Raw genomic sequence first — 115,343 nt, forward strand, 5'->3', positions numbered from 1 at the left:
AGGCCGGGAACGTGTGAGTCCGGAAAGTTGGGTGCGGTGACCGCCCGGGAGGGCTCAGCTCCTGCTGAGCCGCGCAGGTTCCCGGCCGCGTTCGCCACCGCCGCGGCTCGGCAGGAGCCTCGCCCTCCCGATGACGGGGCGTCGCGATGCGCGTACGTCCGCCGGCCGTGCGGCTGGAGGACTTCCTCTTCTCGGGGTGGCGCGTCGACCGGTAGACTTCCGGCCGCACTTGTCGGGAGGACAAGCCAATGAGGGCCTTGCGGAGTTCGCGCCGTCGTGCGGCGTTCACGCTGGTGGAGTTGCTCGTCGGGCTGGCGATCGTGGGCCTTCTGGCCGCGTTGCTGCTTCCCGCCATCCAGAGCGCCCGCGAAGCAGGACGTCAGACCGAGTGCCGGAACCGGATGCGGCAGATCAGTACGGCGGTCCAGAACCGGACGGAGGCGTCGCAGGTCATCACGGACGACCAGCATCGTGATCTGTTCGATCTCCTTCCCTTTCTCGGGGAGACCGCGTTGTACTCGCATCACGTCGAATCGACTCAGCACACGCCGGGAACGCCGGTCTTCGTCTGCCCGTCGGACCCGCAGTCGTCGGCCCCCCTCGCCACCTTCAACTACGTGCTGAACGGTGGGAACCAGTTGACCCCGCGGGCCAAGAACGGCGTCTGTGCCGACTTGTTCGATCCACCGGTGCGGCCGGCCGACGTCACCGACGGCTTGAGTCAGACCGCCTGCCTGTCCGAGCGGCTGTTTAGCCGCGGAAGAAGCCAGCTCCATCACACGTGGGACGAGGTGGTCGCTGAAGGGGCGCGGTACACGTGGTTCCTCCAGCAGACCAGCCCGAACACGGAACCGGAGTTTGTCGACGCCTGTCGCAACGCCCGTCTGACCCCGTTCTCGACATTCCTGATCGGCAGCGCGCCGATGGGGCGGTTCTTTCCCCCCTACACCCACATCCTTCCGCCGAACTCCCTGGGCTGCTTCAACGCCACGGCCGCGGATCCGCTGCTCGACATGTCGAACTCGATGAACGGCGTCACCGCCACCAGCCATCACGCCGGCGGAGTCCACCTGGCGTACTGCGACGGCCACGTGGTCTTTCTGAACGACGCGATCGACGGCACCGTCTGGAAGGCGATCGGCTCCCGGAACGGGAGCGAACTGAACCACACCCCTTGATCGCGACACCGACGTCCCGGGAGCGAGACCATGACGACGTACGACCGCCCGCGGCTCCTGGCTGCGGCCCTCGGCCTCCTGCTCGTCGCGGGGGCGATGTGGTTCGTCTTCGGCCGGCGTCCGCCGCATGAGACGGTTCCGATCCGGGCGGAGCTCCTCGAGATCGACAAGTGGGTCGTCGATGGCGCCCCGCAGCCCGCATGGCCGACGCGGTTCCGGGCCGCCTCGCGGATTCCGCTGGAGCTCTGGGCCCGACCGACGCACCCCGTTTCGCGTTCGCCTGCCACGACGGGGCCGATGCGGCGCGAAGAGGTCACGCTGTTCCTCGTCGACAAAGCCCATCCGGAGCAGCCGGTCCCCAACGGGGCCGCCCTCGTCGAAAAACAACCGGGCGATCCGCAGCCGGTCGTGACCCACGACGGAGTCATCCGCTTCGTCGAAACCCGGCCCTCTCCTGGCCCGCGGAGTCCGGAGAAGCCACTCGACCAGAGCCGGGTCCGCCGGTACTCCGGCGACCTCGTGCTCCCCGCATCGGCCGGGGAGTACGTCGTGATGGTCGCGGTCAGCGAGCCGTCCGGAACCTACGGCGCCGGCGATCCCCGGAGCCCGGGCGCCCTGACGATCGTCCGCCGCTACGACATCGCGATCGACTGACGGTCCCGGGCGGGAGGAGGCCGGTCGGAACGGTGTCCGACCGGCTCCGGGAGTCGAAGAAAAGCCCCCGGGCTGGCGGCCGGCCTGCTGCATGGAGCTCACTTCTTGAGGTCGAACACCGGGTCGTTCGGGCCGACCTTGACGTCGAGCGTCAGGTCGGACTTCTCGTTGTACTGCTTGGGGATGAACTGCTCGCGGACCTGGACCTTCTCGCCCGGGTTGTCTTCCCGGAACTTCCCGGGGACGTCCCGCATGGCCATGATCTCGACCTTCTTCTTCCCCACGTCGGTCTGGAGCGTGAACGCGCCGTCGACGATCTTCGCGCCGGCGCTCCGTCCCCCCGGATCGAGCGGCGTGACGGTCACGTCCCCCTCCTTCAGCGGCTGGCCGTCGAACGTGACTTTGCCCGTCACGGTCTCGAGCTTCGGGCCCGCGGGCTTTCCGCCGCAGCCGGCGAACGAGAGGGAGATCAGGCAGAGCAGAGCGAACGCGATGCGCATGGGTTCTTCGCTGAGGTTGAGGCGGATGCGATGAGCGCTTCCGCGTGAGACAAAAGAAGGTTGAAGGCCAAGGATGCCTTCAACCTTCGGGGGCCGTCCGTCGACGGCGAAAAGCGATGTCGGCACGGGTTCTGGGACCGTGGCCTAGAAGTCGGCGACCCGTTCCTGGCCGTTGCAGCTTCCAACGTTCTGCCACAGCGTCCGGTCGATGGAGTCGGAGACGAACTTCACGGCGCCGTCACCCATGGCGGCCTGCACGCCGCCGACGTGGGCGCTGCGGGCAAAGTTCCGCTGGGTCGTGTAGACGCTCATGCTCGTGCAGGGAGCGTTCGGCCAGGTGGTCGACTTGCAGGTATAGACCTGATCGGTAACGGTCGAGTTCGGCGTCTCCATCGTCGTGAAGCCGAAGCCTCCCCCTTCGCCGCCGCCCCAGTAGCCGCCGGGCTCGCCCCAGCCGCCGGTCGTCTTTCCGCGGCAGAGGCCTTCGCTGAACATGACGGTGTTGCTCAGGCCGTCCGCGACGTGCTTGACCCGGGTGCTCGAGTTCCAGTGGAACATCCCGCCGTTGTCGACGTTGTGGTTCTGCGTCTTGCCGATGCAGACGACGTAGTTCCCCTGGAAGCCGTAGGCGCCGCTGCGGAGGCCGCCGTTCGCTCCGAATCCGCCCCCCGAGGGATCGGTCGGACAGACGAGGGTCGGGATGATCGCGTCGCGGATGTCGACCGGGGTGTCCATGACCCACTGGCCGACCCAGTTCTGATACTTGTTGTACATCGGCCCCTGGTCGATGTACGGCAGGACCTGCTGCATCCAGGTGTCGCGGGTGTGGTACGTCCCGAAGGTCAGCACCCCGTACGGGAAGACGTTGAGCGTCTCGTGATAGCTGTGCATCGCGATGCCCAGCTGCTTCAGGTTGTTTCCGCACTGCGAGCGGCGGGCCGCTTCGCGGGCCTGCTGGACAGCCGGCAGGAGGATGGCGACAAGCACGGCGATGATCGCAATGACGACCAGCAGTTCGATGAGGGTGAACCCTCGGGAGGCGAGGCGACGCACTTTCATTGACGTGATTCCCGGGAAACAGGGACTACGGAGCGACAGGACAAAGCACGACGAGACCGTCCAGCGGCGGAAGACTCCACCGCAGTAGAAAACATAAACAAGCACGCATATTAGTCAATCCTGCTCAGCCACTAGGCAGAGTTCCGAGAGCGGCCGGGAAGCCTCCTCAGGACAATTCTTTGCCGACGGCGAGCGACGGGAACGGGAGCGAAGGCATGGCAACCGGCGTTCCGAATCAAACGCAGGTGCAAAAATCTTCAGCGTCTCCCGCAAATCCTTCGCGTGCTCATCGGCGTTTCGCCGTGCGCATCATGAGCGCACGTCCTGTTTCCTGCGGATCAATCACCCGGGCTGGCCTTTCTCCGGGACCGTAATCTCCAGCGTGTTCTCACCCTCCTTGACCTGCACCGGTTCCGGGATCAGGTAGAGCGTCGGCGGCTTGGGGGGAGCGGGGGGCGGCGCGTTCGGATCCATCGGGGCGGGGATGATCCCGCCGACCGTTACCTTGACCTTGTGCGGGCCGATCTTGGCCCCCTTCGAGCCGTCCCGGTACGTCAGCTCGAACGCCCCCTGGCCGTCCGAGGTCGCCGTCGAGGGAGCCCCGCTTTCGGGCATGAACTCGACCATCGCGTTCGCGAGCGGAGCCCCCTTCTGGACCAGTTTCCCCTGGACGGGAGCCAGCGGCGGCTTGTCCTTCGGCTCTCCGCCGCCGCATCCCACACTGCACGCGACGACCGCCGCCAACAGGACCTGCAACCCGCGCATCGAACTCACCGCGCCTTTCGAGAACAGAAAGTGAAACACCAAGACACAAAGACCGCACCAAGACCACCAAGGCTCCCTCTCGGCAACTTGGTGCCTCCTTGGTGCCTTGGTGTTTAAAAAAGACGCCCGTCATCTCAGGAGACGGAGGGCTAGTTGATCCCTTCGAGCTTCTTGTTGTCGTCCCGCTGGCAGGCCCGATAGAACATCGTCGCGTCCATGTTGTCCGACAGGAACCGGACCGAGCCGTCGCCGAAGAGCAGGTTCGCTCCGCCGGCGTGGACCGAGGTGATCCGCGTGTGCCGGTAGTACGGGTAGTGGTTCCCGTTGTCCCCCTGCTTGCTGTTGATGGGGGAGCGGACGACGGTCATGTTGAGCCACCAGCCGGTGTCGTTCCCTTCGCCGCCGGACCACGGCCCGCCGTCATGGTTGCAGGCCCGCAGGTCGCGGTTGGCCCCGGTCGTCGGATCGACGTCGTAGGCCGACTGCTCGCCGACGGCGATCGTGTTCGACAGCCCGTCCGGACAATCGGCGATCTTGGGGGGCTTGGCCTGCGTGTAGGTCTGGTTCGAGGCGACGATCAGGCCGTTGTAGTTCGACCGGTAATAGCCGGTCCAACTGCTCGGAACCGGGCAGCAGGCCCCAGTCTGCTGGTCGTCGTACGGACCGGCGATCCCGACGTAGTTCGCCAGCTGATAGGTGATCGTCGCCGGGGCCCCCAGCCCCTGCGTGACGGAGTTCGTCGTCTGGTTCCGCGTCGCGGGCATGGAGCTCGACGGGCAGCTGAAGATCGGAACGCGGAGGTTGTGGGTCACTTCCCAGTTCCGGTTCGGGGCGCTCCCCTGCATCGTCCAGTCGGTGTCGTCGAACGTCATCTTGGCGTAGGCGGCGTTCTGCTCGAGCATCGGGAGCAGCCGGACCATCCACGACGCCCCGCGGCGGCCGGCACCGTCGGTCTTCACGTTCCCGGGGGGGAACATGTTGTTCGTGTCGATGTAGTTGTGGAGCGCGATCCCCATCTGCTTCAGGTTGTTCCGGCACTGGGAAGCCCGGGCCGCCTCGCGGGCCTGCTGGACCGCGGGGAGCAGGATGGCGACGAGCACGGCGATGATCGCGATCACGACCAGGAGCTCGATCAGGGTGAAGCCGACTTTCGACTGTGGACGCGACGTCATGACGGAACCTCGAGGGAGGAACGGAGGGACTTGAGAAACGCGGACGGTGGACGGAGAAGTGCGCGACGTCGGGGGCCCGGGCGGCGTGCGGCTCAGCCCGGGATCTGGATCTGGACTTCGCTGCCGTCGGCCTTGACCTCGACGATCAGGTCCGACGTATCGAGCTGCTGGTATTTGCGGGGGAGGGTGGCCGGGAGCTTCGGCGGTGCCGGGGGCGGTCCCGCCGCTCCTGGTTCAAACGGCATGAGGGTCGGCGAGAACGCGACCTTGTACTGGCCCGGGGGAAGCGGACCGCCGGAGGCGAACCGGCCCTGGTCGTCGACGACGCAGCTCGTCCCGACCCCTTTGACGCCGTCCTGCAGCGTGACGGTCACGCCCGTGAGCGGCTTTCCCTTGAGGGTCACGGCCCCTTTGACCGGGTCCCCTTCGGGCATCTGGACGCTCTCGCCGCAGCCGAAGGCCGCGAGGAGCAACAGGCCGGCCACCAGGGACCGGCAGACATTCGAGGCCAGGAGTGATCGCATGACGCGTGGGCTTTCGATCGCGGAGCCCGAGCGATTCAGGCCGCCGCGCGAGGTTGGAATCGGGAAGTGCGGGCGAGCGGCGTTCCACCCGCGGCTGACTGACGACTGAGAACGGACGACCGACGACTCACCACTAGTCACCAAAGCTCGCGGGCTTGCCGTCTTCCCGCATCGCCAGCCGCTTGAGGGTCGTCAGGTCGATCGCGTCGGCGACGAACCGGACTCCGCCGTCCGCGGACAGGCCGTTGATCCCGCCGGTGTGCTTCGAGGCGAGCGGCAGGGAGTTCGTGTAGACGTAGCCGCATTCAAAGGGAGCCCCGCAGGAGGCGTTGGGCGGGTAGAGCACGGGAGCGAGGCCCGAGGCGATGCCGCCCGCGCTGTAGGTGTTCGTGGCGCTGCCGTCCGTGAAGCCATGCCAGCCGCCGTAGTAGCCGCCGAGTCCCTGCGTCTGGCCGCCGGTCGTCAGCCCCCCGCCGGAGCTGCCGGTGAAGAGGACCGTCGCCGACTGCTCGCCGATCAGGAAGATGTTGCTCGTTCCGTCCGCCAGGTCCTTGATCCGGGTGAGGCGGTTGTACTGGAACGGGCCGTTGTCGCAGGCGAAGCCGTAGGTCTGGTTGCAGTTGCCGAAGCCCGCGTTCACCGCGCCGTTGATCCCGACATAGTGGTGGTACTGGAAGCGGTTCCCGTTCCAGCCCGGGTTGGCATTCGGATCGATCGTGCTGGAGGGGCAGATGAAGGTCGGGATGGAGAGCCCGGTGAGGGTCGCCTTGTTCGTCACCGACGAGGATCCCGACTTGAAGTCCTCCGCGGCTCCGGTGAAGTCGAGCTTGTTGAACAGCGGGCCCTGTTCGAGCATCGGCAGGACCGAGACCCGCCAGTTGATCTTACCCATCACCCCTTCGGGGAAAGCGTTGTGGACTTCGTGGTAGCCGTGGATCGCGATTCCGATCTGCTTCAGGTTGTTGCGGCACATCGAGGCGCGGGCCGCCTCGCGGGCCTGCTGGACCGCGGGGAGCAGGATGGCGACCAGGACCGCGATGATGGCGATCACGACCAGGAGTTCGATCAGCGTGAAGCCACGCCGGCGGCATCGGGAAGTCATGGGAGGGAAACCTCGTTCGAAACGTCAGCCAACGCGCAGACCGATAGCGCCGGTCGCCGCGAGCGATTGAGTGAGGGGGTCAGAAAAGCCGCCCGCGGCTACGACGACTCGCGGACGACAAGCTGCGTCGCGACCCGTTCGATCCGCGGAGATTCGCCGGGGACGAGTTCGTCCCGCAGCCGCGCCACGACGCGCCGGAGGAGCGTCGGCAGTTCCAGGGAGACGGTGGTCAGCGGAGGATCGAACATCGCCGCCATCTGCAGGTCGCCCCACCCGATGACGGAGACCGCCTCCGCGATCCGCAGTCCCAGCCGGCGGAACGCCCGGCACAGGGCGACCGCCGTGAAGTCCGTATCGCACAACACCGCGTCCGCCCCCAGATCGTCCACGATCCGCCGGGCCAGACGGTCAAACCGCTCGTAGTACTCGGGACTCGAGACCAGCCATCCGCGGGTCTCGATCACGATCCGCCGGTCGTCGAAGTCGAGGCCGAGTTCCTCCGCCGCGGCGCGGTACGCCTCGCGGCGGTGCCGGAACGCCAGGGACTCGTCCTCTTCGGCGATGAACACCGGCCGCGACCGTCCCTGGTCTTTCAGGTGGGCCATCGAAGCCCGCGCACCGGGGACCACGTCGCTGATCACGCTGTTGACGCGGGGATCTCCCACGTCGCCGATCGCCACGACCGCCTGCGGGAACCCTCCGAAGAGTTCCGCGACGACCGGCCACTGCTGTTCGTTCTCGAACGCCAGGTAGACGATCCCGTCGACCCACCCGGCGCGGACATCCTGAATCAGTTGTTCGAGGGTCACCGGCCCCTCGGGGGCGAACTGCGCCATGACGCGCAGGCCATCCTGCTGGGCCGCCTCGTGCAGCCAGGCCAGGGCCCGCTGCGTGAGGAAGTTGCGGCAGTCGTTCGCGACCACCGCCACGATCCCGCTGCCGCGGCCGGCGAGCTGCTGGGCCGCCCGGTTGGGGCGGTACCCGAGGTCGTCGGCGATCTTCCGGATCCGCTCCGCCGTCTCGGTCGAGACCCGGACCCGTCCATTCCCCGTCCCCATCAGGACCGCCGAGACCGCCATCCGGGACACCCCCGCTTTCTGGGCGATGTCGACCATCCTGAGCGGCTCGGCCGGACGGGTCGGGGAAGGGCTCACTCGCGTCCTTCAGTTCAGGAGTCTGTGGGTTCAATATCGCGAGATATCACAGGTGATATAACGGGATATCTTAACAAAAACCTTTGGCAAACCGTGTGCCACTTCTCACGCTCCGGCCCTCCCGGGCTGTCGGCGGAGACGTTTTGCCTCACGCGCGGGCCGGGGTTGCCCTCAAAGATGAGGCGTATTCGACCGTCTTTCCGTCGGATTTGCCACCATAATCCAGTATAGTGGAAATTTTTCCCGGAAATTCAACTTGCTGGAATCCGGGCTTCACGGACGCTTCAGAACGGCGCGGCAATTCGGCAGGCCTGCTGACGAACAGCGCATCGGGCCCCCAGGCGAGCGGTGGGCGTCAGCCCCCTGATGAACGGCCCTGCGGCCTTAAACCGCGTCCTCGCCGGCACGACTCCGTTTGCTCAAACCCAACGTGCCACGGCAGCCGGGGTCAAGGGGGCAACCCTTGCCGCCGGAGGCGCTTCCATGAGGAACCGTGGTACGCAACGGACGTCCGCTTTGTGGAAGCGACGGTGAGAACCCACCGCTCGCTCTGCAATCCCCACGGGTTGGTGGGAGGGGCATACAGCACTGTGTCCGCGCTTGGGCACTCACCCCTTCAGACATCCCTCGACGGCCAGGCCTCCGGCGGGCAAAGGGGCGTTGCCCCTCTGCACTCCCCACCAGGGTGCCCCTGGACCCGGTTCTGGGCTGCGTTTTCAGCTCTCCGCCTTCTTCTCTTCCGCCTTCGCCCCAGCCCCCTCCCGCATCCTCCCCAGATACTCCCGCAACCGCTGACGCCCCTCCTGAAAATTCTGCTCGTAAATCTGCCGGAACTCCTCCTTGTCCGGCAGCGATCCCCGCGACTTCAAACTGAAATAAGCACACATCGTCAGCCCCAGCGCATACGTGCTCGCCGCCGCATACAGGGCCGACACCGCCGACCCATACCCGGGAATCACCTTCAGCAGTTCCCGCCCGCCAAGCCGCCCCAGGAACCCCAGCCCCAGACTGCTCAGGATCTCCCCGATCTGCTGCCGATCGAAATCCTCGTCGTAGATCGAAGCGATCGTGTGAAACATCTTCCCCTGGACCCCCAGCACCAGCGGCATATCCACCAGCGGCATCGGCACGCTCGCCGCCGCCCCCGCCGCCACGGCATACGACAGGACATGCGGATGCGCCGCCCGGAACCGCGCATCGCGCAGCTCCTTCCTCGCCCGCTCATGCTGGTTGAACATCGCCCGCAGTCCCAGCGGCAACAGCTCCTCGATCGCGTCCCAGAGCTGCTCCAGCCCGTAGTTGACGACGTTGAACCCGTCCTCCGGCAGCGTGAAATCGACCGGCACGAACCGGGCCTCGATCCCCGCCTCCTGAAACATCAGCCGCTGCGTCAGGAGCGACCGGGCCAGGTCCTGCGGCACATGCGGCGGCAGCGGCGTCTCGGCATACGGATAAGGGACGATGTGCTGCTCATCCCGCGAGCGATAGCCGTCGTGCAGGGTCGTCTGCACCACCAGGACCGGCCAGTGGGGACGCGCCCGATGGATTGACTTCAGCGCATCCATGACCGACTGCTGCGCATGATCCATCGCCTTAATGACGACGATCAGCAGGTGCGCCTGGTCCTGAAACAGCCGGATGTCCTCGGCCGGGTCATAGCTCACTTCCCCCAGGCCCCGGGTATCGAGGAACCGCAGGATGCAGTCCTGCTCGCTCGGAAACGGATACTCGGCCGCCGTCCGGGTGCAGGGCCGCAGCCCGTTCCCGATCTCGGCCCGCGAGTTCTCGGTCATCGCCCGGATGAGCGACGTCTTCCCCGACTGCGTCTTCCCCAGCAGCCAGAAGACGGGGGTGGGGAGCTGCGACCGGACCTGCTCGACGCACCGTTCGAGTTCCTCACGGTCGACCTCGGGGGCGACGAGCTGCTTCCAGGCCCGGGTGAAAAGATTGCGAGGCGTTCCCATGAGCCGTCACCGGAAGGCGAATCGGACCGCGGCGCAGCGCCGCGGCCTCCGCACGATTATACCGGAGCCGGTGCCCCGCTCCCTCTTCTGCTCAGAAGGAAGCGAGGGAAAGCCGACAGCGATCCTGGAAAGCGGTCGCGAAGGAGCGTAACGACAGAGTCCCCCGCCGACGGCGGGCGGCCCTGGCCGCCGAAGGCACATGCATCCGGAACCGTCGCAGATGGCCGGGCGCGACGCCGGAGCGATCTCCGGCGAGCGGAAGCCCGGGACCGGCACTATTCCAGCGGCAGATCGATCTTGTTGTCCCCGTCCTTGACCACGGTGGCGGTCAGGCCGGACTCGTCCGCCTTGCTGTACTTCTCGGGAACCTCCGACTTCGGCCGGGGGGGATCGGTCGACTGGTTGCCGGTCGGCGGAACGTAGTTCGGCGAGTCGACCGGGGCGGGGGTGGGGGTCGGCGGGACCGGCGGGATCTTCGTGACCGTCACCTTGTGGCTCCCCTCCAGCGCCCCGTCTCGCGGCGCGTAGGTGGTCAGCTCGTACTGCCCTTCGCTGTTCGTGCGGCCGAAGGCGCTGCGGTTGTGTTCCGCGTTGAAGAAGGTGATGTCCGCATCGGGAAGCGGTTTGCCCTTGTAGGTAACCACTCCCGTCACTTTGTAGACGGGGAGCCGCCCCTTCGGCGTTCCCGGGCCGCACCCGGCAGCGCAGAGAGCGATGAGACACAGGGACAAGACAGTGCTGTGGCGCATAACACGATCTTTGACAGGGATGGGGTCGATCAGAGGCGTATCGCTCAACGTGGCGGCCACGGACGGAACGCTCCCGTCAGGACGCCGACGAACAAAGACGCCCCTTCTCGTCGAAGGGGCGTTCGTGCAGTCAACAGTGGAGTGAAAGACTCGCGGGGCTCAGAACTCCGGCACCTTTTCGCCGCCGGCCTTCGATCCCAGGGCGCCCCACACGCCATGCGGGCTGGGACCGCCGAGCGTCGACGCCGTCGAGAGGTTCCCCGTGTCGATCGTGTTGCCGACAAACTTGACGGCGCCGTCCGCCATCAGGCAGTTCACGCCTCCCGTGTGGAAGCTGCTGGCGGTCATCAGGTTGATCGCCCCGTCGGCATTTCCGTTCGTGTCATTGATGCACGAAGGGCCATTGGGGGCCAGGATCGAGTTGAACGCCACGATTTCGGGCTGTCCGTCCGCCCACTCGGAGCTGAACTTCCCCTTCACGTTCGTCGTGTCGGTGTAGCGATTGTTGGACAGGATCGCGCTCGCCGCCCCGAGGCACGCGCCCGGGTTGGTATTGATGGCCCCCACGTTCATCAGGATCCCTTCGCGAACGTCGGCATTCGCCTTGCCGTTGGCCCCGAATCGTGCGGCGACGCGCTCGCTGAACGCCAGGGTGTTGCTCGCTCCGTCGGTGATGTCCCGGATCCCGTAGGTCGTGTTCGTGGCGAACAGCCCGTTCACCGCCGTCGAGTCGCGATTCGCGGCGCCGACATAGTCACCCATGCTGAACGCGTAGTTGCAGATCCCCTTGGAGTAGTTGAAGCCCGGATCGGTCGGACAACGCAGCCCGCCGATGTTCTGGTTGTACCCGGTCCAGCCGCTCCAGGGGGCTCCACCGCCGGGGCCCGCCCCGCCGACGCCGTCCTCGATCTTCTGGTACATCGCGGCCTGATCCATGAAGGGGAGCAGGGAGACCATGCCTGAGCGGCGGTTGTAGTTCCCGGAGAACCGGGTCGTGTCCGATCCCAGTCCGCTGCTCCCCCCCTTGCGGTAGACGAACGATCCGTAGGTTTCGTGGTAGTTGTGCAGAGCGATGCCGATCTGCTTCAGGTTGTTCTTGCACTGCGACGCCCGGGCCGCTTCGCGGGCCTGTTGGACGGCCGGAAGCAGGATGGCGACGAGGACGGCGATGATGGCAATGACCACCAGCAGCTCAATGAGGGTGAATCCACGACGGCGCAATTGGGACACAGGGAACCTCCGCTGGACGGAAATGATGCAAAAGAATGCGGACGAAGGGCGACGACATGCCGACGATGCGGCGAGAAGGGACTTTCAGATTAGCCTTTGATGAATATCGGAACAACAAAATCAAGTCCGCCGCTGCGAGAAAAATGCCAAAAAATGACCGCGCGGGGCAATTTCCTGACGAACTGTTCAGAATGGATCTTTTCCTGCCGATGCGAACTTCCCCCCGCACCTTGACTTCTCATGAACGTAGAATTCAAGTGGTCCCGGTTTGCGGGTGTCCCCAGGAAGAACGTCTGCCGCGAATGACCGACCGCTGATCCCTGCCAGGGAGCGCGAAAGGTTGCGATTCGCTTTCGGCTCGTCTTCCCGTGCACGATGTGCTGTGCCGTCCTCCGGCGCGGCGCGTCCCCGCCATCGTCGTCGCTCGGCCCCGACTCGGGGTGACCACTTTTCCCGTGAAGCGTTGTCGTTTTTAGGTGAGTCGCACGTAATGAGTCTCAAGAGTCGTCGAGGGTTCACCCTCATCGAACTGCTGGTGGTCATTGCCATCATCGCCGTTCTCGTCGCCATTCTGCTTCCGGCGGTTCAGCAGGCCCGCGAGGCCGCCCGCCGCAGCCAGTGCCAGAACAATCTCAAGCAGATCGGCCTGGCCCTGCACAACTACCAGGAAGCCCTGGGCGTCTTCCCGCCCGGAGAAATCACCCGCGGCTGCCACGGTCCCAACGCCTGGACCCAGATCCTGCCCTACATGGACCAGGGGTCGTTCTACAACAGCATCGACTTCAACCAGTCCTGCAGCTTCTGGTTCGGAACGGCGGGGGGCGGTCCCAACGCCCTCCGGATCCACGGCAAGGCGGTCCCGACCATGACCTGCCCGTCGTCGCCGCTGAATCAGTTCATCGGGGAGACGAACGGCATCACGGCTCCGGTCCCGAACCCGCTCAATGTCTTTCAGGGGACGTACGTCCTGATCGCCGGCGCGGTCGGCTATTCCGAGCGGTCCAACGACGGCAACGGCATCAAGTCGCAGTCGGGCTCGTTCCTCATCAACAAGTCGCTGAACTTCCGTGATTTCAGCGACGGCAGCAGCAACGTGATCATGATCGGCGAGCAGTCCGCCTGGGGAAAGAGCGCGACCGGCACCAACGTCGACATCCGTTCCGACCATGACGACGGGTTCTGGATGACCCACTCCGGGGACACCCGCTGCTTCAACACCACGACGATCCGCTACAGCATCGGCGAGCGGAACGCCACGCTGGCAGGGGTCGACGGCCAGCGGTGCAACTGTCCGATCCAGTCCGCGCACGTGGGCGGTGCCAACGTCCTCGTCGGCGACGGCTCGGTCCGCTTCGCGGGGGATGCGCTGAACCTCGACCTGCTGCGGCAACTGGTGACGCGCGATGACGGCGCGGCGACCGGCGAGTGGTAGGCCAACGGCCCGGAGAGCTTCCGCCGTTTCCTTTTGCCGGCGGGATGAACCCGGCTTGGCGGGATGAACGCGCTTCGGCGGGGCAGAGGCCCCGTCAGCGGGGATAGAATCTGGAACTCACGATCCGCCGGGCCGTCAGGCGCGGCGGATCGCTTGCTTGGAGACTTGGAAGATGTTTCGTTCGAGTGGTGTGTGCGCGCTGGGCCTGACCCTGGTTCTGTGCCTGGGGTGCGGCGGCGGAGACAAGACCCCCCGGGGGACGGTCAGCGGCAAGGTGACCTTCAACGGCATGCCCGTCACGGAAGGGGTCGTGACGTTCACCCGCAAGGGGGGCGGGGGGAGCGGAGCCGGGACGATCGGTTCGGACGGGTCCTACTCCGCGAGCGGGGTTGAAGGCGGAATCCCCGCAGGCGACTATACGGTTGTGGTGATGCCGCCGGAGGTGGCGAAGGATCTCGGTCCCAACACCTCGCCCACGATGGTCCTCAAGGAGATGAAGGACATCCCGGCAAAGTATCGCAGCGAAGCGACGAGCGACCTGAAAACCTCGATCCAGCAAGGGTCGAACGAGTATAATGTGGACATGAAGCCCTGAGTGCGGGGTCAGCAGATGGCCGATGACCGCCGAGGGCAGCCGCAGTTGAGACCGGCGGATCCTCCTCTCAGCCGGTTTCCAGACAGAACGAGTCGTCGACCTCACGGCCGGTGGTTCGTTCTGTCTGTTTTTGGAGCCGCTCTCCTGGCGTTCGCCTGCTGGTGGGTGGTCGCCTCTTCGTCCGGGCCCGTGAGCCGCGGCGCGGTCCGCCGGCAGCTCGAACAGGCCCGGACTCTCCTTCAGCAGCAGCCGGCCGAGGCGGAACGGATCGCCCGCGACGCCCTGCGGCAGCTCCCCGATTCCCCCGAAGGTCTCCTCGTCGCCGGACAGGCGGCGATCCTCCAGGGGCGGCTCGATGAGGCTCTCAAGGACTTCGAGCGGTTGCCGGACAGCGGCGACCTCGCGCCGTCGGGCTGGGCGATCGCGGCCTCGCAGCTTCAGAAGGCGGGGCGGCTCGCCGACGCCGAAGCGTGGTGGCTGAAGGTCCTGCGGGTCGATCCGAGCGCCAATCCCCGGATCGAGTACGCCAAGCTCCTCTGCTGGACCGGGCGGTTTGCGGAGGGGCGGCAGCAGCTTGAACAGACGCTCGACGCCCCGGGCCTGCCGGTGCTGCATCTCGTCTGGGCCGCGCGACCGGATGTGCTGCTCGATCCGCGGATGGCGGAGCAGCTCGGCCACTGGCGGGAGGCCCATCCCGCCGACCCTCTGCTTCCGCTCGGTCTCGGGGCCTATGCCGAAATCCAGGGCCGCTGGTCCGAGGCCGAGACCCGCTACGCCGAAAGCCTCGCGCTCTCGCCGGTCGTCATCGAAGCCCAGCTCCGCCAGGGCCGTCGACTGCTCGAATCGTCAGCCGACCAATGGTCGCGCTGGCTTGAAAGACTCGCTCCCGAGACCCTCGCCCTCTGTCAGCAGCGGTCGGAGTACTGGGTTCAGGTCGGGCTGCGGGCGCAGGCGGCCCGCGCGGACCTCCTGGCGCTGCAGGCGTTCGTCGCGGCGCTCGAGATTGATCCCCTCGACCGGACCGCGGCCTATCAGGCAGGGATCCTGGCCGAACGGGTGGGGGGAAGCCGCAATGCGGACGAGATCCTGGCCCCCTTCGCCGCGCGGATGCTGGCCCGGTCGAGGCGGCTGGACCGGCTCAAGTTCGAGATCGACAAGGTGACCGATCGGACCGCCACGCCGGAGACGCTCCGGGACATCGCGGCCCTCTATGCTCAGCTCGGACACAAGCACGAAGGGCTCGCCTGGTACCGTCAGGCGGTCCTGGCGGACGGCCGCCTGCTGGAATCGAGCCGCACGCTCTACGCCGAGCTCTCCCGGCCCGACGAGCCCCTCCCGACGCTGCTCGCCGGCGAGCGGGAGGAGGTCACGACCCGCCTGGCCGCCGACACCTCGCCGCGGACGCCCGAGCAGGCGTTCCTCGCCGCGCTCCTCCGCCGGGAGCGGCCGAACGTTCCATTCGCCGCCGAGGCCCCGACGGGAACCGCGTCGCAGGCCCACGGCTCGATCCACTTCCGGGAGGAAGCCAGGACACTCGGGATCGACTTCCGCTACCACAACGCCCACGACCCGGCCCGCGTCGCGATGCGGATGCAGGAGTTCACCGGCGGCGGAGCGGGCTGGCTGGACTACGACCGCGACGGCCGTCTCGACCTGTTCGCCGTCCAGGGGACGCCGTGGCCCGCCGGTCAGGCCGCTCCGCCGGCGCCCGCACCCGACGCCCCGGCGCCGACCCTGCGGGATCAGCTCTACCGACAGGCAAACGACCGGTTCCAGGCGGTTACGGTCTTGGCCCTGCCGGTTGAAGGGAACTATGGGCAGGGGGTGGCGGCGGGGGACATCAACGAGGACGGCTTCCCCGACCTGTTCGTCGGCAACGTCGGTCCCGATCGCCTGTTGCGGAACCTGGGGGACGGCACCTTCGAGGACATTTCCGCCGAGGCGGGGATCACGGCGGGGGACTGGACCACGAGCGTCTGCATCGCGGACCTGACCGGCGACGGTCTCTCGGATCTCTACGCCGCGACTTACGCCGAGGGTCTCAACGTCTACACCGAGATCTGCCGCGACCAGGACGGCACCGAGCGCTCCTGCAAGCCGACGATCTTCGATGCGGCCCCCGACCGCTTCTACGTCAACACGGGCGACGGGCAGTTCCGCGAGGAAGCGGCCGCGCGAGGACTCGTCGGGGACGACGGCCGGGGCCTCGGGCTCGTCGCCTTCGATGCCGATCACTCGGGCCGGCTCAGTCTGTTCGTCGCCAACGACGGGACCGCCAACTTCTTCTTTGCTCCGGCCGAGGCGGGAGGCGAGCCGTCGGTGGAGTCAGCCTCCCCGTCTCCCGTCGGCCGGACCTTTGAAGAGCAGGGGCTCGCGGCGGGGCTGGCGTTCGACGAGTTCGGCAAGCCGAGCGCCAGCATGGGGGTCGCGGCGGGGGACGTCGACCGGAACGGGTTCCTCGACTTCCTGGTGACGAACTATTACCTGGAGTCGAACACGTTCTATTCCGGGCAAGGGCCCGGGCAGTTTCTCGATCTGACCCGCGACACCGGTCTCCGCGAGCCGAGCCTGCACCAGCTCGGGTTCGGGACGCAGTTCGGCGACTTCGACCTCGACGGCTGGGACGATGCCCTCGTCTCGAACGGGCACGAAGGGGATTACCGCGACCTCAACATCCCGTTTGCGATGCCGCCGCAGGTCTTTCGCAACCGCGGCTCGGAGGGGCGGGGGGGGATGTTTGAAGAGCTCTCCTCGTCGAACGTCGGCCGCTACTTCGAGGGGGAGTATCTCGGCCGCGGGCTCGCCAAGGGGGACTGGAACCGCGACGGGCTGACGGACATCGTCATCACGCACCTCGATGCGCCGCTGGCCCTGCTGACCAATACGTCGCGTCCGGCGGGAGCGGCGGTCGGCATCACGCTTGTCGGGACGACCGCGCCGCGGATCCCGATCGGGACCCGCGTCACGGTCAACGGGATCACGCAGCAGCTCACCGGTGGGGACGGCTACCTCGCTTCGAACGAGCGGCGTCTGATCTTCGCTGTCGGCGATGCGAAGACGATTGACTTGGAGGTCCACTGGCCGGGCGGTGCGACTGAGAAGTGGGCCGGTCTCCCGCCCGCCGCTGACCTGATGCTCGTCGAAGGAGCCGCTGCTCCGCTCTCACTTCCCCGTTGAGATCTCAAACCCCGTCCTCGCCGGACGGACGCCCATAGCTCAAACCCAATGTGCGACGGCAGCCGGGGTCAAGGGGGCCACGCCCCCTTGCCGCCGGAGGCATTTTTCGTCGCGGAACCGTGGGACATGACGGAAGTCCCCTTTGTGCTACCGGCGCCGAGGATCGCCGCTTGTCCTGAAGACGCCGCGGGTCGGTGAGGAGACATACGACACGGTGTCCGCGTTTGGACACGCTCTCCTTCAGACATCTCTCGACGGCCAAGCCTCCGGCGGGCAAAGGGGGCCAGAAAAACAACACAGGCCCCTCTGCATCCCCCACCAGGGGTGACCCCCTGGACCCCGGATTGACCTGTTCAAACCGACTACCAGGCGTAGTACGGCGAACCCATCCACCACGACGTGTAAGTCGTGTACCACGCCGGCACCCACGCCCCGACACCCACAACGTAAGGGCTGACCGGCCACGGAGACCCGAAGTAGTAAGCAGGATAACCGTACGAAAGACCATACACCGACCCTCCACAACACGGTCCGATGATCGGATCGGTCATGTACACGGGCGAGTCCGTCCGCTGCCCATAGAACGTCGAGTCGATCGGATAGACCGGCGCGCCGTCAATCACCTTCAGAACCACAACCGGATCACGCGGGGCCGCGGGAGCGACGGGAACGGCAGCCGGCGGAACCACTTCCGGCGGTGCAGCGATCGGCTCAACCACCGGGATTGGAGCGAAGACCGACCCGACAATCACATCCGCCGGAAGCCGGTTCGTCCGCGCGTAGTAATCGACAACGTCCTGGATATACCGCCGGAATCCCCCCTGGGTCCGCTCGATCACCCGGCCGACCAGACCCGACCCGCTCACCCCCGCCGCCATCAGCGACGCGGCCTGATGAATCGACTCCTGCGACTCGCCATGCTTTCCGAGCGCCCGCTCCGTCAGTCCCTTCACCATCCAGGCCCGCGGATCGCCCACCACACTCACCGCATCTTCCAGACACTCTTCCGCCAGAACATACCGCCCGGCATGGAAGGCATTGACCCCCTGAGCATACGCCGCGTCAAAGTTGATCGGTTCCCCGCGGGAAATCGCAGGGGAGAAGGCCAGGGCAATCCCCAGGCAGGCCAGCAGCGCTTTCATGAGCATCCTCCAGAGTTGTGGTGTGGCACCGTTGTCCAACGGACGTGGCCGAAGCAGTTCTCGTTCCCGCGCCTCCCTGCACGGCCCAGTTTGCCCATTTGTACACAAGGTCATTCAGAAATTGCGAAGCCGAAGGGACCCGGACGCCGCCCCACGGGAGGGCGAGGCTCCGGCCGAGCCGCGTCGCTGGATGCGGCGGCCGATGTCTCCTCCGCTCCTGCCTCTCGGCTCACAACCTCGCGGAGAGTCGAAGCTGTATGTTGAAGGCAGGATAGAACCTCCGCGGCTCAGCAGGAGCTTCGCCCTCCCGGTCCGCGGGAACACGCTTCGAAAGCGTCGCATCCGGCGGCATCCCCTTCACCTTGCCACCGCCGCTCGACGGGCTCACACTGAGCAATTCTCCGCCTCCTCCCTCCGCGTTGCCCCCGCATCGTCCGCGATGATCCTCCTCAAAGACCTCACCTCCGACGAACTGGCGACCGCCCTGGCCGACCTCGCTCCGCCGCAGCGGCTCGTGCGTCAGCTCCACTCGTCGGCGGTCCGGCGCAACGCGACCGAGCTCCCCGCGGAAGTTCCCACCGTCTCCTGGCGGCTCCTCGACCAGATCCGCGAGCGGGTCGCCATCCCCCGGCTCAAGCTCGTCAACAAGGTCGTCTCCCCGCAGGACGGCTTCGCAAAGTACCTCTTCGAAGGGGACGGCCCCGGCCGCTTTGAAGCCGTCCGGATCCCGCTGCTGCACCGCCCTGGCGACGAAAAGTACGTCGTCTGTGTCAGCTCCCAGATCGGCTGCGCGATGGGCTGCACGTTCTGCGCGACCGGCCGGATGGGGTTCCAGCGGAACCTCGCGACATGGGAAATCGTCGATCAGGTGACGCAGGTCCAGGCCGACTCCCCGCACCCCGTCCGCGGCGTCGTCTTCATGGGGATGGGGGAGCCGATGCTGAACTACGACCGCGTGATCCGCGCCGCCCGCATCTTCTCCGAGCCGTGTGGAATGCAGATCAGCGGCAAGGCGATCACGATCTCGACGGTCGGGATCGTCCCCGGCATCCGCCGTTTCACCGAGGAGGGGCATCCCTACCGGCTGATCGTCTCGCTCACGTCCGCGCGCTCGGAGGAGCGGGCCAAGGTCCTGCCGGTGGAGAAGACCTATCCGCTGCCGGAGCTGATGGCGGCGGTCCGGGAGCATCACGCGGCGACGAACAAGCGGGTGACGCTCGCGTGGACGGTCCTGGGCGGGATCAACACGAGCCGCGAGGAAGCCAAGGCGCTGGCGGAGCTGACGCGCGATCTGCCGATCCTGCTCGACCTGATCGACGTGAACGATCCGACGGGTGAGTACCGGCGTCCCTCGGGCGAGGAAGCGAACGCCTTCCGCGATGCTCTGCGGGAGGAGCTGGCGGCTCCGGTGCAGCGGCGGTACAGCGGTGGCCAGGACATCCACGGTGCCTGCGGAATGCTGGCCGCGACCTAAACCGCGTCCTTGCCGGAAGGACTTCCATAGCTCAAACCCAACGTGCCACGGCAGCCGGGGTCAAGGGGCCAAAAAACAACACAGACCCCCTTGCCGCCGGAGGCACTTCCATGAGGAACCGTGGTACGCAACGGGCGACCGCTTTGTGGAACCGGCGTTGAGGACTCACCGCTCGCCCTGCGATCCCCGCGGGTTGGTGAGGGGGCATCCGGCACGTTGTCCGCGCTTGGACACGCTCTCCTTCAGATATCTCCCGACGGCCAGGCCTCCGGCGGGCAAAGGGGCGTTGCCCCTCTGCACTCCCCACCAGGGGTTACCCCCTGGACCCCGGTGATGGGGGGATCTGAAGAACGGCTGAGTTTTTTCCTTCGCCGCTTCTTGAACCTTCTTTCTCACCCTCGCAGAACCGTTTCTCAACATCCGCCATCCGGCCAACCCGCTCACGAAAACCGGTTTCGATTCGACGTTCACCCTCCCCCAGGGTTACAATTCCACTCCCGCCGGAGGCTCGCCCGCGGACCGCGTTCCACTCGCGTCCGTACGCGCGCCCCAACCCGCCGCACGCCGTTTCCTACGCCCCAGCCCGCCCGGACGCGATGCCCCGACTGACCCTCCTCCTGACGACGCTCCTCCTCGGCGGCCTTCCCGCTTCGATCGCCTCCGCCGCGACTCCGGAACAGGAAGCGTTCTTCGAACAGAAAGTCCGGCCGCTCCTCATCGAGCGCTGCACCCAATGCCACGGCGAGAAGAAGCAGGAAGGGGACGTCCGTCTCGACTCCGGCGTCGCCATCGCCCGCCGCACCTCCGCCGGCGTTCCCGTCGTCCCGGGCAACGTCAACGAATCCCGCCTCCTGCAGGTCATCGCCTACAAGGACGATGACACCCAGATGCCCCCGGACGCCAAACTGCCGGAGGCCGAGATCGCCATCCTCCGCACCTGGATCGAACAGGGGGCCTACTGGCCCGCCAACGACCCCAACAACGCCAAGGCCCAGGGGGGGCTCCCCCGCAAAGCCGACGGCACCATCGACTTCCCCAAAGCCGCCGAACAGCACTGGGCCTACCGCCCTGTCCAGAGCCATCCTCTCCCCAAGGTCAAGCAGACCGCCAGGGTCCGCGGCGAAATCGACCGCTGGATCGAAGCCAAGCTCGAAGCCGAAGGGATGACGCTTTCCCCCGAAGCGGACCGTCCCACCCTCATCCGCCGCCTCTCCTTCGACCTCCGCGGCCTCCCACCGACGTTCGAAGAAGTCAAAGACTTCACGACGGACCGCTCCGCGGACGCCTACAGCAAGCTGGTCGACCGCTTCCTCGCGTCGCCGGAGTACGGCGAACGCTGGGGCCGCCACTGGCTCGACATTGCCCGCTACGCCGACACCAAGGGCTACGTCTTCACCCAGGAGCGCCGTTACCCCTACGCCTACACCTACCGCGACTACGTCATCCGCTCGCTGAACGAGGACAAGCCGTACGACCGCTTCCTCCTCGAACAGATCGCCGCCGATCAGCTCGGTCTTCCGGAGAACGACCCCGCCCTGGCCGGACTCGGGTTCCTGACCGTCGGCCGTCGCTATCTCAACAACGAGATGGACATCATCGACGACCGGATCGACGTCGTGACCCGCGGCCTGATGGGAGTCACGGTCGCCTGCGCCCGCTGCCACGACCACAAGTACGATCCCGTCCCCGCGGCGGACTACTACAGCCTCTACGGCGTCTTCGCCAGCTCCCAGGAGCCGGGAGACCTGCCGCTCGTCGGCGAGCCGGTCGAGACGACGGACTACAAGGCCTACAAGCAGGACCGGGCCAAGCGGGAGCAGGAGCTCGACAAGTACATCGCGGAGCAGCACAAGGAGCTGACGACCCGCGCCCGCGACCAGATCGCCGACTACTTCGTCGCGGTCGTGGTCAAGCAGGGGAAGGCCCCGGCCGGCTTCGAGCCCAAGTACCAGCACGGCAACCCCCGCGAAAAGATCGTTGAGCGGTGGAAGGAGTACCTGGACCGGCGGATCGGCGGCGGAGACAAGGACCCCGTCTTCAAGCCCTGGAAGGCCCTGGCCGACCTTAAGCCCGAAGAGTTCGCCGAGAAGGCCCCGGCGGTCCTCGAGAAGCTCAACGGGGAGAACCCGAAGCCGGACGAGCGGGTCGTCCGGATCCTGATCGAATCGAAGCCCAAGTCGATGGTCGACGTCGCCGCGACGTACGCCAAGCTCGTCGATGAAGCCCGGACCGAGTGGCAGAAGCTCGTCGCCGGAAAGGCCGACGCCCCGAACCTTCCGGACGCCTCCCAGGAGCGTCTGCGGCAGGTCGTCTACGGACCGGGGTGTCCTCCAATGCTCTCCCGCGAGGAAGCGGAGCGGCGGCTGTTTGAACGGGACCAGCGGGACCGGATGACGCAGCTCAAGAAGGAGATCGACGAACTGAACGTCGAGTCCCGCGGCGCCCCGGCGAGGGCGATGGTGATGACCGACAAGAAGGACCTGGTCCAGCCGGTGATCTTCGAACGCGGGAATCCCGGACGCCGGGGGGCCCAGGTTCCGCGGCGGTTCCTCCAGGTCCTCTCGTCCGCGGACGACACGTTCAAGAACGGGAGCGGACGGCTGGAGCTGGCGCAGCACATCGCCTCGGCGAGTAATCCGCTGACGGCCCGCGTGATCGCCAACCGGCTGTGGATCCACCACTTCGGCAAGGGGCTCGTCGTCACTCCGGGGGACTGGGGTGTCCGCAGCGATCCGCCTTCGCACCCTGAGCTGCTGGACATGATGGCGGCGCGGCTCGTCCAGTCGGGCTGGTCGCTGAAGTCGCTGCATCGCGACATCCTGATGTCGGCAGCTTACCGGCAGGAGAGCAAGAGCACGGCCGCGGGTCGGACGAAGGATCCGGAGAACCGCTGGCTGTGGCGGCAGAACCGTCGCCGGCTGGAGTTCGAGGCGATGCGGGACTCGATGCTGGAGGTGGCCGGCCGGATGCAGCCGCAGATGGACGGCCGCCCGGTCAACATCGAGTCGGAGCCGTACACCGGCCGCCGCTCGGTCTATGCCTTTATTGACCGCAACAACTTCTCGGCGCTGCTCCGGACGTTTGATTATCCGACTCCGGACACCAGCAGTACGCAGCGGCCGGAGACGAGTGTTCCGCAGCAGACGCTGTATGGGCTGAACTCGAAGTTCGTGGCTCAGATGGCGGAGTCGCTGGCGAAGCGGGTGATGGCCACGCCGGAGGCGTCGCTTCCGAAGTTCCGGGCGATTGCTCTGTACCGTTATGCCCTCTCGCGGGCGCCGACGGACCAGGAGATCGAGCTGTTGAAGGACTATCTGGACGGCTCGCCGGAGCGGTTGATGGAAGTCGCCCAGGTGCTGCTGTTGTCGAACGAGTTCCTGTTCGTCGACTGAGCTCAAACGACATCCTTGCCGGCACGACTCGATAGCTCAAACCCATTGTGCGACGGCACCCGGGGTCAAGGGGGCCACGCCCCCTTGACCCCGGAGGCACTTCCTGTGAGGAACCGCGGTACACAACGGATGTCCCCTTTGTCTCACCGGCGTTGAGGACTTACAGCTCGCTCTGGAATCCCGGCGGGTTGGTGCGGGGGCATCCGGCACCCTGTCCGCGTTTGGACACTCACTCCTTCAGACATCTCTCGACGGCCAGGCCTCCGGCGGGCAAAGGGCCAGAAAAACAACACAGGCCCCTCTGCACTCCCTACCAGGGTGCCCCTGGACCCGGTTCTTACGCCTTCTTTCGCTCGAACGAGTACACATCTGCATACGGATGCCGCTCACTCCGTAACGCCGCTCGCAGCATCTCCGCCGCCAGCACGCTGTAAGTGATCCCGTTCCCCCCATAGCACAACGCAAAGAACGCCCGCGGCTGTTCGGACGGAAAACCGATGTACGGAAGCCCGTCCCCGGTCTCGGCGAACGTCCCGGTCCAGGGGAACGCCAGCTCCAGCGGGATCCGCGGAAAGAGAGCCCGCCACCGCCGCTCCAAACGCTCCACCTTGGCCGGAAGAAGCGCATCGCGGGCCAGGGCGTTCTGGAACGGCACGTCTTCACCGCCCAGAAGTCCGCGGCCATCGGAAGTCGTGCGGGCGTAACAGTAGGGCCGGGCCGATTCCCAGAGCAGGCACCGGTCCGGCCAGCCGGCGAAGTCGCGGATCGGCTCGCTGGCCAGCGCGAACGAACTCGTCAGCCGCACCGGAACGGATCGCCGCAGGTACTTGAGGCTCTCAAACCCGCACGCCACGACCACGTGCCCGCAGCAGATCTCCGGTCCGCGGTCGGTCTTCACCAGCAGCCCGTCCTCCCGCTCGTGACACTCGGTCGCCTCGGTCCGGGCGAAGAGCCTGGCCCCGCGCCGCTCCCCGTCGGCCAGGAGCGCGTGCGTCAGCTGAAAGGCGTCGATCTCGGCCGCCACGCGGGACCGGATCGCTCCCGGTGCCGGGAAGTCGAACTGCCGCGAGAAGTCCTCTGAGGAAATCCACTCCACCGGCAGCCCGAACTCGCGGCGCGTCTCGAACTCGTCCCGCAGGATCTCTCCATCGGCCGCCGTCGAAGCGAAGTAGACAGTGTCGCGCCGGCGGAACTCACCCGCGCCCAACGTCCGGCACAGCCCCTCGACCTTCTCGATCGCCTCCAGCCCCGATCGATACGCCGCGACCGCCAGCCCCTGTCCGGTCTCCCGGATCAGGTCCCGAAGGTGCGTATCGATCTCGTACATCAGGAGCGCCGTCGATCCGCAGGTGCTCCCCCAGCCGAAGTTCCGCCGGTCGAGCACGACGACATCGCGGCCGTCCTCGACGAGGCTGCGGGCAATGCACGCGCCGGTGATCCCACCCCCCAGGACGAGCACCTCGCACGCGAGCGAGCGATCGAGAGGCTCGTAGGTCTTGAGAAACCCGTTCTTGGCGGGCCAGAAGGGATAGCCGCTCGTGAGATCCATGGTCGCTTCGTGAAACCGAAAGCGGAGGGCAGCAACACGCTCCGTCGTTGCCTTCCCGGCAGGACGCGTCGCCGCCCTCCGCGCAATAAAAAAGGGGCAGGTCCCCCAACCTGCCCCCGTGCGACCAGCTCGCGGATCACCTTGACGGTGCTCCGCGGGCCGTGCATCCACCGTGCGGAACGGTCACTCCGACTGCATCAGGTACGACTGCAGCAGATACCGGTGCTGATCGAGCATCCGCAGACAGTCCACCAGCATGTCGGAGGTCCCGGGATCTTCTTCCTCATCCGCGAGGCGAATTCCTTCCTTCGTCGCCTCGCCGACCGTGAGGTACAGGTCAACGAGATGATTCACCACTTCGGGGATCGCCTGCGTCTCCGCAGCGAGCTGCTTCAGCGACGAGTTCTTGGCGACATGCCGAGCGGTGCCGTGGGTGATGAACCCGAGCGACCGCTGCCGTTCGGCAGTCGTGTCGATCGTGGCGTCGAGCTCCTCGGCCAGCTTGTCGAGGAGCTTGTGGACGCCAAAGAAGCTCGATCCCGCAATGTTCCAGTGCGCCTGCTTCACCTGCATCCGCAGGTCCAGAAGGTCGGTCACCCCCTGGGTCAGGGTCTTGCTCACCGCCTCGCTGCCGTGGATTTCGTTGGCGGAGTGGTGCGATTCCTTGTCGTTTCGAACAGCCAGTTTCGTTGCCATCGTGAACTCCTTTGTCGTGAATGTTTCAGTAAGGTTTCATGTTTCCAAAACCCGGCCCGCGTCGAACCGGGCCGGCGGAGCCGACGCGGGCTCAGGACTGCGTCGCGATCTCGATATCCCACAGCTCGCGCCAGCAGACGCGCGTCTCCTCGACGGAGCGGTGGAGTTTCATAAGGAGCGCCCGGACGCGGCCGTGGCTCTCCTGAAGCACCCGCGTGAGCAGCGCCTCGTAGGCGCTCTCGGCGAAGGCGATATCGCGGCAGAAGGTCGGAGACGAAAGGCTCCCGCCGCGGCGAAGGTGGTGGACGGCCCGGTTCCAGGCGTCGCGAACCTCTTCCATTTCGAGGTCGATCGAAACGCTCGGGGTGCGGCCCCCTAGCACGTCCCGGGCCAGGATCCGGCAGTGGCTGGAACGGACGCTCACGACTCCTTGGGCAAAGAGGCGGACGTCGTTATCGCTGGTAACCTCGGAAAGGCGGTTGTAGCCGTGGTAGCTGGCCAGGGCCGCCTGCAGGAGCCGCTGCTGTACAACCTCCATGTTGTCCACATCGGTGAAGCAGACCGTATCACGGCCCCCGCGGCAGGCGGAATCGAATCCGCCCGAAGGCGGGAGGCGGTCAAAAGCGGACACGTCGGTGATCATGATGTCGTGGTGTCGGCGAAGCACAAACTGGTGAACCAAATCGACCCGAAACAGGCCCATTGCAATCGCGATACCAAACGCATCGGGCATTGCGAAGCTGCAACATTCGCGTCCTAAGGACTAGGTTTTTCGGCACTTGCGGCTACAGTTGTTCCCGCCTCCTGCCGCCGGCGGCCTGGGTTTCGGCGTTCCGCCGATGACCTGCGGCCGATCATCGGCTGGGAGGCAGTCGTCCACGACGGAAGACCTGCCGGGGACTTCGGGAGTGGGACAACGCGTCCGCCGGAACTTGGACGGGATTGGTACTCCGCACGGTCCTTCCGGAACGCGGAAGTGCCGTCTTTTGGCACCCCGCGTGCTGAAGGGGCCTTCCCCCGGACGTCGCCGGAGCGTGTCGTGTTGCAACCGTGATGGGCGTTCCCTTGTTTTCGAAATCCTCGGCGAAAACGAGCCTGGCGATCGGGTTCCTGCTGCTGGTCCTGGTGCTGGTGGCGAACGCGCTGATCTCCTACCGCAACGTCCGCCAGCTCAACGAGGACGGACAGCTGGTCAGCCGCGCGCTGGAAGTCCAGTCCGCTCTAGGAAATGTCGAGACCGGCATCAGCCGCTGCACCGCCAACCAGCGGGGGTATCTGCTCACCTCCGACCCCTTCTTCAAGCAGCGCTATCGGGAGAACGTCCAGCTCCTCGACGTGTCGATTCGCCGGCTCCGCGAGCTGGCGCAGTCCCTGGAGCAGTTCCCCGCCGACGAAGCGGACCTCGATCAGGTCGAGCAGGCCATCGAGGATCACGTCGCCAGCCTGGATCGCCTCTTCGACCAGCCGGTCCAGACCCGCGAGCCCGCCGTCGTCGACGAAATCGCCGGCGGCGAGGCGGTCGTCCGGCGGGAGGCGATCCGCAACGGCCTCGCCCGCCTGCGGTCGCACCAGGACTCGATGCTGACCCACCTGCAGCTCGTCCACGCCCGGACCTACTCCTCCGCGGTCCTCAGCCTGACCCTGACCGGGATCGTGGGACTGCTGCTCCTGGCGTTCTACCTGTGGCTTGTTCAGCGGTACGTCTCCAGCCGGGCCGAGGCGGAGTCCGCCACGCGGGCCCACCGCGCCGTCCTCCAGGCGACGCTCAACGGCATCCGCGACGGCGTCGTGGCGACCGACGCGCGCGGCAGCATCACCTTCCTTAATCCGACCGCCGAGCAGCTCGTCGGCTGGACGACGGCGGACGCGATCGGGAAGCCGATCGAAGCGGTCTGCGGGATCGTCGACGAACGGACCCGGCAGCGGCTTCCCGGCCCCCTGGCTCCCCCGCCGAAGAAGGAAGACAGCCGCAGCGGGATCCACCACGGCACGCTCCTGATCGACCGCGCCGGGGAGTCGCGGCCGGTCGAGGAGGCGGGCGCGCCGATCGTCGACGACCACGGCCGGACAATCGGCGCCGTCCTGGTGATCCGGGACGTTACCGAGCGCCGCGCCCAGGAGCGGGAGCTGATCGAGCGGGAGACGCAGATCCGCTCGCTGCTCGACTCCACCGACGAAGCGATCTGCGGACTCAACCTGGACGGGGTCTGCACGTTCTGCAACGCCGCCTCGCTCCGCATGCTCGGCTACGGGCGGCAGGAAGACCTTGTCGGCCGCCCCCTCGGGCCGCTCGTCCATCATGACGCCCCCGACGCGTCCCCCGGGCCGGAGGCGGACTGGGCGATCGGCAAGGCGACGCGGAACGGCGACGCCCTTCACGGCGACGATCAGTGGATGCGGCGGCAAGACGGCAGCGCGTTCCCGGTCGAATACCGCTGCACCCCCGTCCACCGCGAGGGGGCGCTGGTCGGGTCGGTCGTGACGTTCCTCGACATCACCGAGCGCCGCCGCGGCGAGGCGGCCGCCGCGGAACGGGAGCGGCTCGTCGCCCTCCGGGCCGCCAAGGCGGCGGCGATGTCGCGGGATGCGCCGCTGCCGGACGTCCTGCGGGAACTCACTTCGGTCATCGCCACCCAGCTCGGCGCGGCGGCGGTGCGGATCTGGACCCTCGAAGAGGACCAGACGATGCTCCGCCTGCGGGCCTCGGGAGGGGAAGGGGCGGACGCGGTCACCAACAGTGCCTATGAGCGGGTCCGCGTCGGAGAGCGGCGCGTGGGACGGGTCGCGCTCACGGGAGAGCCGCTGGTCGACGAGGGACCGGCGTTCGACCCGCGGGCCACGAATCCGCGGTGGACCTCCCGGGAGAAGGTCGTCGCCTTCGCCGGATTTCCCCTGCGGGTCGAGGGGCGGACCGTCGGCGTCCTGGCGGTGCTGTCGCGGCTCCCGCTCACTCCGTCGGTCCTGGCGGAGCTCCCGCCGATGGCGGACGGCCTGGGGCAGTACATCGAGCGGCGGGAGGCGGAGCGGCGGCTGCGGGAGAGCGAACAGCGGCTGCGGCTGACCGTCGAGGCGGCCGACATCGGGACGTGGGACTACAACCTCCGGACCGGGGTCCTGGAGTGGTCCGAGCGGTGCAAGACGATGTTCGGCCTGGCGCCGGACGATGCGGTCAGCTACGAGCGGTTCCTCGAGATCCTGCACCCGGACGACCGCGATCGCGTCGAGGCGGTCGTCGCGCGGGCGAGCGATCCGGAGGGGAACGGCGAGTACGACACCGAGTTCCGCGCGGTCTGGCCCGACCGCTCGCTTCACTGGATCGTCGCCAAGGGGCAGGGGTTCTTCGAGCCGGAAGGGGAGCGGCCGCGCTCAGGTTCGCCGCCGCGGACCGACACGGAGGGAGAGGGGGACCGCCGGGTTGCGGTGCGGCTCCTCGGGACCGCGATGGACGTGACGCACAGCCGCCAGGCGGCCGCGGAGCTCGCGGCGAGCGAGGCCCGGTTCCGGCAGCTCGCGGACGCCATGCCGCAGATCGTGTGGGTCGCCGACGCCGAGGGGCGGCGGGAGTACTACAACCGCCGCTGGTACGACTACAGCGGCTGCGCCCCGGACGCCTGCGTCGGCCAGAAGCTCGACCCGCTCCTGCACGCGGACGACCGGGAGCGGGCCGCGGCGGTGTGGGACCGGTCGCTCGCGTCCGGCGAGCCGTACCAGATCGAGTACCGGCTGGAGTCGAGCGGAGGGGACTCCCGCTGGTTCCTCGTCCGGGCCCTTCCGGTCCGGGATGAGGCAGGGACGATCGTCAAGTGGTACGGCACCAGCACCGACATCGAGGACAAGAAGCGGTTCGAGGAGACCCTGCGGCGGAGCGAGGAGTTCGCCCGCAGCGTCCTCGAGAGCAGCCCCGACTGCGTCAAGATCGTCGATCTCGAGGGGCGGCTCCTGTGGATGAACCAGAACGGCCAGCAGCTGTTCCAGGTGGAGGACTTCGAGGGGGTGCGGGGGCGGAGCTGGGCCGATTTCTGGAGCGAAGGGGGGCACGCCGCCTCCTGCCGCGCGGCGATCGAAGCGGCCGCCGCGGGAGGGATCGGCCGGTTCCAGGGGATGTGCCGGACCCTCGCCGGAGTTCCGCGGTGGTGGGACGTGGCGGTCACGCCGGTCCGCGGCCCGCAGGAAGAGGTCGAGCGGCTGCTGTGCGTCTCGCGGGACGTGACGGCGGACCGGGAAGGGCAGGAGCGGCTCCGCATCAGTGAAGAGAACCTGCGGCACGTCCTCGACTCGATGCTGCCGTTCGTGGCCGTCATCGACCCGGCCGGAGAGCTGATCGAGGTCAACCAGTCGGCCCTGACGGTGACGGGGCTGCGGCGGGAGGAGGTCATCGGAAAGCCGTTCTGGGAGTGCGACTGGTGGAGCTACGACACCGCCGCCTCCGGGCGGATCCGCGAGGCGTTCCGGCGGGCGGCGTCCGGGGAGTTCGTCCGCTATGACGAAGCCTGCCGCGTCCTCGACGACGGACGGATGACGGTCGACTTCCAGCTCCAGCCGGTCTATCACGGCGACGGCCTCAAGTTCGTCGTTGCCTCGGCGGTCGACATCACCGACCGCAAGCGGGCCGAGGACCAGCTTGCGAACTCGCAGCAGTTCCTCCGTTCCTCGCTCGACGCCCTGTCGAGCCACATCGCGGTCCTCGACGAGCGGGGGACGATCCTGACGGTCAACGAGTCGTGGAAGCGGTTCGGCGGACAGCACCGGTTCCACGCGCCGTTCTGTACCGTCGGGACGAACTACCTCGCCGCCTGCGAGGAGCTTCCAGGGGCCGATGTCGACGGAGAGATCCGGTCCGCGGCGGACGCCATCCGCGGCGTCATCGCGGGAGAGCGACCCCGGTACTCCGTCCAGTACTCCTGGTCCGCCGGAGAGGGGAACGGCGTCCCGGGGAGCGAGCGGCGGTGGTTCCAGATGACGGTCACGCGGTTCCTGGGGACCGGCGAAGCCCGCGTCGTCGTGGCTCATGAGGACATCACCCGCCAGATCGAGAGCCAGGAACTCATGCGCAGCCGGTCGGAGCAGCTTCGGCGGCTGGCGGACGTCGCCACGGAGCTGACCGCGGCGAACGACCTGCAGTCGATCCTGCGGATCGTCACCGAAGGGGCGAAGAGCCTCCTCGGCGGCGACCAGGCGATGACGAGCCACGTCTTCGACGCCCAGTGGTCCGAGGGGGAGCACTTCATCTGCCGGGATCCCGCGACTCCCGCCGCGGTCCCGGCGATCCCGTTCCCCGACGGCCTGGGGCTCGCGGACCGGGTCTGCGGCCGCAACCAGATCGTCCGGCTGACGCGGGCCGACGACGTGCAACACGGGAAGGCATCCCAGGCCGCGGCGCGGAGCTGGATCGCCGCGCCGCTGGTCCATCTGGACGGGACCAACCTGGGGATGATCCAGCTCGCCGGCAAGCGGGGCGGGGGCGACATTGGTGGCGGCGGCGCGGACTTCACTCACGACGACGAGTCGGTCCTTGTCCAGCTGTCGCAGATGGCGTCGGTCGCGATCGAGAACGCCCGGCTGTACTCGCAGCTTCAGGAGTCGATCCGCCGCAAGGACGAGTTCCTGGCGATGCTGGGACACGAGCTCCGCAATCCGCTGGCGGGGATCGTGAGCGGGGTCGATGCGCTCGGGATGCTGCCGCTCCCCGGCGAGGCGACCGAGATGCAGGCGGTGATCGGCCGGCAGGCGGCCCACATGTCGCGGATCGTCGACGACCTGCTCGACGTCTCGCGGATTGTCCGGGGGAAACTGACGCTCCGGCCGGAGCCGGTCCGGCTGAACGACCTCGTGCGGAACGTCGTCCGAGACTACGCCTCCGCGCAGGGGGATGACGAGTGCGAGATCCGGACGGAGGTCTGCGGGGAGGAGATCTGGATCGAGGGGGACATGACGCGGCTCAACCAGGTCCTCTCGAACCTGCTCCACAACAGCTGCAAGTTCGGCGACGGCTCCAACGTCGTGACTCTCGGCCTGCGGCGGGGGGCGAGCGGCCGGGACGCCGTGGTCTCCGTGAAGGACCAGGGGATCGGGATGACGGCCGAGACCCTGAGCCGGATCTTCGAGCCCTTCAACCAGGCGGACGTGAGCCTCGACCGGAGCCGCGGCGGCCTGGGCCTGGGGCTGGCGCTCGTGAAGGGGCTGGTTCGCCTGCACGGCGGGAGCGTGACGGCTTCGAGCGCGGGGCTGCACCAGGGGGCGGAGTTCACGATCGTCCTGCCGACGATTGCCGCTCCGTCGTCCAAGGCGCCGGAGTCGGAGTCGACCGCGATCCAGCCGTGCCGGGTCCTGCTGATCGACGACCGCCGCGACGCGATCCTGCCGATCCGGAGCATGCTCTCGAAGGACGGGCACACGGTGCAGACGGCGTCCGACGGTCCGGAGGGAATCCAGTGCGCGGAGACGTTCCAGCCGGACGTGATCCTGTGTGACATTGGCCTCACGCCGCCGATGAGCGGTTACGACGTGGCCCGCGAGCTCCGCAGCCGCGAGGAGTTCCGCGAGACCTACATGGTCGCGGTGACGGGCTACACGCAGGACGAGTATCGCCAGCGGGCGTTCGAGGCGGGCTTTGACTATCACGTGAAGAAGCCGGTCGATCTCCACATGTTGCGGAAGATCCTTGCCTCACGGGCCCGCTTCTGAGGGGTGGGACAAATCGCGTCCTGGCCGGCACGGCTCCCATAGCTCAACCCAACGTGCGACGGCAGCCGGGGTCAAGGGGGCAACCCCTTGCCGCCGGAGGCACTTCCATGAGGAACCGTAGTAAGCAACGGATGTCCGCTTTGTGGAACCGGCGTTGAGGACTCACCGCTCGCCCTGGAATCCCAGCGTGTTGGTGAGGGGGCATCCGATACGTTGTCCGCGCTTGGACACGCACTCCTTCAGGCATCTCTCGACGGCCAGGCCTCCGGCGGGCAAAGGGGGCCAAAAAACAACACAGGCCCCTCTGCACTCCCCACCAGGGTGCCCCTGGACCCGGTAGGGCGGTTGCGCTGTGCCTGGCTTGGGCCGACCTACTTCCGGGCCATGACGTCGACCGGCACCGCATTCTTCTGCGGACGCCCCGGCGTGCTGCGTCCCCGCTCGACGATCCGGTCCAGTTGCTCCCGTAACTCCTCCACCCGCTTCGGCTCGGCGTCCGCGACATTGCGGGACTCCGCCAGGTCCGTCTCCAGGTTGTAAAGCTGCACCCCCATCAGCCCCTGCGCCTTCTTCGCCCCCGGCCGCGGCTCGCTCCACCCGCCGGAGTCGGGACACAGAAGCAGCTTCCACGGCCCCCGCCGGATCGCGAACGATCCATTGATCGAGTGCGACACGAGATGATCCCGCGTCGTCCGTCCTCCCGGCTGCAACGCCGCCAGAAAGCTGAAACTGTCCTCCGCCGCCTCGTCCGCCAGCTTCTCGCCGCAGAGCTCGGCCGCGGTCGCAAAGATGTCGGTCAGACAGATCGTCTCGGGCGACGTCTCCCCCGCGGCGCATCGCCCCGGCCAGCGGACCACGAACGGCACGCGGTGCCCCCCTTCAAAGAGGTCCGCCTTGTTCCCCCGCAGCGGTCCGCTCGGGTTATGGTCGTGGACCTTCAGCTCGTCGAACTTGGCCTGCGGCGAGCAGCCGTTGTCGCTCGTCAGGATGACCAGCGTCTCCTGCTCGACGCCCGCGTCCTTGAGCGCCGACATCATCGCCCCGACGGCGGCATCGGTCTGCATCACGAAGTCCGCATAAGGGTTCATCCCGCTCTTGCCCGCCCATTCGGGCGTCGGAAGGATCGGCGTGTGCGGCCCGGTCAGCGGGACGTAAAGGAAGAACGGCTCGCGACCGCCCTCCGATCCCTTCGACTTCGGCGCCTGCCGCGCGATGATCGCGCAGGACTCCCGGACGATCTCGGGCAGCACTCCCTCGGCCTCAAACCCCGGAGCGGTCGGTCCCTGACGGGTCTTGGCCCCCTTGTCGCGGCCGGCCATCATGAGGAACTCGCGGTCCTCGGTCGGCGGGGCGGTGACCCGGTCGTTGCGGAGGAAGACGTACGGAACCATGTCGAGCGAGGCGCTGATCCCGAAATACTCATCGAAGCCGACGCTGAGCGGCCCGTTCCGGAACGGCTGCGCATAGTCGACGTTGAACACCTGCTCGCGGGGCTCGATGTTGAGCTCGGTCACCTGCTTGCCCGGCAGCACGCTCCAGTCGAGACCGAGGTGCCACTTGCCAACGGCGGCGGTGTGATAGCCCTGCTGCTTGAGGAACGAGGTGATTGTCTGCCGCTCCGCCTCGATCAGCCGCGGACTGAGCCCGCCGAGGACGCCCCGTTGGAGTTTGGAGCGCCAGTTGTACCGGCCGGTCAGGAGGCCATAGCGCGTCGGCGAGCAGACGGCGGAGCTGGTGTGGGCGTCGAGAAACCGCATCCCCTGGCTGGCGAGGCGGTCGATGTGCGGCGTCGGGATCTTGCCGCCGTAGCAGGCGGGATCGCCGTAGCCGAGGTCGTCGGCCAGGATGACGACGATGTTGGGGCGGTCGGCGGCGTCGACCGTGGCCAGACCGCTCGACACAACGACCAGAACCGCGAGCGCTCGCAGGGATCGCATCGGAGTGACTCCTCGGGAGGGATGCGTCCCGACTGATAGCCCGTCGCGACTCGGGATTCAACCGCGTCCTCGCCGGCACGGCTCTGTTACCTCAAGCCCAACGTGCCACGGCAGCCGGGGTCAAGGGGGCCTCGCCCCCTTGCCGCCGGAGGCACTCCTGTGAGGAACCGTGGTAAGCAACGGATGTCCCCTTTGTGGGACCGGCGTTGAGGACTCCACACTCGCTCTGCGCTCGCAGCGGGTTGGTGAGGGGGCATACGGCACGGTGTCCGCGCTTGGACCCTCGCTCCTTCAGAGAGAGCGAGACAAGACGGCCTCCGGCGGGCAAAGGGGCGTTGCCCCTCTGCACTCCCCACCAGGGGTTACCCCCTGGACCCCGGTTTTGGCTATTCCGGATTCGTGACCACCAGCCGGACATCAATGTTGTTACGCGTCGCATTCGAGTACGGACACACGTAGTGCGCTTTCTGCACAATCGCTTCCGCATCCGCCTTCGACATCCCCGGAACCGTGATCCGCAGCTCCGCCTCAATCCCAAACCCACCCGGCAACGGACCAATCCCGACCGTCCCCTCAATCTTCGTCTCCGGCGACAGCGACACCTTCTCCTGCATGGCGACAAACTTCATCGCCCCCAGAAAACACGCCGAATACCCCGCCGCAAACAACTGCTCCGGATTCGTCCCGGTCGCGCCGTTCCCCCCCAGCTCCTTCGGCGTCGTCAGCTTGACGTCCAGAACGCCATCGGAAGACACAGCACGACCTTCGCGACCGCCCGTGGCAGTCGCATGACCACGGTACAGGACCTTTTCGATAGCCATGATGAAACCTTTTCCAGTGAGTGAATCGAGAAACAATCGATCGGGCCGCTGAAAATCGCAGCCGGAGCTCTCCGCCCCGGCGCCAGTTCTACCGGAAACCGCCCGAGATCGTGATCGTCTCGCCCGTCATCCACGACGAGTCGTCCGAAGCCAGGAACACCGCCGCCGTCGCAATGTCCTGCGGCTGCCCGATCCGGCCCAGCGGCGTCTGACTCTCAATCTGCTTCCGGAAGTCACTCTCAATAATCCCCGCCGTATGCGCCCCCTCGGTCTCCACCATCCCCGGATTGATCGAATTGACCCGGATCTTCTGCGGCCCCAGCTCCTTCGCCAGCACATTCGTCACGGCATCGACCGCCGCCTTCGTCGCAGAGTAGACCGCGGTTCCCGGCGGCGTCGCATGCGCGACCACCGAGCTGATATTGATGACGTTCCCGCCCCCCTCGAACTGCTTGGCCGCCTCCTGCGTCGCGAGGATCAGCCCCAGCACGTTCAGGTTGAACTGCCGGTGAAAGTGCTCAGGGGTGATTTCGCCGAGCGCCCCGAACTCATAGATCCCGGCATTGTTCACCAGGATGTCGACCTTGCCGAATGCCTTGCGGGCCTCCGCGAACAGCCCCGGAATCTCCTTCGGCTCGGCAATGCTCGCCTTCACCGCCACCGCCCGGCCCCCCTTGGCCACGATGTCCCCGACGACCTTCTCGGCCCCCTCGCGGCTCGACGAGTAGTTCACCACCACCGCCGCCCCCTCGGCTGCCAGGTGCCGGGCAATGCTCGCCCCGATCCCCTTCGAAGCACCCGTGACGACAGCGACTTTTCCGGCCAACTTCTGAGACATGATCGAATCTCCGTGCAGGTCCTGGAATTCAGTACCGATGGGTACACATTACGTGGAGGTTCTCGACCTCGCAAGCTGAATAGTGTATCATTCGGTAAGAATTTCGAGTTTTCTTGAGGCGAGTTTCCCGAGGAGGTGTCCCATGCCCGCTGGACGACCCCGCGAGTTTGATCCCGACAAAGCCCTGGACCAGGCAATGGCGGTCTTCTGGAAGAAGGGCTACGAGGGGGCCTCGCTTCCCGATCTCACTCGCGCCATGGGAATCAACCGCCCCAGCCTCTACGCCGCGTTCGGCAATAAGGAGTCGCTCTTCCGCAAGGCGATGGACCGCTACATGGGCGGCCCCGCGGCCCATGTGGCGGAGGCCCTCGCCGCGCCCACTGCCCGCGAAGTCGCGGCCCGCCTGCTTTACGGCGGCATCGACATCGTCGCCGACGGCAAAGGCCCCGGCGGCTGCTTCATGGTCCAGTCCGCCCTCGCCTGCGGCGACAGCGCCGAAGCACTCCGGAAGGAAGTCGCCGACCGCCGCGCCGCCGGAGAAGCGGCCGTGCGGGCCCGTCTCGAGCGGGCCCACAAAGAAGGGGATCTCCCCAAAGAGGTCGACGCCGCCACGCTCGCCCGCTACCTGATGGCGGTCACCTACGGCATGGCGGTCCTCGCCGCCGGCGGGGCCACGCGGGCCGACCTGACCGTGGTGGCCGACATGGCCCTCCGGGCAATCCCCGCGGCGTAGCACCCGGCGATTGGCTTCACCTTGCCGCCCCGATAGGCTCTCAGGGCCCTCCCCCCACACACGCCCCGAGTCGATCCCTCCATGCCGCGTCGGCCTCTCGTTCTCATCCTCGCCGTCGGGCTGACCCGCAAGCTGTTGCCGCATGCTCCGCGGCTGAGTCTGGTCGCCCAGAAGGGCTGGGTCCGGGACCTCCGCGAGATCCTTCCCGCCGTCACCTGCTCGGCCCAGGCCACGATCCTGACCGGCGAGCTCCCGGCGAAGCACGGCGTCGTCGGGAACGGCTGGCTCTATCGCGACACTCGTGAAGTCCGGCTGTGGCAGCAGTCGAACAGTCTCATCGAGTCCGAGCCGCTCTACGTCACGGCCCGTCGCGAGGCGGAGGCCCGGGGTGAGAAGTTCCGCGCGGCGAAGCTGTTCTGGCAGTTCAATCAGGGGGCGGATGTCGCGATCAGCGTCACTCCCAAGCCGTACTACGGAGCGGACGGGAGCAAGGCCTTCGGCATCACGGGGACGCCGCACGGACTGACGGAGCAACTGGAGCGGAAGCTTGGGGCTTTTCCCTTTCCGTCCTACTGGGGCCCGACTGCGGGGCTGCCGAGCAGTGCCTGGATCGCCCGGTGTGCGGCCGAGGTTGTCACGACGGAGGTTCCGGACCTGACGCTCGTCTATCTGCCGCATCTCGATTACGACCCGCAGCGGTTCGGTCCCTCGAAGGCCGATATGCCTCGGCTCGTGCGTGAACTCGACGATGCGTGTCAGCCGCTGCTTGATGCGGCGGCGAAGGCGGGGGCGGGGGTGTGGGTGGTCAGCGAGTATGGTCTGGTCGATGTTCAGCGGCCGGTGTTTGTGAACCGCGTGCTTCGCGAGGCGGGGTTGCTGTCGGTCCGGCCGGGGCCGTTTGGGGACATCCTGGATACGTTCGGCAGCCAGGCGTTTGCCGTTTGTGATCATCAGGTGGCGCACGTTTACTGTTCGGGGAAGATCGGGCGAGTTCGGGATGTGTTGGCGGCTGTGCCGGGGGTGGGGCGGGTTGTGGCGGGGGAGGAGCGGGCGGAGCTGGGGTTGGATCATCCGCGGTCGGGTGAGCTGGTGTTGTTGGCGGAGCGGGATGCCTGGTTTGCGTATCCGTTCTGGGTGGAGGGACGGAGTGAGCCGGACTTTGCGCGGACGATCGATATTCACCGGAAGCCGGGTTATGACCCGTGCGAGTTGTTTTGGGATCCGCAGCTGGTGTGGCCGAAGGGGCGGGCGATTCGGCGGTTGATTCAGAAGAAGCTGGGGTTGCGGACGTTGTTTGATGTGGTTCCGGTGGATGCGATGTTGGTGCGGGGGAGCCATGGGTTGGCGACCGAGTCGGATCGTCCGTTGTTGATTGGTGATGGGGCGGCGCCGGGGGAGGGCTTGTCGCTGGCGGATGTTCGCGATCTTGTCCTGCGCGCGCTGTTGTAAACACGCAGCTCCGCTCATCTCACCGGGGTCCAGGGGCACCCTGGTGGGGAGTGCAGAGGGGCAACGCCCCTTTGCCCGCCGGAGGCCCTCTCGTCGAGAGATGTCTGAAGGAGCGCGTGTCCAAGCGCGGACACCGTGCCGTATGCCCCCTCACCAACCCACGGGGATTGCAAAGCGAGCTGTGTGGATTGAGGGAGTCCTCATAGCCGGTACCACAAAGCGGACGTCCGTTGTGTACCACGGTTCCTCACAGGAAATGCCTCCGGCGGCAAGGGGGCGTGGCCCCCTTGACCCCAGGCTGCCGTCGCACGTTGGGTTTGAGGTGGCATAGTCGTGCCGGCGAGGACGGGGGTTGACGAGAGAAAGGGCTGGCCGATTTCCGGAACGGCATCGCGGCACTTCATCCCGCTTCCTTCCCCGAATACACTCCCCGATTCGGCCTCGCCAGCCATTCTGCGCGAGTTTCCCCCCCGCCCCTCGAGTCCCACGATGAGTTACCCACGCATCGGCTCCCTCAAGTCCGTCAACGACTTCCGGGACACCCTCCGCGCGGTCGGCTCCTCGCTCCCCGTCGACGATCGGTCGCTCACCGCCGCCGAAGGGTCTCCGCTCGCCGCCCCGCTCACCTGCGGCCGACTCTCCATCGGCAACCGCTGGTGCATCCACCCCATGGAAGGCTGGGACGGCACACCCGGCGGAATGCCGACCGAACACACGATCCGCCGCTGGCGGAACTTCGGCCTCTCGGGAGCCAAACTCCTGTGGGGGGGCGAAGCCTTCGCCGTCCGCCCCGAAGGACGCGCCAACCCGAACCAGCTCTGCTACCGCCCCGAGAATGAAAAGGGAGCGGCCCAGCTGCTGGAAACCGCCCGCGCCGCGCACGCGGAAGCCTTCGGTCCCGCCGCCTGCGACGACCTCGTGGTCGGCCTCCAGCTCACCCACTCGGGCCGCTTCTGCAAGCCGGTCGCCAAAGACCGGTTCGTCCCCCGGATCGCCTACCGCCACCCGGTCCTCGACCGCCGCGTCGGCCTCGGCCCGGACGACAATGCCGCCGTCCTGACCGACGGCGAGATCCGCTCGATCATCGACGACTACGTCACCGCCGCCCGGATTGCCCAGCGGCTGGGGTTCCAGTTCGTCGACCTCAAGGCCTGCCACGGCTACCTGGGGCACGAGTTCCTCTCAGCCCACACCCGGCCCGGTCCCTACGGCGGGGATTTCGAGGGCCGGACCCGCTACCTGCGGGAGATCGTCGGGGCGGTCCGGAGCGAATGCCCGGATCTCGAAATCGGAATCCGCCTCTCGCTGTTCGACGCCCCTCCGTTCCGGCCCGACCCGGCCCGGAGCCAGGGAGGAAAGCTCGGACCCGGAATCCCCGATCTCGCACCCGATTCGCCGCGGCCCTTCGGCGCCAGTGCCGACGATCCGCTCCGGATCGACCTCGCCGAGCCGATCGAACTCCTCCGGCGGCTGCGGGACGAACACGGAGTGCGGCTCCTCAACCTCAGCTGCGGCTCCCCCTACTACAACCCCCACATCCAGCGGCCGGCGTTCTACCCCCCGTCGGACGGCTACCAGCCGCCGGAAGACCCGCTGCTGGGATGCGTCCGGCAGATCGAGGCGGTCCGGGACGTGAAGCGGGCCCTCCCGGATCTCGTCCTCGTCGGGACCGCCTACACGTACTTCCAGGAGTACCTGCCGCACGTCGCCCAGGCGGTGCTGCGGGAGGGGTGGGTCGATTCGATCGGGATCGGCCGGCTGGTCCTGAGCGACTGGCAACTCCCCGCGAAGGTCCTGGCCGGGCAGGATTACGTCGCGGACAAGAAGATCTGCCGCACGTTCAGCGACTGCACGACCGCCCCCCGCAACGGAATCATCTCCGGCTGCTACCCCCTGGACGACTACTACAAGCGCCGCACCGAAGCGGCCGAGCTCAAGGACCAGAAGGACAACCTCCGCAAGCGGCTCCTGGCCGCCGGCAGCGGCGACGGGAAGTAAACCCTCCCGGACCCGGGTCCTCCATTTGCACTTTTCCTTTTTCCCCTCTCATTCTGCATTCCTGAGTCCCGGTTGCCGCCGGCCAGTGCACAATGGGAACGCCCCCGCGATCGCCCTCCTGTCCTCCGCCAGAATCTGATGGAACCTGCTCCCCAATCCGCCGGCCCCTCCTCCAGTCCGGCCGTTGTTCCGCGCGTCCGGCCCTCCGGCCCGTCGCTGACCGCCGTCTATGAACTGATCGCCACGACCGCCTTCGGCCTCGAGGCGATCGTCGACCGCGAGCTGAAGGCGCTCGGCTACACCGACACCCGTATCGAAGACGGCCGGGTCCGCTTCTGGGGGGACTTCCAGGCGGTCTGCCGCTGCAACCTGTGGCTCCGCTCCGCCGACCGCGTGCAGATCGTCCTCGGCGAGTTCGAGGCGATGGAGTTCGACCCGCTCTACTTCCAGACGCGCGAGCTCCCCTGGGAAGAGTGGCTCCCGATGGACGCCCAGTTCCCGGTGAACGGCCGCAGCTTCCAGTCGCGACTGCACGGGATCCCGGTCTGCCAGAAGATGATCAAGAAGGCGATCGTCGAACGGCTCAAGACCAAGTACCAGCGGGCCTGGTTCCAGGAGACGGGGCCGGTCTATGAGATCGACTTCATCATCCTCCGCGACCGCGTCACGCTGACCCTCGACGCCACCGGCGACGGCCTGCACAAGCGCGGCTACCGCCCGGTCTCGGGCGTCGCCCCGCTGCGGGAAACGCTGGCGGCGGCGCTGATTCAGCTCAGCTACTGGAACCGGGACCGGCTCCTCGTCGACCCCTGCTGCGGAACGGGGACGATCCCGATCGAAGCGGCGATGATCGCCCGCAACATTGCTCCTGGTCTCAACCGCGAGTTCTCGTCCGAAGGCTGGCCGCAGATCCCCCGGAAGGTGTGGGCCGATGCCCGCAAGGAAGCCCGCGACCTCCGCGGCAAGCCGCTCGGGATGCGGATCTGGGGCTCGGACATCGACGGCCGGGCCCTGGAGCTGGCGAGGAAAAACGCCTACGCCGCCGGCGTGACCGAGGACATTACGTTCTCGCAGAAGCCCGCCGGCCAGCTCGCGCTGACGCAGGAATACGCCTGTCTCGTGACGAATCCCCCTTATGGCGAGCGGATGGGAGACCGGGCGGCGGTCGACGCCCTGAACCGGGACTTCGGCGCGATTGCCCGTTCGCATCCGACCTGGTCGGTCTACGTCCTGACGCCGCATCCGCTGTTTGAGCGGCAGTTCGGCCGCCCGGCAGACCGCCGCCGCAAGCTGTTCAACGGCCGGATCGAGTGCACCTACTACCAGTTCTACGGTCCCCGCCCGCCGCTCGAGGGGCAGGGGGAGCCCGAACCGGACCCGCGGGACATCGCCGAAGCTCCGCCGGTCAACCGGGACACCGCCCGAGCTGAATATCGTCGGCCAGAGCCGCCTACCGCGTCGTCGTTCGAGGAACGCCCCGCTCGTGCGGAAGCGCCCCGCGATCTCGCGGCCCCCGTCAGTCGCGAGCCCGTCGATCAGCCCGATGTCGCCCCGGAACCCCGTTCGTCGGAGCCTGTGAGCAGGTCTGACGCGGCGGTGGCGACTCCGCAGCCATCCGAGCCTCTTCCGCCCGAGCCGGCTCCGTTGCCCGAAGGTCCGCGGAGCATCTGGGAGATGTCCGAGGACCTCCCTTCAACCGGAGCGAAGCCCGCGAAGCCGTCTCCCGAGCCGGAAGCGGCTGCACCAGCCAGCGAAGCGCTCGCATCGGAGCAGGCCGCGGCGCCGGCCGAACCCCCTTCGCAGGATTCGACCGCGCCCGTCCCAACCCCGGCCCCCGTCCCCACCGCGGCGGTTCCCGCTCCGGAACCGGCTCCGGCCGCTGATCCGTCTCCGGCGGAGCCGGACGAGCGGAAGACCGAAACGCCGTCGAACGACTGGATGCTGTGAGGACGCCGGCGCTCGGGGAGCGTCGGGACTAGAGCTTGGCCGCCATCGCCTCGGCGAGCTTCTTCACTTCGGCCGGGTTGGTCGTCGATTCGAGCTTCTTGAGGTCGGCCGCCAGGGTATCGGCGAGCTTGGCGTCCTGAGCGCGGACCGCCTCGATCCCGGCGGCCATGCCGGCCGTGGCGCTGCCGGCGGTCCCGGTCTGCGCGATTTCGGCGAGTCGCTTCTTGAGTTCGTCGCGTCCTGAGACCTTGTTCTGCTCCTCGACCGGGACAGACGGCTTCGCCGTTTCCGATCCGCAGCCGGAAAAGGCCAGAGCGAGAGAGAAGACCGTTGCCGCACGAAAGCTGGACATGGGAGACGCATTCCTGGAAAGGTCTGGGCAGGCGGGTCGTAAGGGACCTCTGCCGCAGATGTTGGACTGATAAAAAGAGATGCCGCCGGAAGCCAACGGCCGCCGACGGCATCTTGATCGCAATGAGGACGATTTTACAGGTCGCCGATGGGGGCGCCATCGAAGGCACCGCCCGCCCGCTGCCAGTTCGTGAAGTCGACGCTGTCTCCGATGAACTTGACGGCGCCGTCGGCCATCAGGACCTGGACACCGCCGGTATGCCGGCTCCGGGCCGTCCAGACCCCCTGGCTGTCGTACCAGCCGCAGCCGGCGCAGTCATGGCAGTCCGGATTCGGCGAGTTCGGAGTGTTGAGGGTGTTGAAGATCGTCTGGCCGCCAATGCCGTTCATCCACTGCTGGTGGAGGGTGGCGTGGATATTCGTCGTGCCGCCCAGGCACTGTTGTCCGTAGGCGTTCAGGACAGCCTGGGGCGTAAAGGACCGGGTGAATCCCGTGGGATAGGCCTGGGCGCGGATGAGCGACCGGCGAAGTTCGTACTTGGCCGTATCGTTGTTTCCGACCGTGACCTCTCCCATCGCGACCACGTTGGACGTTCCGTCCATGATGTCGCCGATCCGCACGCTCTTGACGAACTGCACGAACCCGACGCGATCCGCGACGCCGACGTTCCAGAAGGTGGACGGTCCGGCGCTGACGGCGTAGTTGACTCCGGCGTCGTTCACGCCGCCGGGATAGGTGAAGTCACTGGGGCACAGGAAGTTGGCGATCCGCTTGCGGACGTCGTTGTTGGCGTTCGGCGCTTCGTCGTAGCGACGGTTGAAGTCCAGCTTCCCGTAGATGCCGGCCTGATCCATGTAGGGAAGCAGCATCGTGTGGACGCTGAATCCGCGCCAGGCGGTGGTCGTTGAGCTGTCGTAGACCGAGGGGCAGATGGCGGGCGGAAACATTCCGAACGCCTCATGGTAGTTGTGCAGCGCGACGCCGAACTGCTTCAGATTGTTGCCGCACTGCGACCGCCGGGCCGCTTCTCGGGCCTGCTGGACCGCGGGGAGCAGAATGGCGACGAGAACGGCGATGATCGCAATGACGACCAGCAGTTCAATCAGCGTGAAACCCTTACGCGACGACCTGAGCATGATGAACACTCGGGACTTAAGGATGGAAAATGACAGAAAGAAATATCGAAGCGAGATCGAGACGCAGCGCCCACTGCATCATCGGCACATGTTGTGTGGGGCAAACCACCGCAACATCAAGATAGGGTGATGAATACATCACCTCCAAATATTCTTGAGGCAAGATGAAGAAAATGTCAACAATCGCCGTTTGGGGCAAGACGGTTCGTCCTGGCAGGAGTTGCTGAATCTTCTTGCTGCGGAAGAACTTGCGGATTGAGAGGCCGCCGTATCGTGGCGGCAGGCTTGCCGGACTGAGAAAATTGGCCCCAGAGGCCGTCGTGGCGGCCGGCGGAAAAATGGTCAGGCGAGGCGTCGGGGTTCGGAATCGGGCTCGATGTGCACGATCGCGTCCGCGATCCGGTGCGAGGATTCGCGGAGTGCCCGGCGGACCTTGCCTCCGATGACATGTCCCTCGTGGACGGTGAGGTGTCCGTCCACCTGGACGTGGATTTCGACGAAGAAGTTGGTCCCGCTCTTTCGGACGCGGCACTTCTCCACGCCGCGGACTCCGTCCACCTGGCTGGCCAGGGCGCGGATGTCATCGACGATCAGCGGCGAGGGGGAGACGTCGAGGAGGTCCCGCAGGGCTCTTCGCAGGAGGGCGATGCCGTTCCAGGCGATGACGAGGCAGGCGACGAGGGCGGCCCAGTCGTCGGCCGGTTCGTAGCCGGGGCCGCCGATGAGGCTGATGGAGATGCCGACGAACGCCGCGAGGCTGGTGAGGGCGTCGGCCCGGTGGTGCCAGGCGTCCCCTTCGAGGGCTGTGCTTTCGGTCCCTTCGCCGGCCGCCATGACCCAGCGGGCGAGGGCTTCCTTGATCGCCACGACCATCGCGAGGACCAGCAGTGTGGACCAGTGGGGGAGGTGGTGGGGGGTGAGGATCTCGTGGACGCTCTGGAAGGCGATGACTCCGGCGGCGGCGAGGATGCCGAAGGCCGCGACCGCTCCGGCGAGGGTTTCGGCCTTGCCGAAGCCGTAGGGGTGTCGTTGGGTGGGGGGGCGGGTGGCGATCCGGAGGCCGCCCCAGACGACGAGGGAGCTGACGATGTCGGCCGAGGACTCGATGCCGTCCGCGATGAGGGCGTAGGAGTTTCCGAAGACGCCGGAGATGATTTTGACGGTGGCCAGCGAGGCATTCACGGCCACGCCGACGAGGGGGACGTTGGCGAGATCGTGATCGGAGAGTGGCTGGGACATGACGTCTGTGCGGGAGGTCAGGGCCGGGTGTTCAACCTTAGCTGGCCGCGTGGTCCCGGGGAATGCTCGGACGCGTCCTTGCCGAACGGACGCCGATAGCTCAAACCCAACGTTCCACGGCAGCCGGGGTCAAGGGGGTCACCCCTTGCCGCCGGAGGCACTTCCATGAGGAACCTTTGTAAGCGACGGACGTCCGCTTTGTGGAACCGGCGTGAAGGACTGACCGCTCGCTCCGGAATCCCCGCGGGTTGGTGAGGGGGCATCCGGCACGTCGTCCGCGCTTGGACACGATCTCCTTCAGACATCTCTCGACGGCCAGGCCTCCGGCGGGCAAAGGGGCGTTGCCCCTCTGCACTCCCCAACAGGGTGCCCCTGGACCCGGTTCTGGGGCCAGCTTCCTGCACAGTGTTCGAGCGAGAGACAGACGGATAGCCTGCCGGGAAGTGCCCAATGCCTCCTCACCTGGCTGTCATGTCTGACGATCGCGAGTCCCGACTGGCCGTCGCCCTCGAAGAACTCCTGGGCGCCCCCGCCCACACACCCGTCGACTGGAACTCCGTCCGCCACCGCCATCCCGACCTCGTCGACGAACTCCGCGAACTCTGGGGAACAGCCCACCTCGCATCCCATCTCGCCGACGCCACCGACGTCTTCGTCCCCCCCTCGGGATCCGCCCGCCCGACATCAGCCGCCAACGAACCACCAACCCCCATGCCCGGGATCCTGGGGGACTACGAACTGCAACGAGAAATCGGCCGCGGCGGCATGGGCATCGTCTTCCAGGCCCGACAGCGAAGCCTCAACCGGCCCGTCGCCCTCAAGATGGTCCTCAACCCCGAGTTCGCCGGGGGAGAAGCCACAGCCCGGCTCCGGGCCGAAGCGGCCTCCGTCGCCCAGCTCGACCACCCGAACATCGTCTCGGTCTACGAGATCGGCGAGGACGACCGGCATCGGACCTACTTCTCGATGCAGTTCATCGAAGGAACCACCCTCGCCGCCAAGCTGCAGAGCGGCCCGCTCCCGTCCCGCGCCGCCGCACAGCTCCTCGTCCCCGTCTGCCGCGCCGTCGCCCATGCCCATCGCAAAGGGGTGGTCCACCGCGATCTCAAGCCCTCCAACATCCTGATCGACGGAAGCGGCAAGCCGTTCGTCACCGACTTCGGACTCGCCAAGCAGGTCCCGCTCGCCGCCGGCGCTCCTTCGTTGCCGCCCCACCCGCCGATCCGCCGGACATCGCTCACCGGCTCCGGGGCGATCCTCGGAACCCCCGGCTACATGGCCCCCGAACAGGCGTCGCAGCCGGGGATGACCCCAACCCCCGCCGCCGATGTCTACTCGCTGGGAGCGGTCCTCTACGCCATGGTGACCGCCCGCCCCCCGGTGCAGGCCGCGTCGCCCGTCGATGCCATCCTCCAGCTTCTCGAGCAGGAGCCCGCGCCGCCGAGGCTCCTGAACCCGGGGATCGACGCCGATCTCGAAATGATCATCCTCAAGTCGTTACAGAAGCCGACCGACCTGCGGTATGAGTCGGCGGACGAGCTGGGAGACGACCTCGAGGCCTACCTCAGGAACGACCCCATCCAGGCCCGCTCGTCCCGATTCACGGATGTTCTGAGCCGCATGTTCCGCCCCACCCACCACGCCGTCGTGCTGCAGAACTGGGGACGGTTGTGGATGTGGCACGCCCTCGTGCTTTGGATCCTCTGCCTGGCGACAAACGCCATGCAGCTCGAAGGCGTCGACAGCCGGCTGCCGTACCTGGCCCTGTGGATACTGGGCCTCGGGACATGGGCGGCGGCGTTCTGGGGACTGCGGCACCGGGCAGGGCCGGTGACGTTCGTGGAGCGGCAGATCGCCCACATCTGGGCGGCCAGCATGGCGAGCTCGATCCTGCTGTTCGTGATCGAAGCCCTGCTGGGGCTGCCGGTCCTCAAGCTCTCGCCGGTGCTGGGGGTCATCAGCGCGGCGGTGTTCATGGCGAAGGCGGGGATTCTGTCGGGGGAGTTCTACCTGCAGTCAGTCGCTCTGTTCGCCACGTCGCTCGTGATGGCCGCCGTCCCGCGGTGGGGCGTGGCGATCTTCGGAACCGTCAGCGCGCTCTGTTTCCTGATTCCAGGGTGGCGGCTGCAGTCCCGGGTCTCACCGGACGGTTCGGCGACAGAGAAGTCGTCGTAAAGCTCGTTCTTGCCGGCACGACTCGGTGGCTCAAACCGCCTTCCCACTGGCCCGTGGAACACGCAAGCGAACGACTTTGCGGCGTGGCGTCGAGAGCCCGACGCTCGCCCTGGAATCCCCGCGGGTTGGTGAGGGGGCATCCCGCACGGTGTCCGCGTTTGGACACGATCTCCTTCAGACATCTCTCGACGGCCAAGCCTCCGGCGGGCAAGAGGGCGTTGCCCCCTTGCATCCCCCACCAGGGTGCCCCTGGACCCGGTTTTTAGGCGACCGCCTGCTCAACCGGCTGCTGCAGCGGCGAGGGGTAGCCAAACCGGTCAAAAGCAAACTTCAACCGCTCGTAAATCTGACGCTGCTTCTCCCGGTCCTCACCGTACTTGTTCTTCTTGTACTCCTTCACACCCTTCATCTGCGGCTCCAGCGTCCGCCGCAACTGGTCAAAACCAGGAAGGCTCAACGAGTCATACATCCGCTCCAGCTCGCCCAGCGGATTCGCGTCCAGCGTCTCGTACCGCATCTCGTACAGGTTCTCAGGCGGAATCAACGCCTTGTCCCGCTCGTACGTCCGGAAGCAGTCCTCGTAAACATCCAGCGTCTCGTTCTCCAGGTTCACCTGGTCCCGATGACCCAGCCCGTTCTCGTCATTCATCGTCCGCCGCAGATGGCACGACGAGTTGTAGACCGCGTACGGGTTGCGATAGATGTAGACGTACTTCGCCTGCGGAAAGAGTTCGTGCAGCAGCGGAATCCGGAACGTGTGCCCGGGCGACTTCAGACACAGCGCCCGCGGATCGCGGACCGCCAGCTTCTTGAAGAACGTCCGCATCGCCTCTAGGAAATCGGACCGCTCCCGCGTCGTCATGTTGGCGGGGTTGAAGAACCGCCCGTAGGTCTCAAAACGGTCCGGCCGGAGCGCCATGACGTACGGCGACGCCATGGTCATCAGGCACAGGGCCATCTCGTCTTCCTGGGCACAGTCCCAGCCCGCCTCGATGTTGTCCATCGGCCGGGATTTGGGGAGGAGCCAGCCGGTCAGCGGCTTCACGACCCGCTCGGTCGTCAGGAAGTGGAACGGGTAGACGCAGGAGTAGGTGTTCGGAAACGAGTAGTGCTGGTCGTTGACGAGGAGGTTGTGGAGGAGGGTCGTTCCGCTCCGCCAGTGGCCGAGGACGATCAGCGGGGCGGGGTTGAGCTCGGTCCGGGCGATCCGGCCCCCGTAGAGCACGCTTTCGACCGCCGAGAGGGCGGTGTTGTAGGCAAAGGATCCTGGCAGTAAAGCGGTGCGGTACCAGCGGTTCCACGAAAGCGCAGGGCGCATCCGGAGCATTTTCATGGCTCCGGAGAAGGTCAGGCCGCACCAGAGCGTAAACGGACCCTGCGACGAATGTTTGACGTAAGTGCCAGATCCATTCTTGGCCGTCGACGATGACATGCGGGACACCTGCAGGGATGCGCCAGGCTGAACTAAGAACCTGGGTTGGTCATCGTCTTCATTCCTGGCGGACTGCACGCAAACAGGTGAAGGGTTCGATTCCGCAGGCTCGGAACGCTCCGCCCGTGCGCAGGGCACTTCCGTTCCGGTGAACGTTCCACAAAGATTAGCGCAAGCCTCCCCGGGTTTGGCAACAGACCTTTTCCCCATTCTGCCAAAAGTTTCCGGACTGCCATTGTATGAAGACTGTTCAGTGTGTCGGGGTTGCGGTTGTCATCCACGACAATTGCGTGCTTGTGGGAACCCGTGATGCTGGCGGTCCTCTTGCGGGGTACGCGGAGTTTCCGGGTGGGAAGTGTCATGCGGGGGAGGGGGTGGAGGCGTGTGCGGTGCGGGAGTGTCGGGAGGAGACGGGGTTGGCGGTGGGTGGGCTGGAGCGGATTGATGAGACGGAGTTTGAGTACCCTCATGGGACGGTGCGGGTGACGTTTTTGCGATGTCGTCCGGAGCCGGAGTCGGTCGGGCAGTTGCCGGCGGGAAGTTTCCGGTGGGTGCCGATTGCGGAGGCGGTGACGCGGAAGTTTCCGGAGGCGAATGCGAAGGTCGTCGCCTGGTTACAGACGCAGTAACCCCTGAACTGAACCGGGTCCAGGGGGACCCTGGTCAGGGGGTACAGGGGGCAGAATGCCCCTTGCCCGCCGGAGGCTGTCTCGTCGGATGTCGTCTGAAGGAGCGCGTGTCCAAGCGGACGCCGTGCCGTATGCCCCCTCACCAAACCGCGGGGCTTCCAGAGCGAGGGGTCAATCCTCAACGCCGGTTCCACAAAGGGGACGTCCGTTGCTTACCACGGTTCCTCACCAGACGGCCTCCGGCGGCAAGGGGTTGCCCCCTTGACCCCGGCTGCCGTCGCACGATGGGTTTGAGCTAACGACATCGTGCCGGCATGGACGCGGTTCTATGCCAGCCAGGGCGTCATCACCTTGCCCGCCACATCCGTCAGCCGGAAATCCCGCCCCTGATGCCGGTATGTCAGCTTGAGGTGATCCAGACCAAACAGGTTCAGCAGCGTCGCGTGGAAGTCATTGATGTGCACCGGATCGCGGACCACGCCCCACCCGATGTCGTCCGACTCCCCGTACACCTGTCCTCCCTTGATCCCGCCCCCCGCCATCCACATCGTGAACGCGAACGGATGATGGTCGCGGCCCGTGTTCGCCGCCCGGCCGTTCCGATTCTCCCCCAGCGGCGTCCGGCCGAACTCCGCCCCCCAGACCACCAGCGTGCTCTCCAACAGCCCCCGCTGCTTCAGGTCCTTGAGCAGCGCCGCGATCGGCTGGTCGACGACCCACGAGTTGTACCGCAGGTCCGCCTCCAGGCTGCTGTGCTGGTCCCACGCCTCATAGATGATGTTCACGAACCGCACCCCGCGCTCCACCATCCGCCGCGCCAGCAGACAGTTCCGTGAGAACGAAAGGTGAGCGTTGGCGACATTCCCCCGCCCCGTCGCCTGCGGATGCTGCGCCCGGTCGATCCCATACGCCTCCCGCGTTGAGGCACTCTCGCCCCCCAGATCGATCAGCTCGGGGGCCGCGGACTGCATCCGGAAGGCCAGTTCATAACTGGCGATCCGGCTCGCGATCTCGGGATCGTGGACCGCGCTGAGCCGGCTCTCGTTGAGCGACTTGAGCGTGTCGAGCCCCCGCCGCTGCAGCTCCGGCGGCAGCCCCTCCGGGTTCGTCAGGTTCAGGACGGCTTCGCCCTCGTTGCGGAACAGCACCCCGGCATGGTGTGAAGGCAGAAACCCGCTCGACCACAGTGACGCCCCGCCGCTCGACCCGCGTCCGCTCGTCAGGACGACATACCCGGGAAGGTTCTGCGACTCCGTTCCCAGTCCATAGGTCAGCCAGCTTCCGATCGTCGGAAGGCCGAAGGTCGCGCGGCCGCAGCTCAGGAGGAGCTGTCCCGGGTGATGGTTGAACTGCTCGGAATGGAGCGAACGGACCATCAGGATGTCATCGGCGCACGTCGCGATCTGCGGGACAAAGTCCGAGAAATCCATCCCGCATTCGCCGTGCTTGGACCACGTTCGCGGCGAGCCGAGCAGGACCGCGCTCTCCTTCTTGATGAAGGCGAACCGGACCTTCTCGAGCATGTCGGCCGGGAGCGGCTTGCCGTCGAGCTCGTTGAGCTTGGGCTTCGGATCGAAGAGGTCGAGCTGCGATGGCGCCCCCGCCTGAAAGAAGAAGATGCAGTTCTTCGCCTTCGGAGCGAGCTGCGTCAGCGCCGCAGGAACCCCGGCCGGTCCCCCCGCAACGGCGCGGCCGTCCTGCCTCAGCAGGCTCGCGAGCGCCGCCGCACCGAGTCCGCTGGCGCTGCTCGTCAGAAAGTCCCGCCGCGTCCGCGTGTGGTGATGTTGAAGTGATGTCATGATCTGTCGTTCCCACGCGAGGCCCGAAAACCGGACCACTCTCAATGGTCTTTGTCGGTCCCTAGTCTCTCGTCCCTAGACCCTAGTCCCCCTCACTCCCGCGTGATGAACTCATCGAGGTTCAGGAGAATCCGGGCCGTCGCGATCCAGGCGGCGTTCGTCTCCGGGGCGACGCCCGGGATGGCGTCGGTGCCGATCAGGGGTTTGGCCTGATCGGGATGGGCGCGATACCACTCAACGGCGTCCGCGAGGAGCCGGTTGAGCTCGGTCTGCTCCGCCGCCGTCGGCGTCCTGGCGACGCACAGCCGGAAGCCCCGCGCCAGGCGGGCCGCGTCGTCGGTCGCGGCGGTTTCGGTGTAGAGGAGCCGTTTCGCGAGACCCCGGGCCGCTTCGGCGAAGGTCTCGTTGTTGAGGGTCACGAGCGCCTGGAGCGGTGTGTTGGAAGCCTGCCGCTCAATACAGGTCAGGTTCGCGTCCGGGCAGTCGAAGGTGGTCAGGTTGGGATGTGGAGAAGTCCGCTTGAAGAAGGTGTACATCCCGCGGCGTAACCGGTCCTCCCCCGGCGAGACCGTCCACTTGAAGTTGCCGGCGTAGCTCAACTCGGCGATGCCGGGGGGCAGCGGCGGGAAGACGCTCGGCCCGCCGACCTTGCCCGAGAGCAGGCCGGCGACGTCGAGGCTGATGTCCCGGACGATCTCCCCTTCCACCCGCAGCCGGTTCTGTCGGGCCAGCCAGACGTTCTGCGGATCGCGCTCGTGGAGGTCCGGCCGATGCCGCGACGACTGCCGGTAGGTGGCCGAGAGAACAATCTGCCGGATCAGGGCCTTGCGGGACCAGGGCTTTCGTGAAGCGGCGTCGGCCGCCGGATTGCGGCCGATGAAGTCCGCCGCCAGCCAGTCGAGCAGCTCCGGATGCGAAGGACGTTCGCCGCGGATGCCGAAGTCGGCTACCGAGCGGACGAGCCCTTCGCCGAAGAGGTACCGCCACACATGATTGACCGTGACGCGGGGAGGGAGCGGGTTGTCCGGCGAGACGAGCCAGCGGGCGAGATCCAGCCGGTCCGCCGGTTGTCCTTCTTGACGCGAAACAAGCCCGGGGAGCGTCGCCAGTCCGCCGGGGGCGACGGGAGACTCCTTGACTGGTTCCAGGAACTCGCCGCGACGGAGAATGAAGGTCTCTCGCGGCTCTTTCATCCGCTGCAGCAGGATGCGGGCCTTGACCTCCGGCTTGGGAGGTTTGTTCTTGTAGTGGGCGTCGAGCTTCGCGATCAGCGGCTTCGTGGCCGCTTCCTGTCGGCTGATGTGATCGGCCAGTTCCTGACGCTGGGCGTCCGTTCGCTTCTCGGCCGGCGTTTCGAGAACGACCTTGATGGCGTCCGGGATCTTGACGTCCGGTTCAAACCCGGCCCGCAGCGCCACTCGGAACCGCCCGATCGTGTGCTGCTGGCCATACTCCTGCTGGAGGCGGACGCGGATGTGCGTCACGGTGTCGGCCGAGGGGCTGGTGAGCGGCTCGGTCAGGTAGAGCATGACGTCGTGCGACTCGCCGAACTTCGGGCCGATCGCCCATCCGGTGTCGGTCTTGCCATCGTAGACGTCCTTCGCCAGCCAGGGCTTGTCCGCCTGCTCGAAGTCCGCTGTCGCGGAAGAGAACGTCAGCCGGCGGGCATCGGAGAAGTCCGCCGCGGAGGCGACTTCGACGACGACCTCGCTGAGAACGAAGTTTCCATGCCCGACCCGTCCGGGCCCCTTGTTGGGAAGACGAGAGTCGTTCAGGCAATGGATCCGGATCGACTTGATGGGGGCGGTCGCGGCGGAGCGAGGGAGCTGGCCGGTCACGGTGTAGGTGGCGCGGTCCGGGTTCTCGCCCTCGACCAGAACCGATCCGTCGTCCTGCGGCGTGAACGTCACCGTTTCGTCGCAGGTGTACTGAATCTCGTCGATGCCGGAGATCTGGACCGGCTCCGCGATCATCCGGGCCAGGATCGCCTGGGCCTTCTCCTCCCAGGCGACGAACGCCGGAGCGTGTTTCTCCTGCTCTATCCGCAGGTCGGCCAGAAGCGAGGCGGTGGTCCGGTCATAGGCGGCCCTGGCGACCTCGTACTCGGCGATCTCCCGCTCCGACTTGGGGACGACCGTCGTGTTCTCGTCGCCGTTGTTGAAGAAGCTGAAGAGCTGGTAGTACTCGCGCTGGGTGATGGCGTCGTACTTGTGCGTGTGGCAGCGGGCGCAGCCGACGGTCAGCCCCAGCCAGACCGCGCCGGTCGTCTCGGTCCGGTCAAAGCAGGCCTCGACGCGGAACTGCTCCTGGTCGGTCCCCCCTTCGGTGTTGGTCAGTGTCTGGCGATGGAAAGCGGTCGCCAGCTTCTGCATCGGCGTCGCCTCGGGGAGCAGGTCCCCGGCGAGCTGCTCGACGGTGAACTGGTCGAAGGGCATGTCGGCGTTGATAGCGTCGATGACCCAGTCCCGCCAGCGGTAGGCGTCGGGGCGGGCGTTGTCCTTCTCGTAGCCGTCGGAGTCGGCGTAGCGGGCCATGTCGAGCCAGTGCCGGCCCCAGCGTTCGCCGAAGTGCGGCGAGTCGAGGAGGTGGTCGACGAGGGCGGCGTAGGCTTCCGGCCGCAGGTCGTTCACGAAGGCGTCGACTTCCTCGACGCTCGGGGGGAGGCCGGTCAGGTCGAGCGAGAGGCGGCGGATGAGCGTGGGGCGGTCCGCTTCGGGCGAGGGGGCGACGCCGCGGCGCTCGAGCTCCGCCAGGACGAAGTGGTCGATGGCGTTGGCGGCCCAGTCACGGCGGCGGACCTCCGGCAGCGGGGCGACGTGGAGCGGCTGGTAGGACCAGTGGGTGTTCTTCGCGTCGGCCGCGACGGTCGAGGCCGGCCAGGTGCAACCCCCATCGATCCAGGCCCGCAGGAGGCCGACCTCTTCTTTCGAGAGGGGGGTGCCTTCGGGGGGCATGATGTTGTCGGGGTCGGTCCCGGCGACGTAGTGGATGAGGCGGCTGTCGGCGCTTTTGCCGCTGACGACGGCCGGTCCCTGGTCGCCCCCGAGCAGGAGGGCTTCGCGGCGGTCGAGGCGGAGGCCGGACTCCTGTTTCTCCGAACCGTGGCAGGACCAGCAGCGTTTCTGCAGGAGGGGCTGGATGTCCTGGGTGAAGTCGACGGGCCGTGTTGCGGCGGGCGGCAGTTCATCGCCCCAGGCGGGGCAGGTGAGCATGGCCCCGAGGAGGAGAGCCTGGCAACCGCGGAGGAGAGGGAACATCGACAAGCCTTCGCGATGGACCGGGGACGGTTCCCAGGTTTGCGCGGACCGGGGACCTGTTGAGTTTACCGTGGGTGGGGATGGAGGTCACCCATCGGTGGATGTTGATTTGGTGTAACCGGGGTCCAGGGGGCAACCCCTGGTAGGGAGTGCAGAGGGGCAACGCCCCTTTGCCCGCCGGAGGCCTGGCCCGCGAGAGATGTCTGAAGGAGATCGTGTCCAAACGCGGACATCGTGTCGCATGCCCCCTCACCAAGCCGCGGGGATTCCGATGCGAGCGGGAAGTCTCAACGCCGGTTCCACAAAAGGGACATCCGTTGTGTCCCACGGTTCCTCATGGAAGTGCCTCCGGCGGCAAGGGGGCGAGGCCCCCTTGACCCCGGCTGCCGTCGCACATTGGGTTTGAGTGAGCACAGCCGAGCCGGCGAGGACACCCTTTGGCGAACGGTCGGTTCCGCGCCAGAATGGGGCGAACCCGGCGGCGTTCCTCGCCCTCTGGAGAGATGGAGACTCCGGCGTGCCCGGATCTCTCCTGGTGGCGGGGAACGGAAGGGCAGGGCGGCGCGCCAGCAGAGGATCGACGTGACGGAGTTCCACGGTTCGTTCGAACTGCACATCACGATCGCCGTGCCGTCGGCGGACGAGTGGGCTCGGCTCTCGTCCTGGGGCGTCGACCACAAAGCCAAGTGCGTCTGGATCGAACTGGCCCGCGGGCTCCAGCCCTCCCAACCGATGGTCACGGTCCACCGCTCAGGGACGCTCGCCGGAATCCTCGAGGAGTGCCGGTCGCTGGAAGGGGAACTCCGGGGCCTCGGCCTGACGCCGCTCCGGAAGAAGGTCGAATGCGCGATCGACAACGACAGCGTCCCCCGCGAGGATCGCGATTGGGGGCCAGTCCACGTGGGCCGGTACTTCGAAAGCCACGTCAAACTGCTCCTTGAGGAGTCCGAAGACCTGACCGGGATCCGCCAACTGGCGGAACGGCACGAAGGCCACCTGTCGCGGAACGCCTTTCGGACGCGGGAGGACGGGCGGCAGGAGCGGTTCGTGACGCAGCGGGGGCGCGGCTGCGGCCGTCGAACCTTTCAGGAGCGGATCGACGCCCTCGTCCGAACGTTCGAAGCGGCCGGCGTGTCGATCGCGGAGATCGAGCGGGAGTTCGTGGTCTTCGACAGCCGGGAACAACTGGATTCCGGATGGTTGACCGATTCGTAGTGAGGCCCTCGGATGACATTCGGTAACAAGGACTGGTGGACGTTTCTCGGCGGCTGGAGCTGGAATCCGTTCGGCTTTGCGAAGCCGGTACTGCCGGCTTCGCAAAGCGACGAAACGCCGTCCGTGAGACCGTTCACAGAGCTCCACTTGGAGATGACGCGCCGCGGCTCGAAGCCGGAATACCCCTACACCTTCGTGGCGTTGCCGGAGTCCCAGCAGGCGGGCCGTCCCGTGCTCTTCGATCCGGCACTCCAGCATATCGCCAATGGATTCCGTCACGGCGATCCCGTCCTGCCGGATCCGGCGACCCGCGTCGAGTGGCAGAAAGGACGGCGATCGGTCACGGCGGGCGTGCTCCGCAGCCTCGTCGAATCCCCGGAGTTGTCGGACCACCTGGCGCTTCGCGGAAGCCTCCCCCTGAAGTGCTGGTGCCCGGACGTCGCCCGAGAGCCAGGGGATCTCGACTTCGTCGTCGTCCCTTCGACGATCGTGATGCAGAGCGACGCGGCGAATGCTCTTCTGGAACGGCTCGTGAAGGCGATCTCGAATGCCGACGTCGGCGGAAGGGCCCGCCTCATGCCCGAGAGGATGCGCTCGGACCTCATCTGGACTTATAGCCGCGTCCCCGGCCGGCGGTTCGTCGTCCCGTGGCAGGTCGACGAACTCCCGGTCGGGACGCTGCAGATCGACCTTGTCTTCGAGGAAGCGGTTCCGGAGAACGCGTTCCGCCGCGACCGCCCCGTTCTACCGGACGGCTCCGAGGTGTCGTGTCTGGTGGCAACGCCGGAGATGTCGCTGATCTGGAAGCTCCAGTGGCTCCTGACCGACGCGCACGCCCAGGGGAAGGACCTGTACGATGCCGTCGTCCTCTCGCGGATCGCCTCCCTCTCCGTCGAGGAACTCGACCGGCAACTCCGAAGCGTCGAACCCCAGTGGGACCGTAACCCGCTCTCGCTGGGCCGCATTCGGGAACTGCGGACCGAGTGGAAGCATTTCGAAGCCGAGTACCCCTGGATCGGCGGCACGGAACGGGAGTGGCTCGATCGGCTGATCGAAGGAGTCCGGCCCGCGTTCGAACGTCCCGCCGCCTCGTGATCGAGTACCCTGGCACACGTTTCGGGATCAGACCAGCCGGGAGGAAACGATCGACACGATGGAACCGACTCCGCTCGTGATGCTCCCGGGACTCGATGGCTCCGGACGGCTCTTTCGTCCCTTTCTCCTGCAGCTGCCGGACTGGATCGAACCGGTCGTCATTCCCTATCCGGCCGATCGGGCCATGTCGTACGGGGATCTCGTCGAGCACATCCGGCCGAGGCTGCCCCGCGATCGGCCGTTCGCGCTTCTCGGGGAGTCGTTCGGCGGGCCGCTGGCCATCCGGCTGGCCGCGGAGAAGCCCCCGCAATTGTGCGGGCTGATCCTGTGCGGAACGTTCGCGCGGAATCCGCATCTGTGGATCCCGCAGGTCTCGCGGCATCTGGTCCATCCGGTCCTGTTCCGGCTGTGGCCGATGATCTGGCTGGCGCGGCGGGTCTTGGGGCTGGGGATCTCAAGCGAGATCCAGCACGAGATGCGCGAGGCGCAGCGCGCCGTCTCCGGGGCCGCCCTGGCGATGCGGCTCAAGGAGGTGATCCGCGTCGACGTCCGGGAGGAGCTGCGGCGGGTCGATGTGCCGGTTCTGTCGTTGACGGGGCTTCGGGACTGGATCGTGCCGGGTTGGAACGGGCGGGCGATTTCGAAACTCTGCGCCTCCCGCCAGGGGGCTTGCGGGTTTGAGGAGACGGGTTTCGAGGCCGGACACCTCATTCTGCAGGGGCACGCGGCTCAGGCGTCTTCGGTGGTCACGGACTTTGTGCGGCGCGTGGCTGCCGTAGGACCGCCGGAGCAGGTGGACGTACTGGACGAAGTGGAAGGAGAGCGAATCTGACCCGAGCGCTCCGTGCTCATCCGGCCCCCGATCTCGCAAAGAGCCTCCCGGTCGAGAGGGCCAGGAATTCCCTGGGGGGCCGGTCGGGCGTTGAACTTCCAACATGGATTCGCGGGAAGCGAAGACGCCCTCACGGGACGCTCGAAAAGAATTCCGACGACGTTCATTCCCCGTGAAACCGTTGGGCTTCCTGCGGAGAGAAAGGTGGGTCCGCGACCTCCACGGGCGACATGGCACGGCGGTTGCAGACGGATCCTGACGGGAACGGAAGAAGCTGCCAGACACGGGGTCGGCGGTTGCAGGAGTCCCCCTTCGGAAGTCACGTCCATGGAAACGCTCAACCTTGATCTGCGACTGATGAGAATCCAGGCCCAGTGGACGGAAGCGGACCGCGCCGCCCGTCAGGTGGAGGGGCAGCGCCGGATGCGGGATTTCCTGAACAAGTTCCTCCGCACCGAGAGCAGCGACTCCTGCGACGTGGTCGTCCGCGGCCAGCGGTTCGACATGCATCCCCGCTAGATCTGCAGCCAGCCCGGAAAACTGACGTCGATCTGACGTCGAGTGTCTCAGGTGGGTTTGGTTTCAGAAGTGTGGGGATGGTTGGGGAGGGCGGTGTTGGATCCAGGCCGATGGCCTGTTTCCGTGATTCGCACCGAACACCAGCCGACACGATCGCTTGGTCTGCCTGGCTCTCGGGCGATGCCGCGTGCGGCGAAAGCGAGCGTCTTCTTTTCGCTCGTTCGCTCCGTTGTGCATCAGTCTGCGTGACCCGCTGGCTCTTCAGTCTGGCTCCGTGAGGGCGTCCTGCCTCGCGTTGAGTTTCTGCTTACGCTTCGGTCCGTCGGCCGACGCTTCTCCGTGATGACAGCCACGCCGAAGTTCGCGCGTCGACGCTGCCACGTTGACGGTCGGTGAACTCCGGTTGGCCCGCCTGGCTGCTTTTTGCGCGGCTGTCGCTTCGGCACCTGGAGATCGTTCTTCCCCGCGGGACATCCCAGGGACCACCATGGGAGGGCGAGGCTCCCGCCGAGCCGCGTCGGTAGAGGACGCGTCCGAAACCGAAGCGGCAAGGAACCTGCGCGGCTCAGCAGGAGCTTCGCCCTCCCGGTCCCCTTCCAGCTTTCAAGCGGGACCTGCGATCAACGCGGGTTGGAATAGGGAGTCCTCAACGCCGGTTCCACAAAGGGGACATCCTTTGTGTCCCACGGTTCCTCATGGAAGTGCCTCCGGCGGCAAGGGGGTGAAACCCCCTTGACCCCGGCTGCCGCGGCACATTGGGTTTGAGCTATGGGAGTCCGTCCGGCAAGGACGCGACTCAAGACCCACTGCCTCAGGTCACGGTCGCAAAGAACATCCCCGCCACCCGGTACGTCACAAACGCCCCCGCGTAAGCCAGCGCGGTCATGTACACGAACGTGAAAATCGGCCACCGCCAACTGTTCGTCTCGCGGCGAATCACCATCAGCGTCGCGGCGCACTGAGCACAGAGGGCAAAGAAAACCATCAGCGACAAAGCGACCGGCAGATTGAAAACTTTACGCTCCGTCCCCTGCCAGGTCGCCTCCTGGAGGGCCGTCCGAAGCCCCTCATCCTCCTCGTCGACCTCGCCCCCCAGGCTGTAGATCGTCCCCAGCGTCCCGATGATGACTTCCCGCGCGGGGAACGAGGAGATGACCCCCATCCCGATCTTCCAGTCCCAACCCACCGGCCGGACCAGCGGCTCGATGGCATGCCCCATCCGGCCCAGATAGCTCGCCTCAATCAGCCGCCCGCTCTCGGCATTCAGCTCCCCCTGGACCTCTTCAATCTTCGCCGTGTCCTGCTGCTCCTCCGGAACCTCTTCCAGCACCGCCAGCTGCGACTGCAGCGCGAGCTGCGCGGTGTGGTTCTCCGGGAAATACCCCAAAGCCCACACGATGACGGACGTACAGAAGATCAGCGTCCCCGCCTCACCCAGGAACGCCTTCACCCGGTCCCACACGCGGGCCAGGACCAGCCAGGGCGAAGGCCACTTGTACTCCGGCAGCTCCATCACGAACGGCGGCGTCTCACCGGGGAAGAAGGTCTTCTTGAGGATCCACGCCACCGGAACCGCGACCACGATCCCCACGAGATACATCGCAAACAGCGTGAACCCCTGCGCCGGCAACCAGCCCCCCAGCCGGACCGGCGGCACGAAGGCGGCGATGAGCAGGATGTAAACGGGCAGCCGGGCGGAGCAGCTCATCAGCGGAGCGATGAGCATCGTCACCATCCGGTCGCGACGGTTCTCGATCACCCGCGTCGCCATCACGCCGGGGATCGCGCACGCAAAGCTCGACATCAGCGGCAGGAATGACTTCCCGCTGAGGCCGATCTTGGTCATCAGCTTGTCCATCAGGAAGGCGGCCCGAGCCATGTAGCCGCAGTCCTCCATCAGCGCGATAAAGAGGAACAGGAGCGCGATCTGCGGGACGAACACGACCACCGACCCGACGCCGGCAATCAGTCCGTCGACGATCAGGCTCCGCAGCGTCCCCGGCGACATGACCGATTCCACGAGTCCGCCGAGCCACCCCTGCAGCCCTTCGATGGCCCCCATCAGCGGCTCGGCCAGGATGAAGAGAGTCACGAAGACTGTCAGCATCAGGCCGGCGAAGATCGTCAGTCCCGTCACCTTACCGGTCAGGACCCGGTCGATGCGGTCCGTCGCGGTCTCCCGCTGGCTGTCGTCGGGACGTTCGTACACTCCTTCGAGCTGCTGGCGGATCCATCCATACCGAATCCGCGTCTCAACAGCCGGCACGCGGCAACCGGCCTGAGCCAGCCGCTCCCGGGCCCCGGCGAGGTACGCCGGCAGCTCCAGCGGAGCCTGCTCGATGAACCGGTGCTCGCTCTCGCCGCCGATATCGAGGAGCGTCCGCTCCACCAGGTATTCCGGGACGGTCAGCTTGTGCTTGGCGAACCACTCTCCCAGGAGCTGGACTTCGCGGGTGAAGGGCTCGGGAAAGATCGATCCCCGCCGCACCGGCGACTCCGCCGCGCGGAGGATCGCCTGCTCCAGCTCCTGAACGCCGGCCCGCTTGTGGGCGGAAGTCGTGACGACCGGAACCCCCAGCCGCTGCGACAGGGCCGCGGGGTCGAACTTGACCCCCCGCCGCTCGGCGACATCGGCCATGTTGAGGCACAGGACGACCGGGAGGCCGAGGTCGAGGAGCTGGCTGAAGAGGTACAGGTTCCGTTCGAGGTTCGAAGCGTCGACGATGCAGATCACGACGTCCGGCCGCGGCAGGTCGGCAACGCGGCCCAGCAGAACCTCCACCGAGACCATCTCGTCCGCCGAGCGGGGCGAGAGGCTGTAGGTCCCCGGCAGGTCGACGAGCGTCGCCGCTTTGCCCCCGAGCTGAAACCGGCCGGTCTTCTTCTCAACCGTGCAGCCCGGGAAGTTGCCGACGCGGGCGTTCATCCCCGACAGGGCGTTGAAGAGCGTGCTCTTCCCCGTGTTGGGGTTCCCGACGAGGGCGATCGTCAGTTCCCGCGGAGGAGGGGCGGCCGGGGCGGAGGCAACGGACATGGCGGGCGTTCCCAGGGAAGGGGACGGTGCGGGGACTGGGGACGAGAGACGAGGGTCTGGGGGCGGGCCGAGCTGCGTAACGGCGATCCGTCATTCGCTGATAGCCCGAACCCGGTCAGCCTCTCCCCTCGCCGCGGCGTGGCTTCGTCCTGCGCTGGGGGCGCCGTTTGGCTTCGCCTTTGGGGGTGCGTTTGGTGAATCGTTTCTCGCCGAAGGCTGGCCGCTTTTCGCCCCCTTCGGAGAAACGGGCTGGCCGGCCTTTGGCCGGGGCGCCCTTCGGGCGGGGAGCCCGGTGGCCCGGTGTTCGCGCTTCCGCCGGCGGAGCGTCTCCGACGGACTCGGCTCGCGGACGTCCTTTGCGGGGTGGGCGTGTCTCGCGGTCTCCGGCGCCGGCCCGATCGGAGCGCGGCCGGGCGGAACCGGATCTGGCCGCGCCGGGTCTGGCACCACCGGGTCGGCCCGAACGAGGGCCACCCGGAGGCGGGCTGTCTGACGGGGAGTCGGCGGGGCGGCCGCCGTACGGGAGAGCCGGGTGCCGGTTCAGCGGGAGATCGAAGTCCGGTTCTCCCTCGTCCATCTGCGCGGCGGGAGCCCGGCGGGGGCGAAGCGGGCGGGGAGCATCCTTGATCGGGGCGTTCGCGCGGGCTGGACGACCGGGCCGGGCCGGTTTGCGGGCCTTGCTCGAAGGACGGGACTGCGCCTCGGCCTTCATGAGGACGGAGTGGAGTCGTTCGAGCTCTTCGTGGCGGAGTTCGCGGAACTCGCCGGCCTTGAGCTTGCCGAGGCTCAGGGGGCCGAAGGCGATCCGCTCCAGCCGCATGACCTTGTGGCCCATCTTGGCGAAGAGGCGGCGGATCTCGCGGTTGTGGCCTTCGCTGAGGATGACCTCGAGCCACATGCTCTGGCCTTGGCGTTTGACGGTCTGGACGTCGTGGACCTTGAACTTCCCTTCGAGGAAGAAGACCCCTTTCTTGAGCTGGTCGAAGATCTCGCGGGTGGGGAAGCCGGCGACCTGGACGAGGTAGGTCCGGTAGATGCGGTAGCGGGGGTGGGCCATCCGCTGTGCGAGGTCGCCGTCGTTGGTAACGAGGATCAGGCCTTCGCTGTCTTCGTCGAGGCGGCCGACGGTGAACAGTCGGGGTCCGGCGTCGGGGAAGAAGTCGACGACGCGGGGTCGGCGTTTGGGGTCGTTATTGGTGCAGAGGACGCCGGTCGGTTTGTTGAAGAGGTAGTACTTTTTCCGCTCCATGCGGAGGCGTTCGCCGTCCAGCATGATTTTCTGGACGGAGGGGTTCACCGTGACGCCGAGTTCGGTGACTTCGACGCCGTCGACGGTGACTCGGCCCTGGGTGATGTATTCTTCGCAGGCACGGCGGGACCCGAGTCCGCAGGCGGCGAGGAACCTCTGGAGGCGGATTTTGGGGATTTCCGGAGAGGCGGGTGGTGGGCCGGTTTCCGGGGCTTCGTAATCGGAGGGATCTTGCATGGAGCTCAAGGATACGGGGAGGGGAGCGTTCCGCCCAGCGTGGGGGAGTGAGGAGGGGTGAGGCGGAAGGTAGAGAGTGGTTGGGCAGGGTGTGGTCGAAAGTCTAACCGGGTCCAGGGGCACCCTGGTCAGGGGGTGCAGGGGGCAGAATGCCCCTTGCCCGCCGGAGGCCTGGCCGTCGAGAGATGTCTGAAGAAGCGCGTGTCCAAACGCGGACACCGTGTCGGATGCCCCCTCAACTAACCCACGGGGATTGCAATGCTCGCGGTGTGTTTTGAGGGAGTCCTCAATGCCGGTCCCACAAAGGGGCGTCCGTTGTGTACCACGGTTCCTCATGAAAGCGCCTCCGGCGGCAAGGGGTGACCCCCTTGACCCCGGTTGCCGTAGCACGTTGGGTTTGAGCTATGGGCGTCCGTTCGGCGAGGACGGGGTTCGAGCCAGCGATTGCGAGGGAAATCGTTCTCTTCCGGCCCGGCTGCGCTAGAATCCATGGCTCGTCCTGCCCCCGTTCGACCTCGGAATCGCCTTCCTTGATGGACTTCGCCCGCTCCAGCCGCCAGCGCTACCTCGAATACCGGGAGGAAGTCCGTCGACGCCGCGGGGAGCGGGAGACGCCTCCGGTCTCGCCACATGGGACGGGACCGATGCGTCCCGCCGGCCCACGCCAGCGTTCCACAACGGCCCTGCTCAAAGCCTTCTGGCAATTCCTCGCCGGACAACGCGGGCCGGTCCTCTGGTCGCTCTTCACTCTGACGCTGGCCACCCTCCTGGGGCTGATTCCTCCGGCATCGACCAAGTTCGTCGTCGACAACGTCCTCGGAAATCAACCGCTGCCGGACGTCCCCTGGATCCGCGCCCTCGTCCCGACCGATAAGTGGCGGCTCCTGATCGCCCTCACGGCCGCCGTGACGCTCCTGTCGGGAGTCCGCGTCCTCCTCAAAATCTCCGGCCGCTGGGCCGCGACCCGGGCCACCAAGCGGGTCCAGATGTCGATCCGCAAGCGGGTCATGGAACACGCCGTCCGGCTCCCCCTCCCCCGCGTCCACGAACTCAAGTCTGGCGGAATGGCGAGCCTGCTGCGGGAAGACGCCGGCGGGATCGGCGACCTGATCTTCGGCCTCCTCTACAACCCCTGGCGGGCGGTCGTCCAGCTCCTCGGGAGCCTGCTGATTCTGGCCTGGGTCGACTGGCGGCTCCTGCTCGGGGCGCTGTTGGTGATTCCGGCGGTCTACCTCTCGCACCGGACCTGGATCCTCGAGATCCGCCCGCGGTTCCGCGACGTCCGGGCCCGGCGGCAGCAGATCGACAGTCAGACGACCGAGACCTTCGCCGGGATGCGGGTCGTGCGGGCCTTTGGCCGGCAGCGGACCGAGACCGCCCGCGTGATGACGAACGCCCATCTCATGGGCCGGCAGGAGCTGTTCGTCTGGTGGTGGATGCGGGTCATCGAGATCGTGTGGGAGCTGCTGATTCCGCTCGGCTCGGGGGCGCTGCTGCTGTACGGCGGCTGGCGGGTACTGAACGACCAGCTCACCGTCGGGGAGCTGATGATGTTCCTCGTGTACCTCGTGATGTTGCTGGAGCCGATGGCGATCCTGGCGGAGAGCGCGGCGACGCTGCAGAACAGCCTGTCGGGGCTCGATCGGGTGCTTGATCTGCTCGGCGAGCCGCGGGAGATGGAGGCGACCGACGCCTCGCTGCGGATCTCGCACGAAGACGTGCTGGGACGGGTGACGTTCAGTGACGTGTCATTCCGTTATGCCGCGGAGTCGCCGTGGGCGTTGCAGGATGTCGATCTCGACGTCAATGCGGGAGAGACGATCGCGCTCGTGGGGCCGAGCGGGGCGGGGAAGACGACGCTGTGCAATCTTGTGGCGCGGTTCTATGACCCGACGGCGGGGGCGATCCGGCTTGACGGGAGGGACCTGCGGGAGATTGACGTCGAGAGTTATCGCGGGCTTTTGGGCGTGGTTGAGCAGGACGTGTTCCTGTTCGACGGGACGATTGCGGAGAACATTGCGTATGGGCTGCGGGATGCGACGCAGGGGGCGATTGAGGAGGCGGCGCGGGTGGCGAATGCGGACGAGTTCATCCGGCGGTTGCCGCAGGGGTATGGGACGGTGATTGGGGAGCGGGGGGTGAAGTTGAGTGGTGGTCAGCGGCAGCGGCTGGCGATTGCGCGGGCGCTGGTGGCGGATCCGCGGATCCTGATTCTGGATGAGGCGACGAGCAATCTGGATACGGAGAGTGAGCGGTTGATTCAGCAGAGTTTGCGGTCGCTGATGCGGGGTCGGACGTCATTTATCATTGCGCATCGGTTGAGCACGATTCGGCATGCGAGTCGGATTCTGGTGTTGGAGGGTGGTCGGATTATTGAGTCGGGGACGCATGACGAGCTGATTGCGCAGGGCGGCCGTTATCGTCGGATGGTCGAACTCCAGGCCTCGCTTGATACGGAGCAGGTGGCAGCAGAGACGCAGACCTGAACCGGGTCCAGGGGCTACCCTGGTCAGGGGGTGCAGGGGGCAGAATGCCCCTTGCCCGCCGGAGGCTTGTCTCGTCGAGAGTTTCTCTGAAGGTGGGAGTGTCCAAACGCGGACACCGTGCCGTATGCCCCCTCACCCACCCGCGGCGATTGCAAAGCGAGCGGTGAGTCCTCAACGCAGGCGACACAAAGCGGACGCCCGTTGTGTGCCACGGTTCCTCATGGAAGTGCCTCCGGCGGCAAGGGGGCCTGTGTTGTTTTCTGGCCCCTTGACCCCAGTGGCCGTGGCACGTTGGGTTTGAGCTGGCGGGAGCTGTGCCGGCAAGGACGCGGTTCGAGCCAAGAAGCTCACTGCTTGTCCAACAGCCCCCGGCGCACCAACTCCTCCGTCCACGACACCCGCAACGCATCCCTCTGCTGTGGAAAATGCCGCAGCATCATCCGCCGCCGCGGCGGCATCCACGTGTGATGGACATCCACGTCCAGCGTCAGACCCAGATACCGGCAGTGATACCGATCAATGCGATCGTCCTTCCCCACCAGCTCCGTCGTCACCTCCGCCTCCGGAATCAACGACCCCAGGATGAAGTGCCCCGCAACGATCCGGTCCTCATCGTCCAGCATCGCCAGCGCCGCCCGGGCCTGCTCGGCATTCAGCTTCGTCGGAACCCGCATCGCAAAGTCCGGGATCCACTGCGCATGCAGCCCCCCCTCGCCATCCAGGTCCCACACGACATGCGCATTGAAGATGTCGGTAAACGGCCCGCTCGTCAGCTCGGACGTGTCGATGCTGGCTGCAATGGACGGCGAGAAATGCCCCGCCGCTGCCGTCGCCGTACGGGGTTCCCGGGAGGCCGCCTCACTGTCGGAAGCGGCGGCCGACGGATCGCCCGGGGCCGCCGCCTGCTTCGCATTGGGCCGGACCACGAACGCCAGAGCCACGGAAAAACACAGAATCACCGCCATCGTCCGGACGTTTCGCCACACGGCCCGTACTCCCACCGCATGCCAGATCCGCGACCAACTCCCGTGCGAGTGTAACCGCGGGCGGCGCTCGGCGGCACACTGTTTTTTCCGCCGAATCGGGAATGCCGTTGACAGCATCCGTCCGCCTCGACGGTTCCGATCCTGCCGATCCGGTCCCCCTTGACGCCCCGATCGGACCGGCGCGAGACTGACATTCCGCTGCCCGCCGCCGTCCCGACCGCCGTGAACGCGGACCTGGTCTGCGGATCTCCCGTGCGAGAAACCGATGAAGCCGGCCACCGTCGACGACTACATCGCCCAGTCTCCGGAGGAGGTCCGGCCGATCCTCGAGAAGATCCGGGCCACGATCCGCCGCGCGGCGCCGAAGGCGACGGAGCGGATCAGCTACCGGATGCCGGCCTTCTTCCAGGACGGCGTGCTGGTCTACATCGGGGCCTTCAAGAACCACATCGGCCTCTATCCGCCGGTGTGCGGGGACGAAGCGCTTGAGGCCGAAGTCGCCCCCTATGAAGGGGAAAAGGGGAACCTCCGCTTTCCGCTCGACCGCCCGATCCCGTACGGGCTGATCGGCCGGATCGTCAAGTCCCACGTCCGGGAGAACGCGGCCCGCGCCGCTGCGAAGGCCTCCACGGCAAGGAGCCGCCGTTCCGGCACTCGATCTCGCGGTTGACCTGCCGCGGCCGGCTGGCCGCGTCCGTAAGCCCAGGTGACGGACCGTCCGATACGCGACGGGCCCCCGTCTTTCTGCCGGCCGCGCTTTCCACCCCCAACCTCCGCAGGATACCCTGCTTCGTTCCCGGATGGACCCTCCCGCTGAGTCTTCGTATGTCGACCGCCCCCACGCCCGCCAACGCCGCCGCGACCTCCACCGGCACCGCCGCCCCCGGAGCGGGCCCGGCCACGTCGACGACCCCCGCCAAGACCAAGAAGGACTCCCCGCCGGAAAGCGCGCGGGACACGATCGAATCGATCATCTTCGCCCTCCTGATGGCGTTCCTGTTCCGCACCTTCGAGGCGGAGGCGTTCGTCATCCCCACCGGCTCGATGGCCCCCACGCTGTACGGGCGGCACAAGGAGGTCCACTGCCACGAATGCGGGTATCCGATCGTCGTCGGCGCGAGCGATGAAGTCGACAACAAGGACGGCACCCTCATCAACCGCCTCAACCAGGTCGTCTGCCAGAACTGCGGCGGCGTCACCGACGCCTACGAAGACGTCCCCTTCAACGGCGACCGGATCCTCGTCAACAAGTACCCCTACGAGTTCGGCGAGCCCGACCGCTGGGACGTCTTTGTGTTCAAGAATCCGGAACAGCCGGAGATGAACTACATCAAGCGCCTCGTCGGCCTCCCCGGCGAGACGATCCGCATCCGCAACGGCGACCTGTACCGCGTCGTCGACGGCAAGGCCTCGATTCTCCGCAAGCCGCCCGAAAAGCAGCGGTTCCTCCAGATCCCCGTCTACGACGACCGCTACCCCGCGGAAAAACTCCTCGCGGCGGGCTGGCCGGAACGCTGGGCCGCCGTCGAGAAGACGGGGCAGCCGAACGGGAACGGGGCCATCGACGGCTGGGAACCGACCGACCTCGGCTGGAAGCACGACCCCAAGACCCGCGAGTTCCGCCTGGAGAAGGCGGACGCCGCCCCCCGCACGATCCGCTACCGCCACTACCTCGCGACCCCCGAGGTCTGGCAATCCCTCGCCAGCGGCATCGACGTCCGCCCCGCGGCCTCCCTGGTGGCGGACGACTGCGGCTACAACAACTTCACCGTCCGGGCCCCCTTCAACGACGGCATCTCACCGGCGAACCTCGAACTCGGCGCCTACTGGGTCAACGACCTCACGGTGAACTTCGGGCTCGAGCTGACGGCGATCGATCCGGGGGCCGCCGTCGTCCTGGAACTTCTCGAAGGGGTCTACCAGTACCAGTGCAAGATCGACCCCAGCTCCGGCATGGCGACCCTGACCGAGACGTCGATGACCGGCAACGTCACGGTCGAGCTCGCCTCGCAGCAGACCTCGCTCCGCGGTCCGGGGACTTACGCCATCACCTTCACCTGCGTGGACGACCGCCTCTGCCTGTGGGTCGACGGCAGCCTCGTCGACTTCGGCCCCAAGGCGAGCCTCGAGCATTTCGCCACCGCCGACTCCCTGCCGCACCCGCGGGACCGGTCGCCGGTCGGGATCACGGTCGCGGGGGCCCAGGCCACGGTCCGGGACCTGCTGCTCCAGCGGGATGTGTATTACCGGACGGCGGAGTCGCATTGCCTGCATGGCCTCGAAGACCAGCTCGCCCGGCTTCTCGGCAACGTGGAGCAGTGGAGCGAGCTGTACTCGAACACGGAGAAGTGCCAGACCCGCGACCTCCAGGTCGATCGGAACGGGTTCCTGGCCTTCGGCGACAACAGTCCCCGCAGCAGCGACAGCCGCTTCTGGCGCGACACGCAGAGCGTCCCGCGGGACTTCCTGGTCGGCAAGGCGTTCTGGATCTACTGGCCGCACGGGATCCCGTTCCTCAATGGGGGGAAGGGCTTCACCGTGATGAGGCACGCCGTTGACCGGGACGTGATCAAGGACAAGAGCTGGCTCAACTACCCCAAGATGACGTTCCCGTTCTACCCGCAGTTCTGGCGGATGAAGCGGATCCGCTGAGGGGCTGAGATCGGGGTAGCCACTGAGGAACACAGATCAACACGGATAGGAGAGGCCGGAGAAAAACGGGTGCCGCCGGCCCAAAGGGCCAGTTATTCCCCCAGCCCGGGCCAACGGACCTGGAATCGCCAGGATGAGCGGGAAACAGGCCTGAAAGGCCGGCCATTCGGTCCCGGCAAAGCGTCCTCTCCGACAACGTTGCTCGGAAACGAACGGCTGGCCCGTTGGGCTGTCGATCCTCTCATCGCCACGCCCAGGGCCGATGGCCCTGGCTGGAAGAACGGATGACCCTTCGGGCCGACCATCCTGCTTTGCGGGCCGAACATTCGGATTTGAACCGCGGGCGGATTCCGCCCGCGGTCCTATCTGTGTTCATCCGTGTTTATCTGTGGCCCATTCCTCTGTTGCTGATTGTCGCTGCTACCCGACTCTTCAGTCCTTGAGCCGCTCCGGCGAGAGCGGCGTGATGCCGAACTCGCGCGATTCGGGGATCGAGATGAGCTGGTACTCGATCGAGTCCGCCGCCTCGAACTTCTCCTGGTTCTCCTTCAGGTTGCCGGTCCCGGTCTTGATCGCTTCCAGGAACACTGCCTGGGAGGACTCCAGCTCCTCCTTGAGGGCCGCCTGCAGCTTCTGCATCGATTCGTTGAGCTCCCCCTTCTGGCGGGCCGCTTCGAGCTCCGCGGCCTGGGTCAGGAACGTCGCCAGCGGACGGAGCTTGCTGTTCCCGAGCATCGTCGTTTCCAGTCCCACGGGGACCTGATCCTCAGCCGGTTCCGCGGAGGCGTCGTACGCCAGGTAGCAGTGGCCGGGGACCATCACGAGGTGCGCGTTCAGGCCGATCTTCGTCAGGATCGAGGCCATCAGGACCGAGCCGTCCACGCAGTTGGCCTGCGTCGCCTTGATCGAGTCGTCCAGGAACCGCACGTGCTGGCTGTAGACCTGCCGCGCCCTGGGGGAGGTCGAAATGTCGCTGTACTTGATCCCCCGCCGCTGCAGGACGTGCCAGATGGCGAAGACCTGCTGGTGCACCACTTCTTCCTTGCCGCTCTGGTAGCCGGTGAAGGAGTCGATCATCTCCGACTGGAGGGCTTCTTTCAGGATCTCGTCGATCAGCGGATGGTTCTCGTTGACGTAGGCGGCGAACATCCACGAGCAGTCATAGGGAGGCTCGTCCTCTCCCTGCACGACCGCCCAGGGGCAGTCGTTGACCGAGCGGAGCGTGAGCGACTTGGTCTGTTCCCCCAGCAGCTCGCCGTCGACCGTCACCTTCATGACCAGGTTCACGGGCCGCTGCTGCCGGCACTTGTGCAGCGCGTCGAAGTCATACACCCCCTTGGGGATGATGATCACTTCCTCGTAGTCTTCCTCGGCGGTCGTGGTGAAGACCGACTTCTTGAGGAACCCCTGTCCGGAGACCTCCACGCGGATCTCGGCCCCCTCCTCGATGTCGGTCAGGCAGACGCCGAAGTAGCCGTTCCGGTCCCCCAGGCAGGGGGTCTCTTCTTCGTCCGCCTCTTCCTCATCGGCGTCTTCGTTCCAGTCGATCGTGGCGGTCGAGATCAGGAGGCTCGGGAAGACGTCCCGTTCCATGTAGACCCACGGCTCGAACGCGTCGTCGGCCCGCAGCGGGGCGACGAGGGCGAGCGCAAGACAGACCGTCAGCAGGCACCGCGACATGATGTTTTCCGAACCATGAAGAACAGCGACCGGCGCCGCGAGCACGGGCGCCTCATCCCGAGAGGGATTCTGACACAGCCGGCGGCGGCTGGCGACAAAACTTTCCGGGATGTCATCCGCCGCCCGGCGCGGGAAACAGGCGTGCGGAAGGCGAAGAGTTTGCGGTCTCGGCGGCCGGGACCAGCCGGGAGGGCGAAGCTCCTGCTGAGCCGCAAAGGTTCACGAACGCTTTCCCTCCTCTTCTCAAGATCCCGCCTCGTTTCTGGAGGCACGGTCCTAGCGACGGTGGCTCCCCTGGGGAGTGGAACGAACAGGCGATCGGGCACATTTTCCGCTGCCGCGGCTCGGCCGGAGCCTCGCCCTCCCGATCTCGGCATCGCCAGCAACGTCGCGGCCTCAATCCCTCCGGAACCGGAATTGCTCACGGTTCCTTCGCACAGAAATGTAGGATGACGTCGCCAGATTCGATCCCATCCCATCGAACAGAGGTCGCAATGCGGAGTCGCACCAAGTCTCACACGTGGCTGGCGGTCCTGACCGCCGCCTGCCTGGCCTCCAGCTCACTCGTTTGCGCGCAGGAAACCTTTGACGAGGTGGTGAAACGGACGCAGAAGGAGAAGGGCTCCTTTGCCGCCCGGCACCAGAAGCTTCTCGACGAGCGGTATGACCTCAAGGACCGCCCGGCCGACGGCGCGAAAATGGCCCGCGGCAAGGCAGTCCAGGAAGGGGTCCGGGTCCGTCTCCCGGACGGCATGACCTGGGACAAGCTGGCGGGTATGACGCCGGAGGAGATCAAGGAGGGGGATCACTGGCCGGCCGGTTTCTATCCGCTGCCGCATCCGCACCATGAGGCGGGGGGGATGCTGTTCCCCAAGCTGCAGATCGAGGAGGTCAAGAAGCAGAACGCCCGCGACCTGACCCGTTTCGACCTCGACTTCGATCTCCCGGACCATCTGCTTCCGGAGTTCCCCGCTCCGATCTACCTCACGACCCGGCCCGACCTGGGAGACGTCTCGAAGGGGAAGCTGGTGACGCTGGACAACTATTATGAGCTGTTCCAGGAGGCCCTGAACCCGAAGCAGCTCGAAGGTCTGCGTCTGCTCCTGACGCCGTTCCCGCAGCAGCAGTTCAACGCCACGGACGACCGCCGCAGTCTCCGTCCGAGCCTGGGGGTTGCCTGTTTCGACTGTCACTCGAACGGCCACACGAACGCCGCCACGCATACCGTCGGGGACATCCGCCCGAATGAGCACCGTCATCGGATTGACACCCCGACGCTGCGGGGCGTCAACATCCAGCGGCTGTTCGGCTCGCAGCGGGCGCTGAAGACGATCGAGGATTTCACCGAGTTCGAGCAGCGGGCCGCTTACTTCGATGGCGATCCGGCGACGGCTGCCAAGAAGGGGATCAATCCGCTGGAGCGCGGAAGCCAGGTCCACTTCATGGCGGAATTCCAGGAACTGCTCGACTTCCCTCCGGCTCCGAAGCTCGACCTTTTCGGCAAGCTCGATCCGAAGAAGGCGAGCGAGAGCGAGCTTCGCGGGCAGGAGCTGTTCTTCGGGAAGGCGCAGTGTTCGATCTGTCATCCGGGTCCGTACTACACGGACAACCTGATGCACAATCTGCGGACGGAGCGGTTCTTTAAGGAGAAGATGATCAATGGCCGGAAGGCGTCGGCGGATGGTCCGATCAAGACGTTCCCGCTGCGGGGGATCAAGGATTCGCCGCCGTACCTGCATGATGACCGGCTGCTGACGCTGGAGGACACGGTGGAGTTTTTCAACGTGGTTCTCGGGACGGAGCTGAACAAGCAGGAGAAGGCGGATCTGGTCGCATTCCTCCGTTGCTTGTGACGTCGACGCGTCCTTGCCGGCGCAGCGCCCATAGCTCAAACCCAACGTGCCACGGCCGCCGGGGTCAAGGGGGTCTCACCCCCTTGCCGCCGGAGGCCTCTTCCATGAGGAACCGTGGTCAACAACGTGCGTCCGCTTTGTGGGACCGGCGTTGAGAGGTCCTCGCACGCCTTGCAATCGCCGCGGGTTGGTCAGGGGGCATCCGGCACGTGGTCCGCGTTTGGATACGCCATCCTTCAGATATCTCTCGACGGCCAGGCCTCCGGCGGGCAAAGGGGCGTTGCCCCTCTGCACTCCCCACCAGGGTGCCCCTGGACCCGGGTCATTCGCGGTTTGTCTGGACTCGCGGTATCGTGACAGCGGGCGCGGCTCGCGGAATGGCGTCGATCGCCATCGTTCCGTTTCCTCGCCGCCCGTGGAGTCCGCCTGTCCATGCCTTCCCATCCCCCCCGTCCCGCCTCTCCCGCCGCCACCGTGCGCAAGGGAATCCTGACGGGGCTGGTCCTGGCCAGCTTCGCCGGCACCGCCGCGGCCCAGGCCCCCGCACCTGCCCCCGGCACCGTTCCGGCCGCCCCTGCGGTCGACCCCGGAGCTGTGAAACCGGTCTCGATCCTCGACTGGGGCATCGTGGCCATCATGGTCGGCGCCGCCCTCTTCGTCGTCTGCCGCTCGAGCCACCGCAATTGAACACGTCCGTGATCCGCGGAGGCGTAGCGAAAGTCCTGTGTCCGATGTCTTCGTCCGGAGAAGGAGCCACCGGGGTCGGCGGATCGATTGAGCGGGTTGCGACCACGTGAGCAGCGAATCCGACCCGATTGTCGTCAGCGGCCTGGGCCTCTGGACCCCGCTCGCCGCCACCCGCGAAGCGAGCTGGGACGCCCTCCTGACCGGCCGCTCCGCCATCCGCTGGCTCGACTCCTCCCGCGACTTCCCCGAATGGGGCCCCGCCGCGCGAGGCCAGTGGGCCGGCGCTCCCGCGGCCGAACGCCCGCACCGCGCCGTCGCGGCCACGATGGCCGTGGCCGTCGTTGAGGAGGCGCTACACCACGCCCGGTACCAACCCTCCGACCTCGCCGAACCCGAGCGGCGGCGGATCGGCTGCGTCTTCGGCGCCTCCAAGGGGAGTTTTGACTCACTCGCTCCCGGCTTCGCGTCCTCGGAAAGCGGAGCCCCCTCGCGCGACGACTCCCTCTGGAGTCTCGCCCCCTCAGCCCCGCTCGACGCCATCCTCCAGCGGCTGCGGCTCGGCGGCCCCGCGACCTGCCCGGTCGCGGCCTGCGCCACCGGGAGTCTGGCGATCCTCATGGGGGCGCAGTGGATCGAACAGGGGCGGTGCGACGCAGTCATCGTCGGAAGTGCGGACGCCGCGCTCCATCCCGGCCTCCTCGCGTCTTATCGCCGCATGGGCGTGACGGCCCGGATCGCTGAGGACCCCGCGACGGCGGTCCGGCCGTTCGACCGCGACCGGAGCGGCTTCCTCGTCGGCGAGGGAGCGGCCGCCCTGGTTCTCGAACGCCGCTCCGCCGCACAGTCCCGCGGCGGGGCGCCCCTGGCCGCCTGGGACGGCGGGATCCTCGTCAGCGACACCGCCGGCATGCTCTCGCTCGAGGCGACGGGCCATACCGTCCGCGACGCCATCGCGCGACTGAACCTCCGCCGGCCCGCCGCGGCCGAAGCCGGGACGACCGCGATGCCCGTCGATCTCATCAGCCTCCACGGCACCGCCACCCGCGAGAACGACAGCAGCGAGGGCCGCGGGCTGCGGGCGGCCCTCGGCGACTCGGCTGCGTCCGCCGCCGGCTTCAGTCTCAAGGGGGCGATCGGCCATCTGCTCGGAGGGGCCGGGAGCGTCGAAACCGCGGCCGCGATCCTGGCCCTGCGGGATCAGATCGTGCCACCCACGGCCAACCTGAACGTCCTGGATGAGGAGTGCGGTTTCACGAACCTGTCGCCGCAGCCGCTCCGCCGGCCGCTCCGGTCCGCTCTCAAGCTGTCGCTCGGTTTCGGCGGCCACGTCTGCGCGATCCGCTTCCGGCGTCCCTGACCGTCTTCCGGGCCGACAGGCTGGCCTGCCGCGGCGCAGCAAAGCTCGCCGTCCCCCCACAAGAACTCTCCAAAGACCTCATTTCGGGCCTGTTTCTGCACCGGCATGTCGGTTGCGTTTGTGCACTTCCCAAGAGTTCACAGTTCACGATGCCTGCGCGGCCCCCGTGAGGCGGTGCCGGTGTTTTCCTGCCAGGAGACAAAGTCATGAAACGGTCCACTTACTATTTTGCGCAGGCGACAATGCTGGCCGGCTGCTGGAGCGTCGCCTTCGGCCAGGCCGGCACGCCGAATCCCGGCTCCGCCTCCGCACCGGTCGCCAACCCGGCCTCGCGTCTTTCCAACAACATCCAGAGAACGGCGAACTTCCGGGGTGAGGCGGGCAGCGCCTGGTTCAACGACGATGGCGTGCGGAAGGAGCTCGGACTGAGCCCCGAGCAGTTCGAACGTCTCAACCGCAGCTATACGGACACGTGGACGCGTTACAACGAGTCGATGGCCGGCCTGAAGGAGGGAGACGCCGACTCCCCGACCCGTCAGGAGCAGCTCCAGCGTCTGAACAACACGTTCAACAACAACCTGACGACGACGACCAAGGACATCTTCAACACTCCGACGCAGCGTGATCGGTACGACCAGCTCTCGCTGCAGTACCAGGGGCCGGGCGCTTTCGGCCAGCAGTCGCTTCGGGAACAGCTCCGGCTGAACGACGAACAGATGCTGCGGATCGATCAGTACGGACGGAACTGGGGACAGAAGGGCAACCGCCTGCTCCAGACGTACCAGTCGAATCCCGAGGTGGCCGCACGGCAGTTCAGCGCCGCTCGGGCGGAGACGATGCAGAACATCAATTCCGTGCTGACGCCCGAGCAGCGGGCGACGTACTCGCAGATGACCGGGACGCCGTATGACTTCGGGATCGGCACCTACGCCAACACCCAGTTCGGACCGACGTTCGGAACGGGGGTCGACGGCGTCGGCCTCGGCATCGGCCTGAACGGGATCAATACCGGCATCAACACCGGGACCACGGTCGGCAGCGACGGCACCGTCCCGATGGATCCGGGCACCAACTCGACGCAGCCCGGCGCGAACCCCACGACCGGGGGCGTTCGGCCGGGCGCGAATCCCGACACCGGCGGTGTCCGTCCCGGTGCGAATCCTGACACCGGCGGTGTTCGACCTGGTGCGAATCCTGACACCGGCGGTGTCCGTCCTGGTGCAAATCCGAACACCGGCGCTTTTCCTGGGGCGAACCCGTCACGCCCGTCCAACGATATTCCGAGGATTCCCGGAGCCCGGCCGGGAACGCGGCCAGGAACTCAGCCCGGGACGAATCCCGGCGGTAACCTGCCGCAGCCCGGCACGAACCCGGGCGGTAACCTGCCGCAGCCGGGTACGAATCCTGGTGGCAACCTGCCTCAACCCGGAACGAACCCCGGCGGTAACCTGCCGCAGCCCGGCACAAATCCCGGAGGGGTCACTCCGGCACCGGGCGTGAATCCGGCGGTGCCCGGCACACCGGCCGTTCCGAGTGCCCCGACCGTCCCCGGCGGACCCGCCGCTCCGGGCGGAGCGGCAGCGCCTGGCGGAGCCGTCGCTCCCGGCGGAGCCGCGGCACCGGGTGGACGCTAGGCCTACGGCAGACAGCGATCGCTGACGCGACGCCCTTCGCTCCACCACGAGCGAGGGGCGTCGCTTTTTTTGATTCGTGCCGCTTAACCTCCGCGATCTTGCGAACGACGTCGCCAATGACCCCTCCTCGACTTCACCCCTGCCCGCCTCGCCTGCCACAATGAACGCCTCCGTTCCTGTGGATCTCCCGATGCCCTCCGTTTCCCCCGCCTTCACCGACTCCGCAGAGGCGACCGCCGAGACCCTCCTGAAACTGGCCCTCGCCGAGGATCTTTCGACGGCGGGTGATCTCACGTCCCGTTCGCTCATCGATCCGCGCTGGCAGGGGACAATCCAGGTCGTGGCCCGCTCACCGGGAATGCTTTCCGGCGGCCCCATCGCCGAACGCGTCTTCCTGACCGTCGATCCGACCAGCCGCGTCACCCGCTTCGTGGCCGACGGACAACGCCTCGACCGCGGGACGGTCGTCCTCGAAACGACCGGCCCGATCGCCTCGCTCCTGACCGCCGAGCGGACCGCCCTCAACTTCCTGACGCACCTGAGCGGGATCGCGACCCTCACGCGGCGGTTCGTCGACGCCTGTGCCGGCACGCGGGCCCAGGTGCTCGACACGCGGAAGACTCTCCCCGGCTGGCGGCATCTCGCCAAGTACGCGGTCGCCTGCGGCGGAGGAACGAACCACCGCATGGGGCTCTACGACGGCGTCCTCATCAAGGACAACCACCTCGGCGCCTGGTCCGCCGGCCCCGAGCGGCCGACGATCGCCGCCGCCGTCGAGCATGTCCGGAAGGTCAATCCGCCGGGCCTCCCGATCGAGACGGAGGTCGATTCCCTGGACCAGCTCGCCGATGTCCTCCCGGCACGGCCCGACATCGTGCTCCTCGACAACATGCCGCCGGACCAGCTCCGCGAAGCGGTCCGGCTGCGGGACCGCTCCGCTCCGGACGTCCGGCTCGAGGCCTCGGGGGGAGTTAACCTCTCGACGATCGGCGCGATTGCCGCCACGGGGGTCGACCGCATCAGTGTCGGCGGCCTCACGCATTCCGCCCCGGCCCTCGACCTCGGCTTCGACTGGATCCGCCGCGACGGGTGAGCGGTGGTCAGTCGCTCCGGCCCAACGGGCCAGCGATTCCCCTGGCCAGGGCCATCAGGCCTGGCTGGAAGAACGGATGGCCCTTCAGGCCGGACTCGCAGAACTTCGCTTTCGATCCTCCCAACCGCCATAACCGGTCTTCTCCGGCGGCCGGACATTCTTCAGGCATGTTGCAAAATGTGAACTAGGGTTGAGACGGACAATGGCGCCCCCTTCCGCACCGATCCGTCATGAGTCGATTGACCCATCCCGCTCCGGCCCCTGCTGCTTCTTCCGCCCCGGGGGAAGTTCCGCCCGGCGACGGCACCCTCACGCAGGTTCAGGAGGAACTCCTCCTGCTTCTGAACGGAGAGGAAACGGCCCCTCCGCCCCGCGCGGCGGTGGTCGAGGCGCCCCCGCCCCCGGCGCCTCCCGTTCCCGCTCCCGGCGACGCTCCTCCGGAGAAGGCCGCCCGGTCCGGAGCCGCGGGAGCTCAGGATCCCGAGGCCAAGACGGAGGGCTGTCCCTCTTGCGGCTTCACCGGCTCGTGGGGGATGGGATCCTGGTGTCCCGAGTGCGGCTACTTCCCGCGCGTCGGACGTCAGGGAGACGCGATTGAGGCGGCCGACCCGGAAGACGCGCTCCCCCCGACGCTGTGGTCGCTCATCCCCGGATGGATCTGGGCTCTGCTCGGCGGGATGGCCGGGATCATGATCGTCAGCGCTTCCATGCCGCTCGTCCTGAAGGACCCGCTGCACCGCGGAGCCGCCGCGGCGGTCCAGCTCGGCATCGGCCTGCTGCTGGGGATCTCTTCGCAGGTCCGCGCCTTCATCTATGCGATGAAGACGCACGAGCAATACAAGTTCTATGCGATCGTCACCTCGCCGCTCGCCATCTGGAGGGGGCCGATCAAGCTGTTGCCGCAGACGCGGCCGGTCTTCTTCTGCGCGGCCTGGGGCTGGACGGCGGCGCTCGGCGCCGGTCTGTTCATGGGGCTCCACTGGCCGGTCCTCTTGAAGGCGTTCCAGGACTACATGGCCGAGGTCCGCAAGGCCGAGGCGCTCAACGTGCTTCCCAAGGAGAGCAAGGACAAAGCGAAGGGGGGGGAGAAGAAGCCCGGCGAGATGTCGTTCGGCGAGTTCATCGGCGAGATCGGCAAGACGCTGGCTCCCGAGGAAGAGAAGCCGAAGATGAAGTTCAAGGTCAAGAAGGAGAAGAGCGAGAAGGACATCGACGAACTGATGGAGGATCTCGTCTCCGAAGTCCCGGTCGATATGAAGGACAGCGGCGCGGAAGAGGGTAAGACCGAAGACGCGCTCAAGAAGGCCGGGGACGCGGCCAAGAACGCCGAAGAGGCGGCCAAGGGAGCAGGGGATGCCGCTGAAGGAAAGGATGGAGAGTCCGGGGATGAGCAGAACCCCGCGGACGATGAACCGACGGGGCAGCGGTGCCTGATCATCGGCTACACCGCGAACGCCTCGGGCGAAGTCCGCTCGCTCCTTGTCGCGGTCCCGCTCAAGGACGGAAAGCTGCGGTTCGCCGCCAAGCTGCCGCTCGACTCGCTGACCAATCGCGATCTCGCCGAGCTCCGCAAGGTGCTGGCCAAGATCCGCACCAAGAGCCCGGCCACCCCCTGTCCTTACGGCGGGGTCTGGGTTCGGCCGGTCCTGCAGTGCCACGTGGAGCATGACGGCTGGACATCGGACGGCCGCCTCCGGTCTCCCAATGTGGAAGAGCTCGTGATCGAGCGGACCGAGATTCGCGAACGCTCGGCCTCCCGGACGCCGACGCTCCGCTGACCTTTTCACCCATCCGACTTCAGACGGCCGGGGTCTCCCGGTCCGTTCCTGCCTGCGGAACCGCTTCGATGTTGTGGGAATCGCTCTACTGGGGGAGTCTGGCGGGAGTCGTTTACCTCTTTGCGGGGTATCCGGCGCTGCTGCTGGTTCTCGGCCGGCTTCGTCCTTTCCGGGCCGCCAAGGCTCCGTGGTCGGAGTCCGTTACGGTGATTGCGGTCGGACACAACGAGGCTCATCGCTGGCCGGCCAAGATCGACAGCATCCTGGCGACGCGGGGCTCGGATCAGATCGCGCAGATCCTGATCGGCTCCGACGGCTCGACCGATGACACGGTGGCGCGGCTCAGCGCTCATCCCGATCCGCGGGTGCGGGTCGTCCACTTCGATCAGCGGCGGGGAAAGCCCGCCACGCTCAACGACGTCATTCCCCTGGCCGCGTCGGAGGTCGTGATCCTGACCGATGCCCGGCAGCGCCTCGATTCGGAAGCGATCGCGAAGCTGACCGAGAACTTCGCGGATCCGCGGGTCGGCGTCGTCTCGGGGGAGCTCGTGTTCGAGACCTCGAGCACGGACAGCACGGCGGCGCGGGGAATTGGCCTGTACTGGGTCTACGAAAAGCTGATCCGCAAGGCGGAGAGCCGGTTCCGTTCGGTGCCGGGGGCGACCGGGGCGCTGTACGCGTTGCGGAAGTCGTTGTTCCGGCCGATTCCTCCGAACACGCTTCTCGATGACGTCGTGATTCCGATGCAGGCGGTGGAGCAGGGGACTCGCTGTCTGTTTGAGCCGGGGGCGATTGCGTGGGACCGTCCGAGTCAGGAGGCGGGGCAGGAGGCGGTACGGAAGCGGCGGACGATCGCGGGGGCGGCGCAGCTTGTGTTGAATCAGCCGCGGTGGTTGTTGCCGTGGAAGAATCCGATCTGGTGGGAGTTCTGTTCGCACAAGATCGGGCGGTTGTTGTCGCCGGTGCTGCTCGTTCTGGTGCTGGTGGCCAATGCGATGTTGCTGGACCGGTGGATGTATCGCGGGTTGTTTGCGGCTCAGCTGGCGTTCTATGGGCTGGCGGGGGTTGGTTATCTGTTGCAGCGGGCGGGGATGCGGTCGCGGTTGTGCGGGGCGTGTCTGATGTTTGTGTCGCTCAACACGACGACGGTCGCGGCCTTGTGGGATGCGGTGCGAGGACGTTTCCAGGCAACCTGGCAGAAGACAACTTAATAGCCGGGTCCAGGGGCACCCTGGTCAGGGGGTGCAGGGGGGCCCGTGTTGTTTTCTTGGCCCTCTTGCCCGCCGGAGGCCTGGCCGTCGAGAGATATCTGAAGGAGTGAGTGTCCAGGCGCGGACAACGTGCCGGATGCTCCTCACCGACCCGCTGGGATTCCAGGGCGAGCGGTCCGATTTGAGAGAGCCCTCAACGCCGGTTCCCCAGCGACACCGCTCGCGCCGTGAACACCCGTCGCCCACCCGTGTTCCTCTCGCGCGCCCTAATCGATGGGGCATACTTCCGAGTCAAACGGAACTCCCGCGAAATCCCCAATTCCGTTTGACACCGTCCCCCCTCGACCTACGTTCGAATGTCCGATTCTGTTGCGTTTGAGAAACACCCATGGACCGCCTCGAGCGATACCTCGGCTCCCGCCCGACCCGTCCGTCGCAAGCGAAGCCGCCTGCCCCGCCTGTTTCGCCCGCCGCGCCGGTCGCGACTGTCGACCCGACGGAGCGTCCGAGCCGGCTCGGCCTGCGCCGCCAGGCCATGGACCTGTGCATCGTCGGCTTCGCCCTGTTCGCCGCGATCATCGTCCTGAACGACTCCGCCAACCGCCGCTGGTCCGTTGCCATGGGGCCGACCTATCGCCAGGGGCAGCGCTATGTTGCCATGGCGGCCGACTGGACGAACCGCAAGCTCCAGTCCGCCAAGGACGCGACGGTCCCGGTCCTGCGGGAGAAGATCGGCCAGCCGGAACCGGCGATCGCCCTGGCCCTCGAAGACATCGGGGACAGCCTGTCGCTCGAGGAGGAGCCGATCAACCTCGCCGAGAACACTCCGAACGTCCCGACGGTCGGCACGCTCCGACTGCAGACGGTTGGCCAGACCAAGCTTCACTCGCGCCCGATCGACGCGCTTCCGAGCGGTTTCGACGGGGACGTGGAACGGAAGAACAGCGAAGTCGAAGAGTTCGAGATCCAGCTCCGGCTGGAGTAACGTCCGACCGCTTGAATCGCTCCCCGCTTCTGGAGCGAACGACCGACGTCTCCCGTGTGTGACCCGGTCCGGAGAACGTGACCGCTTTCCTCGCGAACCACGCGCTCGTTCCGACGGCGGCGTTCCCATCCCGACCAGGCCAGTCGGCGGGAGAGAGTCCCGCCCGAGACCAGCGCCGCGGGGTCGCGGTCTCTGCCGATCGAGCTTCCTCCAGCGGTGAGACCGTCCTGGGGATGAGGCTCTCTGGCGGTTCAGGGCTTTATCGCAAAACAGATCGCTCGCCACCGGCGGATCGCGGCCGTCCGGCATTCTCTCCAGGCGGTTCGCCATCGGTCATTGATCGCCATGAGGGGCAGGGCACGTAACGCCCGGTGGTCCTTGCGGGCCTGCTTTTTTCCAGGCGAAAGTCGCCGTGATGCTTCGGCACACCACGTGCATGACTCCGGATTCAATCCAACGACGACGCGTCGCAGAGAGTCCTGAACACCTTGGAACAACCCGGAGCCCTCGTCATGAAAGCGCCCCAGCGACAGACCGAAGAACAGCCGCTCGACCTCAGCCGCAGCGGGAAGATCAAGTACGCCCTCGTCGGTTGGCTCCTCGGCCTGCCGCTGCCGATCATTCTGTTGCTCCTCGTCTTCCGAGGATGCGACTTCTGATCGAGCGCCACGTCGTTCAATCGTGGTCATACAACCGCGGTGCCGTCACCTGATGTTGGAGTCCTTCGGGAAGCAATCAGGAACGGCACCGCGTTTTTGCGCGCACTCAACAAGTGCTCCCCTCGGCGGACTCTCTTGAGCGGCTGACAGCTCCCCGCGGCGGCGATACTCTCCGGGCTCCCGCTTCCTCTCTCTGCCGCTTCGAGCCGACGAACGAATGAACGACATCGTCCTGGTCACGGAGGATCGCTTCGAAGATCCCCGGGCCGATCCCCAGGGAAAGCAGGTCTTTGTCGAAGAGGGGCTTCTCAGCGCGGCGTTCGAGCGCCGCGGCGCGCGGGTCCGGCGGGTTGCCTGGTCGAACCGGGCCTTTGACTGGTCGCAGGCCAGCGTGGCCCTTGTTCAGTCGACATGGGACTACATTCACCGGCTGCCGGAGTTCCGAAGCTGGCTCCAGCGGACCGCCGCCGTGACCCGGCTCCTGAACCCGGCCGAGCTGATCCTCTGGAACTCCGACAAGCGGTACCTGCTCGAACTGGAACGCGCCGGGATCCGGATCCCGCGGACCCGTGTCGTGCCGGCGGGGAGCGACCTGTCCCTGGCCACCCTCTTCGAGGAGCTGCGGCAGGAGGAGCTGGTCTTCAAGCCGGCGGTCTCGCTCGGAGCGCGGGACACGCACCGCGTCCATCGCGACGCTCTTCCGGAGGCGGGGCGGACCTTCGCCGAACTGATGCGGCGCGAGGCGGTCGTCGTTCAGGAGTTCCTTCCCGACGTTCTCGCCGCCGGAGAGGTCTCGGTGGTGCTGCTCGGCGGACGCGCCTCACACGCGGTGAGGAAGATCGGCCGCGCGGGAGACTTTCGCGTCCAGGACCACTTCGGCGGGCGGGTCGAGCCGCATTCGCCGACCGAGGCCGAGAGGGCCTTTGCCGAGCGGGTCGTGGCCGCCTGCCCTGTCGCTCCCGTCTACGCGCGGATCGACCTCGTGCGGCATCCGGACGGAGGGCTGTGCCTGATGGAAGCGGAGTTGATCGAGCCGGAGCTGTTCTTCCGGCTCCATCCCGCCGGAGCGGACCGTCTGGCGGAGGCGGTGGAACGATGGGACGGAGTTCCCTCCCGGTGAGGGAACATCGCCGGATCCTCTGATGGGATGCGCGAGACACGTCCCGCACCGCGATGGCTTCGCCCCCGCACGGTCCGGTCCCCGCGGATCTGTGTCAAACTGCGGCTTCCTTCTCGGGGCCGGCACTGAAGATGTGTGCGAAACGCAACAGTCTCCGTTGCGGAGATCACTCATGTGATCCTCGCCAAATCCTCATGTCGTTTGACGCTAGCAGTCTCGTTGGCGAGCGATATAGTCAGAGTCGAAGCCCCTCTCGCCCGTGTCTTGTTCTCGACACCGAGGTTCTGATGCCGCGCCTCTCTTTCTGCGGACTGGTCGTCGCCAGTCTGATCTTCGCCGCCTGTTCACTCGCGGTTGCCGCTGAGCCGGACTCGACCGCCCTGCAGTCGGCGGTGGTCGCCTCGGCCGAGGCTTATGAGAAGGCCTTCGCGGCCCGCGATGCCAAGGCGCTCGTGGCCCTCTTTACGCCCGAGGCGGAGTACGTCGGATCGGGTGGGACGGTGTTCCACGGCCGCGAGGCGATCCAGGCCGAGATGGAGTCCTCCTTTGCCGTCGAGCCGCCGGGAACGGTGAGCATCGAGATCCTTTCGATCCGTCCCGTGGCCGATGGGGTCCTTGTCGAAGACGGGGTGTCGGAGTTCACCCCCAAGGAGCCCGGCCCGTCCTCCATGACGCGGTACTCCGCCACGCACGTGCGCCAGAAGGACGGGACGTGGCGGATCGCGAGCGTGCGGGAACTGGAGCCCGCGATCCTGACGCCGCATGCCCGGCTGATGGACCTGGCGTGGCTTGTCGGCGAGTGGCGGGAAGAGATCGACGGACATGTCGTCGAGACGACGTGGAAGTGGTCCGAGGACGGGAACTTCCTCATCAGCGAGTTTGCCGCGCGGCATGCGTCCAACGTTCTCATGAAGGGGACGCACCGGGTCGGCTGGGACGCGGGACGGCGGCAGTTCCGGTCCTGGGTCTTTGAATCGAACGGCGGCGCGGCCGAGGGCTGGTGGGAACAGAACGAACAGGGGACCTGGGCCGTGCGGGTCAACGGGACGGACGACGACGGGAACGCGGTCGCCGCGACCCTCACTTATCAGCGCGACGGCAACGACGCCCTGCTCGTGACGCAGGAGCATCGCTCCCGCGGCGGTGTGGCCCTCCCGGCCGACGCGCATCGGGTGGTCCGCAAGCCTCCGGCGGCAGGGACCCCCGCCAAGCGACCGGCGGCGCAGGCGGCTGCGACGAAGTAACAACGACAGACGCCCGGCGTGAGTCGGGCGCCTTGGGGGACCGCGTAACAGGACGGACGCGACAGCGCGAACAGAGCGGCTCGGACGCCAACTCAACAGACATCCGGTCCGGGGACGACGCGTCCCGGATCCGCAATCCAACACAGGCGGGCGAGGAGCAGATTCCCATGAAGCGATCCCTCTGGCGTTCGGGGCTGGCCGGCGTGCTGGCGATGATGATGGCAACGGGACCGGCCTTCGGTCGCGGCTTCGGCGGCGGCGGATTTGGCGGCGGTGGGGGTGGCTTCCGCGGAGGCGGAGGGGGCTTTGGCGGCGGTGGATTCGGCGGGGGCGGGATGGGAGGCGGCGGCTTCCGCGGCGGGATGCCGTCCGGCGGCTTTGGTGGCGGCGGCTTCGGCGGGGGCGGGGGTGGGAACTTTGGCGGAGGGGGCTACCGCGGCGGCGGAGGGAACTTTGGTGGTGGTAACTTTGGCGGCGGGAACTTCGGCGGGGGAGGTCTGTCGGGGAGCGGGTTCCGTCCCGCGCCGCAGGTCCGTCCGGGGATGCCGTCGGGGATAGGGCTTCCGGGTGGTGGAGGCGGCGGCATTGGAGGCGGGGGATTCAATCGGCCCGGGGGTGAGTTCGGCGGCGGTGGTGGGATGAACCGGCCGAACGTCGTGCATCCTCCGGGAGGGGGCGGCATCGGTCTCGGCGGCGACGGCGGACGGTTCGGCATTGGCGATCGCCCGCAGATCCAGCCGGGAGGCGGAATCAATCGCGGGGACCTGAGCCCGGGGAACCGTCCCGGCCTCGGCGGTGGGGGCGAAGGACTCCGTCCGGGAGCGGGCGGAGGGGGGACTGCCAACCTGCCCGGACTCGGCGGCGGTGGCGTCCGGCCCGGCCAGGGAGGAGCGGGCGAGCGGCTGCCTGGAATTGGCGGCGGCGGTGTCCGGCCTGGTCAGGGGGGTGCGGGCGAGCGGCTGCCGGGGATCGGAGGGGGCGGGACCCGTCCCGGTCAGGGTGGGGCCGGGGAGCGGTGGAACGCCCAGAATCCAGGCTCGATCTCCGACCGGCACCAGGATCTGGCCAACCGCTTTGACAACATGGACCAGCACTGGGGGGACAGCGGCTGGCATCATCAGAACTGGGAAGGCCCCAACGGCGGCGATGTCAATCACATCGGCTTCTGGGGACCGAACGGCTACTGGGGACACACCGGCGTCTCGGGCCCCAACGGCGGGCACTGGGGGCACTCGACCGGGATCGGTCCCAACGGAGCTTACGGCCGGACGACCGGCATCGGACCGAACGGCGCGGTGTGGGGACATGGCGGCGCGATCGGACCGAACGGCGCCTTCGGGTACGCAGGCTACGCCGGACCGGCCGGCCATTGGTCCCGCAACTGGGGGGGCTGGTACAACGGCTACGCTCCCGCGTGGGGGAACGGCCGCTGGAACTACCTGTGGGATCAGTACCCGGTCGCCATGGGCTTCGGCTGCACGATGTGGGGACTCAATTCCGTTGCCTGGGCCTTTGGGGTCGGAACTTACTGGAACCCGTATTGCGATGGGCCGGTGTACGTCAACAACCAGCCGGTTGTGACCTACACGGAGCCGGTCGTCGGCGATCCGTCGTACGATCAGCAGGCCGCTGACAACGCCGCCGCCGACGCCGCGGCGGGTCCCGGACAGCAGGGGGAAGATCCGCTGACCGAGGCATTCAACCTGGCCCGGGTCTCGTTCTACAACGGGGACTATCAGGACGCCCTCAAGAGGACGAACGACGCCCTGGTCAAGGCGCCGCGGGATGCGGCGATCAACGAGTTCCGCAGCCTGTGCCTGTTCGCGCTCGGCCAGTACCGCGACTCAGCGGCGACGATTCATTCCGTCCTGGCCGCCGGGCCGGGGTGGGACTGGACGACGATGATCAGCCTGTACCAGAACCAGGACACGTACACGGCCCAGCTCCGGGCTCTGGAGGATGCGGCGAAGGCCAGTCCTGATGCGGCGGATCTGCGGTTCCTGCTGGCGTATCACTACATCACGTGCGACCACAAGGACGCCGCGGTGGTGATGCTGAAGGAAGTGGTCCGGCTGCAGCCGAAGGATGAGCTGGCGGCGGAGCTGGTGAAGATGTACAGCCCGGCTCCGGATCAGCCGGCCGCCACGGCGGAGGCGAAGGCTCCGGATCTGGAGAAGCCCGCTTTCCCGATGGAGAAGCTGGAAGGGGACTGGACGGCGAAGGATGATTCCGGGGGTGCGTTCAAGCTTCACCTGGGTGACAAGGACGTGTTCACGTGGACGTTCACGCGGGATGGTCAGCCGCAGGCGGTTTCGGGGGCCTATATTGTGCGGGGGACGAACCTGGTGATGCAGCCGGACAGTGGCGGCACGATGATCAGCACGATTGCGTTGAAGAACGACAGCACGTTGAGCTTCACGCCGGTGGGCAATGCGAAGGCGCTGACGTTCACGAAGTAAGCCCCAACCGGGTCCAGGGGCACCCTGGTGGGGAGTGCAGAGGGGCAACGCCCCTTTGCCCGCCGGAGGCCTGGCCGTCGAGAGATGTCTGAAGGAGTGCGTGTCCAAGCGCGGACAACGTGTCGGATGTCCCTATATCAACCCGCAGGGATTCCAGGACGAGTGGTGAGTCCTCAACGCCGGTGCCACAAAGGGGACATCCGTTGTGTCCCACGGTTCCTCATGGAAGAGGCCTCCGGCGGCAAGGGGGTGAGACCCCCTTGACCCCGGCTGCCGTGGCACGTTGGGTTTGAGCGATCGGAGTCCGTCCGGCAAGGACGCGACTCAGTATGTAATCTGCGTCCGCAAGCCGAGCACCAGCGCAGTATCCACCGCCTGACGCGTCGGATTGACCACCTGCAGATCAGGTGTGATGTGGAACCACGGCGTCACAGCAATGTTGTAATACAGCTCCACCCCCTGCTCGTTCGTCAGGGGCACGAAGGGAGCCAGGGTCCGCTGCAGGTCGCTGCTCGTCTCCATGAAGTAGTACCCGATCCCAAACGTATCGGCCGGCCGGGACTTGAGCGGGCTCGACCCCCCCACACCCACCGTCGCCGTATAACGGATCGGATTCGGATTGCCGTCCGACAGGGCGAACTGGCCGAAGACACCCCAGCCCCGCTGCGGATTCTCCGGATCGACGAACAGGTACTGGTCGAACGCATACATCAGCGACCACGAACTGCTCTTCTGCGGGAACAGAACCGCCGGCCCGTCCGGCGTAATGACGTACGCCGCGTCGTCGAGGGCGTTCACGGTCCGGCTCGACCAGCTGAAGTACATCTGCTGATGCCCCGGGAGATCCCGGAGCTTCACCGGGATGTTCAGGTTCCCGAACAGCGAGGCGCCGTTCGAGAAGGCGTCATCGACCCCGCTCGTCGTCGGGTGATTGACCGGATCGATCACGATCATGCTGAAGATCGGCTCCTTCCCGTCGAGGATCGCGAAGCCCGCGCCAAGCGACGAGTAGGGGACGGTCCGGCCGAAGATCGGCGGCAGCGTGAACGACGTGTTCATGAACTGCGTCTGCCCCTTGCCCGCGGCGAAGGGGTGCATGTAGCCGTCCACGATGTTCAGCTTGCCGGCGAAGACCATCAGGTTCTCGTTCACGATCTGCGTGAATTTGAGCCCCGTGATCGAGGTCACATGCTCGCCCGGCTTGGGAAACAGGGCCGCGGTATTGACCGGGCTGATCGCTCCCGTTGAGCCGTTGACATCATCCCCGTAGAGAGTCTCGCCATGCAGATCGACGATCAGGCCTTCCCACAGCCCCAGCTTGCTGGCGTCCGCCGTGAGGTAGTAGTCGTTCCGGCCGCCAAAGACGAACTCCTGGTTCCGACCGCCGCTCGCGACCCCCTGGTAGATCAGGGTCGAGGTGGCGTCGAACTTCATGCCGTGCTCGGCCAGGGCGGGGCGGAGGCCCCCCATCTCGCCGAGGAGATTCGTCCGCTTCGGACTGAAGAGGTCCGACATCGGACACAGCTCATGCGCGAAGCTCTCGTCCCCTTCGGTGAAGACGCACGAGAGGTCGTCGTCCGCCTGCGCCCGCGCGGCCAGGCCGGCGCCGATGGCGAGCGCGAGGATCACGAAGCCGGCGCGACGGAGGGCCGGGGTCGAGACGAGCGGATGATCGAACGGCGGAGCGAAGCGAGCGCGCTGCATGGGGCATCCCTGCCACGGCGGAACTTACGGCGCAGAAATGAGCCTGCGAATGGTTTCGGCCCGCACCTTTCACCCGCGTCTCCCTCACGACGCGGACCATCGAACTTTTCCCCTCGGGCCGTGACCGGAATGCGTCAGGCAAGTTGTGCGGGGGGCCCCGCGGTGGCACATCGGCGAAGACTGCCGCAGGGGGCCGACCTTCGTTCGATCGGCGGAGGCGTTCTCGCCCTGCTTCTGCTCGTCCTGGGGGCCGCGTGGGAGACGCCGCTTGCGGCCCAGGAGCCCAAGGTGGACGACCCGTTGTCGTCGTGGAACGACACCGCGACGAAAGCGGCGATCGTGTCGTTCGTGGACCGCGCGACGCGGCAGGGGAGCCCGGACTTCGTCCCGCCCGCCGAGCGGATTGCCGTCTTCGACAACGACGGGACCCTGTGGTGCGAGCAGCCAATCTACGTGCAGGCGGTCTTCATCGAGGCCCGCGTCCGGGCTCTCGCTGACCGGCACCCTGAATGGAAAGAGCAGGAGCCGTTCGCGTCGGTCCTCCGGGGAGACCCGAAGGGAGTCGCCGCCGCCGGCCAGAAGGGAGCGCTTGAGCTCCTGGCCGCGACCCATACCGGGATGACGACCGAGGAGTTTTCGAAGCTGGTCGTCGACTGGCTGGCAACCGCCCGGCATCCGAAGACCGGCCGCCGCTACACCGAGATGGTCTACCGGCCGATGCTGGAGCTCCTGGCCTATCTGCGGGCGCGGGGCTTCAAGACCTACGTCGTCTCCGGCGGCGGGATCGAGTTCATGCGCCCCTGGACACTCGCCACCTACGGCATCCCGCCGGAGCAGGTGATCGGTTCCTACGGCAAGCTCAAGTACGAAGTCCGGGACGGGACGCCGGTCCTGGTCAAACTGCCGGAGATCGGCCTGATCGACGACCACGCCGGCAAGCCGGTCGGGATCGAGACCTTCATCGGCCGCCGTCCGGTCGCCGCCTTCGGCAACTCCGACGGCGACCGCGAGATGCTGGAATGGGTCACGGCGGGCCGCGGCCTCCGCTTCGGCCTGATCGTCCATCACGACGACGCCGAGCGGGAATGGGCCTACGACCGCGAGTCGCACGTCGGCCGGCTCGATAAGGCCCTCGACGAGGCGAACGTGAAGCACTGGACCGTCGTGAGCATGAAAGCCGACTGGCGAACGATCTATCCCCCTGCGGTCGAGCGGACTCCCTGATGCGGAGGAGCCTGAGCGGAGTCCTTTCGACCTTCCTGTCTTCATTGTCGGCCCGAGCCGTTCCCGCGATTCGGCCCCCCCACTGCACTTCCGGAGACCATTGATGCGTCTTGCCCTTCCAATGCCCGCGTTCCTCGTTGCCGCATGGCTGAGCGCCGTGTCCCTCCCGCCCGCCGCTTCGGCGGACGATCCCGCCCCCGTGCGGGTCACGGTCGACAACTTCGCCCGCGCCGAGAGCGACATGTACTTCGCCCGCTTCGTGGGGGAGGGGTCGCTCGGCAAGTTCCATCACACCCGCGAGCTGGCGCCGATCGAGATGCAGACGGTGATCCGGCTCAATCGCGACACCCTCTACTCGATGGGGGTCTTCGATCTCGACGCGGGGCCCGTGACGATCACGCTCCCCGACGCGGGAAAGCGGTTCATCGCCATGCAGGTTATCAATGAGGACCACTACACCCCGGAAGTGGTCTACCGGCCCGGCCCCCACACCCTGACGCGGGACGGAGTCGGGACGCGGTACGTGACCGCCGCGATGCGGATCTTCGTGAACCCCTCCGATCCCGAGGACCTCAAGGCGGTCCACGCTCTGCAGGACGCGATCCGGGCCGAGCAGAAGTCAGCCGGGACCTTCCAGATCCCCCGCTGGGACATGGAGTCGCAGAAGAAGATCCGCGAGGCGCTCCTGGCGCTCACCGCCGCCAACGGCGGCCTCGACTCCAAGCGGATGTTCGGCCGCAAGGACCAGGTCGATCCGGTGCAGCATCTCCTGGGAACCGCCGCCGGCTGGGGAGGCAACCCGCTGGCCGACGCGCTGTACGTCGGGGTGGTACCGAAAGCGAACGACGGCAAGACGGTCTACCGCCTGACCGTGAAGGACGTCCCCGTCGACGGGTTCTGGTCGATCAGCGTCTACGACAAGGAGGGCTTCTACGACAAGAACCCCGAGAACGCCTACACGCTCAACAACGTCACCGCCAGGCCGAACGCGGACGGCTCGGTGACCGTGCAGTTCGGCGGTTGCGGCGGCACCCCCAACTGCCTTCCGATCATGCCGGGCTGGAACTACCTCGTGCGGCTCTACCGCCCGCGGAAGGAGATCCTGGACGGTTCGTGGACGTTCCCCGAAGCCGAGCCCGTGAAGTGACCTGTTCCTGATGGGGGCGCGGAGAGGGGGCGTGTCGCCGGCCGTGATTGCGAAGCGGACGACCGCCCCGCCTGCGGCCACGGGGCATTCAATCAGGGAGCAATTGAAATGCTGCGCGGGTTCATCATTGCCGGCCTCGTGACGTTGGGGATCCTGTTCGCTCTGTGCGCGGGGGTTGTCGCCTGGGTGAAGCTCAGCGGGTTCGACGGGGCGGACATCGCCAAGATGATGATCCCGACGCCGAACCGGGAGGAGCTCTATCCCGACGCTCCGCCGATGCCCGCGAAGGTCGCCGCGACCGCGGAAGAGCTGCTGGGCGAGTACGAGGCCTTCCTGACCGCCGAAGCCCCGGCCGCCCTCGCCGCGCTCCAGCCGGGCCTCGACGACGCGGCGATCGAGCGGCTGGAGACCGAGCACGCCTTCCAGCTGCCCGACGACCTGCGGGCCCTCTACCGGTGGCGGAACGGGGCGAAGGAGGGGGCCGGGCCGCACGCCTTTGCCGACGGGCGTTTCCTTCCGCTCGAGGCGGCGATCGAGCAGCGAAGAGTCTTCAAGGCACAGATGGAGGAGGTGGTGAAGGAGAATCCGAAGCTGACGGATACGTTCGAGGGCTGGTTGTCGCACCGCTATCCGTGGATCGCCGTCATCGCCGACGAGGCAGGGGACGGGATGTTCTTCGACCCGACGCGAAAGGCCGACGAGGGGGCGGTCTTCCACTGCTTTGCCGAGGACGGCTACGTCTTCTATCCGTCGTGGACCAACTACCTCGCTCAGCAGGTGGAGCTGGCCAAGGGGAAACTCCTTCAGAACGGTCAGCTCGGAGTCGAGTTCACCGAGAAGGGATACGCGGAGGCGGATGCGGTGCAGCGCCGCTTTGGAGCTCCGGCGCAGTGACGCGCAGGCCGGCCTACATGGCGATCTGGAGGTAGTTGAGCCAGGTGTACCAGCGGACGATCACCCGGCGGACGATCCGGAACGGAGTGCCGTACTTCGTATAGATCGCCGCCGCCCCGGCCGCCCCCGCGGGGAGCCGGTACCGCTTCTGCTCGTCCTCGTCGATTCGGACCTTGATGGCGAACCGGCCCGCCGGAGAGCTCTCGGTCGCCGTCGGGAGCTGGCCGCTGGGGGTGAGCTGTCCCTGGCCGGTCGCCCAGATCACGTTCTCGACCTTCCCGCGGATCATCCGGCCGGGGTACATGTCGAGCGCCACCTCGACCTCGTCCTCCGGCTCGATCGTTCCCAGGTACTCCTGCGGCAGCGTGACGACCACGACTCCGTCGGGATTCGAGACGAACGTCAGGACCGGCACTCCGGGCTGGACAACGAAGCCCGGCTGGAGCTCGAGGTTGGTGACGAAGCCGTCGATCGGTGCCCGGACGGTCGTCTCGTTGAGGTCGTACCGTGCCTGGGCGAGCTGAGCCTTGAGCTGGGCGACGTCGACGTTCTCGCCGTCGGCGGTCTTGGCCTCCATCGCGAGTTTCGCCTTGGCGGACTGGGCTTCCGCTTCGCGGAGGGAGGCCTCGGCGCTCCGCAGGTTGCGGGAAGTTTCCTCGAACTGCTCCTGCGTGGCGGCGTTCTCCTTGGCCAGCCGCTCGAACCGCGCGAACTCCTGCCTGGCGAACGCGGATTCTTCCTTCAGCCGGTCGATGGTGGCGACCGAGGCGTCGTAGGTCGCCTTGAGCTGCGGGACGTTCTGCTCCGCTTCGGCGAGGGCCGCTTCCAGGCGGTCGACCTCGATCTGGAACGGCTCGGGATCGATCCGGAAGAGGACATCCCCTTTCTTCACCGGGACGTTCGGATGGACGACGACCTCCGCGACCCGGCCCGACTGCGGCAGCCGCGTGGCGACCGGGACGACCTGCTGAAAGATCCGCGCGTCGAGCGACTGCGGGTGGAGGAAGTTCACGGCAATCAGGATCCCGAAGCAGAACAGGACGCCGATCACGGCGGTGGCGATTTTGGCTTTGAGGTCGAACTTGAGGAGCTTGAAGCGGAAGAAGACGAGCCAGACGAGGAGGGCGTAGATATCGATCAGGAGCGCGATCATGGGACGACTCCGGGAGCGGTAGAGCGAGGCGCGAAGCGGCGGTCGGGCGTCAGGCTTTGGCGGGCGGCCGGGGTTCGTCGACGCGGACGTGCGCGGGGTTCGTGTAGGCCCAGACGAGGGCGATGGGCCAGGTGGCGAAGAGAGTCAGGAGGCTGAGCCAGCCGCAGCAGGTGATCGCTTCGGCCTGGGGGTGGTGGCGGTCGCGGGCGATGGCTCCCGGCAGGGCGGCGAGCCAGAGGAGGAAGAAGACGTTGACGGCGACCACGATGAGGATGATCGCGATCGTGATCACGTCGAGCATGGGGAGGCTCCGGGAGTGGGGCGACGTTCGCGCGAACGTTGGGAGAGCGGACAGGCGAGAGGGCTGGTGGGCAGTCAATCACATCCGAGCGATCGCGACAATGATTCGTCCTCCAGACCGGGTCCAGGGGCACCCTGGTGGGGGATGCAAGGGGGCCTGTGTTGTTTTACTGGCCCTTTGCCCGCCGGAGGCCTGGCCGTCGAGAGATCTCTGAAGGAGAGCGGTCCAGGCGCGGACGCCGTGCCGGCTGCCCCTCCCCGCCTTCACCGCCGGCCCTTCCCCGCCTTCCGCGGCAGGATTGAACATTGCCGATTTGCGATCATTATTCCGTGAGGCGTCCGCGCCGAGGCATGCGCTCCCGTTGGAGCGGTGCCGGTCGTTTCCGGTGTCCGTCCGGTCCGTGATGTCCCAGGCCGCCCGCTATCTGTCGTCGATCCTGGCCGTGCTGATCGCGACGCTCGTGCGGCTGTGGCTCGATCCCCTCTTCGGCGAGCGCTCACCGTACATCACGTACATCATCGCCACGATCGCGATGGCGTGGTACGCGGGGCCGGGGCCGGCGACCACCACGATGGTGCTCGGCTTCCTCTCGGCCTTCTACTTCTTCGCCTCCCCCCGCGGCTCGTTTCAGGTCAGCGGGGCCGACGCCCAGGTCGCCACGCTGTGGTACGTGGCGACCGGGGTCCTGGCGATTACGGTGACGGAGCTCACCCGCTCCGCCGAGCGGAGGGCGAACGCCGTGGCGCTGCAGCTGCAGGAGAAGCAGGCGCTGCTCGAACGCGAGGTCCGGGAGCGGTGGGAGGCGCAGGCGGAGTGCACGAGCCTCCTGCGGCGGATCGTCAGCATTCAGGAGGACGAGCGGCGGCGGATTTCCCGCGACCTCCACGACCAGTGCGGCCAGGACCTGACCGCCATGCGCCTGGAGCTGAAACTTCTCACGGAGTCGCTGCAGGCCGGAGGAGACGTGCAGGGCCGCCTGGAGACCCTGCGGCGGCTGATCGGGCAGGTGATGGACGAGATTCACCATCTGGCGGTCCGCCTGCGGCCGTCGGTGCTCGACGACCTGGGGCTGACCACCGCCGTCGAAAACTACCTGGGGTCGTGGCGGGAGATGACGGGCCTGCCGGTCGACTTCGAGTGCCGGGGGTGGGACGGGCGCCGCGTTCCCGAGGAAATCGAGACCGCCCTATACCGCGTCCTCCAGGAGGCGCTGACGAACGTGGCCCGCCACGCCGCGACGGACGCCGTCAACGTGCTGCTGACGCGGGACGCCGACCACATCGACCTCATCGTCGAAGATCGGGGCCGCGGCTTCTCCGCGCAGGCCGCGCCATCCGTCGCGCCGGCGCGGCTGGGGCTGCGGGGGATGAAGGAGCGGATGGAAGCGGTGGGCGGACGCCTCGAGATCGAGTCGACGGAAGGACAGGGGACGACCGTCTTCGCCCGGATTTCCCTCAAGGTGTGACATGCCCGCGCAGAACATCCGCATCTTCCTCGCGGAAGACCATGAGCTCGTCCGGGCGGGGCTGAAGCTCCTGATCGAGGCGCAACCCGATCTGTCGGTTGTCGGCGAGGCGTCCGACGGCGTCGCCGCCCTGGAGCGGATCGCCGAGCTCCGGCCGGACCTGGCGATCATCGACCTGAGCATGCCCCGCATGAACGGGATCGAGCTGACGTCGCACGTCCGCGGGCTTCCGTCTCCTCCTGTGGTCCTGACCCTCACGGCCAACGAGGATGCGGCTTATCTCCGGCAGCTCTTCCTGCTGGGGGTGTCGGGCTACCTCCTGAAGAAGTCGGCCGCCGACGACCTGATCCGGGCGATCCGCACCGTGGTGAGCGGCGAGCGGTACGTGGCGCCGCACCTGATCGGCCACATGGTGGACCAGCTCACCGCCCGGGTCGCGGAGCAGGGGGCGGTCGAGACGTTGAGCGACCGCGAGCAATCGGTGCTGCGGATGATCGCCGAGGGACTGACCAACCGGGAGATCGGCGAGCGGCTCGAGATCAGCATCAAAACCGTGGAGACCTACAAGGGCCGGGCGATGCAGAAGGCGCACCTCCGCGGCCGGGCGGAGATCGTGCGGTTCGCCGTCGCCCAGGGGTGGCTCCGGGACTGATGTGCCGGCCGAGCGGGTGGGCTGCAGCGTGGCGCCATGGCGGGGCGGAGGGATTTTGGATTCTCGGTCGATTTCGGGGTCAGGGGGACTTCACCCTGCATAGGATTCTGCCGGTCCCGAGAACGTCGGACCCCTGGCTTCTCCCCTCCCGTTCACTCTCGAACCTGAAGGTGATCCGCGCGCGAATGAAACGCTTCCTCCTGATTGCGGCTGCCGCTCTCTACATCCTCTCGCCCATCGACCTGATCCCGGACATCGTCCCGGTGGCCGGCTGGGCGGACGACCTCGTGGTGCTGCTGCTGGCCCTCAACCAGGGACGGCAACTGCTTCGCGGCGAGCGGCGGTCGACGGTGATCCCGACGACCCGCGCGCAACCGCGGTAAGCGGCCGATCGGAACAGAGGAGCGTGCGAGCGGAGCGACGTCGTCCCGCGGTGCGGAACCACGAACCACAGCTCACGGGGAAGTCGTCGCCCCGTTCGTACGCAGCAGACGGAAGGCGTCGAGAGCGACGCCGCAAGAAGCACTGACAAGAGAGCCGAGCGCAATCAATCCTGGCCACGCGCATAAAAAAAGCGTGGCAAGGTCCCCTCGAGCTCCCAGCTCACCTTGCCACGCTTCCGGATGTCAGATTGTTGTCCGCGGGTCACGGCCGTTTCGGTTGGCCGCAGCGGCGTTGTCCGAGACGGCGTCGGCCGTCGCGAACGAGATAAACCTAGGTCCGCTTTCGAAGGCGGCAAGTTCTTTTTTTCGCGTCCCCACCGAATGCCGGTGGTGACGGGGACCGAGCCACGAAGCCGGAGATTTCACTCGGACGCCGGTTGATTCCCGCCGAGCCGTCCGATGGAAGCGCGTCTGCGGCGGCCGAGACAAATCAAGAGACCGCCACTCACGAAACACCCGATTTGCAGCGGAACGGGTGAGAAGTTTCCGTCTGGAGCGACTTTTGCACTCCAGTCGGCCGTCAAGGGATTTCTTGGGTAGGGACCACTGTTTCAACATGCGTCCACTACAAGATGTAGCGTTTCACAGCTATTATCGCTCGCAAGCTGGGACGGATGCGCATTTCCAGGCTGGGCGGTTTTTCTGCCGGGGATTCGGCGGGACGAGCCGCTGAACATACGTACGGAATGGTGTTGAATGGCGAGTGTGTTGGTCATTGACGACGATCGCAGTGTCCTGCAACTCGTGCAAAGATCGCTGGCGCCTTTGCAAGTCGAGGTCCTGACGGCGGCCTCGGCCGATGACGGCCTCCGCCTGATTCGCGAGAAGAGCCCGGACGCGGTCCTGTTGGACATTGTCCTGCCGCATACCTCGGGGCTCGACGTCTTCCGCCAGATCCAGACGATCGACCGGCGGCTCCCCGTGATTTTCATCACGGCGGGGGCCGGGAGCGACACCGCCATCGAGGCGATGCAGCTGGGGGCGTACGACTACGTCGCCAAGCCGCTTGAGGTGGCGAAGCTCGCGGATCTGATCTCGCGGGCCCTCGAAACGCGCCGGCTGATGAATGTCCCGGTGGCGGTGCCGATCGGCGAGACCACGGGAGAGAACGGGGATGTCTGCATCGGCCGCAGCCCGCAGATGCTGGAGGTCTTCAAGTCGATCGGGCGGGTCGCCAAGCAGAATGTGACCGTCCTCATCCGGGGCGAAAGCGGGACCGGCAAGGAGCTCGTGGCCCGGGCGCTCTACCAGCACAGCAATCGCCGCAACCAGCCGTTCATGGCGGTCAACTGCGCCGCCCTTCCCGACACGCTGCTCGAGAGCGAGCTGTTCGGGCATGAGAAGGGGGCGTTCACGTCGGCGGACCGGCGGCGGATCGGGAAATTCGAACAGTGCAGCGGCGGGACGCTGTTCCTCGACGAAGTCGGGGACATGTCGCCTCTCGTCCAAAGCAAGGTCCTGCGGCTCCTTCAGGAGCAGCGGTTCGAGCGCGTGGGGGGGAACGAGACGATTTCGACCGACGTCCGGGTGGTGACGGCGACGAACCGTGACCTCGACAAGATGGTCGAAGAGGGTGAGTTCCGGGCGGACCTGCTGTACCGGCTGAACGGCGTCACGATTTTCCTTCCTGCTCTCCGCGAGCGTCCCGACGACGTCCCGCTGCTGCTGCAGCACTTTCTGACGCGGGCTCGGCGGGACCTGGACAAGCCGGACCTTGAGGGGATCTCACCCGAGGCCCTGAGCGTCCTGATCGCGTATTCGTGGCCGGGAAACGTCCGGGAATTGCAGAGCGTCGTCCGCCAGTCCGTCCTGAACACGACGGGGCCGGTGATTGCTCCCGAGTTCCTGCCGACCGAGCTCACGAATCCGCGGCGTGCGTCGTCCGCTGCGGCGTCGGATCGGTCGCCGGACGGGTTGCCTCCTTCGGACCTGCATACGTTCATTGATGGTCGGTTGCAGGGTGGGACGACGGACCTGTATGCCGAGACGCTGGAGATGATGGAGCGGTATCTGTTCACCCGGGTCTTGCAGGAGACGAAGGGGGTTCAGACGAAGGCCGCGGACATTCTGGGGATTACGCGGGGCAAGATTCGGGACCGGATTGCGGCGTTCAACATTCAGTTGGACAAGAATGTGACGATTGAGGACGCCGATCACGGGGACTGAGTGACGGGCACAGCCATACCGGGTCCAGGGGCTACCCTGGTCAGGGAGTGCAGAGGGGAGAATCCCCTTTGCCCGCCGGAGGCCTGGCCTGTCTCGCTCTCTCTGAAGGAGCGAGTGTCCAAACGAGGACAGCGTGCCGTATGCCCCCCACCAACCCGCCGCGATTTCAGAGCGAGCGCCGAAAGATGATCGCGTCCCGTTAGAGTCCAGCCTTCAGGCTGTCCGCTGCGTGGTCTTCGAACAGACGGTGTCCAGCGGGGCACGCTGAAGCGTGTACTCCAACGGCGCCGTCTTCCTCAGCCCCGACCGGCAGGAAGTCCCGCCAGGGACGGCCAAAAATAGCCCACCCTTTCAAGGGTGGGGCTGACGCCCCGTTCGACCGCGCAGTCCCGTCAGGGACGAAAGAAATCCTCTCTGTGCGAGCCAGAACGGTGGCTCTGTCACTTCTCAACGCTCGCCTTGCTGTCCCTGCGGATTGATGTGGGGGGCATCCGGCACGCTGTCCTCGCTTGGATACGTGCTCCTTCAGATAACTCTCGACGAGACGGCCTCCGGCGGGCAGGAGGGCCAGAAAAGCAACACAGGCCCCCTTGCATCCCCCACCAGGGTGCCCCTGGACCCGGTAGGGGGCTGTTCCGTCAGCGCGCAAAAAAAGGGACGGGCTCTGCACCCGTCCCCTCCGTCTTTCCCGCCCCCACGTCGCTATTCCGCAACGCGCGACTTTGCCGGATCTGCCGACGGCGACCGGTCGAACCGGATATGCGGCCCACGCACCCGCTCCGCCTGATCCACCCGGACCCCCTGAGCCAAGGCCGCTCCCCGGGCCACAAAGTTCATAATGATCCGCGTCTTGTCCCGGGCCACCTCCAACGCATCCACGTTGTAACCCGCCTGCCGGTACAACTCCCGGACATCCTCCTCCGTCCGCTCGTAGAAGTGCCAGTCCACATGCCACTGATACTCGGCACCGTGGTAGTTTAAGGCGTCCTTAAAGGCCACGTAAACAATTCCGTCTGTACCGACGGTATCGCGCCAACCGGCCAGGATCTTCACCAGATAACGGTCCGGAATGTAATCGCACAAACCAACGCTATAGATAATATCCGGCGTACCGAACTGGTCCCGGTTCCGCTCGGAAGAGGTTGTCTTAAGCGCGTTGTAGACAACGCACGTCAGATCCAGCTCTCCGGGTTTACCCGTAGCCGCCTCCGCCCGCAGGTGCTCCAGAGCCGATTCGTCCGTGTCGATGCACGTCAGATGCACGCTGTCGTCAATCAGCCGGAACGATGCGTCATACTCCCGCCCCGGACCGGAAGCGACGTTCAGAATCGAGACCCGCTCCGTCCGGTTCAACACTTCTTTGACGATGAACTTCTGCACTGCCTTGAGACGCGTGCGGACCGCCTCCGCCAGGTCGCTCCGCAGGAAGTACAGGTCCAGATAACCGCCCAATCCCGTGGATTTCGTCTTGCCGTCGTAGATCCCGGTCAGCGTTTCGTAGTCCCCCGGATAGCCCCGCGGCTTCGTCCGGGCCCGATGCATGAACCAGCTCTGATCGAAGTAAGGAGAGATCCGGGCCCGGAACTGCTCCTGCGCCTCCTTGAGAAGCTGCGGGTTGTTTCCGATCGCCTTCTCCGCCACCCGGCAATCGACCCGGGAGCGATGGATCGCCGCCGTCAGCTCCTGCAGGAACGCATCGTCCTGCGGCTCCGCGTCCTTGGGAATCCGCTGCTCCAGAGAGCTCAGAACGTCAGTGAATGCCTTGACGTCAACGGAATAGAAGTTGTCGAGATCGAAACCGGGGACCGCGGAAGAATTCATTTACAAAATATCCAAATGCGGCGATGCCGCGGAAATCTTTAACTCCGTTGAAATTTGGCCCTCGTGAACCCAGCGTGCTATCGATTATGTGGAATGTCAAGGCTGCATCGAATCGCATCGTCGTCGCGATTGAGCGCGTTATGTGATCTTGTTGCAAAGTGGCAACATTGTGACAGCCGTTGTCATCAGGAATCTCCCGGAACAGACGGACGATTGCCGCCGGAAGGGAAATTTCGTGCTACCTGTTGTTGAGGCGAGGCATGGATTTGCGATGCGCGCCGTCACAACCCCACCCGCCGCGCTCACGGCACTACGCAAGACGCTTCCAGACATTTCAAGTGTCTCCGAATCGCCACTTTTTTTAGAACTTTTCGATGAAGGTCGTCCCCACGGGAGTCCGTTCAGGACATTCCGCGCCGGAGGGTTCCCTCCTGGCGGGACGCTTTCGCGTTGCGCAAACGGTCCGCCACTCCCCGTCCAGCACCGCGTACCTCGCGGAGGACATCACCACCGGGCGGGACATCTTCCTGCGGCTGATCCCCACCGACGGAGCCAGCCCCGGTGCCATGGCCCGGATGGAACAGGAGGCGGCCGTCCTGGAAGGGATCGGGTCTCCCCGGATCTCCTCCCTCCTGGCTCATGGGCAGGAGAAGCGCCACTTCTGGTTTGCCTTCAGCCGGCCGGCGGGACGCTCGCTCGCCAGCCACCTCCGCTCCGCCCGCCTCGACTGCCGGCCCGCCCTTGAGCTGTTCCGCTCGCTCCTCTCCGGGCTGCGGGAACTCCACGGCCGGGGACTGCTGCACCGCTCCCTCCGGCCCGACAGCCTGTTCCTCGAAGACCTCAAGCAGCCCGCCGGCGTCGAGATCGCCGGGTACTTCTCGCCGGACGCCGTCACGATCCTGCAGCGCGAAGGGAGCCACACCCCCCGCCTGATCGACGTCGTCCGCTACCTCCCCCCCGAACAGACCGGGGTCGTCGACGAGCCTCTTTCCGAGGCCTCGAACCTCTACTCGGCCGGCTGCATCCTGTTCGAATGCCTGAGCGGCCGCACCCCGTTCGAAGGGACGTCGCTCAACGAACTCCTCCACCGCCAGGCGACCCGCCCCGCTCCCCAGATCCGCGAGATCGGCGTCCCCGTCCCCCGCGTCGTTGACGAGATCCTCCAGCGGTGCCTCGCGCGGGACAGCCGCGTCCGGTACCAGTCGGTCGAGGCGGTCGAGGCGGACGTCGAGGCCCTCCTCGAACGGCTGAACCAGGGAGAGACCGACCCGGACCTCGGCGTCGGCGCGCAGGACCGGCGGGGCGTCCTCGTCGAATCGGCGTTCGTCGCCCGGGCCGAGGAACTGCGGCAGCTCAACGAGGCGTTCGCCGCGACCCTGGCGGGGGACGCGGACCTCACGTTCGTCGAAGGGGAATCGGGCTTCGGCAAGACGCGGCTTCTCTCGGAGTTCAGCGTCCGCATCTCGCAGACCGGGGCCATCGTCCTGCGGGGCCGGGCCACCACGGAGAGCAGCCACCAGCCGCTTGAAGTCATCGACGGAGTCGCCGCGGGCGTCATGACCCTCGCCCACGCGCGGCCCGAACTCGAACAGCGGCTGCGGAGCCGGCTCTCGACCGACCTTCCCCTCCTGGCCGAATCGCTTCCGACCCTCGGCCCGCTGGCGAGCGACGCCTCCGGGATCGTCGGCGACGCGGGGCCCGGCGGCGAGTCCCGCACGCTCGGAGCGATCGCCCGCCTGTTCGACGCCCTCGGCACCCCGCAGGAGCCGGTCGTCATCCTTCTCGACGACTGTCAGTGGGCCGCCGATCTCGTCCACCGGCTGCTCCAGCACTGGCGGGTCGTCCAGGCGGACCGCCCCGCCGGGACGCGTCACGTCCAGATCGTCGTCTCGTTCCGCGCGGACGAAGTCCCCCCCTCGCACCCGCTGCGGCGGGTCCCGCACGCCCACATGGTCCGCGTCGGGGCGCTCGGCGCGGACGACATCCGGCGGCTGGCGGAGTCGATGGCCGGGCGGCTCCCCGAGGCGGCCCTCGAGACCGTCATCCGCCTTTCGGACGGCGTGCCGTTCATGGCCTCGGCGATCCTGCACGGCCTGGTCGAAACTCAGGCGATCCTCCCCGGGCCCGAGGGATGGCGGGTCGACGAGAGCGTCCTGACCCAGGCGGGCTTCGCGACGCAGGCCGCCTCGTTCCTGTCGCGGCGTCTCGACCTGCTCGCTCCCGAGGTCCGCCGGTTCCTGGCGGCCGGCGCGGTCCTGGGACGGACGTTCGACCTCAAGTTCGCCATGGAGCTCTCCGGCGTCCGGGCCGAGGGAGCCTTTGCCGCCGCGCAGGAAGCCCGGCAGCGGCATCTCCTGTGGCTCAATCACCATGACGGGAGCGGAACCTTCTCCCACGACCGGATCCGCGAAAGCCTCCTCGGGCAGCTCACCGAGGAGGAGATCCGCCGGCTGCATCGCCAGGTGGCGGACTACCTCGAAACGGCGCATCCGGACCGGATCGCCGAGCTGGCCCACCACTTCGACGCCGCCGGCGAGCATCCCCGCGCCCTGCGGTACGCCGTCGAGGCGGCCCGCCGCGCCCATCAGCACCACGCCCTCGAGCTGGCGGAGGAGCAGTACCGCATCGCCCAGCGGGGAGTGACCGGAGCGGCGCGGTCGACGCAGTTCCTCGTCGCCGACGGGCTGGGCGAAGTCCTGATGCTCCGCGGGAAATACGAAGGGGCCCAGCGGCTGTTCGACCTGGCCGCCCGCCTCGCCGATGGTCCCGCCGCCGAAGCGGACGTCCGCAGCAAGCAGGGCGAGCTGTACATGAAGCGCGGGGACATGGAGGCCGCCGCCCAGGAGTTCGAACGGGGGCTCGCGCTGCTGGGGGCCTCGATCCCCCGCAATCGCGTGAGCCTGGGGATCAAGCTGGTCGTCGAGGCGGTCGTCCAGGTCGCCCACACGCTCCTCCCCCGGCTGTTCGTTCACACCCGGATGCGGACCCCCGATCCGCGCGAGCGGCTGGCGCTGCGGCTCTACAGCGGTCTCTCGCACGCCTGCTGGTATTGCCGCAGCCTGCCGCTGGCGATGTGGGCCCACCTCCGCGGGATGAACTGCGGCGAAGTCTTCCTTCCCAGCCTCGAGCTGGCGCAGATTTATTCGAACCACGCCCCGGCGATGGTCCTGACCGCCGCCTACCGCCGCGGCGAACAGTACGCCCTCAAGTCCCTGCAGATCCGCCGCCAGCTCGGCGACCAGTGGGGCCAGGGGCAGTCGTACCACTATCACGGCATCGTCCTCTACGCCGCCGCGCGGTACGACGAGTGCATCGAGAAATGCCGGCAGTCGATCCAGATCCTGGAGCGGATGGGCGACCTGTGGCAGGTCCACATCGCCCGCTACCAGATCGCCGCCTGCCTGTACCGCCTCGGCGACCTCGAAGGGGCCCTCGAGGAATGCCGCCGCAACTACGCCTCGGGGATCACGCTCGGCGACGAGCAGGCCTCGGGGATCATCCTCGACGTCTGGGTCCGGGCGACCGGGGGCAGCCTCCCGCCGCACATCATCGACCAGGAACTGGCCCGCTCCCGGACCGACGCCCAGGGGCAGGCCCAGGTCCTGCTCGCCAAGGCGATCCAGCTCATCGCGACCGGCGATCCGCTCCAGGCGGTCGAGCTGCTGGAACGGGCCCGCGAGACGGTCCGGCGGGCCGGCGTCAGCAATCCTTACACATTGCCCATCCGCGCCTGGCTCGTGACCGCCTGGCGGACGAGCGCCCAGGCCGACGCCTCGCTCGGTCCCGCGCGACGGACCGCCGGCCTCCGGCGGGGGGCATGGGAACTCCGCAAGGCGATGCTGGAGGCGTGGCGGTATCCGCATGAGCTGCCGCATCTCTATCGCGAACTGGGACTGATCGAGGCGATGCTCGGCCGTCCGCGGCGGGCGTGGCGGGCGTTTGAGAAGAGCCTCCGCGCCGCCGAACGGCTCGACGCTCAGGTCGAGTCCGCCGTCACCCGGACCGCCCGGGCCCGGCTCTCCCGCGAGATGGGCTGGACCGACCCCGCTCCCCCGGTGAATCTCCGCGCGGCGCGGCTCCGGAGCGGCGACTCCCTCATCCGGCGGCTCGAGTCCGCGCTGCGGATCGGTGAGGAGGCGGCTCCCACGATCTCGCTCGTCGACCGCTTCGACATGCTGCTCAAGTCGGGACGCACGATCACCTCCGCGCTGTCGTTCACGTTGATCGGCAAGGCGGTCCAGACGGCGGCGGAACGGCTGCTGCGGTCGGAGCGGGTCTTCCTGGTGCCGGTCGACGCGCAGGGACACCCGTCGACCCCGTCGGAGCGGGGAGGGCTCGACTACGACGAGGCGCTCGTCCTGCGGGCCATCGAGCTGCGGCAGGTCGTTTCGGCGGAGCCTTCGGAGCGGACCGGCCTGCGGAACGCCCACGCGGCCCTCTGCGCGCCCGTGATGGTCCGCGGCGACATCACCTGCGTCCTGTACTCGGTCTGCCCGGACCTGCGGCAGGCGGTCGGGACCGACGAGGAACGGATCGCGGACTTCATCGCCACGCTGGCCGGCGCGGCGCTCGAGAACGCCGAAGGCTTCCAGCAGCTCCAGCAGCTCAACGCCACGCTGGAAGAGCGGGTCCGCGACCGGACCGCCGCGGTCCAGGAGCGGGCGGAGCAGCTCGCCGCCTCCAACGAAGAGCTGGCCCGCGTCGCCAACGAGCTTCGCGAGGCGGAGGTCCAGCTCGTCGCCTCGACCCACGCCGCCCAGGACGCCAACCGGGCCAAGAGCCGGTTCCTGGCCGCGATGAGCCACGAGATCCGCACGCCGATGAACGGCATCATCGGGATGGCGGAGCTGGCGCTCTCGACCGAGCTGACCGAGCGGCAGCGCGGCTATCTGAACACGGTCGGCCGCTCCGCGCGGTCGCTCCTGGCGATGCTCAACGACGTCCTCGACTTCTCCAAGATCGAGGCGGGGAAGATGGACATCGACGCCATCCCGTTCGACCTGCACGAGACGGTCGCCGACGCCGCCCGGCTCCTGGCGGTCCCGATCGCCGCCAAGGGGCTCGACCTCGACGTGCGGATCGCCGCCGACGTCCCGGCCCAGGCGACCGGCGATCCGAACCGCCTCCGGCAGATCCTGGTCAACCTGATCGGCAACGCCCTCAAGTTCACCTCCCGGGGGCGGATCGGCATCACGGTCACGCGGGAGTCGCAACCGGCCGGATGGGGACTGGCGGAGACGGGGCAGATCCACTTCGTCGTCACCGACACCGGGATCGGGATCTCGCCGCAGAACCAGCAGCGGATCTTCGAGGCGTTCGACCAGGGGGAGGCGTCGGTCACGCGGCGGTTCGGCGGAACCGGACTCGGGCTGTCGATCTCGTCGCAGCTCGTGGCGCTGATGCACGGCCGGATCTGGGTCGAGAGCCAGGAAGGGGTCGGAAGCGCGTTCCACGTCGCCCTGCCGCTGCCGGTCTCGCCGGTGCTGATGACGACCGTCGCGGGGCCTTCCGCCGCGCGGGAGGCGGAATCGTGGGTCGTCTTCGCCCGCGATCCCTCGGTGGTCGCCCTGCATGAGCAGCGTCTCTCCGCCACCGGACGGGAGGTCTGGGGGACGAGCCTCTTCAGCGAGGCGAAGAGCCACTACTTCGAGCGGCCCGCCTCCGCCCGTCCGCTTTCGCTCCTCATCGACCTGCCGCTCCAGGCGGCTCACGAGCTGAGCCTGATCGAGCGGCTCATCGACGAACAGCACGTCGCCCCGGCCGACGTCGTGGCCCTCATCCCCGGCGGGGCCGAGGCGATCTACCAGGCGCTCGCCGGCCGCGGCATCCAGACGATCATCGAAAAGCCGGTCACCCCGGCGGCCCTCGTGGAGGTGCTGGACCGCCGCAGCGCCTCGGCCGGTCTCCCGATCGCGACCGACTCGGCCGCGGCGCCGACGGACACCGGTCTGCGGATCCTGGTGGTGGACGACAGCGAGGTGAACCGCGACGTGGCGGAGGGGCTGCTGGAGATACTCGGCCACCTGCCGGCGACGGCCGACAGCGGCGCCGCGGCGCTCGAGCGGCTGGCGGCCGAGACGTTCGACGTGGTCCTGATGGACATCGAGATGCCGGAGATGGACGGCCTGACCGCCGCCCGCCGCTACCGCGACCAGGAAGGGGAGACCGAGACGCCGCTCCCGATCCTGGCGATGACGGCCCACGCTGCCGGCGGATTCCACCGCGAGTGCGAGAAGGCGGGGATGACCGGCCTGATCCACAAGCCGGTCCAGCCCGAAGAGCTCAAGCGGATCCTCGCCGCCATTCCGGCCCGCACCGTGCGGTAAGAGTTTGAAACACAGAGGCGCAGAGGGCACGGAGAAGGCAGAGAGAGCAGAAGAAGAGGGAGCCACAGATGAACACAGATGGACACAGATAAAGACAGGGATAGAGGCTAGGCATCCAATTCCAGCGGCCCCTCCGCTTCTGCCGCCGACAGGCTCTTCGGCCCAAGGGGCCAGACATTCTTCCAGCCAGGGCCACCGGCCCTGGAATCGTCCGGAACAGAAGAGAGAACAGGCCTGAAGGGCCGACCATTCCGTTTGGGCCACGGACGCTTCGCACAACCATTCGGAATCGAACGGCTGGCCCGTTGGGCCGTCGATGTCGTTCTTCGGCCTGACCAGGGCCGATGGCCCTGGCTGGAAGAACGGACGACCCTTCGGGCCTCCTGCCTTGATCTGTGTCCATCTGTGTTGATCTGTGGCTCCCTTCTCCTCTCTCTGCGCTCTCTGTGCCTCTGCGTTTCAAATCCCCAAGCCACGCTCCCCAGCGATTTCCCTACGTTTGACGTCCGGACGCCCGCCCGGACGGTGTGGAAAATGCCCTAGCTCCGTTCTCGACTTCTTGTCTACAGTCCGCGCGAATCGGCGGATTCCGCCGGTCGCTCACGTCACTCAGGGAGGGGTGCGACATGCCCGCGTCTCGTTCATTCCGTCGTCTGACCCGCTCGGTCGTCCTCCCCTCGTGCGTTTCGCTGAGCCTCGCTTCGAGCTGCGCCCTGGCCGGAGGAGCTCCGCCGACAAAGACCGAAGCCGCCCCCGCCCCGGCTGCCCCGATCGCCGCCTCGGCCGAGGGGGTCGTGCGGATCCGCGCGACGTCCGAGCCGGAAGGGATCGCCCGCCTGCGGGAGCTTCCGTACGTCCGTCATCTCGTGCGCTGGCTGTACCCCGAACCGTCTCGCCCGGCGCTCGCCATTGAGGTCATCGATCGCGACGCCGGCGTGGTTCATCTGAAGCTTCCGTTCGGCGTCGTCGCTCCGGACGCCGGCTGCCAGAAGGCGGACGGTTCATGCGGCGTGACGTCGATCGGCAACCTCGTCGGTGAGATGGGGCCGGTCAGCTCCCTCCATCACCTGCGGAACCGGATGATCCAGCGGATCGAGGCGGTCACCGGCACTTCCTCGTCCGCACCCCATCGTGAGCGGGCGACACCGGCGGGCGGCGTCCCGCAGCGGGCGGTCGACGTCGGAGCGGTGGAAGACCTGCTGTTCCCGGACCCGGCGACCGCCGAGCGGATCATCCAGGCGGCGGGGCAGGGGTTCCGCGTCGTTGTCCTCCAGCCGACCGCCGATCCGCATCCGATCCAGGACTCCCTCGACTGTCCGCGTCCGATCTTCCAGAACCACACCGGCGAGCGGCACCCCGAGCCGACGCCGATCCCGACCGCGGCCTCGTCACCGCTGCCTCCGGCCCCGCGTCCGGTCCCTCCCGCTCCGCTCCCCGCCGCCGTCCTGGCGGAGAGGCCGGGGATCGCGATCGTCCCGCGTCGGCCTCCGGCACCGTTGCCCGGTCCCGCCGAGCCGCCGGCGATCCTGCAGAAGCTGCCTCACCTGTCGCAGCTGTTCGGCTATGCCGGATCGAAGGCGCCCCCGATCGCGCCTCCGACGGAGAAGCCCCGTCCCGCGGTGGCCGCGACTCCGGCCCGCACCGCTCCGGCACCCGCCTCGGCCCCCCGCCAGGGACGGGAGGCGATGTCTCCCGGGGAGCATCTCCGGATGGCCGCCAATCAGCTTCGGGAGGGAGGACTTCCCCAGCATGCCGACCAGCTGGTGCGGCAGGCGAATGAACTGGAGCAGCAGGCCAGGAACCGGGTCGAACAGCTCCATCGCCAGATTGCCGAGCTCCAGCAGGAAGTCCAGCGCGTGGAGCGGCTGGCCGGCGTGCCGCAGATGATTTCGATTCGTGTCCGGATGATCGAGTTCGATCGGGACCAGCTTGCCACGCCCGAAGGTCAGGCGCTGCTGAAGCGGCACGGCCATCAGGGGGACGACAGCCAGGGGACGCTGTCCGAAGCGCTCTCCCGGCTGGCCCGGTCCCCGGAATTCCTGAAGGACGCAGTCAGCGAGAAGTGTGCCCGCGTGGTGTGTGCTCCGAGTCTCGTGAGTGCCATCAACCGGCCGGCCACGTTCATGAGCGGAGGCGAGTTCCCCGTTCCGGAATCGAACGGCACGAGCTTCCGGCCGTTCGGCATCCGCATGGAGTCGGTTGTGACCGCCGTGGGAGGGAATCGTGTCCGGATCGATGTCGCGCCGGAGATTTCCGAACGCGACATGAGCAACGCCGTTCAGGTCAACGGCTTCACCATTCCTGGTCTCATCAGCCGGAGAATCAATACGCAGCTGGAACTGGCGCTCGGTGAGACGGCGGTGATTGGCGGCCTTATCTCGCTGGGGACGGTCGCTCCGGAGGCTCAGATCCAACCGGTGTCGCACGTCGCCTCAAAGCGTCCGGAAGTCGAGATGATGTTCCTCGTCACCGTCGAGCGCGTGGAAGAGTCCGCAAAGTGATCCCGGACAGGAAGTGAAACACCAAGGCACCAGGATCACACCAAGAGCACCAGGGGCCAACTTTGTGTCCTTGGTGCCCCCTTGTGTCTTGGTGTTTAACAACCCGGCCTCGCGTCTCCGGACCCTAGGCCCTGGTCCCTCGGCCCCTCTACGATAGCGCACCCCTTCCGAGGTCCTCGCGTGCGCTGGCCGATCCGATTGCAGATTCTCCTGCCGTTTGCCCTGCTCCAGGTGGCGGCGGTTGTTGTGCTGACGCTGCTGGCGGCCTCGTCGGCAATCCGGAGGGCTGAGGAAGAGACCGGGCTGAGGCTGCGACAGGTCGGCCAGACGCTCTCGACGCTCAAGGTCAACTATAACGCCCGGATGCTCGAACAGCTCCGCGGCCTCCTGGGAGCCGAGGTCCTGCTGCGGGACGCCGGGGGCCGGATCCTGTCCTCGACCCTCACCGATCCGGAAACCCTCACGCTTCCCACCCCCGAGGCGGCGGCCGAACTCGACCTCGCGCGGCTCAACGACGCCCCCCGCGTCCTGATCGGCACGCAGTCGTTCCTGCCCGTGGCAATTCCGGTCGAGTCGTCCCCGCCGGGAAATCTGCTGCTGCTCGTTCCCGAGGATCGCTGGACGGCGGAACGGCGGCAGGCCGCGACCCCGCCGCTTGTCGTGGGGGCCATCACGCTGATCCTCGTCGTGGGACTCTCGACCTGGATCGCCTCCCGCTTTGCCAGCCGGATCCGGGTCATGGAGGCGCAGGTGGCCCAGATCGCCAACGGCGACTTCATGCCGGTCCCGGTCCCACCGACTCCGGACGAACTCCACGACCTGGCCGCGAGCGTCAACCGGATGTGCGAGTCGCTCCGGCAGATGAGCCAGCAGATCCGCAGCACCGAGCGGGCGGGCCTGATCGCCCAGCTCGCCGGGGGCCTGGCGCATCAGCTCCGCAACGCGATCACCGGGGCGCGAATGGCGATCCAGCTCCATGCCCGGAAGTGCGCCTCGGGCTCCGACGAGAGCCTGCAGGTCGCCCTGCGGCAGCTCAGCCTGACCGAAGAGCAGGTGAAAGGGATCCTGACGCTCCATCGCCGGGAGCATCCGCAGGCGGTCGCGAGTCCGCTGGCTCCGATCGTCGACGACGTCGCGCAGCTCGTTCAGCCGTCGTGCCAGCACGGACAGGTGACGCTCACGGTGCCGGACCGCGTTCCCGACCTCACGATCCGCGACGCCGAGGCGATCCGCGCGGCGCTGCTCAATCTCGTCTTGAACGCGATCGAGGCGTGCGGGCCGGGGGGCGCGGTCGAGATCGCGGCCCGCGAAGGGGAGGGGGGGGGCCACGTCGAACTGCGGGTGTACGACACCGGACCGGGTCTCGCGCCGGAGGTGGTCGAATCGCTGTTCGATCCCTTCGTGACGACGAAGGCCGAAGGGGTCGGACTCGGGCTCGCCCTCGCGCGGAAGGCGGCGGAGGATCACCACGGACATCTCTCGGCCACGCGGCTCGACAACCGGACCGTCTTCACGATCCATCTGCCAAGGTGAGTCGTCAGTCGTCCGTTTTCAGGAAGACGAGGGGGGCACCATTCGGTAATGCCTGCCCAGCGGTTCGAAAAATGGTCTAAGCTGTCCGCATCCGGCCGCTCGCATCGGTTGCTTCATGAAAATCCGGCTTGTCGTCGTCAAAGGCCCCCACCTGGGGGAGCAGTTCCTCTTCGCCCACCACGAGCACTTTCTCGTGGGGCGGGCTCCCGTGGCCCATTTCCGGCTGGGGGACAAGGACCCGTACGTCTCGCGGCTGCACTTTGTGATCGAGGCCAATCCCCCCGCCTGCCGCCTGCTCGACCTCAACAGCTCCAACGGCACGCTCCTCAACGGGACGCTGACCAAGACCGCCGACCTCAAGGACGGCGATCTCCTCCAGGCAGGCGAGACGACGTTCCGCCTCTCGCTGGTGCTCGAGCCGCACGAGACGATCGAGGACACGGTGGTCGGCCTCCATCCGCCGCGGAGGCCGGATCTGGGGCCGGGGAGCCGTCAGGACACGGCCGAAGTCGACAATTCCTTTGAGCTGATCCCGGAGGAGGCGGCGTCGGTCGGCTGGTCGCCCCCCGGGTACCGGCTCCTCTCGCGGATCGGCGAAGGGGCGATGGGGACGGTCTACCGCGCCCGGCGTCTGGCCGATGCCGCGGAGGTGGCTGTCAAGATCGTCAAGCAGGCCTATGCCACGAGTCCCGCCGACCGTCAGCGGTTCCTCCGCGAGATCGAGGTGATGCGACAGGTGAATCACCGCCACATCGTGACGCTCCTGGAAGGGGGCTGTTCCGACGAGGAGCTGTTCCTCGTCATGGAACTGGTCGAGGGGGACAACCTCGAACAGTGGACCTCGCAGCGGAAGGAAAAGTCCGCCGAGCCGCTCCCGATCGCCACCGCGGTGAAGCTGATCCTCCCGATCCTCGACGCCCTGCACGCCGCGCACACGAGCGGCTTTGTCCATCGCGACGTGAAGCCCGCCAACATCTTCCTCAAGCGGGAAGGGCGGGCGATCCGGCCGGTGCTGGGGGACTTCGGCCTCGCGCGGGCGTACCAGGAGACGCAGCTGAGCGGCCTGACACTGACCGGCGAGCTGCGGGGGACGCTCCGCTACATGGCCCCTGAGCAGATCACCGACGCCCGCCGCGCCCAGCCGGCGTCCGATCAATACTCCGCAGCCGCGACGCTCTACTGGCTCCTGGCGGGCCGGCACACGCACGACTTCGAAGCGGCGGTCCCGCGGGCCCTGTGCCAGGTGCTGCTCGAAGACCCGGTCCCGCTCGCCGGCCGGCGGGAGGGGATTCCGCCCGGGATCGTGACGGCGGTGCACCGGGCCCTCGCCAAGAAGACCGAGGAGCGGTTTCCGTCTATTGCCGAGTTCCGCCGCGCGCTCCTGGCCAGCCTGCGGCGACTGTCCCGATCCTGAGTTCTCCGATCGTGAGCCCCGGCCCTGATCCTGCGAGGCATGTCATGCGACGCCAGTTGGCAGCGGTCCTGATGGTGGTCGGCACGCTGACGATCCTCGGTTGCGGCGATGGCGGCGGCAGGGGCGGTCGACGTGATGCCTGGGGGGAAGGGGTGCCCACACCGCTGCTCGAACCGTTCGCGGGGGCATGGAGGTGCAACGGGCCGGCGACATTGGCCGCTCGCGAGGCCGCGGGCCGCCCCGCCGAGGAAACCGCCCGGCTGCGCGAGCTCATCGAGAAGAACCCGGGGGTCCAACTGCTTCACGGGGACATCACGATCCGCGACAACCTGGCGATCGGGGCGGGGCTCCCGAGTTCGGAGTACCGGTTCTTCTCGCTGCATCGGCACGACCAGCAGGTCTGCGGGAAGGCCTGGCACCACGAAGACCGCTTCGATCCGGGGGACATGAGCAAGTCCTACGTCCGGCTGGAACTCGTCGACGGGCGGCTGCACTTCCGCTCTCGCATGCAGGACGGCCTCATCGATCTCAACGACCCGGACCTGAAGGAGACGCTCGCGGTCGAAGGGGACGCCGCCCGCTGCACCGCCGACAAGCCCCCCGGCGGCGACTGGAGCGAGTGGGAACTGCTGGTGTTTGATCGGAAGAAGTGACTGGACGATTTGGATTGCGCCGCGTCTTTGAAGGGCGGTTACCAGGTCGTGATCTGGCCGGTGCGCCGGAGCGGCTTTCCGTCGGCTCCCGCCAGCTTGACCTCTTCCTGAAGGTAGCCGCGGCGTTTGATGGCGAAGAGCGTTTCGTTGAGGACGCCGTCCCGCTTGTCGGCCTTGAGACGCTCGTAGACTTCCCCTGGAATGCGCTCGCCCCAGGTCATGACCTCGGACGTCCAGTTGGTCTCGCTGTTGGTGATGCGTCGGATCAGGAGCTGGCCGCGGGAGTTGTGAGCTTCAACGATCGCGTACCAGGCCGGTTCCCGCTCCTTGGCGGATGTCGCGGGATCGTTGTAATAGCGGTCGATCGCGCTCTTCTGATTGCGGCCGGTGACGATGTGGACTTCGTACTCCTCGTTGAGGTCGCGGCGGAGGGCGACGACCCGGGATTCAATCTGCTGGAGTTTGGCGGCGTCGTGCGCGGAGCGGGCGGCGGCGGCTTCGTTCTGGAGTTGCTCGACCGCGGTTCGGGCGTCGGGAGCGATCGCTTCGCTGTCGGCGAGCGTCAGCAGGCGGTCGAGGTTGGCGCTCGTTCGCTGCTCGACCCGCGTCTGGCGGGCGGCGGGGGTCATGGTGGGGACGGTGCGCCAGAGGGCGGTTCCCAGGAAGACGAGGCCCAGGAGTGTCCAGGTGAGCATCCAGCGGCGGACGTAGAGGTGGGCGAGGAGGACCTCAAACGAGAGGGGTGGGTCGCGGTAGGTGTGGAGGCTGGCGAAGTATTGATCGATTGCCTGGTCGACTTCGGCGGGGGTGAGTTGTTCGCCGGTGATCTCGGTGGAGGCGAGGAGTTTCTGTCGGAGGAGGGTGCGGGCTTCGGTGACGTTGAATTCGCGTTCGAGAGAGGCGCGTTCTTCGCGGAGGACGCGGGCGAGGTCCATGACGCGGAGCATTTCCGGCAGGGAGAGCTCGTCGGCGGGTTTGGTGGGTGCCGGCACGCGGGCGTTCCTTGGAGCAGCGGAGGGGGATGACGACGGCAGGCGGGTGAACGGAGGGAATCGTAGGGAGGATCATGGAGTTCCGGCCACGGTTCGCGGTCGCCGCTCGAGCACCGTCCTCGCCGGCACGACGTCTTAGCTCAAACCCAACGTGCTACGGCCACTGGGGTCAAGGGGGCCTCGCCCCCTTGCCGCCGGAGGCACTTCCATGAGGAACCGTGGTCAGCAACGGACGTCCCCTTTGTGGAACCGGCGCTCAGGACTCACCGCTCGCTTTGCAATCCCTGCGGGTTGGTGAAGGGGCATACGACACGTTGTTCGCGTTTGGACACGATCTCCTTCAGACATCTCTCGACAGGCCAGGCCTCCGGCGGGCAAAGGGGCGTTGCCCCTCTGCACTCCCCACCAGGGTCCCCCTGGACCCGGTTCTTCCTCTCTACCTTCCGTCTTCAGCCTTAAGCCTTCCGCCTCTCCCCCACTCACCGCATATCCAACGGATCCACATCAATGATGAACTCCACTCCCCCCTCCAACGTCACCTCCTTCTGCACCAGCCGCCACAACATCTGCAACGGCGGCAACGTCTCACTCGATAACTGCAAGTGATACCGATAATGCTTCTTGAGCTTCAGGATCGGCGCCGGCGCCGGCCCCAATATTCTCACCCGCTCCGGCAGCCCCTTCGCCCGCTCCTTGAACAAGTCCGCCACCCGCCGCGCCTCCGCCTGAACGATCGACTCCTCCGGACCTCGAAAAATGATTCGCGCCAAATGCGTGAACGGCGGTGCCAGCATGTCCTTCCGATGCTGCAGCTCCAGATTCGCAAACCCCAGATAGTCGTGCTTCGCCGCCTTCTGAATCACCGGCTCGTCCGGACTCGCCGACTGCACCAGCACCCTCCCCCCACGCTTCCCTCGACCCGTTCGCCCCGCCACTTGGGCGATGAGCTGAAACGTCCGCTCCGCCGACCGCAGGTCAGGCTGATGCAACAGCGTGTCGGCGTTGATCACTCCCACCAGCGTCACGTTCGGAAAGTCCAGCCCCTTGGCGATCATCTGCGTCCCGAGCAGGATGTCGATCTCCCCATGCCGGAACGCATCGAGAGCCTTGTCATGGCTCCCCGGCTTCTTCATCGAGTCGCTGTCCATGCGCAGCACCCGCGCATCGGGGAACTTCGCCTCCACCTCCTTCTCCAGCCGCTGCGTCCCCGTCCCCAGGTACTTCAGCCCCGGCATCCCGCACCCCGGACAAACCTCCGGCGCCGCGGTCTCATAGTCGCAGCTATGGCAGACCGCCCGCTTCCGGTCCTGATGCCAGGTCAGCGTGATGTCGCAGTCCGGACACTGAATCCCCTTCCCGCACCGCCCGCACCACAGGACCGGTGAATAACCGCGAAGGTTGAGGAACAGGATCACCTGCCCCTTGTCCTGCAGCGCCGCCCCGATGGCGACCCGCATCGCCCGCCCGATCGACTCCCCGCGCGTCACATGCGGATCGTTCCGCGTATCGACGACCACCACCGGCGGCAGCGGCCGCTGCTCGACGCGCCGCGGCAGCGACAGCAGCATCTCATGCTTCCGACGAGCCCGCAGCAGCGACTCCAGCGTCGGCGTCGCCGAACCCAGGATCAGTGGAATCTTCTCGACGCGGGCCCGCTCGCGGGCCACCTCCCGGGCGTGGTACCGCGGCGACGTCTGCTGTTTGAACGTCGTCTCGTGCTCCTCGTCGATGATGATCAGCCCCAGGTGCGGACAGGGAGCGAAGATCGCACTCCGCGCCCCCACGATCACCTGCACTTCGCCCTCGGCGATCCGCTGCCACTGCGCATGCCGCTCGGCATCGCTCAGATGACTGTGCAGCACTGCCACCGACGGAAACCGGCTGCGGAACCGGCGGATCGTCTGCGGGGTCAGGCTGATCTCCGGCACGAGGACGATCGCCTGCTTGCCATAACTCACGACCTCCCGGATCGCCTGGATGTAGACCTCGGTCTTGCCGCTCCCGGTCACACCGTGCAGCAGGACCGTCTCATGTCGCCCCTCCCGGATCAGCTTCAGGATCTCACCGAGAACGTGCTGCTGGTCCGCGTTGAGGTTGAGGTCAGTTTCGATCGTCACCGGTCCGATGTCGATCGCCGACGGCGTGGTCCGGCGCTTCACCGGGATGATGAGTCGCTTCTCACGAAGAGTCCGGATCGGTCCCGTCCCGCAGTCCGCCCGACGCGACAGCTCGTCGACCGCCAGCGGCTCGCCCGCGTGCAGCAGCACGTCGAGGATCCGCTTCTGCTTGGCGGGAAGGCTGAGCGCGTCGAGGCCGTTCTGAAGTTCGTGCGCCGCCTCGTAGCAGACGATCTCCCGCGTCCCCGCCTGCTTCTTCACCCCGGCCGGGACCACGCTCTCCAGCACCTGTCCCCAACTGCACAGGTATCGCTCGCCAATCCAGCGGGTCAGCTCCAGCATCGGCCGCGACAGCAGTGGCTCCCGGTCGAGGATCTCGAGGACCGTCTTGAGCCGCTTGCTCGTGGGGGCGGTCGGGGTGACGTCCACGCAGTAACCGACGGTCGGCTGGTCCCCCTTCCCGAACGGGACCCGGACCCGCTGCCCCGGCTGGATCAGGTCGCGGAGCTCCTGCGGCACGAGGTAGTGGAAGACGGTGTCGACTGGCCGGTTGATGACGATCGCGGCGACCAGCCGATCCTCCTCGGCCGCCCGCTCCCAGGGAGTCGGTTCGGGGGGAAGATCGAAGAGGTTGGGCTGGCGGGACACATAGGAAGGATAGCGGTCGAGGACGGACAGTCAGTAGGGGGCGCGGAGAGCGGGAGTGGCGGCGTGACGAATGCGGCGCCGCGAGGCGCAAGACGTCTCCGCTAATGCAAACAGCCAGGCCGGATGGGCCTGGCTGTCGCAATACGGTTCGCCACCGTCAACGTCACACTACTTCGGCGTCAGGACCGCC

79 protein-coding genes (1 of these 79 only partly in view) are annotated in these 115,343 nt (G+C 67.0%); 45 read left to right on the forward strand and 34 right to left on the reverse strand.

Annotated features, from left to right (window positions below):
* Nucleotides 1-257: 257 nt before the first annotated feature.
* The gene (locus VT03_RS19945; protein WP_410000376.1) at nucleotides 258-1,178 is read left to right on the forward strand and encodes a DUF1559 domain-containing protein; all 921 of its coding nucleotides are present in this window, start codon (nucleotides 258-260) and stop codon (nucleotides 1,176-1,178) included.
* A gap of 30 nt (nucleotides 1,179-1,208) precedes the next feature.
* Nucleotides 1,209-1,832, forward strand: a complete 624-nt coding sequence (locus VT03_RS19950; RefSeq protein ID WP_075094612.1) for a hypothetical protein — start codon at nucleotides 1,209-1,211, stop codon at nucleotides 1,830-1,832.
* Nucleotides 1,833-1,930: 98 nt separating this feature from the next.
* On the opposite strand, the gene VT03_RS19955 is transcribed toward VT03_RS19950, so the two are convergent.
* From VT03_RS19955 to VT03_RS20000, 10 genes are all read right to left on the reverse strand, one after another.
* On the reverse strand, nucleotides 1,931-2,332 hold the full coding sequence (locus tag VT03_RS19955; protein ID WP_075094613.1) for a hypothetical protein: 402 nt from the start codon (nucleotides 2,330-2,332) through the stop codon (nucleotides 1,931-1,933).
* Nucleotides 2,333-2,476: 144 nt separating this feature from the next.
* Nucleotides 2,477-3,391, reverse strand: a complete 915-nt coding sequence (locus tag VT03_RS19960; protein ID WP_075094614.1) for a DUF1559 domain-containing protein — start codon at nucleotides 3,389-3,391, stop codon at nucleotides 2,477-2,479.
* Between the two features lie 342 nt (nucleotides 3,392-3,733).
* Nucleotides 3,734-4,165, reverse strand: a complete 432-nt coding sequence (locus VT03_RS19965) for a hypothetical protein (protein ID WP_156514634.1) — start codon at nucleotides 4,163-4,165, stop codon at nucleotides 3,734-3,736.
* A 140-nt stretch (nucleotides 4,166-4,305) separates the two neighbouring features.
* Nucleotides 4,306-5,328, reverse strand: coding sequence for a DUF1559 domain-containing protein (locus VT03_RS19970; protein WP_075094616.1), 1,023 nt, complete (start codon nucleotides 5,326-5,328; stop codon nucleotides 4,306-4,308).
* Between the two features lie 92 nt (nucleotides 5,329-5,420).
* The gene (locus VT03_RS19975) at nucleotides 5,421-5,852 is read right to left on the reverse strand and encodes a carboxypeptidase-like regulatory domain-containing protein (protein WP_075094617.1); all 432 of its coding nucleotides are present in this window, start codon (nucleotides 5,850-5,852) and stop codon (nucleotides 5,421-5,423) included.
* Between the two features lie 133 nt (nucleotides 5,853-5,985).
* Nucleotides 5,986-6,954 (reverse strand): DUF1559 domain-containing protein, encoded by a 969-nt coding sequence (locus tag VT03_RS19980; RefSeq protein WP_075094618.1) that lies wholly within the window; start codon nucleotides 6,952-6,954, stop codon nucleotides 5,986-5,988.
* A 98-nt stretch (nucleotides 6,955-7,052) separates the two neighbouring features.
* Nucleotides 7,053-8,108, reverse strand: coding sequence for a LacI family DNA-binding transcriptional regulator (locus VT03_RS19985; RefSeq protein ID WP_156514635.1), 1,056 nt, complete (start codon nucleotides 8,106-8,108; stop codon nucleotides 7,053-7,055).
* A 716-nt stretch (nucleotides 8,109-8,824) separates the two neighbouring features.
* Nucleotides 8,825-10,072, reverse strand: coding sequence for a GTPase family protein (locus VT03_RS19990; RefSeq protein WP_075094620.1), 1,248 nt, complete (start codon nucleotides 10,070-10,072; stop codon nucleotides 8,825-8,827).
* Nucleotides 10,073-10,347: 275 nt separating this feature from the next.
* Nucleotides 10,348-10,821 (reverse strand): carboxypeptidase-like regulatory domain-containing protein, encoded by a 474-nt coding sequence (locus VT03_RS19995; RefSeq protein WP_075094621.1) that lies wholly within the window; start codon nucleotides 10,819-10,821, stop codon nucleotides 10,348-10,350.
* Nucleotides 10,822-10,980: 159 nt separating this feature from the next.
* The gene (locus VT03_RS20000) at nucleotides 10,981-12,051 is read right to left on the reverse strand and encodes a DUF1559 domain-containing protein (RefSeq protein ID WP_082846375.1); all 1,071 of its coding nucleotides are present in this window, start codon (nucleotides 12,049-12,051) and stop codon (nucleotides 10,981-10,983) included.
* A gap of 490 nt (nucleotides 12,052-12,541) precedes the next feature.
* On the opposite strand from VT03_RS20000, the gene VT03_RS20005 reads away from it, so the two are divergent.
* The 3 genes from VT03_RS20005 to VT03_RS20015 all read left to right on the forward strand — a co-directional run bounded on the left by VT03_RS20005 (nucleotide 12,542) and on the right by VT03_RS20015 (nucleotide 17,255).
* On the forward strand, nucleotides 12,542-13,483 hold the full coding sequence (locus VT03_RS20005) for a DUF1559 domain-containing protein (RefSeq protein WP_075094623.1): 942 nt from the start codon (nucleotides 12,542-12,544) through the stop codon (nucleotides 13,481-13,483).
* Nucleotides 13,484-13,655: 172 nt separating this feature from the next.
* A complete protein-coding gene (locus VT03_RS20010) occupies nucleotides 13,656-14,078 on the forward strand; it encodes a hypothetical protein (RefSeq protein ID WP_156514636.1) in 423 nt (140 codons plus the stop codon).
* Between the two features lie 189 nt (nucleotides 14,079-14,267).
* A complete protein-coding gene (locus tag VT03_RS20015) occupies nucleotides 14,268-17,255 on the forward strand; it encodes an FG-GAP-like repeat-containing protein (RefSeq protein WP_197489018.1) in 2,988 nt (995 codons plus the stop codon).
* 362 nt (nucleotides 17,256-17,617) lie between these two features.
* Here VT03_RS20015 and VT03_RS20020 read toward each other — a convergent pair whose 3' ends face one another.
* On the reverse strand, nucleotides 17,618-18,397 hold the full coding sequence (locus tag VT03_RS20020) for a hypothetical protein (protein WP_156514638.1): 780 nt from the start codon (nucleotides 18,395-18,397) through the stop codon (nucleotides 17,618-17,620).
* A 442-nt stretch (nucleotides 18,398-18,839) separates the two neighbouring features.
* Here VT03_RS20020 and rlmN point away from each other — a divergent pair, with 442 nt between their 5' ends.
* Both rlmN and VT03_RS20030 read left to right on the forward strand, forming a co-directional pair.
* Nucleotides 18,840-19,871: a radical SAM protein gene (gene rlmN / locus VT03_RS20025; RefSeq protein WP_082846802.1), complete on the forward strand. Its 1,032-nt coding sequence runs from the start codon at nucleotides 18,840-18,842 to the stop codon at nucleotides 19,869-19,871.
* A 596-nt stretch (nucleotides 19,872-20,467) separates the two neighbouring features.
* Complete coding sequence (locus VT03_RS20030; protein ID WP_075094627.1) at nucleotides 20,468-23,263, forward strand: PSD1 and planctomycete cytochrome C domain-containing protein; 2,796 nt, start codon at nucleotides 20,468-20,470, stop codon at nucleotides 23,261-23,263.
* Between the two features lie 337 nt (nucleotides 23,264-23,600).
* Here VT03_RS20030 and VT03_RS20035 read toward each other — a convergent pair whose 3' ends face one another.
* The 3 genes from VT03_RS20035 to VT03_RS20045 form a co-directional block, all read right to left on the reverse strand.
* The gene (locus tag VT03_RS20035) at nucleotides 23,601-24,812 is read right to left on the reverse strand and encodes an NAD(P)/FAD-dependent oxidoreductase (RefSeq protein ID WP_075094628.1); all 1,212 of its coding nucleotides are present in this window, start codon (nucleotides 24,810-24,812) and stop codon (nucleotides 23,601-23,603) included.
* A 183-nt stretch (nucleotides 24,813-24,995) separates the two neighbouring features.
* Entirely contained in the window at nucleotides 24,996-25,508 is a 513-nt protein-coding gene (gene dps, locus VT03_RS20040) for a DNA starvation/stationary phase protection protein Dps (protein ID WP_075094629.1), read from the reverse strand.
* A gap of 91 nt (nucleotides 25,509-25,599) precedes the next feature.
* Nucleotides 25,600-26,151, reverse strand: a complete 552-nt coding sequence (locus tag VT03_RS20045; RefSeq protein ID WP_156514639.1) for a hypothetical protein — start codon at nucleotides 26,149-26,151, stop codon at nucleotides 25,600-25,602.
* Nucleotides 26,152-26,573: 422 nt separating this feature from the next.
* On the opposite strand from VT03_RS20045, the gene VT03_RS20050 reads away from it, so the two are divergent.
* Nucleotides 26,574-32,192: a PAS domain S-box protein gene (locus VT03_RS20050; protein WP_197489020.1), complete on the forward strand. Its 5,619-nt coding sequence runs from the start codon at nucleotides 26,574-26,576 to the stop codon at nucleotides 32,190-32,192.
* A gap of 371 nt (nucleotides 32,193-32,563) precedes the next feature.
* Here the strand turns inward: VT03_RS20050 and VT03_RS20055 are convergent, their stop codons facing one another.
* From VT03_RS20055 to VT03_RS20065, 3 genes are all read right to left on the reverse strand, one after another.
* A complete protein-coding gene (locus tag VT03_RS20055; protein ID WP_075094632.1) occupies nucleotides 32,564-34,129 on the reverse strand; it encodes a sulfatase family protein in 1,566 nt (521 codons plus the stop codon).
* 386 nt (nucleotides 34,130-34,515) lie between these two features.
* Nucleotides 34,516-34,950, reverse strand: coding sequence for an organic hydroperoxide resistance protein (locus VT03_RS20060; RefSeq protein ID WP_075094633.1), 435 nt, complete (start codon nucleotides 34,948-34,950; stop codon nucleotides 34,516-34,518).
* A gap of 88 nt (nucleotides 34,951-35,038) precedes the next feature.
* Nucleotides 35,039-35,788, reverse strand: a complete 750-nt coding sequence (locus tag VT03_RS20065) for an SDR family NAD(P)-dependent oxidoreductase (protein ID WP_075094634.1) — start codon at nucleotides 35,786-35,788, stop codon at nucleotides 35,039-35,041.
* Nucleotides 35,789-35,930: 142 nt separating this feature from the next.
* On the opposite strand from VT03_RS20065, the gene VT03_RS20070 reads away from it, so the two are divergent.
* The 4 genes from VT03_RS20070 (at nucleotide 35,931) to VT03_RS20085 (ending at nucleotide 41,915) form a co-directional block, all read left to right on the forward strand.
* A complete protein-coding gene (locus tag VT03_RS20070) occupies nucleotides 35,931-36,521 on the forward strand; it encodes a TetR/AcrR family transcriptional regulator (protein WP_075094635.1) in 591 nt (196 codons plus the stop codon).
* A gap of 81 nt (nucleotides 36,522-36,602) precedes the next feature.
* A complete protein-coding gene (locus VT03_RS20075; protein WP_075094636.1) occupies nucleotides 36,603-37,970 on the forward strand; it encodes an alkaline phosphatase family protein in 1,368 nt (455 codons plus the stop codon).
* Nucleotides 37,971-38,459: 489 nt separating this feature from the next.
* Nucleotides 38,460-39,968, forward strand: coding sequence for an NADH:flavin oxidoreductase (locus VT03_RS20080; RefSeq protein WP_075094637.1), 1,509 nt, complete (start codon nucleotides 38,460-38,462; stop codon nucleotides 39,966-39,968).
* 138 nt (nucleotides 39,969-40,106) lie between these two features.
* Nucleotides 40,107-41,915 (forward strand): class I SAM-dependent RNA methyltransferase, encoded by a 1,809-nt coding sequence (locus tag VT03_RS20085; RefSeq protein WP_075094638.1) that lies wholly within the window; start codon nucleotides 40,107-40,109, stop codon nucleotides 41,913-41,915.
* Between the two features lie 28 nt (nucleotides 41,916-41,943).
* Here the strand turns inward: VT03_RS20085 and VT03_RS20090 are convergent, their stop codons facing one another.
* The 3 genes from VT03_RS20090 to VT03_RS20100 form a co-directional block, all read right to left on the reverse strand.
* Nucleotides 41,944-42,267: a hypothetical protein gene (locus tag VT03_RS20090; RefSeq protein WP_075094639.1), complete on the reverse strand. Its 324-nt coding sequence runs from the start codon at nucleotides 42,265-42,267 to the stop codon at nucleotides 41,944-41,946.
* 134 nt (nucleotides 42,268-42,401) lie between these two features.
* Entirely contained in the window at nucleotides 42,402-43,403 is a 1,002-nt protein-coding gene (locus VT03_RS20095; RefSeq protein ID WP_075094640.1) for a DUF1559 domain-containing protein, read from the reverse strand.
* 342 nt (nucleotides 43,404-43,745) lie between these two features.
* Nucleotides 43,746-44,642, reverse strand: coding sequence for a cation diffusion facilitator family transporter (locus VT03_RS20100; RefSeq protein ID WP_075094641.1), 897 nt, complete (start codon nucleotides 44,640-44,642; stop codon nucleotides 43,746-43,748).
* 471 nt (nucleotides 44,643-45,113) lie between these two features.
* Here VT03_RS20100 and VT03_RS20105 point away from each other — a divergent pair, with 471 nt between their 5' ends.
* Nucleotides 45,114-46,817, forward strand: a complete 1,704-nt coding sequence (locus tag VT03_RS20105) for a serine/threonine-protein kinase (protein ID WP_075094642.1) — start codon at nucleotides 45,114-45,116, stop codon at nucleotides 46,815-46,817.
* A gap of 262 nt (nucleotides 46,818-47,079) precedes the next feature.
* On the opposite strand, the gene VT03_RS20110 is transcribed toward VT03_RS20105, so the two are convergent.
* The gene (locus tag VT03_RS20110; RefSeq protein WP_197489021.1) at nucleotides 47,080-48,135 is read right to left on the reverse strand and encodes a sulfotransferase family protein; all 1,056 of its coding nucleotides are present in this window, start codon (nucleotides 48,133-48,135) and stop codon (nucleotides 47,080-47,082) included.
* Nucleotides 48,136-48,488: 353 nt separating this feature from the next.
* Here VT03_RS20110 and VT03_RS20115 point away from each other — a divergent pair, with 353 nt between their 5' ends.
* Nucleotides 48,489-48,878, forward strand: coding sequence for a (deoxy)nucleoside triphosphate pyrophosphohydrolase (locus VT03_RS20115; RefSeq protein ID WP_075094644.1), 390 nt, complete (start codon nucleotides 48,489-48,491; stop codon nucleotides 48,876-48,878).
* A gap of 326 nt (nucleotides 48,879-49,204) precedes the next feature.
* Here the strand turns inward: VT03_RS20115 and VT03_RS20120 are convergent, their stop codons facing one another.
* Both VT03_RS20120 and VT03_RS20125 read right to left on the reverse strand, forming a co-directional pair.
* On the reverse strand, nucleotides 49,205-50,677 hold the full coding sequence (locus tag VT03_RS20120) for a DUF1501 domain-containing protein (protein ID WP_075097204.1): 1,473 nt from the start codon (nucleotides 50,675-50,677) through the stop codon (nucleotides 49,205-49,207).
* 92 nt (nucleotides 50,678-50,769) lie between these two features.
* Nucleotides 50,770-53,934 (reverse strand): PSD1 and planctomycete cytochrome C domain-containing protein, encoded by a 3,165-nt coding sequence (locus VT03_RS20125; RefSeq protein ID WP_075094645.1) that lies wholly within the window; start codon nucleotides 53,932-53,934, stop codon nucleotides 50,770-50,772.
* A 582-nt stretch (nucleotides 53,935-54,516) separates the two neighbouring features.
* Between VT03_RS20125 and VT03_RS20130 the strand changes: the two genes are divergently transcribed.
* The 4 genes from VT03_RS20130 (at nucleotide 54,517) to VT03_RS20145 (ending at nucleotide 57,595) form a co-directional block, all read left to right on the forward strand.
* Nucleotides 54,517-55,149, forward strand: a complete 633-nt coding sequence (locus VT03_RS20130; RefSeq protein WP_075094646.1) for a hypothetical protein — start codon at nucleotides 54,517-54,519, stop codon at nucleotides 55,147-55,149.
* Nucleotides 55,150-55,161: 12 nt separating this feature from the next.
* The gene (locus VT03_RS20135) at nucleotides 55,162-56,244 is read left to right on the forward strand and encodes a nucleotidyl transferase AbiEii/AbiGii toxin family protein (RefSeq protein WP_082846378.1); all 1,083 of its coding nucleotides are present in this window, start codon (nucleotides 55,162-55,164) and stop codon (nucleotides 56,242-56,244) included.
* Between the two features lie 58 nt (nucleotides 56,245-56,302).
* Nucleotides 56,303-57,076 (forward strand): alpha/beta fold hydrolase, encoded by a 774-nt coding sequence (locus VT03_RS20140; RefSeq protein ID WP_075094647.1) that lies wholly within the window; start codon nucleotides 56,303-56,305, stop codon nucleotides 57,074-57,076.
* A 327-nt stretch (nucleotides 57,077-57,403) separates the two neighbouring features.
* Nucleotides 57,404-57,595, forward strand: coding sequence for a hypothetical protein (locus tag VT03_RS20145; RefSeq protein WP_075094648.1), 192 nt, complete (start codon nucleotides 57,404-57,406; stop codon nucleotides 57,593-57,595).
* Nucleotides 57,596-58,406: 811 nt separating this feature from the next.
* Here VT03_RS20145 and feoB read toward each other — a convergent pair.
* Together feoB and VT03_RS20155 are read right to left on the reverse strand one after the other, a co-directional pair.
* The gene (gene feoB / locus VT03_RS20150; protein WP_075094649.1) at nucleotides 58,407-60,629 is read right to left on the reverse strand and encodes a ferrous iron transport protein B; all 2,223 of its coding nucleotides are present in this window, start codon (nucleotides 60,627-60,629) and stop codon (nucleotides 58,407-58,409) included.
* A gap of 115 nt (nucleotides 60,630-60,744) precedes the next feature.
* Nucleotides 60,745-62,115: a pseudouridine synthase gene (locus tag VT03_RS20155; protein WP_075094650.1), complete on the reverse strand. Its 1,371-nt coding sequence runs from the start codon at nucleotides 62,113-62,115 to the stop codon at nucleotides 60,745-60,747.
* A 533-nt stretch (nucleotides 62,116-62,648) separates the two neighbouring features.
* Here VT03_RS20155 and VT03_RS20160 point away from each other — a divergent pair.
* Nucleotides 62,649-64,601 carry an ABC transporter ATP-binding protein gene (locus tag VT03_RS20160; RefSeq protein WP_075094651.1) on the forward strand — a complete coding sequence of 651 codons (1,953 nt, stop codon included), beginning with the start codon at nucleotides 62,649-62,651 and terminating at the stop codon, nucleotides 64,599-64,601.
* A 347-nt stretch (nucleotides 64,602-64,948) separates the two neighbouring features.
* Here the strand turns inward: VT03_RS20160 and VT03_RS20165 are convergent, their stop codons facing one another.
* Nucleotides 64,949-65,587, reverse strand: coding sequence for a hypothetical protein (locus tag VT03_RS20165; protein ID WP_156514641.1), 639 nt, complete (start codon nucleotides 65,585-65,587; stop codon nucleotides 64,949-64,951).
* A 265-nt stretch (nucleotides 65,588-65,852) separates the two neighbouring features.
* Here VT03_RS20165 and VT03_RS20170 point away from each other — a divergent pair, with 265 nt between their 5' ends.
* Entirely contained in the window at nucleotides 65,853-66,257 is a 405-nt protein-coding gene (locus VT03_RS20170; protein WP_075094653.1) for an iron chaperone, read from the forward strand.
* Between the two features lie 155 nt (nucleotides 66,258-66,412).
* Nucleotides 66,413-68,239 carry a signal peptidase I gene (lepB, locus tag VT03_RS20175; protein ID WP_075094654.1) on the forward strand — a complete coding sequence of 609 codons (1,827 nt, stop codon included), beginning with the start codon at nucleotides 66,413-66,415 and terminating at the stop codon, nucleotides 68,237-68,239.
* Nucleotides 68,240-68,671: 432 nt separating this feature from the next.
* On the opposite strand, the gene VT03_RS20180 is transcribed toward lepB, so the two are convergent.
* Nucleotides 68,672-69,919 (reverse strand): hypothetical protein, encoded by a 1,248-nt coding sequence (locus tag VT03_RS20180; RefSeq protein ID WP_075094655.1) that lies wholly within the window; start codon nucleotides 69,917-69,919, stop codon nucleotides 68,672-68,674.
* 494 nt (nucleotides 69,920-70,413) lie between these two features.
* On the opposite strand from VT03_RS20180, the gene VT03_RS20185 reads away from it, so the two are divergent.
* The 12 genes from VT03_RS20185 to VT03_RS20235 all read left to right on the forward strand — a co-directional run bounded on the left by VT03_RS20185 (nucleotide 70,414) and on the right by VT03_RS20235 (nucleotide 85,999).
* On the forward strand, nucleotides 70,414-71,772 hold the full coding sequence (locus VT03_RS20185) for a cytochrome B6 (RefSeq protein ID WP_075094656.1): 1,359 nt from the start codon (nucleotides 70,414-70,416) through the stop codon (nucleotides 71,770-71,772).
* 432 nt (nucleotides 71,773-72,204) lie between these two features.
* A complete protein-coding gene (locus VT03_RS20190; protein WP_075094657.1) occupies nucleotides 72,205-72,459 on the forward strand; it encodes a hypothetical protein in 255 nt (84 codons plus the stop codon).
* Between the two features lie 106 nt (nucleotides 72,460-72,565).
* Nucleotides 72,566-73,816: a beta-ketoacyl-[acyl-carrier-protein] synthase family protein gene (locus tag VT03_RS20195; protein WP_075094658.1), complete on the forward strand. Its 1,251-nt coding sequence runs from the start codon at nucleotides 72,566-72,568 to the stop codon at nucleotides 73,814-73,816.
* 206 nt (nucleotides 73,817-74,022) lie between these two features.
* Nucleotides 74,023-75,450: a hypothetical protein gene (locus tag VT03_RS20200; protein ID WP_075094659.1), complete on the forward strand. Its 1,428-nt coding sequence runs from the start codon at nucleotides 74,023-74,025 to the stop codon at nucleotides 75,448-75,450.
* Nucleotides 75,451-75,640: 190 nt separating this feature from the next.
* Entirely contained in the window at nucleotides 75,641-76,543 is a 903-nt protein-coding gene (gene nadC / locus VT03_RS20205) for a carboxylating nicotinate-nucleotide diphosphorylase (protein WP_075094660.1), read from the forward strand.
* Nucleotides 76,544-76,773: 230 nt separating this feature from the next.
* On the forward strand, nucleotides 76,774-78,321 hold the full coding sequence (locus VT03_RS20210) for a hypothetical protein (RefSeq protein WP_156514642.1): 1,548 nt from the start codon (nucleotides 76,774-76,776) through the stop codon (nucleotides 78,319-78,321).
* Nucleotides 78,322-78,389: 68 nt separating this feature from the next.
* Nucleotides 78,390-79,532 carry a glycosyltransferase family 2 protein gene (locus tag VT03_RS20215; RefSeq protein WP_075094662.1) on the forward strand — a complete coding sequence of 381 codons (1,143 nt, stop codon included), beginning with the start codon at nucleotides 78,390-78,392 and terminating at the stop codon, nucleotides 79,530-79,532.
* Nucleotides 79,533-79,920: 388 nt separating this feature from the next.
* Entirely contained in the window at nucleotides 79,921-80,517 is a 597-nt protein-coding gene (locus VT03_RS20220) for a hypothetical protein (RefSeq protein ID WP_075094663.1), read from the forward strand.
* A 512-nt stretch (nucleotides 80,518-81,029) separates the two neighbouring features.
* Nucleotides 81,030-81,176, forward strand: coding sequence for a hypothetical protein (locus VT03_RS34290; RefSeq protein ID WP_197489023.1), 147 nt, complete (start codon nucleotides 81,030-81,032; stop codon nucleotides 81,174-81,176).
* A gap of 217 nt (nucleotides 81,177-81,393) precedes the next feature.
* Nucleotides 81,394-82,296: a RimK family alpha-L-glutamate ligase gene (locus VT03_RS20225; protein ID WP_075094664.1), complete on the forward strand. Its 903-nt coding sequence runs from the start codon at nucleotides 81,394-81,396 to the stop codon at nucleotides 82,294-82,296.
* A 287-nt stretch (nucleotides 82,297-82,583) separates the two neighbouring features.
* Nucleotides 82,584-83,540, forward strand: coding sequence for a YybH family protein (locus tag VT03_RS20230; protein WP_075094665.1), 957 nt, complete (start codon nucleotides 82,584-82,586; stop codon nucleotides 83,538-83,540).
* Between the two features lie 167 nt (nucleotides 83,541-83,707).
* Nucleotides 83,708-85,999 carry a tetratricopeptide repeat protein gene (locus VT03_RS20235; RefSeq protein WP_261340457.1) on the forward strand — a complete coding sequence of 764 codons (2,292 nt, stop codon included), beginning with the start codon at nucleotides 83,708-83,710 and terminating at the stop codon, nucleotides 85,997-85,999.
* Between the two features lie 324 nt (nucleotides 86,000-86,323).
* Here VT03_RS20235 and VT03_RS20240 read toward each other — a convergent pair whose 3' ends face one another.
* Nucleotides 86,324-87,703 (reverse strand): carbohydrate porin, encoded by a 1,380-nt coding sequence (locus tag VT03_RS20240; RefSeq protein WP_075094666.1) that lies wholly within the window; start codon nucleotides 87,701-87,703, stop codon nucleotides 86,324-86,326.
* A gap of 129 nt (nucleotides 87,704-87,832) precedes the next feature.
* Between VT03_RS20240 and VT03_RS20245 the strand changes: the two genes are divergently transcribed.
* From VT03_RS20245 to VT03_RS20255, 3 genes are all read left to right on the forward strand, one after another.
* Complete coding sequence (locus tag VT03_RS20245) at nucleotides 87,833-88,927, forward strand: HAD family hydrolase (RefSeq protein WP_082846380.1); 1,095 nt, start codon at nucleotides 87,833-87,835, stop codon at nucleotides 88,925-88,927.
* Between the two features lie 103 nt (nucleotides 88,928-89,030).
* Nucleotides 89,031-90,074, forward strand: a complete 1,044-nt coding sequence (locus VT03_RS20250) for a DUF1254 domain-containing protein (RefSeq protein ID WP_075094667.1) — start codon at nucleotides 89,031-89,033, stop codon at nucleotides 90,072-90,074.
* 108 nt (nucleotides 90,075-90,182) lie between these two features.
* On the forward strand, nucleotides 90,183-90,968 hold the full coding sequence (locus tag VT03_RS20255) for an SMI1/KNR4 family protein (protein ID WP_075094668.1): 786 nt from the start codon (nucleotides 90,183-90,185) through the stop codon (nucleotides 90,966-90,968).
* A gap of 13 nt (nucleotides 90,969-90,981) precedes the next feature.
* Here VT03_RS20255 and VT03_RS20260 read toward each other — a convergent pair whose 3' ends face one another.
* Entirely contained in the window at nucleotides 90,982-92,121 is a 1,140-nt protein-coding gene (locus tag VT03_RS20260) for an HlyD family secretion protein (RefSeq protein ID WP_075094669.1), read from the reverse strand.
* 49 nt (nucleotides 92,122-92,170) lie between these two features.
* The gene (locus tag VT03_RS20265) at nucleotides 92,171-92,422 is read right to left on the reverse strand and encodes a DUF3302 domain-containing protein (RefSeq protein WP_075094670.1); all 252 of its coding nucleotides are present in this window, start codon (nucleotides 92,420-92,422) and stop codon (nucleotides 92,171-92,173) included.
* 385 nt (nucleotides 92,423-92,807) lie between these two features.
* Between VT03_RS20265 and VT03_RS20270 the strand changes: the two genes are divergently transcribed.
* The 4 genes from VT03_RS20270 to VT03_RS20285 all read left to right on the forward strand — a co-directional run bounded on the left by VT03_RS20270 (nucleotide 92,808) and on the right by VT03_RS20285 (nucleotide 97,148).
* Nucleotides 92,808-93,887 carry a sensor histidine kinase gene (locus tag VT03_RS20270; RefSeq protein WP_156514643.1) on the forward strand — a complete coding sequence of 360 codons (1,080 nt, stop codon included), beginning with the start codon at nucleotides 92,808-92,810 and terminating at the stop codon, nucleotides 93,885-93,887.
* A gap of 1 nt (nucleotide 93,888) precedes the next feature.
* The gene (locus tag VT03_RS20275; RefSeq protein WP_075094672.1) at nucleotides 93,889-94,539 is read left to right on the forward strand and encodes a response regulator; all 651 of its coding nucleotides are present in this window, start codon (nucleotides 93,889-93,891) and stop codon (nucleotides 94,537-94,539) included.
* 185 nt (nucleotides 94,540-94,724) lie between these two features.
* Nucleotides 94,725-94,922, forward strand: a complete 198-nt coding sequence (locus VT03_RS33675) for a YkvA family protein (protein ID WP_075094673.1) — start codon at nucleotides 94,725-94,727, stop codon at nucleotides 94,920-94,922.
* Between the two features lie 756 nt (nucleotides 94,923-95,678).
* On the forward strand, nucleotides 95,679-97,148 hold the full coding sequence (locus tag VT03_RS20285) for a sigma-54-dependent transcriptional regulator (RefSeq protein ID WP_075094674.1): 1,470 nt from the start codon (nucleotides 95,679-95,681) through the stop codon (nucleotides 97,146-97,148).
* 702 nt (nucleotides 97,149-97,850) lie between these two features.
* On the opposite strand, the gene VT03_RS20290 is transcribed toward VT03_RS20285, so the two are convergent.
* The gene (locus VT03_RS20290) at nucleotides 97,851-98,969 is read right to left on the reverse strand and encodes a class I SAM-dependent methyltransferase (protein ID WP_075094675.1); all 1,119 of its coding nucleotides are present in this window, start codon (nucleotides 98,967-98,969) and stop codon (nucleotides 97,851-97,853) included.
* A gap of 374 nt (nucleotides 98,970-99,343) precedes the next feature.
* On the opposite strand from VT03_RS20290, the gene VT03_RS20295 reads away from it, so the two are divergent.
* The 5 genes from VT03_RS20295 to VT03_RS20315 all read left to right on the forward strand — a co-directional run bounded on the left by VT03_RS20295 (nucleotide 99,344) and on the right by VT03_RS20315 (nucleotide 111,396).
* Entirely contained in the window at nucleotides 99,344-105,295 is a 5,952-nt protein-coding gene (locus tag VT03_RS20295; RefSeq protein ID WP_075094676.1) for an ATP-binding protein, read from the forward strand.
* Between the two features lie 626 nt (nucleotides 105,296-105,921).
* Entirely contained in the window at nucleotides 105,922-107,796 is a 1,875-nt protein-coding gene (locus tag VT03_RS20300) for a hypothetical protein (RefSeq protein ID WP_075094677.1), read from the forward strand.
* A 180-nt stretch (nucleotides 107,797-107,976) separates the two neighbouring features.
* Entirely contained in the window at nucleotides 107,977-109,329 is a 1,353-nt protein-coding gene (locus VT03_RS20305) for a sensor histidine kinase (RefSeq protein ID WP_075094678.1), read from the forward strand.
* A gap of 115 nt (nucleotides 109,330-109,444) precedes the next feature.
* Complete coding sequence (locus tag VT03_RS20310) at nucleotides 109,445-110,743, forward strand: protein kinase domain-containing protein (protein ID WP_075094679.1); 1,299 nt, start codon at nucleotides 109,445-109,447, stop codon at nucleotides 110,741-110,743.
* Between the two features lie 44 nt (nucleotides 110,744-110,787).
* Nucleotides 110,788-111,396, forward strand: a complete 609-nt coding sequence (locus VT03_RS20315; protein WP_156514644.1) for a hypothetical protein — start codon at nucleotides 110,788-110,790, stop codon at nucleotides 111,394-111,396.
* A 38-nt stretch (nucleotides 111,397-111,434) separates the two neighbouring features.
* Here VT03_RS20315 and VT03_RS20320 read toward each other — a convergent pair whose 3' ends face one another.
* The 3 genes from VT03_RS20320 to infC form a co-directional block, all read right to left on the reverse strand.
* Nucleotides 111,435-112,388: a DUF6384 family protein gene (locus VT03_RS20320; RefSeq protein ID WP_075094681.1), complete on the reverse strand. Its 954-nt coding sequence runs from the start codon at nucleotides 112,386-112,388 to the stop codon at nucleotides 111,435-111,437.
* Between the two features lie 479 nt (nucleotides 112,389-112,867).
* The gene (priA, locus tag VT03_RS20325) at nucleotides 112,868-115,153 is read right to left on the reverse strand and encodes a primosomal protein N' (protein ID WP_075094682.1); all 2,286 of its coding nucleotides are present in this window, start codon (nucleotides 115,151-115,153) and stop codon (nucleotides 112,868-112,870) included.
* A gap of 168 nt (nucleotides 115,154-115,321) precedes the next feature.
* Nucleotides 115,322-115,343: the 3' portion of a translation initiation factor IF-3 gene (gene infC, locus VT03_RS20330; RefSeq protein WP_255378404.1), read on the reverse strand. The gene runs 536 nt beyond the window's last position; 22 of the gene's 558 nt are visible here — the last part of the coding sequence; the start codon falls outside the window, past its right edge; it ends in the stop codon at nucleotides 115,322-115,324.

The sequence above is a fragment of the Planctomyces sp. SH-PL14 genome (genome assembly GCF_001610835.1).
Classification (GTDB): Bacteria; Planctomycetota; Planctomycetia; order Planctomycetales; family Planctomycetaceae; genus Planctomyces_A.

Bases quoted from the DNA above. Each gene is read 5' to 3' on its own strand.
- VT03_RS20105 (WP_075094642.1), top strand. From the start codon at position 45,114: ATGTCTGACGATCGCGAGTCCCGACTGGCCGTCGCCCTCGAAGAACTC.
- VT03_RS20120 (WP_075097204.1), bottom strand. From the start codon at position 50,677: ATGACATCACTTCAACATCACCACACGCGGACGCGGCGGGACTTTCTG.
- VT03_RS20275 (WP_075094672.1), top strand. From the start codon at position 93,889: ATGCCCGCGCAGAACATCCGCATCTTCCTCGCGGAAGACCATGAGCTC.
- VT03_RS20155 (WP_075094650.1), bottom strand. From the start codon at position 62,115: ATGCAAGATCCCTCCGATTACGAAGCCCCGGAAACCGGCCCACCACCC.
- VT03_RS20295 (WP_075094676.1), top strand. From the start codon at position 99,344: ATGAAGGTCGTCCCCACGGGAGTCCGTTCAGGACATTCCGCGCCGGAG.
- VT03_RS20200 (WP_075094659.1), top strand. From the start codon at position 74,023: ATGAAACGGTCCACTTACTATTTTGCGCAGGCGACAATGCTGGCCGGC.
- VT03_RS20070 (WP_075094635.1), top strand. From the start codon at position 35,931: ATGCCCGCTGGACGACCCCGCGAGTTTGATCCCGACAAAGCCCTGGAC.
- VT03_RS19995 (WP_075094621.1), bottom strand. From the start codon at position 10,821: ATGCGCCACAGCACTGTCTTGTCCCTGTGTCTCATCGCTCTCTGCGCT.
- VT03_RS20045 (WP_156514639.1), bottom strand. From the start codon at position 26,151: ATGATCACCGACGTGTCCGCTTTTGACCGCCTCCCGCCTTCGGGCGGA.
- VT03_RS20180 (WP_075094655.1), bottom strand. From the start codon at position 69,919: ATGTCGCGGTGCCTGCTGACGGTCTGTCTTGCGCTCGCCCTCGTCGCC.
- VT03_RS19970 (WP_075094616.1), bottom strand. From the start codon at position 5,328: ATGACGTCGCGTCCACAGTCGAAAGTCGGCTTCACCCTGATCGAGCTC.
- VT03_RS20285 (WP_075094674.1), top strand. From the start codon at position 95,679: ATGGCGAGTGTGTTGGTCATTGACGACGATCGCAGTGTCCTGCAACTC.
- VT03_RS20030 (WP_075094627.1), top strand. From the start codon at position 20,468: ATGCCCCGACTGACCCTCCTCCTGACGACGCTCCTCCTCGGCGGCCTT.
- VT03_RS20225 (WP_075094664.1), top strand. From the start codon at position 81,394: ATGAACGACATCGTCCTGGTCACGGAGGATCGCTTCGAAGATCCCCGG.
- VT03_RS20065 (WP_075094634.1), bottom strand. From the start codon at position 35,788: ATGTCTCAGAAGTTGGCCGGAAAAGTCGCTGTCGTCACGGGTGCTTCG.
- VT03_RS20020 (WP_156514638.1), bottom strand. From the start codon at position 18,397: ATGAAAGCGCTGCTGGCCTGCCTGGGGATTGCCCTGGCCTTCTCCCCT.
- VT03_RS20240 (WP_075094666.1), bottom strand. From the start codon at position 87,703: ATGCAGCGCGCTCGCTTCGCTCCGCCGTTCGATCATCCGCTCGTCTCG.
- VT03_RS20005 (WP_075094623.1), top strand. From the start codon at position 12,542: ATGAGTCTCAAGAGTCGTCGAGGGTTCACCCTCATCGAACTGCTGGTG.
- VT03_RS20090 (WP_075094639.1), bottom strand. From the start codon at position 42,267: ATGTCCAGCTTTCGTGCGGCAACGGTCTTCTCTCTCGCTCTGGCCTTT.
- VT03_RS20145 (WP_075094648.1), top strand. From the start codon at position 57,404: ATGGAAACGCTCAACCTTGATCTGCGACTGATGAGAATCCAGGCCCAG.
- VT03_RS20255 (WP_075094668.1), top strand. From the start codon at position 90,183: ATGCTGCGCGGGTTCATCATTGCCGGCCTCGTGACGTTGGGGATCCTG.
- VT03_RS19980 (WP_075094618.1), bottom strand. From the start codon at position 6,954: ATGACTTCCCGATGCCGCCGGCGTGGCTTCACGCTGATCGAACTCCTG.
- VT03_RS20080 (WP_075094637.1), top strand. From the start codon at position 38,460: ATGAGTTACCCACGCATCGGCTCCCTCAAGTCCGTCAACGACTTCCGG.
- VT03_RS20125 (WP_075094645.1), bottom strand. From the start codon at position 53,934: ATGTTCCCTCTCCTCCGCGGTTGCCAGGCTCTCCTCCTCGGGGCCATG.
- VT03_RS20310 (WP_075094679.1), top strand. From the start codon at position 109,445: ATGAAAATCCGGCTTGTCGTCGTCAAAGGCCCCCACCTGGGGGAGCAG.
- VT03_RS20075 (WP_075094636.1), top strand. From the start codon at position 36,603: ATGCCGCGTCGGCCTCTCGTTCTCATCCTCGCCGTCGGGCTGACCCGC.
- VT03_RS34290 (WP_197489023.1), top strand. From the start codon at position 81,030: ATGAAAGCGCCCCAGCGACAGACCGAAGAACAGCCGCTCGACCTCAGC.
- lepB (WP_075094654.1), top strand. From the start codon at position 66,413: ATGTCGACCGCCCCCACGCCCGCCAACGCCGCCGCGACCTCCACCGGC.
- VT03_RS20185 (WP_075094656.1), top strand. From the start codon at position 70,414: ATGCGGAGTCGCACCAAGTCTCACACGTGGCTGGCGGTCCTGACCGCC.
- VT03_RS20170 (WP_075094653.1), top strand. From the start codon at position 65,853: ATGAAGCCGGCCACCGTCGACGACTACATCGCCCAGTCTCCGGAGGAG.
- VT03_RS33675 (WP_075094673.1), top strand. From the start codon at position 94,725: ATGAAACGCTTCCTCCTGATTGCGGCTGCCGCTCTCTACATCCTCTCG.
- VT03_RS20060 (WP_075094633.1), bottom strand. From the start codon at position 34,950: ATGGCTATCGAAAAGGTCCTGTACCGTGGTCATGCGACTGCCACGGGC.
- VT03_RS19955 (WP_075094613.1), bottom strand. From the start codon at position 2,332: ATGCGCATCGCGTTCGCTCTGCTCTGCCTGATCTCCCTCTCGTTCGCC.
- dps (WP_075094629.1), bottom strand. From the start codon at position 25,508: ATGGCAACGAAACTGGCTGTTCGAAACGACAAGGAATCGCACCACTCC.
- VT03_RS20100 (WP_075094641.1), bottom strand. From the start codon at position 44,642: ATGTCCCAGCCACTCTCCGATCACGATCTCGCCAACGTCCCCCTCGTC.
- VT03_RS20210 (WP_156514642.1), top strand. From the start codon at position 76,774: ATGAGTCGATTGACCCATCCCGCTCCGGCCCCTGCTGCTTCTTCCGCC.
- VT03_RS20190 (WP_075094657.1), top strand. From the start codon at position 72,205: ATGCCTTCCCATCCCCCCCGTCCCGCCTCTCCCGCCGCCACCGTGCGC.
- VT03_RS20250 (WP_075094667.1), top strand. From the start codon at position 89,031: ATGCGTCTTGCCCTTCCAATGCCCGCGTTCCTCGTTGCCGCATGGCTG.
- VT03_RS20260 (WP_075094669.1), bottom strand. From the start codon at position 92,121: ATGATCGCGCTCCTGATCGATATCTACGCCCTCCTCGTCTGGCTCGTC.
- VT03_RS20230 (WP_075094665.1), top strand. From the start codon at position 82,584: ATGCCGCGCCTCTCTTTCTGCGGACTGGTCGTCGCCAGTCTGATCTTC.
- nadC (WP_075094660.1), top strand. From the start codon at position 75,641: ATGCCCTCCGTTTCCCCCGCCTTCACCGACTCCGCAGAGGCGACCGCC.
- VT03_RS20085 (WP_075094638.1), top strand. From the start codon at position 40,107: ATGGAACCTGCTCCCCAATCCGCCGGCCCCTCCTCCAGTCCGGCCGTT.
- VT03_RS20055 (WP_075094632.1), bottom strand. From the start codon at position 34,129: ATGCGATCCCTGCGAGCGCTCGCGGTTCTGGTCGTTGTGTCGAGCGGT.
- VT03_RS20290 (WP_075094675.1), bottom strand. From the start codon at position 98,969: ATGAATTCTTCCGCGGTCCCCGGTTTCGATCTCGACAACTTCTATTCC.
- VT03_RS20245 (WP_082846380.1), top strand. From the start codon at position 87,833: ATGCGTCAGGCAAGTTGTGCGGGGGGCCCCGCGGTGGCACATCGGCGA.
- VT03_RS19950 (WP_075094612.1), top strand. From the start codon at position 1,209: ATGACGACGTACGACCGCCCGCGGCTCCTGGCTGCGGCCCTCGGCCTC.
- VT03_RS19990 (WP_075094620.1), bottom strand. From the start codon at position 10,072: ATGGGAACGCCTCGCAATCTTTTCACCCGGGCCTGGAAGCAGCTCGTC.
- VT03_RS20115 (WP_075094644.1), top strand. From the start codon at position 48,489: ATGAAGACTGTTCAGTGTGTCGGGGTTGCGGTTGTCATCCACGACAAT.
- VT03_RS20265 (WP_075094670.1), bottom strand. From the start codon at position 92,422: ATGCTCGACGTGATCACGATCGCGATCATCCTCATCGTGGTCGCCGTC.
- VT03_RS19960 (WP_075094614.1), bottom strand. From the start codon at position 3,391: ATGAAAGTGCGTCGCCTCGCCTCCCGAGGGTTCACCCTCATCGAACTG.
- VT03_RS20035 (WP_075094628.1), bottom strand. From the start codon at position 24,812: ATGGATCTCACGAGCGGCTATCCCTTCTGGCCCGCCAAGAACGGGTTT.
- VT03_RS20110 (WP_197489021.1), bottom strand. From the start codon at position 48,135: ATGCGCCCTGCGCTTTCGTGGAACCGCTGGTACCGCACCGCTTTACTG.
- VT03_RS20160 (WP_075094651.1), top strand. From the start codon at position 62,649: ATGGACTTCGCCCGCTCCAGCCGCCAGCGCTACCTCGAATACCGGGAG.
- VT03_RS20140 (WP_075094647.1), top strand. From the start codon at position 56,303: ATGGAACCGACTCCGCTCGTGATGCTCCCGGGACTCGATGGCTCCGGA.
- VT03_RS20215 (WP_075094662.1), top strand. From the start codon at position 78,390: ATGTTGTGGGAATCGCTCTACTGGGGGAGTCTGGCGGGAGTCGTTTAC.
- VT03_RS19975 (WP_075094617.1), bottom strand. From the start codon at position 5,852: ATGCGATCACTCCTGGCCTCGAATGTCTGCCGGTCCCTGGTGGCCGGC.
- VT03_RS20220 (WP_075094663.1), top strand. From the start codon at position 79,921: ATGGACCGCCTCGAGCGATACCTCGGCTCCCGCCCGACCCGTCCGTCG.
- VT03_RS20235 (WP_261340457.1), top strand. From the start codon at position 83,708: ATGAAGCGATCCCTCTGGCGTTCGGGGCTGGCCGGCGTGCTGGCGATG.
- VT03_RS20095 (WP_075094640.1), bottom strand. From the start codon at position 43,403: ATGCTCAGGTCGTCGCGTAAGGGTTTCACGCTGATTGAACTGCTGGTC.
- VT03_RS20135 (WP_082846378.1), top strand. From the start codon at position 55,162: ATGACATTCGGTAACAAGGACTGGTGGACGTTTCTCGGCGGCTGGAGC.
- VT03_RS20010 (WP_156514636.1), top strand. From the start codon at position 13,656: ATGTTTCGTTCGAGTGGTGTGTGCGCGCTGGGCCTGACCCTGGTTCTG.
- VT03_RS20300 (WP_075094677.1), top strand. From the start codon at position 105,922: ATGCCCGCGTCTCGTTCATTCCGTCGTCTGACCCGCTCGGTCGTCCTC.
- feoB (WP_075094649.1), bottom strand. From the start codon at position 60,629: ATGTCCGTTGCCTCCGCCCCGGCCGCCCCTCCTCCGCGGGAACTGACG.
- VT03_RS20315 (WP_156514644.1), top strand. From the start codon at position 110,788: ATGCGACGCCAGTTGGCAGCGGTCCTGATGGTGGTCGGCACGCTGACG.